This window comes from Candidatus Poriferisodalis sp., from assembly GCF_965204195.1.
Taxonomy (GTDB): Bacteria; Actinomycetota; Acidimicrobiia; order Acidimicrobiales; family Poriferisodalaceae; genus Poriferisodalis.
The window spans coordinates 1800017-1914029 of record NZ_OZ241975.1 but is presented as its reverse complement, the minus strand read 5'-3'; the positions used below and the strand labels follow the sequence as shown (position 1 = coordinate 1914029).

Below are 114013 nucleotides of genomic sequence, written 5' to 3'. Positions count from 1 at the left end.
GGTGTCCGCCATCGATTCGCTCACATCCGTGACCGACGCAGCGAAACGGACGCTGATGATCGTGGCGCGCAAGGATTTGTCGCTGCAGGCACTGCTGCGGGGCGAGGACGACATGTGCGAGCCCTTCGACCGGTGCACCAAGATCTGCGACTACCTGCTGCACCACGCACACGACTGGTACGAAGAGGTCCCCTCGTAACCGCTTCGGCGCTGTCGCTAGGTGGGGTTGATCACGACCCCGGCTTCGCTGACCCGGCCCGACGCGATGTTGCGCTCGAATGCCTCGGCCGCCTCGGGCGTACCGACCGGGTAGAAGCAGCGGTACAGGTGGGTGCCCGCCGCAGGATCGGGCTCGTCGCCGCTGTCGGTGATGCTTGATCGAGCGGGCCTGGGGGTCGGCACCTCGATGAGCGCCGGTTCCTCGGCGAAGCACAGGTCCTGCGCGTACTTGCAGCGGGGAGCGAACTTGCATCCGGGCGGCAGATCGGTCATCTGGGGCGGCTGCCCGCCGATGATCTCCAAGCGCGCATGGCTGTCGTCGGTGACCTTGGGGATCGAGCGGAACAGCGCCTCGGTGTAGGGCATCTTCATGTCCCCGAAGAGCGTCTTGGTGGAGGCACGCTCAACGATGCGGCCCGCGTACATCACGATGATCTCGTCGGTGCGGCCCGCCACGATGCCGAGGTCGTGCGTGATGAGCACGAGGGACATGTTGCGCTCGGATCGCTGGGCCTCGAGCAAGTCCAGGATCTGTGCCTGAACGGTGACGTCCAGCGCCGTGGTGGGCTCGTCCGCGATCAGCAGGCGGGGGCTGCACGCCAGCGCGATGGCGATCACGATGCGCTGGCGCATGCCGCCCGAGAGCTGGTGGGGATACTCGTCGATGCGCCGGTGCGGCTCGGGAATGCCCACCTCCTCGAGCAGGTCGAGCGCCGCGCTGCGTGCGGCACGCGCCGACAGGTCGCGGTGCACCCGCAGACCCTCGCCCACCTGCTTGCCGATCTTCATGACCGGGTTCAGCGAGCCCAGCGGATCCTGGAAAACCATGGCGAGCTGCGGCCCCCACATCTCGAGCAGCTCCCGGCGGCCGAGCGACATCATGTCGATCCCGTCGAAGCTGACGTTGCCGGTCGAGGTCACCCGCGACTTGGGCAGCAGCCGCATGATCGACCTCGACATGACCGACTTGCCCGAGCCGGACTCCCCCACCACACCCAGGCGCGCCCCCCGGTCCAGCGACCACTCGACCCCGTCGACCGCCACCAACGGTCCCGCGGCAGTGTGGAATGTGGTGCGCAGCTCGCTCACGTCGAGCAGCGACGGCTCGCCTGACGGCGAGGTGCCCTGCGCGGCGGTCTCGCTCATGACTCGCCCCGGGCGACCGCCGCCAGATCGACACGCACGGGTGCCTCCTCGCCGAAGAGCGGCGTGTGGCACGCCACGAACCGGCCGGGCGCGATCTCGCGCATCTCGGGCTCCTCGGCAGCGCAGCGCTCGGCCGCGAGCGGGCAGCGTGTGCGGAAACGGCAGCCCGACGGCGGATCCATCGGCGAGGGCAGCTCGCCGCCGATGCGCTCGGTGCCGAGTTCGGCCTCGGGATCGGGATGAGGTATCGCTGCCAGCAGCACTTCGGTATAGGGATGCGCCGGTTGGGAGAACATCGCGTCCGGTTCGCTGACCTCGCAGAGCTTGCCGAGGTACATCACCGCCACCCGGTCGCTCACATTCTTGACCACGGCGAGATCGTGCGCGATGAAGACGAGCGTCAGGCCCATCTGCTTCTTGAGGTCTTCGAGCAGGTTGAGAATCTGCGCCTGCACCGAGACGTCCAGCGAGGAGACGGGCTCGTCGCAGATGATCACCTGCGGCACGCTGACGAGTGCCCGGGCGATCGAGAGCCGCTGCGCCTGGCCGCCCGAGAATTCCCACGGGCGGCGGTCCAAGGCGTCGTCGGGGTTGATGCCGACGTAGTTGAGCACCTCTCGCACCCGTGGCTCGGCCCGCTCGCGCTCGACTTGGCGGTTTGCCCGGTAACGGCGCAGCACCCACCGCAGGAGCAAGGTGTCGACCACGACGGAGGCGACGAGCACGATGAGCTTGGCGCTGTCGTCGAGACCGGCGACGTAGAAGACCTGCAAGACCACCATGGCGCTGAGCGTCGTGGCGACGCCGCTGGCGCCGGCGCGCGCCGGCTGCATGATCGACGCGATCAGCCAGACGACGAGTACTGCGGTCAGCAGGCTCAGCCCGCCCGAGTTGAGCCACTGAGCCCAGCCGCCGAAGCTCGACCAGGTGCGCCAGAGCATGAACGCGCTGGCGCCCGTGGTGACGGCCACGCCCGCGAGCCCGACGGCGCCCGAGACGTCGCCGAACTGGCGCGACATCAAGCCGAAGGGCAGCATCACTGCCAGCAGCACCCACGTCAGGCCCAGCAGCAGGGCGATCGCAGCGGCCAGCAGCAGCACCGCAAGCGTCGGGAAGCCGATGATCGCAGCGGGCACCTGCGTCCACCCCAGCCAGGGCTCCGCAGCGCGCTCCTCGACGGCCTCAGAGAGGATCCACAGCACGAAGGCCACCGAGGCCAGCAGGCCCACGATCCGCAGCGGCGCCGCCCGTCTCAGCAAGTTCTGCAGTATCTCGCCGATGCGGTCCTGCCACATCGCCATGGCGGTGCGCCTCGCCACGTTCTCCAGCGCGATGAACAGCGGCTCGGCGATGATGTCACGCACCCGACGCCGGGGGTTCAGCGACGAGATCGGATCCTGGTAGATCATCTGCAGCCGGGGACGCACCTCGCGCATGGCGTCCTCGTCGAGCTCGGTCAGCTCCCGGCCGGTGAGCTGCACCGAACCCGAGGTGGGCGTCGGCAGCTGCAGGATCGCCCGCCCCGTGGTGCTCTTGCCGCAGCCCGATTCGCCGACCAGCCCGAGGGTCTCGCCCTCGAGCAGATCGAGCGACACGCCCGACACGGCATACACCGTGCGACCGCCGGCTGCGGGGAACTCCATCACCAGGTCGCGTGCGGTCAGCAGGGCGTCCGGGCGCAGGTGGGCGTTGCCGCTGCCGGCCATCAGCGGGCCGCCCTCGTCCGCAGCCGCACAGCCCCGCCCGCACGACACTGCCTCATATGACCGACTCCCGCGGCTCGAAGTACTGCTGGAGCTTGTCGCCCACGAAGTTGAGCGCCAGCACGGTGACGAACATGACGATGGCCGGCATCAGGCTGATGTGGGCAGCCACGTCGAGGTTGGTTCGCCCCTTGTTGATCATGTCGCCCCAGGTGGGCGTGGGCGGGGGCACGCTGAGTCCCAGGAACGCCACCGAGCCCTCCACCACGATCAGTCCGGCCATGATGATGAGGGAGAAGCTGACCAGCGAGGGGGCGACGTTGGGCAGCACCTCGCGGAACAGCACACGGCCGTCACGCGCTCCCAGGGTCTTCGCGGCCAGCACGAAGTCCTGGTTGGCGATCGACAGCGTGGCGGCGCGCACCACCCGGGCGATGGGCGCGATCGACAGCAGCACGAAGGTGAACACCAGGATGAAGATGCGCCGCCTCGCCTCGGAGTCCAAGAACAGCACCAGCGCCAGGAACAGGATCAGCGGGGGGATCACCAGCGAGGCGTTCATCGTGGCCGTGAGCCAGCGGTCGACCCGGCCGCTGTAGTAGCCCGACACCATGCCCAGCAGGCCGCCCATCACGAGCGCCAGCACGGTGCCCACGGTCGAGATCACCAGGCTCACCTGCGCTCCGTAGATGACACGGCTGAACACGTCGCGGCCCACGCCGTCGTTGCCGAACCAGTGCGTCAGGCTGGGCCCCTGCTTGGACGTGCCGGCGAAGGTTTCTGCAGGGTCCTTGATGGGAAGGATGTCGGCGAAGACCGCCGCGAACGCGAGCACAGCCAAGTACGCGACGGCCGCCCAGAAGAAGAACCCCAGCCGCTTAGGCACGGGCGCCCACCTCCCTGCCGCGCAGCCGCGGGTCCAGTGCCAGGTACAGGAAGTCGGACATGGTGAGCACCACGATGTACAGCGTCGAGATCACCAGCACGCCGCCCTGCACAGCGATGAAGTCGCGCTGGGTCACGCCCAGGAAGATGTAGGCGCCCACACCCGGGATGGTGAAGATGAACTCCACGATCAGCGCGCCGCCGATGAGCACGCCCATCGTCAGCCCCACCACGGTCAGCAGCGTGAAGCTCGACGGACGCAGCGCGTGACGCCACAGGATGCGCCGCGTGGGCAGTCCCTTGCTGCGAGCCAGATCGATGAACGGCAGTCGCAGCGTGCCGATCATGTCGGAGCGGAGCAAGCGCATGAACACCGCCGCCTGGCCCATCGCCAGCGACAGCGACGGCAGCAGCATGTGCTTGAAGTGCAGCACGACGTCCTCGCCGAGAGGCACATAGCGCGCTGCCGGCAGCGCCCGGAATCCGATCTCGTTGCCCGCCACGCTGAGCCCGCCGATGGCCAGGAACAGCACGAGCATCACGGCGAGCACGTAGTTGGGCGTGGCCAGGAAGCCCAGCATCGTGTGGTTGATGGACCGGTCGGTCTTGGTGCCCTGCCGGTAGCCGGCCCAGATGCCCAGCGGGATGGCGATGCCCAGGGCGATGACGACCGAGTACGCCATGATCTGCAGCGTCGGCGTCATGGAGCGTGAGATGCCGTCCGCGATGTCCTCGCGCAGCACGATCGAGGTGCCGAGGTCTCCGGTGAGCACGCCGCCCAGCCAGTTGCCGTAGCGGTTGAAGAAGGGCTCGTCGAGGCCGAGTTCGGTGCGGACGATCGCGATCTGGTCGGCGGTAGCGGCGGGTCCCAGGATGTTGATGGCGGGATCGCCGGGCAGGCTGGCCATCAGCGCGAACACCACGAACGACACACCGACCAGCACCGGGACCACGCCCGCGATGCGGCGCAGTGCGTAGCGCCCGTCGGCCACGGCGGCCCCGACGGTGCCGATGAGCACCAGCACGGCGAAGGTCCAGCTGAACGGGGGTCGCCAGAACCACGCCCAAGCGATCGTGGCGACGAGCGCCACGATCACAATGCGCCCAAGCTGGTCGCGAACGGCCTGCATCATTGCGGTCGCTCCCCCCTTCGAGTGCCGTTCCTACACCAACTCATCGCCTCAACCCTGACAATCGCCGTCATCGCACCAGATCTGGGCGACATGATGCGCTCCGGCATTCACCGCGAACGCGCCGACATCGCTGCCCGGGATCGGCAGATCGGTGAGGTTCTGCACCCGCGGGTTGGCGATGACACCCCACAGCGTCCAGTGGGTCCACAGGTTCCAGACGTTGCGCCCGAAGGCCCGGTTCACCTCCTCAGCCGCCTCACGGCGAGCCACGGGATCGGGATTGTGGCGGATGACGTCGTACGCGGCATCGATGGCAGGGTCCCGGAAACGCCCGAGGTTGGAGGCCAGCTCAGGCACAGTCGGGTCGATCGGGAGCGCAGTTGCCGAATTCCACCAGAGCCACTGCTCGATGGGGTCTACCCCGCCGTGGGCGCGCAGCCCCATCATCTCGTACAGCCCGGCCAGCGCCAGGCCGAAGTACTGGCCCTGCTCGATGGGCTGGATCGTTGCCGCGATCTCGTCGCCGAAGGCAGCCCGCCACATCGACACGATGAGCTCGTTCGACTCGACGTTGAACGGGTCGTTGGTGGAGTTGAACCCGAACGTCACCGGGTTCTGTCCGCTGTCGGCCTTGCACTGGGCGAATTCGGCCAGCGCGGCATCGATGTCGTACGTCGGGTAGCCCGAGTCGTCCAGATGGCCCATGCTGCCGGGCGGGAACGGACCGTTGGCCACCCGCACCAAGCCCTGGAACCGTTCGCTGACGAATCGCTCGCTGTCGAATGCGTGCGCCAGTGCCTTACGGCAGCTCAGGTGCACCAGCGGGTTGGCCGCGTTGAGCCCGTGCGGGTCCATTTGGATCGGCTCGTCAAGACCCCGCAGCTCGGCGAGCACCGGGTTCCTCCCTGATGCCACGTTCATGAGGCTGAAGTTGGTTTCGCCGAAGTCGTTGGCTTGCAGCAGCACGAAGTCGCGATCGCCTTCGTACTTGGCGATCTCGTCCGCATTCGAGGTGTGGATGATGTCGAATTGGCCCGCTCTCAGGCCGTTGGAGCGGCCCACGATGTCCACGGCCACCACGAACTCGACCTCGTCGAGGTAGGGCAGGCTCTCGCCGGTGATGCCGTTGGGGCCGCGCCAGTAGTCGGGGTTGCGCTCGGCAATGAAGCTGTTGCCGTTGCCCGGCGTGTACTCCACGAACCTGAACGCCCCCAGCCCCACCGGTGCCGAGGGATCGCCGGTGGCGGTGGCGAGCCCTGCCGTGCGCTCCTCGGCTGTCAGGGGCGAGAACGGCGACGTGTACAGCGGGTTGTTGGGCAGCGTCTCCAGCCATGCCGGGGAGAACATGAAGCCGCAGCCCTGCGCCCTCGACGCGGGACCCGGCCCGGTCGCGAACGGGATGGATGTCTCGTAGTAGACGTACTGGCCCTCGCCCCAGACATCTTTGATGCCCAGGTAGCCGGGTCCGGTCTGCTGGCTGTAGCGGCACAGGTTGATGTTGTAGGCCACTGCCTCGCCGGTCAGCGGCGTGCCGTCATGGAACGTGATGCCGTCGCGGATCCGCAGCGTCCACGTCAGGAAGTCGTCGCTTGGCGTCTCAGACTCCACCAGATACGGCACGATGTCGCCGTTGGCGTCGGTGACGTACATCGATTCCGTGACCGCACGCATGATCATGCGGCAGGAAATCGCGCACAGCGCCGCGTAGGGCGCGAACGGGTTGGCCGTGTCGGCCTCGATGCCGTACACCAGCCGGCCGCCGTGCACCGGGCCGGACGAGACGTCGCGAGTGTCTTCGCCCGCGGCATCTCCGGCCTCGCGTGCCTCGACGACCTCCGCCTGGGACTCCCCCAGCGTGGTCGCGACGTCTTCGGCTGCATCGTCGGCCGCGGCATCGGCTCGGTCGGATGGGGTGCCCGAGCCCCCGCCGCCACCGCCGGCGGAGCAGGCGACGGCAATCAGCGCGAACGCAGTCGCTGCTGCCAGCGAACGCGCTCGCGCCAACTGCCGCCTCCTCTTTCACTCTGGTGGGCGCTCAGCCCTGGCAGTTCCCGTCTGTGCACCAGATCTGCGCCAGGTGGTGCTTGCCCGAGATCACCGGGAAGGTGCCCTCAGCGTTGTCGGGGATCGGCAGGTCGGTGATGTTCTGCACCCGCGGGTTGGCGATGACCCCCCACAGGGTCCAGTAGCTCCACAGGTTCCAGACGTTCTTGCCGAATGCCCGGTTGACGGATTCGGCCGCGGCGCGTCGGGCCTCGGGGTCCGGATTGTGACGGATGACCTGGTAGGCAGCGTCGATCTCGGGATCTTGGAAGCGGCCGAAGTTCAACGCGAGCTCGGGCACGCCGGGGTTGACCGGACTCGCCGTCGCCGAGCTCCACCAATACCACTGCTCGGCCGGATCCACGCCGCCGTGGTTGCGCCAGCCCTGCATCTGGAACACCCCGGCCAGTGCAAGCCCGATGTACTGGCCCTGCTCTATCGGTGCAATCGTCACCGCAAGCTCGTCGCCGAAGGCATCGTCCCACATCGCAGCAATGAGCTCGTTGGACTCCACGTTGAACGCGTCGTTGGTGGTGTTGAACGAGAATGTCACCGGGTTCTGGCCGCTGTCGGCCTTGCACTGCTCGAACTCTGCCTGTGCGGCGTCGACGTCGTAGGTCGGGAAGCCGGTGTCCTCCAGGTAGCCGATGCTGCCTGGCGGGAACGGGCCGTTCGCCACCTGCACCAAGCCCTGGTGCCGCTCGTTGGCGAAGCGCTCGCCGTCGAATGCGTGCGCCAGAGCCTTGCGGCAGCTCAGATGCACCAACGGGTTGGTCGAATTGATGCCCAGCGGGTCCATCTGGATGAGCTGGGACGCATCGGCGGGGTCACCGCCGCGCACGAAGGTGAGCACCGGGTTCACGCCGGACGCGACGTTGACGAGGATGTGGCTGGTCTCGCCGAAGTCGTTGGCCTGCAGCAGCACGAAGTCCTCGTCGCCCTCGTACTTGGCGATCTCATCGGCGTTGGCCGTGTGGATGATGTCGAACTGGCCGGCCTTCAGGCCGTTCGAGCGACCCTGGATGTCCACGGCTACCACGAATTCGATTTCGTCCAGGTACGGCAGGTTCTCGCCCGTGATGCCGTTGGCGCCACGCCAGTAATCGGGGTTGCGCTCGGCGATGAAGCTGTTGCCGTTGCCCGGTGTGTAGCTCACGAACTTGAACGCGCCCAGCCCGACCGGAGCCGAGGGATCGCCGGTGGCGTTCTCGAGGGCCGCCTCGCGCATGGCCTCAGGCAGCGGGGATGCCGGCGAGACATACAGCGGGTTGTTGGGCAGCGTTTCCATCCATGCCGGGCTGAACATCTGGCCGCAGACTTCGGCACGGCCTGCCGGGCCGACGCCGGTCGCCAGAGGCTGGCCGGGACTGGCCGTGACCGTCACCGTCTGGCCTTCGCCGGTCACGCTGTCGATGCCCAAGAACGCCGGGCCGGTGAGCTGGCTGAGGCGACACAAGTTGATGTTGTAGGCCACGGCCTCGCCGGTCAGCGGGGTGCCGTCGTGGAACTTGATGCCGTCGCGGATCGTCACCGTCCAAGTCATGTAGTCGTCGCTGTGCTCCTCCGACTCCACCAGCAGGGGCACGATCTCGCCGTCGGCATCGGTGATGTACAGCGAGTCGGTGATGGCACGGAAGATCATGCGGCAGCTGATCGCGCACGACGTGGCGTAATGGACGAACGGGTTGGCCGAGTCAGCCTCGATGCCGTACACGAGCTTGCCGCCATGGACCGGGCCGGTCTCGGTCTCGCGGACGTCCTCGCCGGTGGCTTCGCCGGCCTCGCGGGCCTCGACCACCTCTTCTTCCTGCTCGGACAGTGTGGTGGAGGGTGCTTCGACGGCAGCCTCGGTGGTGTCCGGCTCCGCCGGCGCTGCGCCGTCGCCGTCTCCGTCTCCGTCATCGGTGCCGCCGCAGGCGACCGCGATCAGGGCGAAGGCGGCGAGCACCACGCCCAGCCGGATGCCGAACGAGCGCCGCGACCCTCGGCGGCGCCTGCTCGTGAGTTGATCGGCATGGCGCCGCGAGTGACCTGTGTGCATCGTGGATGCTCCTCCCCAATGGCGCCACCGCGGCGCTTTGCGCGAAACCTACTAGCCCTGCTGTGGGGCTCTGAACCGGGTCCTGTTCTCGGTTCAGGGCCTCGTTTGGCTCGCGACCGACTCACTCGCTGGGCCGGTACGGTGCGACCGGGCCGGTAGCTCAGTGGTCAGAGCAGGCGACTCATAATCGCCGGGTCGTGGGTTCGATCCCCACCCGGCCCACCCACACCAACGACCGACCGCCCGGTGGGAGACTTCTGCAAAACGGAGTCCGGCGAGGCTGCAGAGTGGAGTGCAGAAATCCTGCAATGACGCCGTTCGCAGAGTCGTACAAGAACTCTCCCGGAATGGTTGGCAGAAATATGCAATAAAGTTACGCAGAGGCCCATATTGCAGCAGACATATATGAAATACTCCATTTCTTCACCGATGTCGGGGTGCAGTGGACGAGTTCTGATAGACAGATCGTATGACCCTTCGACAGCGCCACCCTCGAATCCGCGGCATCTTCGTTGCTCCCGTCACCGTTGTCGTCCTTCTCGTCAGCGTGCTTGCCGTGCCGGGGGGCGCCCAGGCGGCTGATCAGCTCCGGTTCAAGTCCGTCGTCGGCGAGTGGGCCGTCACCTCGGGCGTCGCGGATGACGACATCGGCGTGGTCCGTGCCAGGGGCGTCCCCAAGCCTCGGGTCCGCTATGCCGTCGAGGGTGCCGACGGCTTCTCCATCGGCCGCAGATCGGGCCGGGTGTCCTACGACGGCACGCCGATGTCCGCGACTCAGGTCTCGCTGACGGTGACCGTCAGGGACCGTGACGGTCAGGCGGCGAGCGCCAGCCGAGTGCTCGACATCACTGTGGCTCAGCCCGCGTCCCAGCCCGAGCCCGCGGCCGGCGGTGAGGCTGGATTCATCGGCCAAGGGGCGGTGGACGACATCGCCCCGGCGGTGTCGAGCCTGAAGGTCGTCTCCACGCCCGCGGCCCACGGCGCCTACGCCGCCGGCGAGACGATCACCGTCGAGGTGACATTCAGCGAACCGGTCTTCGTGACCGGCGAGCCGTGCCTGCTCATCAACGTGGGCGCCATCTACCGGGGGAACCTGGACACGGCCGACGAGGACCGTCAGAGGCGGCCCGCGGCGTACGCCTCCGGTTCGGGGACCAGCAAGCTGCGCTTCAGCTACACGGTGGCGACGGGCGACCGCGACCGATACGGAGTCGGCGTGTACAGCTACGGCCGCGAGAACCTGCCGCTGCGGCTGCGGTGCTCGGAGGGCGGCACCGACGGGACCATCCGCGACGGCGCCGACAACGACGCCGACCTGGCTCACCGGTGGCTGTGGCCCGATGCCGAGCACAAGGTCGGCGGCCCCGACGTGTACCCCGACGACCGCACCGGCCCCACGATCACCGCCATGGAGGTGGTGTCGAGCCCCGCGTCCGGCGACGCCTACACCGACCGCGAGACGATTCTCGTCCAGGTGACGTTCAGCGAGCCCGTGGTGGTGGACGGCGCCCCGCGCATGGGCATCTGGATGGGCCGCTACCGCAAGGAGATGACCTACCGCACAGGGTCGGGCACCAACAAGCTCACCCTCGGCTACAGGGTTCAGTCGCGCGACTCCGACGGCGACGGCGTCTCCGCCTACGCAAACATGATCCTCGTCTATGGCGACCTCGTGGTCACCGACAACGCCGACAACAAGGCGAAGGCGGCCCGAGCAGCCTCGTGCACGACCTGCGCGACCACGCTCGAGCATGCGCCCATGGCCACCCAGGCAGGCCACAAGGTGGCGGGCAGTGCAGCCGACACCACCCCGCCGACGGTCGAGGAAGTCGGATTCGGCGCCGCCCAAGCCACGTACGTCGCCGGGGATGAGATCCGCCTGCGGGTCATCCTCAGCGAGGAAGTGCTGCTCGACGGGCCCGCCGGTACCGAGCCCACCATGGAGTTCACCATCGGCGGGAACACGAAGTCCGCCGCCTACGCGCCCTCCAGCCGCACCACCTCGTCGTGGCTGGGCTCGATGACCTTCGTCTACACCGTGCAGGAGGGCGACGAGGGCGCCATCGCCATCGGCGCCAACAGCGTGCATCTCCCAACCGGCGCCGGGGTCCGCGACTCCCACGACAACCGCACCACCAGCCTGGCCCACCCCGCCCCCAGCGACTCCGGCTACCAGGTCACCAGCCCCGCCGACTGAGCCTCGTGCATCCCGAGGCTGCCGATCTGTCAGGAGGCCAGGTCGGAAGGCTCGGCGAGCACTTGGTCACAGCGCCACAGCACCTGCTCGGCGACTTCGGCCATGATCTGGTCGTGACGGTCGGCGTCGGGCGGGGCTTCGGCGTCGTCGAGCGCTGAGAGGCAGATCCTGAGCGCGTTGTCCGGCATGAGCCGACCGCAGAACGTCAGCCACATGTCGCGCGCTGCCCGCACCTCGGTCTTGTAGACGTCGCCCCAGAAATCGTCAGCGAACCCGTCGAGCTCGTGCGTCGGCAGCCCGGCAGACTCGATGCAGACCTGCTCCAGATCCGACAGCGTCGCCCCCCCGGCAGCGCCATGGTCGTGACCGTGATCGTCCACGCCAGTGCCATGGGGGTGGCCGTGGTCGTCCGCGCCGGTGCCATGGTCGTCGTCGCCATCGGGGTGGACGGATGTTGCGGGGGGCGGTACCGATGTCGCTTGCGCGCCCGACGCAGCAGCAGGGTCAGCGGGCCGCGAACCCGTGCAGGCCGCCGCCAGCAGCGTGAGCGCGCAGATCGACACAGCCGCAAGCCCTCTCACCGGAGCGTCAGCAGAACGATCAACGCCACGCCGCACCAGCAGGGACGTTACGCAGCCCGGCATACGACCTCAGGGTGAAATCACACCCGATTTGTAGGAATCGCTGTACAAGCCTGGGCGGGATGCTGCGAATCGATCCGGTGCCACGAGGGGCCGCAGCGACGATGCTCGAGATTCGGCACTGGCGAACGCTGCCGCCGGTGCCAGCCATTCGCGATGCCGCATCACTGCGGCCCGAGCCCATGTGATCCCGGCGGGTCATCGGCCATGGTGTGCTGGGGCGCCCGGCCACCCCGGGTCGGCCGGGCGCCCCAGCAAACCCTGGGGTGTGTCAGCAGCGGTGCTACATGCTGTCGAGCCACGCCTTGCAGCTGGTCGGCTGCGGGTGCCTGTTGCAGCGCTGCTGGTACGCCCAGCGGACCATGTACCTGGCCCGCGCCGTGGTGGCGTATGCGGCGTCGTCCCATGTCGGCGGCTCGCCTGTCGGCCAGCGCATGGCGCTGTCGTTTATCGGGCACAGTTTGCCGTTGGCGTGCTGTTCGGCGTGGGTGGGGTAGTCCTTGGTGCGCTTGGGAATGATGACGTGAGTGTGCTTGTAGTTGAACTTCTTGCCGTCGTGGGGCGTCTCGGCCAGCTGGCGCCTCTGGCCGTCAACGACAAACACGTAGTCCGTCGTGGTGGGGTGTGTGCACAGATGGGTGTGCTTCTTGGCCGGTCCTACTTCTACGTCGGTGATGTCGAGGTTGCGGCAGTGCTCGGGCACGTTCGCTGAGTCGCCCGCGCCGCCGCGGCTGAAGAACGCGACGCACCCGCGGCGCTCGGCCTCGGTGAACGTCTTGGGGTCGCGCGCCACCGGCCGTTCCGAGGTCCCCGTGCTCCCCGGCGTCTGTTGCAGCGAGCCGGCACCGGGGTCGCTGGGCACCTCGGCCGGTTCCGCGCTCGCGGTGACTGCGACGCGCACGATGACCCCCGCACGGGTGACGTTCCAGTTCAGCTTGCGGGCCCGGTAGCTGCCGATGTCCGCGGTGATGCGCAGCCGCACCTTGTCCGCGTCCAGCGTCGTGCCGTCATAGCGCACCGTGGCGGTGTCCTTGTCGCCCACCACCGAGAACGCAGCAGAGCCCTTGATCGCCCACTGGATGTGCTTCTTGTTCACCCCCGCGATGCCGTTCACCGCGAGCGTGCCCACATCGGCCGCCTGCCCCTCCACCACAGACCACCCCGAAGGCGCCTGCGCGAACGACAGCGTCACGTCCTTTCGCTCGCTGCCCGACGCCGACGCCACCGTCGGAGTCAGCAACGCCGCCCCGACCACAACCGCGGCAACCGCAGCCGCCAAGCGCCACCGACGCGAACCCACAACAGACATAATCGATTCCCCTTACCCCCCCCCCCCCCCCCCGCAAATCCGGGAGACAAGAGGGACCTACAGCAAAGTCCTCAGAGACGATAAACCCCCCGACATATGACCAAAGAGTGAAAACACACCCAAATTGTGCGAATAACCACACAGCCCGAGCGGCTCGATCCGGCTGGCATCGGCGAGATCGGCAGCAGCCCGGAGTCCATACGAGGAGCCGGCCGCTCTCGAAAGCTTCGCTGACTGACGAATGCTGAATCAGTGCAGTGTTATTCGCCGATCGACGATATTCTTATGGCACTAGACTTGCTCGCTATATGACGAAGGCTCGTGTCATGGAATCGCCGACCGTCACCACGATCGCAGATGACATCCGCACCCCCGAGCGCCTCTCGCGTGCGTTGCGGGCTGAGCGCCGCAGCCAAGGCCTCACCCAAGCCGAGACGGCCCGCCGTGCCGGCGTCTCGCCTCAATGGCTGTGCGAGTTCGAGACCGGGCGCGCCGCCGGCGGCACCGATCGGGTGATGCGCGTGCTCGACGTGCTGGGCCTCTCGATCGCGCTGCACCCGCGGCCGGTCACCCTGGCCGACCGCGTCCTGCACGACGCCACCCAGATGCCATGAGCGCCCAAGCGAGCGAACCGCTCGCGGTGTTCCTGGCGGGCGTGCTGGCCGGCACGATCAGTCACGACCGCCGCGGCCTGCGCCTCGACTACGACCCCCACTACGCAGCGCGCAGCGACACGGTGCCGCTGTCGCTGTCACTGCCGCTCGGCGACACCCCCCACATCGGCGAGCGCGTGTCAGGCTGGCTCGACGGGCTGCTGCCCGCCAACGAGAACATCCGACGACGCTGGGCCGCCCGCCACGGCGCCCGCTCGCACGGCCCCTTCGACCTGCTCAGCACGCCGGTCGGGCTCGACTGCGCCGGCGCCGTGCAGACCTGCCCCCAGACCGACGACGCCGTGCTGCGCGAACGCAGCGGCGGCGTGGACTGGCTCGCGCCCGACGCGTTCGCAGAGCTCATCGACCAGCTGGTGCGCGACCAGGCCTGGCAGCGGCCAGAAGGCCGCAGCGCCTGGAGCCTCGCAGGCGCCCAGTCCAAGACAACTCTCGTGTCCCGCGGCGACCAATGGGGCGAGCCCTGGGGCGGCACCCCCTCCACCCACATACTCAAGCCCTCCATGCGCGACATGCCCGGTCAGGCACTCAACGAGCACCTGTGCCTCGCTGCCGCCCGCCACTGCGGACTCGCCGCAGCGCGCAGCGACCCGCTGCGCGTCGGGGACCACCTCGTCGTCGCCGTGCGCCGCTACGACCGGGTCACCGGCGCTGACGGCGCCGTGCAGCGCGTCCACCAAGAAGACCTCCACCAAGCCTGCGGCGAACCTGCGGCGAACATCTACCAGATCGACGGCGAAGGCCACTCCGTGAGCCGCCTCGCCCGGCTCATCGCCGACCACTCCGCAGACCCGCGCACAGACCGGCAGCGCTTCTTCGACGCGCTCGCGTTCAACTGGCTCATCTGCAATGTCGACGGCCACACCAAGAACTACAGCCTGCTGCTCGCACCCGGCGGCGCCCGCCTCGCACCTCTGTATGACCTGTGGTCCCGGCGGCCCTACGACCGTGCCTACATCGGCGCCTACACGATGGCCATGTCCGCACTGCCCGACGCCACCATCGGCGCCGCCCACAACCCCGAAGCTTGGCAGGCCACCGCACGCGCCGTCGGGCTCGCCCCCGGCGACGGACCCGAACGCGTCGCCCACCTCGCCGCCCTGCTGCCCGACGCATTCGCCGCCGCAGCCGACCAGCTCCCCGCCCACCTGCGCGCCGAGCCCATCGTGGCCTCCCTCACCGCCGACATGACCGCCCGAGCCGCCGACTGCGCCGACGACCTCGCCCAACCCCGCCCGCCCCGCGCCCGCGAGGCCCCCGGGCTCTGACAGCGCCCACGGCGCCAGCACCGCCGGCTTCACCGCCTTCGACCCTGGAGCCCGGACGCGCTGAGTCCCCCAGCCGATCCGGGGTGGCCGGGAGACTCAGCGGGTGGCTAGAGACGTGTCAGCGGCGGCGCTTCACGAGTTGATCTCGTCCCGCCAAGGCCCGCAAAATGCGGGCGGACCGGCCTTGTTGCACTCGATCTGGTACACCCAGCGCATGATGTACTTGGCCCGCGCGGTGTGGGCGTAATTCTCGTTACGCCACCTGTAACGCGCCGAGTCATTGTCTTTGCCATGGTCGGTCACGTTGCCGGACGGCCCGATCATTTCGTCGCTTTGCAGGCACTCTCCTTCGTATCCCTCAAACGCGGTGTGTCCGTCATCAGTGTGCGCGGGGCTGTCGGCGTTGCGCCGCGGATAGACCACATGGGAGTGCGCGTAGGTGAACTTCTTGCCGTCATAGGGCGTGCTCTTCAGCTCCACGTGCGGACCCTTTATCGTGAAGTACCGGACGAACGTGGTGGTGGGGTGGGTGCACAGGTGTGTGTGCCTCGTCTTGCGCAGTTCGCAGTTCTGGCCGTTCTCGTCGCAGTCCCAGCCCACCTCTACGTCGGTGATGTCGAGGTTGCGGCAGTGCTCGGGCACGTTCGCTGAGTCGCCCGCGCCGCCGCGGCTGAAGAACGCGACGCACCCGCGGCGCTCGGCCTCGGTGAACGTCTTGGGGTCGCGCGCCACCGGCCGTTCCGAGGTCCCCGTGCTCCCCGGCGTCTGTTGCAGCGAGCCGGCACCGGGGTCGCTGGGCACCTCGGCCGGTTCCGCGCTCGCGGTGACTGCGACGCGCACGATGACCCCCGCACGGGTGACGTTCCAGTTCAGCTTGCGGGCCCGGTAGCTGCCGATGTCCGCGGTGATGCGCAGCCGCACCTTGTCCGCGTCCAGCGTCGTGCCGTCATAGCGCACCGTGGCGGTGTCCTTGTCGCCCACCACCGAGAACGCAGCAGAGCCCTTGATCGCCCACTGGATGTGCTTCTTGTTCACCCCCGCGATGCCGTTCACCGCGAGCGTGCCCACATCGGCCGCCTGCCCCTCCACCACAGACCACCCCGAAGGCGCCTGCGCGAACGACAGCGTCACGTCCTTTCGCTCGCTGCCCGACGCCGACGCCACCGTCGGAGTCAGCAACGCCGCCCCGACCACAACCGCGGCAACCGCAGCCGCCAAGCGCCACCGACGCGAACCCACAACAGACATAATCGATTCCCCTTACCCCCCCCCCCCCCCCCCCCCCCCCCCCCGCAAATCCGGGAGACAAGAGGGACCTACAGCAAAGTCCTCAGAGACGATAAACCCCCCGACATATGACCAAAGAGTGAAAACACACCCAAATTGTGCGAATAACCACACAGCCCGAGCGGCTCGTCCTATCTGCCGGTCCCGAGCGCCGCTTCGGCGGAGAAGGGCTCCGCTGCGGGCACCGCCGTTATCTGGTCACCGATCCGGTAGCGCAGATCGCCGGGGTAGATGACGCAGAGCACGTCGAGCGAGAGATCGCGCAGTGCTGCGGTCATGGAGGGCGTGCGGCGGGGGGCGTCGACCCGCTTGATCTCCACGCCGATCCTGCGTCCCTTCGCAAAGAGCAGCAGGTCGAGCTCCGCGCCTGCATGGGTTGCCCAGAAATACGCTTGATCGGGACGCGCCTCGGCGAGCGTCTTCTCGAGGACGAAACCTTCCCAGGACGCGCCGAGACGGGGATCGGTGAGCAGCTCGTCCATCGTGCCCACCCCGATCAGATGGTGGAACAGCCCCGAATCACGGAAGTAGAGCTTGGTCCGCTTGACCTGCCGCTTGCGGAGGTTCTCGTGCCACGGGCGGAGCTGGCGGATGAGGAAGAGGTGCTCCATCAGGTCCAGATAGCGCCGGACGGTGGTCTCGCTGATGCTCAGGGTCGTCGCGAGGGCCCGGAGGTTGACAATCTGGCCGTGGTAGTGCGCCAGCATGAGCATCATGCGATGGATCGTCGGCGCTGCGAGCCCCGCGCCGAACTGCGGCAGATCGCGCTCGACGAATGTCTGCAGGTACGACTTGCGCCAGATCAAGCTGTCGGCGTCGCTGTCGGCGAGCAGCGAGCGGGGAAACCCGCCGCGCTGCCACAGCGTCTCCATGCGCTCGGCGCCCAGCTCGGCCACCTGCAAGCCGCTGAGCTCGGTGTACTCGATGCGACCAGCCAGCGACTCTGCGCTCTGGCGGAGCAATTCGGGGCCAGCGCTGCCGAGCACCAGGAACCTCGCAGGAGTGCCCTCGCGGTCCGCGAGCACGCGCAGCACCCCGAACAGATCCGGCCGGCGCTGCACTTCGTCGATGACGACCAGGCCAGACAGCGGGCCGAGCGCGGTCATGGGCTCATCGAGCCGGGCGAGGCTGAGGGGATCCTCGAGATCGAAGTAGTTCGGCGAGCCGGCCGCGACGAACTGGCGCGCAAGCGTCGTCTTGCCGCACTGCCGGGCCCCGATCAGCGCCGCGACCGGGCTCCGCCCAAGGGCGGCCTCGATGAGCAGCGCAGCAGCGCGAGGAACCAGCTCAGAGCCCATGCCTTGAAATTACACACTCCACTACTGTTTTTTCAATAGTCGAGCACGAACAGACACCAAATTCCGTCGGGCAGGAAGAGAGCTGCCTCAACGCCCACCGCCAGGACTCGCCGACGTCAAGCGCTGAGCCGAGATCCAGCCCCGTGGCGCGCTGAGGCGCCCGGCCGATCCGGGGTGGCCGGGCGCCTCAGCAGACCGCGTTAGCGGCTGTGTGGGGGGCTATTCGATGCAGTCCGTCTCGGTCGGGACGCCTTCGCCAGCGAAGTAGGCCGAACTCAGCCCTTGACCCTCGTAGGTGGCGCCGTAGTTGTAGTTGGACGGGACCGGATCGGGCACGCCGGTGGCGTGCGGCTTTCGAACGATCGGACTGTTCCAGCTGTTAGCCGTGTTCTGCGAATGTTGGTGACACTTCTTGTCTTTGCCGCTAGCAAACCCAGTGAAGGCGTGCTTGTGTCGGATCGAGTTGCCGGAGTGGTCATGGAGATCGTGCCAGTGATAGTTGAGGTGCCCGGCCCGCTGCCAAAAGCCGCTGTTCTCTTTGCGTCGTTCGGCGGCTTTGTCCATCTGGCCTTTCCAGCGGGTGATGTACTTGGCGCGCAGGTTGCCGGGGTTGTCCCCGTTCGCCGCCGCCCAGTCGGCCTCGATGTAGTCGCCGCCGGTCACGAAGCCGGTGGCGTTGTTCGTCGAGTCCTCATGGAACCGGTAGCAGGGCGGCGCGTTGCCGATGTCGTGGTGTGAGCCGTTGAGGCCGCCCGCGTGCTTGATCAGGTAGGTGTGGCCGTCTGAGGGCGTGCTTTTCAACTCGTAGCCCTTGTACTTGATGTAGGTGCCGTGAGGGTTCTGGCAGCGATGCCAGTGCACATATTCTGAGGCGTTCACCCGGCGCACCGGATACAGCCGCGGCTGGCGCGGGTTCAGGTTGTACTGCTTCGCCTGCGTCGTCTGCTTCTGAGTCTGCTGGTCGGGCTCGATCTCGGGCTGTTCGGGGTCGGCTTGGGTGATGGTGGGCTCTGTGTCGGCTGCGGTGACCGCGACGCGCACGATGACCCCCGCACGGGTGACGTTCCAGTTCAGCTTGCGGGCCCGGTAGCTGCCGATGTCCGCGGTGATGCGCAGCCGCACCTTGTCCGCGTCCAGCGTCGTGCCGTCATAGCGCACCGTGGCGGTGTCCTTGTCGCCCACCACCGAGAACGCAGCAGAGCCCTTGATCGCCCACTGGATGTGCTTCTTGTTCACCCCCGCGATGCCGTTCACCGCGAGCGTGCCCACATCGGCCGCCTGCCCCTCCACCACAGACCACCCCGAAGGCGCCTGCGCGAACGACAGCGTCACGTCCTTTCGCTCGCTGCCCGACGCCGACGCCACCGTCGGAGTCAGCAACGCCGCCCCGACCACAACCGCGGCAACCGCAGCCGCCAAGCGCCACCGACGCGAACCCACAACAGACATAATCGATTCCCCTTACCCCCCCCCCCCCCCGCAAATCCGGGAGACAAGAGGGACCTACAGCAAAGTCCTCAGAGACGATAAACCCCCCGACATATGACCAAAGAGTGAAAACATACCCAAATTAGGTGTAGCTTCATACGTTCTGACTGTCAGCACACATCAACGGACGCACCTCACATGAACCGACCCGACAACGGCGACCAGCACGTTGACAACCGGCCACGACTGTCACGGCTCAGCGAAGCCAGCCTGCGCATCAACGAGAGCCTCGACTTCGATGTCGTGCTGCAGCTTGTGGTGGACAGTGCACGGGCACTGACCGATTCCCGCTACGGAGCACTGACCGTCGCCGGCCAGACGGACGAGGTGCCCGAATTCGTCGTGTCGGGCCTGACCCAACAAGAGCACCGAGGGCTGTGGGAACTACCGGAGGGGACGGCGTTCTTCGAGTACCTCAGCGGACTCGACGGGCCGCTGAGAGTCGCCGACGTGGACGGCCACCTGAGATCGCTGGGAATGCCGGAGTTCCTGCCCTCGGTGACAGCGACGGCCCTGTTGGTGGCACCGATCCGCCACGGCGGCGTCGGTGTGGGCACGATCTATCTGGCTCACCAGGAGCAGGGGCGGGAGTTCACCCTCGAGGACGAGAACGTGCTGACCATGTTCGCGTCGCAGGCGGCGCTGGTGATCGCCAACGCACGCCGGTACCGCGACGAGCAACGTGCCCGCAACGACCTCGCAGCCCTGATCGACATCTCGCCGGTGGGCATCGTCACCTTCGACGCCACGACCGCGGCGCCGGTTTCGTTCAACCGCGAGGCCATGCGCATCGTCGACAGCCTGCGCGACCCCGACCAGTCGCCCGAGCAGCTTCTGGACGTGCTGATCTGCCGGCGCGCCGACGGTCGGGAGCTCTCGTTCAAGAAGCCGACCTTGATCGGTCTCCTCCGCACGGGCGAGGCAACCCACGCAGAGGAGATCTGCCTGGAGGTGCCCGACGGCCGCAGCGTCACCGTGTTGGTGAACGCCACGCCGATTCGCTCGGAGGCCGGCGAAGTCGACTCCTTCGTGGTCACTCTGCAGGACATGACGCCGCTGGAGGAGATGGAGCGGATGCGCGCGGAGTTCCTGGGCATTGTGAGCCATGAGCTGCGCGCCCCGCTGGCCACGGTCAAGGGCTCGGTGGCCACGCTGCTGGAGTCGGCGCCCGATCTCGACCTCGCCGAGATGACGCAGTTCTTCCGGGTCATCGGCGACCAATGCGACAACATGCGCGAGCTGATCGGCAGCCTGCTCGACGTGGCTCGCATCGAGACGGGCTCGCTGCTGGTCGTTCCCGAGCCGACCGACCTGTACGTGCTGGTGGACGAGGCGAAGAGCAGGTTTCTGAACGGCAGCGGCCGTGAGGACCTGGCGATGGAGCTCGCCGTGGATCTGCCCCTGGTGATGGCCGACCGGGGACGCATCGTTCAGGTGCTGGTCAACCTGCTCTCCAACGCGGCCAAGCACTCCCCCGTCGGCTCGACGATCCAGGTGTCGGCGGCGCGCGACGACGCTCACGTCGCCGTCTCGGTCGCCGATCAGGGGCGGGGCATCGAGACCGAACTGCTGCCGCACCTGTTCCGCAAGTTCTCGCGGGCCGAAGGCAGCGGCGGCAGCGGCATTGCAGGGTCGGGCCTCGGCCTGGCCATCTGCAAGGGCATCGTGGAAGCCCACGGCGGCCGCATCTGGGCCGACAGCGACGGGCCGGGCACCGGGGCGTGCTTCAGCTTCACGATCCCGACGATCGAGGAGACCGCTGTGCCGCCTGGTCATTCGGCAGCCGTCCGTGATGCACGCGGCCCCGCGCGCAGCGAGGAACGCGTGCTGGCAGTGGACGACGACCCCCAGGCGCTTCGCTACATCCGCGACGCCCTCGTCAAGGCCGGCTACACGCCGATCATGACCGGCAACCCCAAGGACGTGCCGCGCCTGCTGGATGCCGAGAGGCCTCATCTGGTGCTGCTCGACCTAATGCTGCCCGACACCGACGGCATCGAGTTGATGCGTGACATCCAGGCCGAGACCGACGTGCCGGTCATCTTCGTGTCGATGTACGGGCAGGACGAGACGATCGCCCGAGCCTTCGACATGGGAGCTGCCGACTACATGGTCAAGCCGTTCTCGCAGACCGAGCTGGCCGCCAGGATCAGGGCGGCGCTGCGCAGGCGGGCCGGGCCGCCCGACACTGTGGTGCGGGGCGAGCTGAACATCAACCACGCCCAGCGCCAGGTGACCTTGGCCGGCAAGCCGGTGCAGCTCACGCCCACCGAGTACGCGCTGCTGTACGAGCTGGCGGCCGGCGCCGGACGGGTGCTCACCCACAACACGCTGCTGCGGCGAGTCTGGGGGCCTGAGCGCACCGGCGAGCCATGGCTAGTGCGCGAAGTGATCAAGCGGCTCCGCCGCAAGCTCGGCGAGTCCGCCGGTGACCCCGTATACATCCTGACCGAATCCGGCGTGGGCTACCGCATGCCCAACGGCGAACCGGAGGAGGACAGCGCAGACGACGCGCCCGGGCCTGAGCTATAGCCACCGGTACATGTCCCCTTGGCGTGTGCCCAACTGATCACAATTCATGCATTGCATTAGCGTGCCGTGGATGCGTCGCCTCGGTGTGGTCATGCTGGCAGTGCTCGCCGCATTCGTCAGCGTCTCGGTGCTTCCGGCCACCGCAGCGGGTGCGGCCGAGAGCGACGGGTCGGATGTGTCGGTGACGCGCTATGGCGGTGCGGACCGTTATGAGACGTCGCTGCAGGTGGCAGAGGCGGTGGCCGCCGACGCCGACGGCTCGTTGGAGTGGGTGGTGCTGGTGTCGGGCCGCCGCTGGACCGACGCTGTGGTGGCCGCGCCGGTGGCAGGAGCGCTGGGCGCGCCGGTGCTGATGACTCCGCCAGAGGAGCTGCGCGCCGACGCGCTCGCGTTCTTGCAGCGGGTGGGTGTTTCGAAGGCGCTGGTGGTGGGGCCCGACGCGAGCGGCGGCGCGCACGGCCCGGGACGTGGCGTGGGTACCGAGGTGCTCGAAGCGCTCGAAGCGGCCGACATCACGGCGGCGCGCGTCGCCGGCGATGACCTGTACGGCACCGGTGTGGCGGCTGCGGGGCGGGTCACGCCGGGCACGATGGGCAATCTGGGCCGCACGGCGGTGATCGCCAGCGGGGAAGTGTTCGCCGACGCGCTCGTGGCGGGCCCGTTCGCCGCTCGGGGCATCCATCCGATGCTGCTGACGCCGCCCGGCGAATTGCACGCCGATGTGGCCGGCTACTTGGGCGACGCCGGCATATCACATGTGGTGCTGATGGGCGGCACGGCCGCGCTCAGCGACGCCGTCGAGCAGGCCGTCGAGGATCTCGGCATCGACGTGTCTCGGATGGCGGGCAGCACCCGCTACGACACCGCGGTCAAGGCCGCCGAGCTCGCCGAAGACAAATACAGCACCGCGGCCGGGAAGCCCTGTTTCGCGAACGACACGATCGGCGTGGCCCGCGCCCGGGTGCCGTTCGACTCGTTCAGCGCAGCGCCGCTGCTGGGCCGCCTGTGCGCCCCGCTGGTGCTCGCCGACCCCGGCAAGATCCCCGGCGACACCGCTGCCTACCTCGACGCCGCCCGTGGTGAGCACGACGCAGTGGACCTGCGGGTGTTCGGCGGCGACGCAGCCGTGTCCCAAACCGCCATCGACGCCTACCTCACCGGCGAAGAACCAGAAACCGGTGACGACGGCGAGGCCACCGACGAGGCAGACGACGGCGAGGCCACCGCCGCGCCTGGCGTCCTGCCGGCAGGCACCTGCGGAGGCTCCATCGACGACGAGCCGAGCCAGCTCGTGCCCTCGACCAACGCCGAAGACCCTGCATGGTCGCCCGACTGCAGCCGTCTTGTCTATACCGAGGACGGCGCGCTCTGGCTGGTTGACAATGACGGTGCGAATCGGCAGCGGCTCGTGCCCGCGGCCGGCGGTTACCGCCATGCCGCAGTGTGGTCCCCCCTCGGTGATCGGATCGCCTACGTCAGCGGCTTCCACAACGCCGACGATCGTTGGGTCGCGCACATATGGACTGTCAACGTCGACGGCAGCCACAACAACCAGCGCACCGAAGGCGAGGTGATCGACAGCTGGCCCACCTGGTCGCCTGATGGCAAGAGGATCGCTTTCGAGCGCCATACTGGCAGCGATAGCCACATCGTCGTGATGACGTCATTCGGCAACAAGCCGAAGGCGCTCAACACAGGCGGTGCGTGGGAGCGCTCGCCGGCTTGGTCGCCGGACGGCACCTCGCTCGCATACCAGGCCGACGGCTACCTGGTGGTGTCTGACGTCGACGGCGACAATGCACGCCGCGTGCACGCCGCGGTGTATTTCGACGGCGGGCTGTCATGGTCGCCGGACGGCGAGCGCATCGCGTTTGTGCGGGGCGACGGCAATCGGACTGCCATCGTCGTGGCCGATGTCGACGGTCCCGACGAGGAGGTGATCTATGACGAGGGTCTCCGCACTCTCGCGCCTCGCTGGTCGCCCGACGGGCAGCGCATCGCCTTCCACACCATCGACACTGACGGCAAGCACCGGGCTTATGTGACCGGCGCGAGCGGGCAACCGGCGATGCTGGCCGCGGACTGCCGCCCCCGGGGCGTCTCGGGCGTGACGGCGGGTTTCCCGCTGCCCCGCTGGGCTGTATCGGCGACGGGCACCCTCCGGGTCGCTGTGCTGTTCATGGATTTCTCCGACGCCGAGGCCGCCCACACCACAGCCGAAGAGGCCGAACAGGGACTGCCCTACGTGGAGCACTATCTCGAGTCGGTCAGCTACGGCCAGCTCGACGTGGAGCTGGTGCCGCACCACGCTTGGCTCCGCTCCGAGCGTGAGTTCGGCAGCTTCATCCAGACGAACCAGCTGAGCAACCAAGCGGTGACGTCGGCTGCGATCGGTCATGCGATGGAACTGGCCGCGCCGAGCTTCGACTTCGCCGACATCGACACCGTCATGGTGGTGCTGGCGAGCAGTCATTTCGCCGGCGGGGGTTTCGCCCACGCGTCGTTCAGCTCTGCGTCGGGCACGTGGCCGTCGACGCTCATCAACAGCGTGCATCGTGGCGCCGAGGGCGCCCCACAGGAGTGGGGATCGGTCGCCTCGCATGAACTCGTTCACAATCTCGGCTTGGCCGATCTGTACTCCTACGGCCGGGTGTTCGCCGATCGTGAAGCGCCCGACGGGAAATGGTGGATCGCATCGGAGTGGGGCCGCATGAATATGTGGGCGTACTTCTTGGTGGACGAGAACGACCCCCGGCTGGCCCACGATTGGACCTATCCCGACGGTGCTGTCTCCACGGCGTACCGGCACCATCTGCGCATCGAGGAGATGCTGGCGTGGAGCCGCTGGCAGCTCGGCTGGCTCAGCGATGCGCAGGTGAGCTGCCTCAGCGACACCGATCCCGGCGAGACCGTCAGCGTGACACTCGCGCCGGTCGCAGAACCCGACGACGGCATGGTGATGGCGGCGGTGCCGCTCAACGCCCGCGAGATGATCGTGATCGAGAGCCGGCGCAAGCTGGGCTACGACGCCGGCGGCCATTACGAGGCGGCCGACTCGGGTGCCGTCACCACTTTCCCCCGGCTCATCACCGAGGGTGTGCTGGTGTACACGGTTGACAGCCTGCGCAGTTCGGGCCAACTGCCGTTGCGGGTCGCAGGCGACAACGGCGACCTCGAAGTCGACGACTTCCCAGTGCTTGAGCCCGGCGAGTCGGTGACGCTGCGCGGCTACACCATCACGGTCACCGCCGACGACGGCGACACCCACGCGGTGTCGATCACCCGCGACAAATAGGCGCACGCGTTCACGGCCACCTCGCCTCACCACCGGTATCGTTGCTCCGCACGTTCGGGGCGCAGCGCGGCCCGTTCGGTCCGGGGTAGCTCAGTTGGCAGAGCAGCGGACTGTTAATCCGTTTGTCGTGGGTTCGAGCCCCACCCCCGGAGCACTCGGCCGCGGCCGTTGGCAGGCCATCAGTAGCTCATCAACTCGGAGCCGGTTCCGCGGCGAGGATCTCGGACAGACCTATCTCTCCTCGGTCCAATCTCGCAAGGTCTTGTATCGCGCCCACCTGAAGATTGACATCTCTCAGCTCACTCCGACGCCGTACCAGCCGGATCCGCATGGCGCGGTGTATCCGGTAACGCTCATCCTTCGAGATGTCCTCCTCAATGTGGACAAAGGGAATCACGTCACCGTCACTCATCCGGGCTATCTCGCCCTGCACGCGATCCGACCAAGACTTCGCGATCCGGTCGATCGCACCCTCGACCGACAGCTTCTCTCCCTCCGCTGCGATTGATGCCAAGAGCTGGCCGATGTCGTCATCGAACACTTCAGATTCGCCGACAGCGACTGCTGAGTCTGCTGATCGCAGTTCGATGGTCCTGCGCCAGTGCGGGTCGGAGGTAATGCGAGAAAACGCAGCTCTCGCAGTGTCGCTTACAAAGTGCCCCGGCGTTATGAGCGCCGCGGCGTCACCTTGCAGAACTACCGCCGCCTCAAGCAACTCTCGCTCTCGCCGAGCTCGGTTCTGGGCCGCTTGGTTGATCCACACATGTATTCGGCGAGCTAGCGGTGATGCGACAGACTCACCGGTCGGCTCGTGCGTTGGCTCCCACTCAGCCCCGAGCTCCGCCTCGAAGTAGTCGTCACCGGGATCAGGTGGCGGGGGAACTTCATCCGCGTGGGTTTGGGCAGACGTCGGGCGATTGGTCAAACGTTCACGAGCCCTCGTGACGCGTTGCCGTAAGTCATCGACTTCCATTGGGATGCGCTTCGCGATGGGCTCAAAATCCGTGTCCCTCAAGATGTCAGACGGGTACACGGCAAGCACTTCGGCTGCTTCGTCTGCCGCGCGATCGCGGCCTGAAGGACTGTCGAGCTCGGCCCGCTCCAGGATGCGTTCGGCCCGGAAGGCGTGCAGCGGCTGGGCCTCGTCGAGCGCTCTGCGGAGCGCAGGCGGGTTGCTCGCTGCGAGGTCACCCGGATCGGATCCGGGCGGGAGTGCCGCCACGAAGATGTCGAGTCCGAACTCCCGCTCCCACTGGTGCACTCGCTCGGCAGCGGTCTGGCCTGCGGCGTCGGCGTCGAAGGCCAGCACGATGCGCTTGGCGGAACGCGACAGCAGCTCGGCGTGCTGTTTGGTCAGCGCTGTGCCGCAGGTGGCAACTGCCTCGGAGATGCCGGCCAAGTCGCAGCCGATGACGTCGGTATGACCCTCGCAGACGACGATCCGCTCGGTGCTGCGCGCTGTCTGCTTGGCGAGATGTAGCCCGTAGAGCACCTTGCTCTTGTCGTAGACCGCCGTGCCAGCGGTGTTCTTGTACTTCGGGCCCTTCGGCGGCGGCTCATCCGCCCGGGGCAGGACGCGCCCGGCGAAGCTGACCACCCGGCCGCTGGCGTCGCTGATCGGGAACATGACCCGATCCCGAAAAAAGTCGGATGCCTCGCCACGTTGGCTGCCCGTGGACGGCTCGGCCTCATCGGCCTCATCTGCCGAACCGCTGGCGCCACTTCCACGCCGTGAGTCCGCGTAGGCCAGTCCCGCGGCGGCGAGCTGGTCGGGCGGGGCGCTGAGGTGCTGGCACAGCGCATCCCACAGCGGCGGCGCGTAGCCGAGGCGCCACTTCACCACCGTCTCACGGTCGTAGCCCCGCCGTCGCAGGTACGCCCGCGCCTCGCCCGCATCAGGGCTGCTCATCAAGCGCTCGTGGTAGAAGCGAGCGGCGCGCTCCAGCAGGTCCAGAAGCTCTTTGCGGCGCTGGTTGGCGCGCTGCGCGCCGGGCGCGTCGTAGGTGAGCTCGATGTTCGCCGCAGCTGCCAACTGCTCGACTGCCTCGACGAAGTCCAGGTGCTCGGTCTCGCGCAGGAACGTGATGGCATCGCCCGAGGCCCTGCAGCCGAAGCAGTGATAGAAGCCCTCAGCGCCGTTGACGCTGAATGACGGCGTCTTCTCGGTGTGGAAAGGGCACAGCCCCACGTGACGGCTGCCGACACGCTTCAGGCTCACCCGCCTGCCGATGAGCGCGACAAGATCGGTCGCCTCGCGCACACGCTGCACGTCGGAATCCCGAATGCTCATCTGCCGATGACGCTAGTAACTGCCTGCAACACATCGGCTCGTCCTGGCAGCGGCTACTGCGGGACGATGTGAAGCGGTTCTCCGCTGAGAGAGCGCAGTGCGCCGAAGTGCCGACGGTCCAGTGTGAGGATCGTGTCGGACCCATAGCGCGCAGCGAGCACTACCAACGAGGCATCTGTGATGCCGATGCCGAGATCCCGGTACCGCGCGATGAGATCCGAAGCCAGCGCTATGTCAGCGGTGGTCATCGCGGCGAGCTCGTACGCGCCCCCGGCCAGTTCGGCCAGCACAGCCAACTCGGCATCCACGCCTTTGCGGGTGGCGACGAGGTAATCGAGCTCCGCGACAACGTAGGGGGAGACAACGATCGGCTCGTCATGGGCCGCTAGCCATGCGCTCACACCGTCATGTTCGGTTCCCGATTCGCTGTAGAACGCGATCAGGGCGCTGGTGTCAGCGACGACAGTCACTCGCCGAAGCCTGCAAGCAGTTCGTCGGCATCGAGCGCCCATGCGCTGTCGCCGGGAATGATGCCTGACCGGGGGGCGGGCCGCGACACCGCGTCGGCGACGGCTTGGCGGATCACCTCGGCTTCGGAGCACGACCGCAGTCGGGCCTCGCGTTCCACGCCTGCCTTGATCTTCTCGGGAAGGTAGACGGTGGTTTTGTGCATGCCATATATGGTACCAGCACCAGCTAATCACGACTCAGCTCTACGATTGCATGTCCGGCGAGGCACTGGCAGCCGTGTTCATTGGAGGACACCGGTTCTGAACGGCCACTGTCAGTCCATTCAACGCTCCTGGCCCACGATGGGCAGGCTCACGAAGATGGGCTGGGCGCCGATCTCTTCGAACGAGAACTCGCCCGACCCGTACTGCGTGATGCCGACTGAGTAGGCGGATTCCCTGTCTTCGTAGATACCGACTACTGCACCGTCGTGCAACAGGGCGATCTTGCCGAAGTGGTCGGCCTCCATCTGCTCGCGATGGAAACGCTGGTAGGCGTCATGATTCGACCGCGCTTGGGAAGGCATCCGCAACTCCGCGTCGGGCACATGCCGACATCCACACCTTGGCACAGCCGTCCCTCGGACACACGACGATTTCTCGGCTTGCTGGCGCACGATCTCTCGCCGCAGTGCGGCGTGCCGTCCGTGGCTTCGCTGTTGGGTCGCCGGCTAGGCAGTCAACAAGGCTTGGGCGGCGGCTAGGCGGGCTATTGGTACGCGGTAGGGCGAACAGGACACGTAGTTGAGGCCGGCTTGCACTGCGAATTCGATGCTGGCTGGGTCGCCGCCGTGCTCGCCGCAGATGCCCGCGCGCAGCTCCGGATTGGCGGCGCGCCCTCGCGCCATCGCGCTGCTGACAAGCTCGCCGACGCCGGTACGGTCGAGCGAGGCGAACGGATCGGCATCCAGCAGCCCGTCGGCGACATAGGGCGCAATGACCTGTGCCGCCGTGTCGTCGCGGCTGAAGCCGAATGTCATCTGGGTGAGGTCGTTGGTGCCGAAGCTCGCGAATTCTGCACCGGTCGCCAGCTCACCCGCGATGAGACAGGCACGCGGCGTCTCGATCATGGTGCCGATCGGCGGCACCCCGCCGCCATCTGCGTTCTCCCACGTCGAGCGCACCGCACGCACGGCGGCCGTCAGCTCACCGGCCGTGGACACCAGCGGCACCATGATCTCGACGCGGGGGTCGCCAGCTGCGGCACGACGGTCGGCCACGGCAGCTGCGAGTGCCTCGACTTGAGCGGCATAGAGCTCGGGGCGCAACAGGCCGAGCCGCACGCCGCGCACGCCGAGCATCGGGTTGTGCTCGTGCCACTGCGCGGCCTCGTCGGGGACTGCACCGGCAAGGAACTCGTGCATGGGCGCATCGAGCAGCCGGACCGTGACGGGCAGTCCGTCCATTGCCGCCAGCAGCTCCTGAAAATCTGCTTGCTGGGCCGCTGCGAGATCGTGGACGTGCTCGTCGTGCCCGCGCAGCACGACGTGCTGCACGATCTCCAACCGGTCGGGCTCCAAGAACATGTGCTCGGTACGGCACAATCCGATGCCCTGCGCCCCGAGCGCCCGCGCCGTCGCAGCATCAGCCGCGGTGTCCGCATTGGCGAGCACGGCGAACCGGCCGGCAGCGACCTGATCCGCCCACTCGAGCACCTCAGCGATCTCCGTCGGCAGCGCCGAACCGGGCCCTGAGCCGACCTCAGCACCGCCGACAGCCGGCGCGGCAATCTCACGATCCCCCAGCGCCACCTCGCCGGTAGAGCCGTCGATCGAGATCGGCGTGCCGTTGTCAATGCGCCGATCCCCGACCGTGAAGCAATCAGCCTCCACCGTGACGTCGCGAGCATCGCACACGGCCGGAATGCCCCAACCCCGGGCCACCACCGCCGCATGGCTCGCCAGCCCACCCCGGGCGGTCAGGATTCCCGCCGACAGACCCATCGCCGCCACGTCGGCCGGGGTGGTCTCGGTAGCAACCAAGATCACCGTGCTGCCCGCCGACGCCAGGTCCAGCGCCGCCTCCGAACCCACCGCCACCAACCCCGACGCCGCCCCCGGCGACGCCGCCAGACCAGTCGTCAGTACCGCCATCTCGGAAGAGCCAGAGGCGGGCTCGAAGGCGGGATGCAACACCTCCACCAGTTCGTCGATGCCGAGATCGGCGACGGCTTGGCGCTGCCGGTTGTTCAGTTCGGACGGCGCACTCGAATCGCTCATCGCAGGGGAGTTATGTAGATGAGTAACCAAGAGAGGAAAGATGCAGGTCAGCGATAGTTTTCAGGCGTTCGGGTAGTCTTCGGCGTTGATCTCGAAAGCCCGTAGAAGGTTGCCTCTGGTCAGGTCGAAGGCGCGCATCACCAACCTGATCACTGTGGTCGAAAGGTAGACAGCGACGAACACGGATGCTGTGAACAGGGCACGTGTTGCCCAGCACTCGGGTATTACGAGTAGTCCGCCTGAGAGCGCCGCGCCGAACAGACTGACGAACGCAGCGAACGACGCGGAGGCCCCCATGTCGTGGAGCAGCACGATGTAGGCGTCGCGGCCGCTGCTAGGTCGCTGCTCGGCGGTAAGGAGTTCTTGGGAGCGTGCGATCCATTGCACGCTCATCTGGAAGAAGAACGCTGCAGTCACACCGTAGAACACTAAAACGCCTGCCGCGAAGTCTGCGGTCCAACGGGGGTTGAGGAAGAACGCCCCAGTAGAGAACATGGCCGGGAATAAAAATCCGGCGAGCACGGTTTTGGCCGGAACCTTGCCTGGCGTATAGAAGTGCAGATCGTCGGCTGCTCGGTTGAGGCCGTAGAAGTGGTGCTGCGCTATCAGCGCTGCTTCACGCAATTGCTGTGGCGTCATTCGTCCCCCTCTGATAGGTGGATGACGTCACGCAGTTCAGCGGTCAGTTTGTTCGCAGCCACGTCCAGGTCCAAGGTGCCCTCTTGGTCTGCATCGGCTCCGGCTCCTAAGGCTACCGTGTCTTCGTAATCGAGATGCAGATACTGCGATATCGGCGTGCGCCCTTCGTCGTCGCCTATGCGGTACATGCGGGTGCGTTTGTCGGGCAGTTCGATCTCGACGTCGGCGTTGTCGAACGGCAGGTCTTCGAAGACGAGCACACGGCTCAAGTCCTCTTGGTTATTGCCGGTTAGATAGTCCGCGAGATCTCGGATCGGCAGATATTTGCCCACGGGCTTGAAGGTCACTTCTATCTTGCCGAGATTGCCCCCGAATCTGCTGTGGGCGTAGTTGCTGCTGAGCAGCGCGGGGTCGTCTTTGGCTTCGACCGATAGCCGCAAGGCTTTGACGTGCCCTTGTGTGATAGCGGTGGTGTAGGCGTTCAGGTCCACGATAGGGGTGAGCCGGAGTATCAGGCCGTGAGCGTCGAAAGCACCTTGGAGCGCTGGTTCCAACGCAGTTCGGTAGCCCCCGTTGCCAGTCACGTGGAAGGCGGCCCTACCGGCAGTGCTGTGTTTCGGGAAATGGAACAGCACCGCCATGAGGGTGCTGTCGACATGTTCCGGCATTTTGTGGAGCAGGGTTTGGTTTCCGTCGCTGATGGTTGAGCTGAGACCTGAACGCCCCCGGTGCAGAAGCCGTCCGATTTCTTCGGGCTGCAGGTCGGGGAGTTCTGCTGCGGCCCGAAGACTGATTGCACCATTGGGGCTCGCGGTGTCGAGCCCGGCGAGACAATCGCGAGTGATCGACCAGGCGGTCTCACTTCCGTATTTGGGTCGCCATAACGGAACGGGGGTCTCTACGTCCGGCTTTCGGTACACCTCGACTTTGAAGAGGTCTGCCTTGTGCACAGTCGACGTTGTTGACGGCATGCCGCGAACCTAGCCGCCGTGTCTGTCAGAAATAGAAAGTCGCGTTGCCCGTGCAGTTCCCGCGTCAGCCGCTGTGTCCGCATTGGCGAGCACGACGAACCGGCCGGCCGCAACCCGATCCGCCCAATCCAGCACCTCGGCGATCTCCGCCGGCAGCACCGAACCCGGCCCCGGGCCAGCCCCTGCCCCGCCGACAGCCGACTCCGCGATCTCACGGTCCCCCAGCATCACCTCGCCGGTGGACCCGTCGATCGAGATCGGCGTGCCGTTGGCGATGCGCCGGTGGTTGATCACAAAGCAGTCAGCCTCCACCGTGATCTCGCGGGCGTCGCACACGGCCGGAATGCCCCAGCCCCGCGCCACCACCGCCGCATGGCTCGCCAACCCGCCCCGGGCAGTCAGAATCCCCGCCGACAGGCCCATCGCGGCCACATCGGCAGGCGTCGTCTCGGTGGCAACCAGGATCACCGTGCTGCCCGCCGACGCCAGGTCCAGCGCCGCCTCCGAGCCCACCGCCACCAGCCCCGATGCCGCTCCTGGCGACGCCGCCAATCCGGTCGTCAGCACTACACCGCCGTCGCCCGCGAACGTCGGGTGCAGAGCCGCGGTCAGCTCCTCGAAGCTGAGTTCGGCCACGGCCTGCTGCTGGCGAGCGCTCAGTCCGATCTCAGCGTCCGCCATGGCGCTCAGAGATCCAAGCGATCAGCCAGATGTTCGACCAGAGCGCCAATGGGCACACGGTCTTGGGCCATGGTGTCGCGGTCGCGCACGGTGACGCAGCGGTCGTCGATGGAGTCGAAGTCAACGGTGACGCACAGCGGCGTGCCGATCTCGTCCTGGCGGCGGTAGCGGCGCCCGATGGCCTGGGTCTCGTCGTAGTCGCACATCCAGTGCGGCTGGCACAGCCCGAGCACCTCGGTTGCCAGTTCGGGAAGCGGCTCCTTGCGTGACAGCGGCAGCACCGCCACCTTGTACGGCGCCAAGCGCGGGTGCAGGCCCAGCACCGTTCGCACTTCGTCGTTGACGTTCTCGGTGCGGTACGCAGCGAGCAGAAATGCCATGAGCGCCCGCGTCGCCCCCGCAGCGGGCTCGATCACGTGCGGCACGTACCGCTCGCCACTGGCCTGATCGAAGTACTCCAGCTTCTGGCCCGAGTGTTCGGCGTGCTGGCTCAGGTCGTAGTCGCCGCGGTTGGCGATGCCCTCGAGCTCGCCCCAGCCCCACGGGAACAGAAACTCGACGTCGCTGGTGCCGCTGGAGTAGTGGCTGAGCTCATCGGCGTCATGGGCGCGCAGGCGAAGCTGACGGGCGGGGATGCCCAGGTCGGCATACCACTGCATCCGCTCGGCCAGCCAGTACTCGTACCACTGCGGCGCCTCGGCGGGCGGCACGAAGAACTCCAGCTCCATCTGCTCGAACTCGCGGGTGCGGAACACGAAGTTCCCCGGCGTGATCTCGTTGCGGAACGACTTGCCCACCTGGGCGATGCCGAACGGCGGCCGCTTGCGGCTCGTCTCCAGGATGTTCTTGAAGTTCACGAACATGCCCTGGGCGGTCTCGGGCCGCAGGTACACCTCGGCGCCCGCGCCCTCCACCGGCCCGGCCTGCGTGCGGAACATGAGGTTAAACGCCCGCGCCTCGGTGAAGGTGCCGCGCCGGCCGCAGTTGGGGCACACGTCGGGGTCGTCGAGCTGGTCTTGGCGGTGGCGGGTCTTGCAGTAGGTGCAGTCCACCAGCGGGTCGGTGAAGTTCTTGAGGTGCCCCGAGGCTTCCCAGATCTGCGGTGGGCCCAGGATGGATGCGTCGAGGCCCACCACGTCACTGCGCATCTGCACCATCGAGCGCCACCAAGCGTCCTTCACGTTGCGCAGGAGCTGCGCCCCGATCGGCCCGTAGTCGTACGCGCTGCGGAAACCGCCGTAGATCTCGGCCGAGCCGAACACGATGCCGCGGCGCTTGCAGAGATTGACGATCTTGTCGAACAGCGCGGGATCAGGGCCCGGCTGTTCGGATTCGGCGCCGGCGGTGTTCGTCACGGGCGGCAAGGGTACTGAGGGCCTGCAGGGGCGCCGGAGCGAATTTCGGCGGGCGGAGCTTCACCGGCCGCCCGTCGCTCATTAGGATCGGTGCTATGCGGTTGCGCGACACCACCGTGGTCTTCCTGTGTGCATTCCTCGGAATGATGGTGCTGTTCTTGCCGCTCCCGGTCTTAAGCGGCCCGTATGAGGACATTCAGGAAGGTCAGGTCCACTGGACCTGCTCGATGCCGCTGCTGAGCCTGGCCCCGCCCGATGTGGATCTTGACGAGGTTCGCAACGCAGTTGACGACGCTATTGCCGAGATGCGTGCCACCGGGCAGGACTATGTGCCGCCTGAGAGCCAGCATCCGCTGTGCGGCGGATTGGCCCGCACGCAGGTCGTGCTGGCGCTGCTGGCGTTCGCCGGGGCGTTCTGGCGAGGCCGCAGGTGGTGGCGCTCGACCGCCGACATACGAGCGGAGAAGCGCTTCAAGCGGCTCCACGAGAGCGTCGAGAACCCCGACAGCCGCCCCCGCCTCTTCCGCTAGGCCAGCTCAGCCGAGCAGGTCGGCGCTTCGGAGGCGCCGGTCCATGTGGTACTCCCACATACGGGTGACGGCCGCCGCGGCCTCATGCGTGTCGGAGGACAGCTCGATGTCGAGCACGGCATTCACCCGCCCGTCGATGATCGAGCGCAGCATCTTGAGCGCTCCGGCAGACAGGGAGCGGCCTCGGCGATGGGTGGCGCAGGTCACACCGCCGCTGGCGGGGTCGAAGGCCACGATCGGCGCACCGTCGCAGCCGCTGCCCACCACGCACCCGTCGAGCATCGGCGCAGTGCCCTCGTGTGCCAGCAGGCGCAGCAGGAACGCGGGCAGCAGCATCTCGGAGTGGGCCTGGTCGAGGCGGCCCAGCGCTCCGACGAGCATCTGGTACGGCACCGGGTCGTCGCCCCGGTCGTGCACCGACTGGTCCACTGCCTCGGCGAGCGTCATGGCTGTGCCCAGCCGGTCGAGATCCGAGCGCAGCGTCGGCCAGCGGTCGAGCGTCACTGCGCCGGTCACGATGTCGAGCTCGCCGCGTCCCCGGTAGAGCTGCAGATCGACATGCCGCAGCGGCTCGACGTGGCCGGCCAGCTTGCTTCGAGTGCGCCTCGCACCCTTCGCCACCGCGCGCACCTTGCCGTGCCCGGAGGTGATGATCGTGATGATCCGATCGGCCTCGCCGAGCTTGGTAGTGCGCAGCACCACCCCCCGATCCCGGTACTGCATCTGCGGAGGCTTCCCCTTCGCTGTGTCGGGTGGGCGTTGCGGGCGTGCGGCCTCAGCGGTTCAGGCCGCCGAAGCGCCGGTCACGGGCTTGGTAGATGCCGATGGCGTCGAAGAGGTCTCCCCGTCGGAAGTCGGGCCAGAGCGTGTCGGTGAACACCAGCTCGCTGTAGGCCATCTGCCACAGCAGGAAGTTCGACAGCCGGTGCTCGCCAGAGGTCCGGATCATGAGGTCGACCTCGGGCATCTCGGCGTCGTAGAGATGCTTGACAAGCGCTGCCTCGTCGATCTCGTCTGCGGGGACACCCGAGCGCACCAGGCCGGCGGCAGCGTCGACGATCTCGGCCCTGCCGCCGTAATTGAACGCCACCGTGAACGTGAGGCCGGTGTTGGCCGCCGTCAGTTCGACGGCCTCGTCGATGCGGGCGCGGACCCGGCGCGGGATACGGGCATCGGGCCGCCCGACAAAGCGGATCCGCACGTTCTGCTCGTGCAGCTCATGGCTGCGCCGCACCAGCAGCGACTCGTTGAAGCCCATGAGGAAGCGCACCTCGGCAGGCGGGCGACGCCAGTTCTCCGTGCTGAACGCGTACACGGTGAGCCACTGCAGGCCGATCTCGGCCGCGCCCTCGACGGTGTCGATCAGGGCCTCCTCGCCGGCCGCATGACCTTCGGTACGCGGCAGCCCGCGCGCCTGGGCCCAGCGTCCGTTGCCGTCCATCACACAGGCCACGTGAGTCGGCAGGCGCGACACATCGATTCCCGCACCTCGGTTCACACTGCGCAGGGTAGAACCCTCACCGCCGCAGATCGTTGCGCCCGCCGTCCAGAATGGAGCCAGATGTCCGACGAGCCATGGGACCTTGCCCCTGCCACCGGCGCCGACGATGCCGCTGCAGTACTCGGCCAGGTGATCGCAGGGCTTCCCGGCGGCGGCGAGCAGCGAGACGGCCAGGCCGAGATGGCAGCCGCAGTGCATGACGCGATGGCCGGCGGTGGAACGCTGCTGTGCCAGGCAGGCACGGGCGTGGGCAAGTCGCTCGCCTACCTCATACCTGCCGCGCTCGCTGCGGCTGGGGGCAAGCGAGTGGTGATCGCCACCGCGACGTTGGCGCTGCAGGACCAGCTCGTCGGCAAGGACCTGCCGCTGGTGGCCGCCGGGATGGCCGAGCGGCTCGGGCGCCCAGTCCGGTGGGAGGTGCTCAAGGGGCGCAACAACTACCTCTGCCGCCATCGATTCGGCGCGTACGCGCAGCAGCAGTTCGACCTAGGTGACGGCCCGGCCACGCCCACCGAGCTGGCCCGGCGGCAGCAGCTGTCCGAGATCCAGCAGTGGGTGCCCCGAACGCGCACCGGCGACCGTTCGGAGCTGGCGGTGGCGCCCGATGCACGCGTGTGGTCGTCGGTGTCGGTGACCAGCACCGAGTGCATCGGCGCCGAGCGCTGCCCCGAGGGCCACCGCTGCTTCGCCGAGGAAGCCCGGGCCCGTTCCGCGCGGGCCGGAATCGTGGTGACCAACCAGCACCTTTACTGCATCGACCTGTTCGGCGACGGCTACCTGTTCGGGCCGCACGATGCCGTCGTGTTCGACGAGGCCCATCAGCTCGAGCCGGTTGTCACCCAGGTGGCCGGACTGGAGATCACACCGGCGGGATTCACACGTCTGGCCACCGAGGCGCGGGCGGTGGGCGCCGCGGGCACAGCTGCGGATGCCGTCGCTGATGTGTCGAACCGACTGGCCGACGAGCTCGGACCGCTGCGCGATACACGCCTGGGAGCGATCACCGGCGACCTGGCCAGCCTGCTCGAAGTCGCCGACAGCAGGGTCGCCCAACTCGCCTCCGAGCTGCGGTCGGGGGCAGACGGCGACGCAGCCGATCTGGAGCGGCTACGCGTCGGGCGGATCGCAGCGGAATCACTCACTGCGCTGCGCGCCGCGCTGGACCCCCCGCAGGGAACGGTCATCCTGGTGGAAGGCCGAGGCCGGCTGCGCTTGGCGCCGCTCGACGTGGGAGACCTGCTCGCGAGCCGGCTGTGGGGCCGCCACGCGTGCGTGCTCACCAGCGCGACGCTCGGCCCGCACTTCGTCGGCCGGCTCGGCGTGCCCACCGCCGACCACACGTATCTCGCAGTGGACAGCCCATTCGACTACCGAGCGAATGCGCTGCTGTACTGCGCCCGGCACCTGCCCGCCCCCACCAGCGATGCGTACCGGGCAGCAGCCATCGACGAGCTGGCAGAGCTCGTCGTCGCAGTCGGCGGGCGCACGCTCGCGCTGTTCACGAGCTGGCGCGCACTCAATGACACCGCTGATGCGCTCGCTGAACATCTCAACGGCATCCGGGTGTTGCGCCAGGGAGGCGAACTGTCGAATGCCGCTCTGCTCGACGCGCTCGGTGACGATCCCGCCACGGTGGTGTGCGGCACGATGAGCTTCTGGCAGGGCGTGGACGTGGCCGGGCCGGCCCTGTCGCTGTTGGCGATTGACCGTCTCCCGTTCACCCGGCCCAACGAGCCGCTCGCGGCAGCCCGGCGCGAGGCCGCGGGCAGCGATGCCTTCATGACTGTCGACGTGCCGAATGCGGCAGACATGCTGGCCCAGGGAGTGGGCCGGCTGATCCGTACCACGGTCGATCGCGGCGTGGTGGCGGTGCTCGACTCGCGGCTCGCCACTGCCGGCTACCGCTCGCGCCTGCTCGATCCGCTGCCGCCCATGCGCCGCAGCATCGATCAAGTCGAAGCAATCGAGTTCCTCAGCTCGATCCGCAACCAGCACCCCGCCTGAGGCGCGAGCAGACCAGGGCCCTCAGTCGAGAGGCTCGGTGGGGGCCTCGGGTGCGAGCATGCGGGCGACTGCATCGGGGGTGCGCTGCCAGTCCGGCTCCACGCGGACCCGCAGCTCCAGATAGACACCGTCGAGGCCCAGCTCGCGGCGTGCCGCCGTGCCCACCTCTCGCAGCATCCGCCCGCCCTTGCCGATCACGATGCCCTTCTGCGAAGGCCGCTCCACGGCAATGTCGCAGCGGATGCGGTCTGGCTCCCATTCGGTGACACGGACCGCGATGCTGTAAGGAAGTTCGTCACCCAGTCGCGCCAGCAACTGCTCCCGCACCGCCTCGGAGATACGCCACGCATCGGGCAGATCCGTGATGCTCTCGGGAGGAAAGTACGCCGGTCCCTCGCTCAGGCCGGCCGCCAAGTGGTTGATCAAGGCATCAGTGCCCTCGCCGCTCACTCCCGACACGGGGAAGTACGCATCGGCGTCGAACTCCGCGGCGGCGGAAAGCTGGTCGAGCACTTGGACCCTCGACGCCCGGTCGCACTTCGTGACCGCGACCACTGTGGAGATGCCCGGCGGCAGCGACTCCCAGATCAAGCGGTCGCCACGGCCGAGCGGTGCTGTGGCGTCGAGCACCATGCAGATCACGTCCAGCGGATCCAGCTCGGTGACGGCGGTACGGGCAGTCTCGTTGAGCTGCTCCCCCAGCGGCGTGACCGGCTTGGCGATGCCGGGCGTGTCGACGAAGACGATCTGCGCGTCGGGCAGGTGCCGCACGCCCATGACACGCAGCCGAGTGGTCTGGGGCTTGGCGGAAGTGATGCTGATCTTGCTGCCCACCAGGCAGTTCAGCAATGTCGACTTGCCTGCATTCGGGCGCCCCACGAGGGTCACAAAGCCTGAGCGCACCGCCCGCTCCGGGCCTACCCGGAACCCGCCGGATCGGCACCCCGCCGGGCGCCGACGAGGTTGATACGCCGGCCTTCGACCTCGAGTGCAGACAGGCACCAGCCATCGAGTTCCGTGGTCTCGCCCGTCTCTGGCACATGGCCCATGCGGTCGAGCACCAAGCCGCCGACCGTGTCCCAGTCGCCCTCGGGCAGTCGAAGCTCCAGCACCTCGGCCAGCCGCGACGCGGGCAGCCGCCCCGAGAACATGAATGCGCCGTCGTCCGCTTCCTGGACGAGCGCCTCGTCCGCGTCGTACTCGTCGGCGATCTCGCCGACGAGCTCCTCGATGATGTCCTCCAGCGTCACGAGGCCTGCCACGCCGCCGTACTCGTCCACGGCGATCGCCAGGTGCGACTTGGACTCCTGCATCTCGCGCATCAGGTCGCTGACCCGTTTCGTCTCCGGCACGAAGGTGGCCGGCCGCAGCACCTGTGCGCACGTCACCACGCCGTCCGAGCTCGGCCGCTCCGTTGGCGTGCCGTGCAGGTAGGCGGCAACGAGATCCTTTGCCAGCACGATTCCCCGAAGGTCATCAACACTGGCGTCGGTCACCGGCAGACGTGTGAAGCCCGAGGCGATGACTTTCTCCAGCGCATCAGCGACGCTGTCGTCGAGGCTCACGGTGATCATGTCGGGGCGAGGCACCATCACCTCACGCACGATGGTGTCGCCGAGCTCCATGATCTGGCCGATCAACTCGGCCTCGCTGTCCTCGATCAGGCTGGCCTGCGCCGCAGCCGATGCCAGTGCTACCAGCTCGTCTTCGGTGACCTCGCCGCTGTCGCCCTGCGTCGCAGCGGGACCCACGGCTCTCGCGGGGAATGCCAGCAGCCGGGCCACCCAAGCGAGCGGTCCGGTGCGGCTCAGCACCCGAGCAACCGGCGCGAGCACCCGCGCCATACGGTCGTTGGCCTCGACCCCCCAGCGCCGGGGCATCGCCTCGGTCACGCCGAACAGCACGACGGCCGTCACGGCAATGGCGGCCACGATGCCCGCCGCTCCCGTTCGGCTCGCGGCAACCCAGGTGACACCGCCCACCAGCGTCACCTGGGCCAGCACGCGCAGCAGCGAGACCGGACCCAGCACCACCTCGCGGTCCTCCACGAGCTGCTCCAGCGAGGCCTTCGGCGAGGCGCTCGGGTGCCCGTTGTCGCGGTCGCCGTTGTGACGCTCTCCGTTGCCGTTGGACTCGTCGAGGCCCGATGCGCGGGCTCGGCCCAGACGCACGAACGTCGCCTCGACCAGTCGCAGGAACATGGCCGCCGCGAGCAGGATTGCCGCCGCGACAATGCCCAGCACCCAGTTCATGAATGGCTCCACAAGCTGTGCAAGTGCTCAGTCTCGCGGGCGCGCATGGCATCGGCTTCGGCGGGCTCCGCGTGATCCATGCCGAGCAAGTGCAGCACGCCGTGCACCACGAGCAAATCGATTTCCGCGGCGACGGTACCGTCGTGGCCCGGGCGAGACCCCTTGCCTGCCTCCGCGTTCACCGCAGCGATGGCTGGGCACACGACGATGTCGCCGGCCAGCTGAACGCCGGTCTCGTCGGGCGCCTGCGGGCCCAGCACCAGATCCAGCGGGAAGGCGAGCACGTCGGTCGGCCCGGCGTGACCCATGTGAGCTTCATTCAGCTCGGCCATCTCGTCGCGGCCCACGAACGTCACGGCGGTTTCGGTGCCCGGCGGCACACCCTCGGCCTCCAGCACCTGCCGCACCAGCACGCGGTAGCGCCGGGCATCGATCTGCACGTCGTTCTGACGATCAGCGATCAGCACGCCGTCATCGCCGGTGCAGCCACCAGCCACTCGTTCACTCGCTGCCGTTGCGTTTCGCGTCACGCCGGTCATACGCCGCCACGATGTCGCCCACGATGCGATGCCGGGTGATGTCCCGCCTGCCGAGGCGCGCAAACGCAAGCCCGGGAATGCCGTCCAGCGCCTGTTCCACGTCGATCAGCCCGCTCTTGCCGCCGGGCACGTCGATCTGCGTGCGGTCGCCGGTCACCACCACCTTGGAGCCGAAGCCGATGCGGGTCAGGAACATCTTCATCTGCTCGGGTGTGGTGTTCTGCGCCTCGTCGAGGATGATGAAGCTGTCGTTGAGCGTGCGGCCGCGCATGAATGCCAACGGCGCTACGTCGATCGTCTTGCGCTCGAGCAGCTTGGCAGCGGTCTCCACATCGAGCATGTCGTACAGCGAGTCATACAAAGGGGCCAGATACGGGTCGATCTTGGCCATCAGATCCCCTGGCAGGAAGCCCAGCCGTTCGCCCGCTTCCACTGCCGGACGGGTGAGCACGATGCGCCGCACGGCCTTCGACATCAGCGCATCGACGGCAAGCGCCACCGCAAGCCACGTCTTGCCGGTGCCGGCCGGCCCGACAGCAAACGTCACAATGTTGGAGCGGATCATCTCCACGTAGCGCTTCTGGCCGGCGCTCTTGGCCCGCACCACCCTGCCGTTGGGCGCGCGCACGATCGGGGCGGACAGCACGTCGCTCGGGCTCTCGTCGGCCTCGACCATGTCAATGACGCGGTCGAGCATCTCGGGCTCGATGCGCTGGCCGGCCTCGAGCACGTGCACCATCTCCTCGAAGACCTGCCCGACGAGCGCTGCGCTGGGCCCGGCCACGGTGATCTCGTTGCCGCGCACGTGGATGTCGGCATCTGCAAAGTGGTCTGCCACCAACCGCAAGTGCTCGTCGCGCTGTCCCAGCACCCCGACCATGAGGTGATTGCCCGGCACGTGTATCCGGACCTGTGTGTCGGTCACTGGGCTCCGGCGCAGTAAGTCGTCAGCACAGCGCTCATGAGTCGACGGCGCGCAGACGGCAACCAGACTTGCCGACGGTTGGTTCGGTCACGATGGTCGCAAGGCTAGTCGCGTCCCGCGATCTGCCATTGTCCAATTTCTTGCGTCACGAACGCAGGCCGGCGTAGATCTCCTTGCAGGCGGGGCACACCGGGTAGCGCTCGCCGTCTCGCGTCGGCACCCACTTCTTGCCGCACAGCGCCACGACCGCTTCGCCGCTGACGGCCGAGCGGGTCAGCGCCGTCTTGTTCACGTAGTGAGAGAAGCGGTCGTGATCGCCCTCGGTCGTGCGGGTGTCGGGACGCTCGATGACATCGGGACTGCCCGCGGCAGAACCGCTGGCGACTGGACTGCTGCTGGCGCCGTGGCTGAGGGTCTGGGCGGTCATCTCGCTGGTCCCCTCCGAATCTGAATCGGCTCCTGCCGGTGCAACGGTACGGCAGTAGTGTGCCCGTTCGCGCCGCTGGTGAGTCGACAGCGGCGGCGCTGACTGCACAGCACCGGGCGTACGACCTTGAGCACAACCGCCGACGAGGGCGTCACCGCCCGGAGCCTCCAGCTGGACTCGGCTGCGGGATGGGCGGTCGCGCTGTCGGCCTCGCTCGCCACCTTCGCAGTCTTCGGTGTGGCCTACAGCTTCGGAGTCGTCCTCGACTCCATCCGCGACGAGTTCGGCATCGGCACCGGCCTGGCCTCGCTGCTCTTCGCGATCCCGACGTTCCTCTATTTCGTGCTCGGTGTGTTCACCGGTCGCCTCGGCGATCGCTACGGACCCAGACGTGTGCTCTTCGCCGGTGCCGTCGCCCTCGGAGCCGGTCTCTGGGCGACCAGCCTGGCCCAGAGCCTGTGGGTGGCGATGACCTCCTACGTGCTGGGCGTGGGGATCAGCGTGGCGTGCGCGTACGTCCCGATGGTCTCGGTGGTCGGCGGCTGGTTCGAGCGTCACCGCACAGCGGCGCTGGGTGTCGCCGTGGCCGGAATCGGACTGGGTCAGTTCGCCGGCGCCTGGGGGGCCGAACGGCTCATCGACGTCTACGGCTGGCGGGACACCTACCAAGTGCTGGCTGTCGCATCGACGGGATTGCTCATGCTGGCAGCGATCGCCGCCCGGCGGCCGCCTCATGTGGCGCCCCCGAGCGAGATGCCGTCGCTGCTCAGGCTCATGCACAACCGGCGCTACACGCTGCTCTATTTCTCGATGATGCTCCTGAGTGCCAGCCTGTTCGTGCCGATCATCTACATCAAGGACTACCTCGACGACCTCGGCAAGCCGGGCGGTCAGTGGCTGATCAGCATCATCGGCCTCGCATCACTGCTCGGACGGTTGGTGCTGGGAGCACTCGGGACTGTGCTGCCGCTCATGCGGCTGTACCAGCTCGCCTTCACGATCATGGGGCTGAGCTACCTGATCTGGCTCTTTGCCGGCGACAACTACACGGTGCTCGTGATCTACGCGCTGGTGATGGGCTGCAGCTACGGCGGGTTCATCGCACTGTCGCCAGCGGTTGCGGCAGAGCTCTTCGGGCTCGCCGGCCTCGGCGGCGTTTTGGGCGCGCTGTACACCGCTGCAGGCATCGGCGGGCTCGCCGGGCCACCGCTGGCCGGCTTGCTGATCGACGGCGCCGGCTACCGCGTGACCATCGTGGCGGCGATGATCGTTGCGCTCACATCGGTGCCGTTGCTGGTCGCTTCCGGTCGCGCCCGCATTGTTCCCCTCGCCACGGTCGGCGCCAGTGACGCCGCTGGGCTCGGGCAGCGCAGGCCGGTCACCGTGCAGTCGTTCCGGGCAGCGCCGGCGGAAGCCGCCATCGGGTCCTCGTCGGTCGATTCCGTGCTGCTGCTGTCGTTCGGGGGGCCTGAGGGTCCTGACGACGTGATGCCGTTCCTGCAGAACGTCACCCGGGGACGCGACGTGCCCGCCGAGCGACTCGCTCAGGTCTCCCAGCAGTATCTGCGTCATGGCGGCGTGAGCCCGATCAACGAGCAGAACCGCGCGTTGCTGGCGGCTCTGTCGGGCGAGCTGGCTCGCCGCAGCAGGCCATTGGCGTGCTATTGGGGCAATCGCAACTGGCACCCGTACCTGCGTGACACCGTCGGCCAGATGGCCGGCGAAGGCCGCCGCCACGCGGCGGTGATCGTGACCTCCGCATTCAGCTCGTATTCGGGCTGCCGCCAGTACCACGAAGACCTTGCACGAGCTGCCGACGAGCTGCCCGGAGCACCACGCCTGTCGCGGGTGCGCGTCTATGGCAATCACCCCGGATTCGCAGGCGCCATGGCCGAACGCATCCGTGAGGCACTCGACGGCGCTCGCCTGCGCAGCGATGTGCACACCCTGTTCACCGCGCACAGCATTCCGAGCCGGATGGCTGCATCGTGCAACTACGAGGCGCAGCTCCGCGATGCCGCCGAGACAGTCGCCGGCATGGCGGGCCTGACCGGTGACATCGAGGTGGTGTACCAGTCGCGCAGCGGCCCGCCGCACGTCCCGTGGCTGGAACCCGACGTCAGCGACCGTCTCGCCCAGCTCGGTTCGGCAGGCTGCCGTACCGCCCTCGTCGTGCCGCTCGGTTTCGTCTCCGACCACATGGAAGTGCTCGTCGATCTCGACACCACAGCACGCGCCACGGCCGCTCGCGCCGGCATCACCATGGTGCGAGCCCGGTCGGTCGGTACGCATCAGCTGTTCGTGGAGGCACTGGCGGATCTCGTGGAGGAGACGGCAGGCCTGCGCGCCGACCGGCCCGCGGTCGGACATCTCGGGCCACACCCGGACAGCTGCGCTCCGGGGTGCTGCCCGATCGAGCGAGGCGCCTGACGGCCTCGCGGCTCAGCCTCTCAGCCGCAGCCGCTGGTCGCGCCACAGGAGCGGCAGGCAAAGCACGAGCCGGCGCGCACCATCCGGTCGCCGCAGGTCATGCACAGCGGTGCATCGGCATACCAGCGGGCCTCAGTGCGGTGCGACGGCGGGTCGGGCGCCGGTTCGACACCGATCGCGCTCTCGACCGTTGCGCTCTCGAGCCCAGGCAGCGGCGGATCGGTGCGCTCGTCGACGCTGAGCACGCCCAAGTCGGTGCGCTCGTCGAACGACAGGTACTCGAGCGCCAGGCGGCGGAAGATGTAGTCGACGATGCTCGTGGCGATCCGCAGCTCAGGGTCGTCGGTGAGCCCCGCAGGCTCGAACCGCATATTGGTGAAGGCCTCCACGTAGGAACGCAGCGGCACCCCGTACTGCAAGCCGTGGCTGACCGAGATGGCGAATGCATCCATGATCCCGGCCAGCGTGGACCCCTGCTTCGCCACCGTGAGGAAGATCTCGCCGGGCCGGCCGTCGTCGTACTCGCCGACGGTCATGAAGCCGTGGCAGTCGGTGACCCGGAAGGAGAACGTGCGCGACTGGCGGCTGCGCGGCAGCCGGTTGCGCGGCGGCACCACGGCTCCCCCCAGCGCGGCGGCAGCGGATGCAGCAGCCCCCTCGGCCGACACGGCAGTGGCCGGTGCACCAGCCGACGAGGTGGCCGGGCCGACCGACAGGGGCTGGCTCACCTTGCAGTTGTCGCGATAGATCGCCACCGCCTTGAGCCCGAGCCGCCACGACTCGACGATCAGGTCCTCGATGTCGCCGACGGATGCCGATTCGGGCAGGTTGACGGTCTTGGAGATCGCACCCGAGACGAACGGCTGGCAGGCAGCCATCATCGCAACGTGGCCCTGCGGCGAGATGGCATCGGCGCCGATCGAGCAGGCGAACACCGCCCGGTGAGCGCTGGCCAAGTGCGGCGCGCCGGCGATGTGGCCCGTAGCGAGGATGTGCGCCTCGATGTCGGCGATCTCCGAGAGCGAGTAGCCGAGCCGGTTGAGCGCGACGGGCACCGTCGAGTTCACGATGCGCAGATCGCCGCCGCCCACCAGCTTCTTGTGCTTCACTAAGCCCAGATCGGGCTCGATCCCGGTGGTGTCGCAGTCCATCATGAACGAGATCGTCCCGGTGGGAGCGATCACCGTGGCCTGAGAGTTGCGAACGCCATGAGACTCGCAGCCCGAGGTGGCATGGCGCCAGCGAGCGCGCGCCGCGGCACGCAGCTCCTCCGTGAGCGATGCCATGCCTGTGCCGGCGTCCGCCGGGTCGGCACACGGCTCGATGCCGTCCAGCGAGTCGCGGTGGCGGCCCAGCACGCCGCACATCGCCTCCGCGTTGGCGTCGAAGCCGTCGAAGGCTCCCAGCCGCTCAGCCAGGTCGGCCGACGTGGCGTACGCCTCCCCGCACATGAGCGCCGTGAGCGATGCCGCGAGCGCCCTGGCCTGCTGAGAGTCGTAGGGAACGCCCGCTGCCATCAGCAGCGCCCCGAGATTCGTGAAGCCCAGCCCGAGCTGGCGGAAGCTCCGGGAGGTCTCGCCGATCAGTTCCGTCGGGTAGTCGGCGTGGCTTACCAGCACGTCCTGGGCGATGAATGTGATGCGCACCGCCTGACGGAAGCCCTCGATGTCGAACTCGCTGCCGGCGGCGTGGTCCCCGAAGAATGGCAGCAGGTTGACGCTCGCCAGGTTGCAGGCCGAGTTGTCGAGGTGGACGTACTCGCTGCATGGGTTGCTGGCGCTGATCGGGCCGTGGGCGGGCGCCGTGTGCCAGCCGTTGATCGTGGTGGAGAACTGCACGCCAGGGTCGGCGCATTCCCAGGCGGCTTGGGCAATCTGGCCGAGCAGGTCGCGCGCACGCATGACAGCGGTGACCTCGCCGGTCGTGCGGGCCCGCAACTCCCAAGTGCCGTCGGCAGCGACCGCCTCCATGAACTCGTCGGGCAGCCTCACCGAGTTGTTCGCATTCTGATACTGCACCGAGAATGAGTCGGCGCCGTCGACATCCATGTCGAACCCGGCGGTGGCCAGGGCGCGTGCCTTGCGCTCCTCGCGTGCCTTGCACCACACGAAGGCCTCGACATCGGGGTGATCGGCGTCGAGCAGCACCATCTTGGCGGCGCGCCGGGTCTTGCCGCCGCTGCGGATCGTGCCCGCCGACGCGTCGGCTCCGCGCATGAAGCTGACCGGGCCGCTGGCCGTGCCGCCGCCCGACAGCAGCTCGCACGATGCCCGCAGCGCCGACAGGTTCACTCCGGCGCCCGAGCCGCCCTTGAAGATCCGGCCCTCGGTGACGTACCAGTCCAGGATCGATTCCATCTCGTCGTCGACGGCAAGGATGAAGCAGGCCGACGCCTGCTGGGGCACGCCCTTCACGCCGATGTTGAACCAGACCGGGCTGTTGAAGGCCACCCGCTGGTGAACCAGCAGCCACGCCAGTTCTGCCTCGAATGTCGCTTCCTCGTCAGGCGATGCGAAATAGCCGTCGCTGGCCGCCCACCGGGTGATGGTGCCGGCAACGCGGTCGACCACCTGGCGCAGCGACTGCTCCCGCTCCGGCGTGCCGAGTGTGCCCCGGAAGTACTTCTGGGCAACGATGTTGACCGCTGTGGGGCTCCAGTCGGCGGGGAATTCGACATCGGGTTGCGAGAACGCAACTGACCCGTCGACCGCGTTCGTGATGGACGCATCGAAGCGCTCCCACCGCACGGTGTCATAGGGATGGGTGCCGTCAGCGGTGAAATGCCGGCGCAGGCGCAGCGGCGCGCCAGCAGGCCGGCGCCCGGGGCCGTCGCCTCGCACCCGCTGCTCTTCGGTCATCGCCACGTACCGCTGACCTCCTGCACCAGTGTCGCAAACCGAAGTCGACCCGCTGGGACGCGCCTACCGAGCCCTGCGGTCGCGAGCGACAGGCGCACGCTACGACTGCTCACTTGTGGATCGGAAGTGGGCAACGCACAGCCCTTCATGGGGACTTTCCTGTGCATAACTGCCGACTGCTGTGGATAACTTCCCACAACAGCGCCCGCCGAGGGCAACGGGTGGCAGACTCGCCGCGTGCACCGGCTGTACCCGCTGCCGCCCGAGCCCGTCGATGCTCTGCACGCCGCCGGCCCCCAACGCGCACCGCACGCCGACCGTCCCTGGGTGATGCTCAACATGGTCGCGAGCATCGACGGCGCCGCGGCGATCGACGGCCTGTCGGGGGGACTCTCGAGCGAGCCCGACAAGGCGATGTTCGGGGCGCTGCGCGCGCAGGCCGACACGGTCCTTGTGGGTGCGCGCACGGCAAACGCCGAGCGGTACCGCCCGGCGCGGCGATCTGGAGCCCGCATTGCCGTGGTCAGCGGTTCGCTCAGCGTCGACCCAGACTTGCCGCTGTTCAGCCAGCCGCCAGGCCCGCCTACAGCACCGTTGCCGCTGGTGGTGACCACCGTCGACGCGAACAGCGACGCTGCAGAACGGTTGGCAGGTCGCGCGGAACTCGTGCGCACCGGCACCGAGTCGGTGGATCTGCTTGCGTTCTTGAGGCACCTGGGTTCGCTCGGAGCACGCGTCGTGCTCTGCGAGGGAGGGCCGGCGCTCAACGCCAGCCTGCTGGCCGCCGACCTCGTAGACGAGGTGAACTTGACACACGCGCCGCTGGCCGTAGGTACCGACGCTCCACGTATCGCCTCCGCACCTATCGGCGGTTCGCCGGCGCCGGCACCGCGCTCATTCGCGCTGGGGCAGGTGATCGCCCACGACGACGTGCTCTTTGTGCGCTGGGCACGCTCTAGGAACTGACGCTTCGAACAAATGCGCGCTGTTTGGAACATTTGTTGTTAGTGTACTAGCCGGAACGAGAGTTCCTTCCCATCAATGGGATCGCCGGGGCACGCCGGGCAACAGATGCCGGGCACGCCGGGGCCGACCTGAAAGGTTCACTATGCCAACAACCAGCGCCGCAGGTCAGCGGGTCGCACATCTCAATGAGCGTCAGCGCGCCATGCTCGAGTTCATCGACGTGATGCAGCGCGAGCGCGGCTATCCCCCATCCGTGCGCGAGATCGGCGATGAGGTCAATCTCAACTCGCCTGCGACTGTGCACCGCCACCTGCGAACGCTCGAGGCCGATGGATGGATCCGGCGCGACCCGTCGCGGCCCAGAGCGCTCATCATCAACTGCGACTGGCAGACAGGGGTGAAGGGCGAGCGGCGGCCGGCCCGTCACGTGGCGCTCATCGGAGAGGTCGCGGCTGGCACCGACGTGCTCGCTCAGCAAAACGTCGAAGAGCTGCTGCCGCTGCCAGCCGACTTCACCGGCAGCGGTGAACTCTTCATGCTGCGAGTGCGGGGCGACTCGATGATCGATGTCGGCATCTGGGATCGCGACTATGTGGTGGCGCGCCACCAGCCCGAAGCCGAGGCTGGCGACATCGTCGTCGCCGGCATCGATGGCGGAGAAGGCACCGTCAAGCGCTACCGGCGCGAAGGCGACAACGTCGTCCTCGAGCCAGCAAATCAAGATCATCGTCCGATCATCCGCCCGGCCGACGAAGTCACCATCTACGGCAAAGTCGTGACGGTCATCCGGCGGCTGTAGGAGCGGCTGGTGTTCACGGTTCTGACCCAGCCGCCGGACGACCTCGACGACACGTCACGCGTATGGATCCCCGTCCGCTCAGGCACGGTCTTCACCGAGCCAGGCAGCGGCCTGTGCGCAAGCCCCACGGCACCCGTTGGCGACGACTCGCCCCCGGCCTCATTCCTCGGCGTGCTCGATGGCCTCGGCGTCTGGGCTGTCGACATGGATCCCGCCGACGAACCGCCGCTGGACGAGGGCGATCTGGAGCCCGTGCCGCTGCGCAAGCTCTATGGCCGCATTCCCGACGAGCACTGGCAGATCGCCGGCCGCGCCGCACAGATCGTGGAGTTCGAACGAACCCACCGCTATTGCGGGCGCTGTGGAAGCCCCACGACCACCAACGCATCCGATCGCGCAAGAGTCTGCAGCAACTGCGGGCACATGGCTTTTCCGAGGCTCAGCCCTGCCATGATCGTTCTCGTCGAACGCGGTCCCGAGGTGCTGCTCGCATGGGGCCGGCAGTTCCCCGGCCGCTTCTACAGCGCGCTCGCTGGCTTTGTCGAACCCGGTGAGAGCCTCGAGGACGCCGTAGCCCGGGAGGTCTACGAGGAAGTCCAGATCACGGTTGGCGACGTCCGCTATTTCGGAAGCCAACCGTGGCCGTTCCCGCATTCGCTGATGTGCGGCTTTACCTGCGAATGGCAAGCCGGCGAAATCGAGATCGACCCCGAAGAGATCGTCGAAGCCGGTTGGTACACCGCCGACAGCCTGCCCCCGTGCCCGCGCGGCGGGATGTCGATCGCCGGCTGGCTTATCGACGACTGGCTGAGGCGAACCGCAGCCGACTAGTCAGGCGCGGTGCCAGGTGGCACCCGCGGGTCCGTCGGAGACGACGATGCCTGCGGCCGCCAGATCGTCCCGAATGCGGTCGGCGGTGTCGAAGTCGCGAGCTGATCGCGCCGCGGCCCGCTGTGCCAGCAATGCGTCCACCTCGGCGTCGGAGAGCCCGCTGTCGAGGCGGTCTTCGCTTCCGTCATCACCGCAGGTGAGCCCCAGGACGCTGAGCAAGTGCAGCGCCGTGCGAGCCGATCGGGAAGCCTCAGCAGGTGCGGCTCCGTCAAGTGAGGCGTTCGCGCGGCGCACGAGCCGGAAGATCACGTCGAGCGCTGTGGGCGTGGAGAAGTCGTCATCCATGGCCGCCGCGAAGGCCGCCACGGCTTCGACATCCACGTCGGGAACCGAGCCGCCTTCGATGCCAGGCCGCCGCATTGCGGCGTCGATGCCGGCCGACGTGCCTGCGGCGGCGGCCCGGCGAGCGAAGGCATCGAGCCGGCCGACAGCACTGCGGGCGGCTTCAAGCGAGCCGGAACCCATCTCCATCGTCCGCCGGTAGTGGGTCTGCAGCACCAGCAAGCGCACGGCGCGGGCACCAGCAGCGTCGATCGCATCGGCGAGCTGGGTGTAGTTGCCCAGCGACTTGGCCATCTTCTGGCTGCCGACGTTCACCATGGCGCTGTGCACCCAGTAGCGGGCAAACGGTTCGCCCATGGCGGTGACCTGGGCGCACTCGTTCTGGTGATGAGGAAAGACCAGGTCGTCTCCCCCACCGTGGATGTCGAAGCCGGGTCCGAGGGCGCTGAGCGACATCGCCACGCACTCGGTGTGCCAGCCCGGTCTGCCTTCCCCCCACGGCGTCTCCCAGCGCGGCTCCCCCGGCTGCGCAGCCTTCCAGAGCGCGAAGTCCAGCGGTGAACGCTTGTCGGGGTCGACGTCGATGCGCGCTCCAGCATCCGCTTTGAGCTGTTCCAGGGTCCGGCCTGCCAACTCGCCGTATCCGGGGGCAGCGTCGACAGCGAAGTACACGCCCTTGCCCGGCACGTCGTACGCGGCACCGAGCGAGAGCAGCTCAGCGATCACGTCGATCATCTGCGAGATGAAGTGCGTGGCATGGGGCTGCGTGTGGGGCGGCAGCACACCGAGCCGATCCATCTGCTCGTCGTAAGCGGCGGTGAATTCAGCAGCGACATCGGCCTCGGAGCGCTGCTCGCGCAGCGCGCGCTCCACGATCTTGTCGTCGATGTCGGTGACATTCGATGCCATCGTCACCTCATATCCAGACCACTCCAGGTAGCGCCGGATGACGTCGTAGGTCAGCGCTGTGCGGCCGTGGCCGAGGTGCGGCACGTCATAGACCGTCGGTCCGCAGACATACATCGAGATCTCGCCCGGCGTGCGCGGGACGAAGGCGGTCTTGCGCCGTGTCATCGTGTCGAAGATCTGCAAGCTCACTGATGCCGGAGTCCCAATCGGGCTGCAAGGGTACCGATGAGCCGCCAAACGAGCCTGGGGATTTATTGGCCGACGGCGCTGGTCACGCTCCAGACCGCGAAGTTGTGGAACGCGTGCAGTACCAAGCCCGCCCACCAGCCGTACCGCACCCGTGCAATGGTGAACATGAGGCCCAGCCAGATCTGCGGGCCCACCACCAGCGGTGCCACGACAACCGTGGCGACGGTCCAGCTCACGTCGTAGTTGGAGAGGTGCACGACGCCGAAGGCGGCCATCGAGCAATACACCGGCCAGCGCGGGTGAGCCTCCCACCAGCGAGCAACGCTGTCACGCCAGGTCGGAGGCGCTGGCCCGGACTCGCCCCCGGCATCGGGCCGCGCCACTCCCGCGATGAGCGATTGGATCCACAGGGCACCCGACAACAGCACCATGAGGCCGAAGACGGCCGCGACGACGATGACCGGACCGTCGCCGCCTGCAAAGTTCAGCAACCCGAATGCCCCGGCGGCCGCGAGCGCGCCCAGGCGCAGGCGGGCGGCCAGCGGGAGCCGGAACACGAACTCCTCGATCACGGGCGCGATCAGTGTGACAAGCAGGAGTTGCTCGACGAGGGGCCGTTCGAGCAGCTCGGTTTCGAGGGTGTTCACATAGCCGGTTCTGGCCGCGAGCAGCGACACCGCGAGCAACGCGAGCGAGCCGCCGAGGCCAATAACGAACAGCAGGGCGAGGCCCCCGGGCCAGTGCCTCCGATTCGCGGCAGCGCGCCAATCTGGCGACGCGCCGAAGCGCGGGCTGACCGTGCTCCACACGCCCCCTGGCGCGCCGGCGTCAGCGGGCGGCGTCTCCTCGCTGTTCAAACGCCGTCGACCTACTCGTCGTCTTCGTCGTCTTCGTCGAGATCGGCCGGGCGTGCTTCGGGATAGAGATGCTCGAGGCTGCCCGGCTCGACCCTGCTTTGCTCGATGAACGTGTCCACATCGCTCAGCCGCAGCCGGATGACACGTCCGAACCGGTACGCCGGCAGGTCGCCTCGGTCGATGAATCGGTACAGCGTGCGGGTGGTGATGCCCATGCGATCTGCGGCCTTCAGCGTGGACAGCCAGATGATCTCGTCGTACGGAACCTGGGGCGGTTCTTCGTCTCCTGCACCGTTGTCGCCTGATTCGGGCGGCTCATCTGCCATCTCGCACCTCGCAGTCGGTCAGCTGTTGGCGCTGAGGGGGCACGGTCGCTCCCTGACTGATAACGCTAGTGCGCGCATCGACAGCCAACGTGCATTTCGACAACGTTCATTGATATTGCGCACTATACCGACATATCCATTCAGTTTTTTGAGACTATTTAGTAGGTTTTCAATAATTATTTTGTTAGCTGACGCGGACATGCTTAAGTCTTCGGCGTGCCCGCAGATCCGCTGTCGCCAACCGATCATCGGACTCTGCCGCCTGCACCTGCAGCTAACCGCCCGAGCGGTGGTGCCCGATCATCGCTGCGCCCGCGCGTCATCGCGGGCGGGATCTTGTGCGGCGCTGCAGCGCTCGGCCTGTGGTGGGCGTTCGAGCAGTCAGCGGCCGCGCCCGAGACCAGCTACGTGGTCGCACGCACGCGACTCGCTCCGGGCAGGGTGATCGAGCCGGCAGATGTCGCCTGGGTTTCCATCCGCTTGCCGGCCGAGATCGAAGCGACCGTGTTCGGCGAGGGCGATGGCAATGACGTGGTGGGCAGTGTGGTGCTCGAAGCCATTCACGCCGGGGAATTGCTGACCCGGGGCGACATCGGCTCTCGCCGATCAACCACGGGCAGAGACGCGGGTTATGCCGTTGCTGTCGAGCTCGATCGTCCTGGGGCACTCAACGGGCTGATCGCGGCCGGCGAACGAGTCGACGTCGTCGTCACTGATCGCAACCTCGGCGATCGCGCCGGTCTGGACACGCCAGGTCTGGTGGTAGCCGACGCCCTCGTGCTCGACGTCGACGACCTCGCCGGCACAGCGCAGCCGTCGGGCACAGTCACCATCACCCTGCAGGTGCACGACCGCGCCGCCGCCGTCTCGGTTGCCGCAGCCGCCGATGCCGGTGCAATCACACTGATCCGGCCTTGGGGGGCTTCACCGCAGGTGGCGCCATGATCGATCCGGCAACCCTCGCCGAGATCGAGCGGTCGGTGTCGGAGCGCGCCCGTCACAGCGGCCTGGACCCGCGTGCGCCAGGCGCGGATCGGGCAGTCACCGGGCTCGCCCACGAAGAGATCCGTCGCTGGAATCTCGGCTTCAAGAGCGGCGTTCGCAGCCATGTGATCGACGACGCCGATGCCCTTGCCGACCGGGTCGTACGCGACCTGCTCGGTTACGGACCGCTTGAAGCGCCGCTGGCCGATGCCGATGTCTGGGAGATCATGGTCAATGCACCGCATGAGATCTTCGTCAAGCGCCACCACGGTCCGAGCGGTCAGCACGACGAGTCGTTCCACGATGACGAGCACGTCCGGCGCACGCTGACGAGAATCATCGACGACGCGACGGCATCCCACCGCAAGCTGGATCCCAGCGAGGGACTTCAGGACGCGCAGCTCGACAATGGCGCCCGCCTGCACATCGTCCATCCCGACATCGGCCGCGGCGGTCACCTCATCTTCAACATCCGCAAGTTCACCGGGATCGCATTCTCGAGTCTGGGCGACTTGGCGGCCATCGGAACGCTGACCAGTGAGATCGCAGATTTCCTGCGCAGCGCTGTGCGTGCCCGGCTGTCGATCCTGTTCGCAGGCGCACCCGGCAGCGGCAAGACGACGCTGCTGGGATGCTGTGCGGCCGAACTCGACCCGCGCCTGCGGGTGGTGACTGCCGAAGAGGTGTTCGAGCTCGACATCGAGCTGCCCAATGTGGCTGGAATGCAGACCCGGCCGGGCCGGGCCGAGCGAGCTCCTGTCGACCTGAGGCGCCTGGTGACCGGCTTCCTGAGGATGGCGCCAGATGTGGCCATTGTGGGCGAGGTGCGAGACCGCGAGGCGGTTCCCTTGCTGCTGACGCTCTCCAGCGGCGTTACCGGTTATGCGACCATTCACGCGGGATCCGCACGTCAAGCGCTCGTGCGGCTGCGGCTGATGTGCCAGCTCGCTCCTGATGTACGCGAGATGCCCCTCGCGGCAATCACCCAGCTGGTGGCTGAATCGGTTGACATCGTGGTGCATCTGCAACGCGGCCCGGCCGGCGTGGGGGTCACCGAGGTGGTGGCGGTAGAAGAGCCCGGCCACGACGGCACCGTTTCGTTCGAGACGACATCGCTGTATGCGCCAGAGCGCCACGGCCAGCCGCCAGCGAGAACTCCATACGTATCCCGGCGGTTGAGGTCACGACTCACCTCTGCCGCAATGGAGATGCCGTCGTCTAGCCCGACTGGACTGAGCGGTGAAGCCGCGGGCCCAGCGACACGCGAGCACCGGTCCGATGACCAGTCGGGATCCCCGACGTGACCGGACTCGCGTTCATCGCCGCCGGCATGGCGGGCGTGTGGCTGCTTTCGACCCCGGGCAGCGACGCAGCTATCGGGGCCCGATGGTTGCGCGCACCGGTACGCCGGGCGGCAACGGCGGCTCCCCGAGCGCCGGTGTCCTTGCTCCGTTGCGCACTGGCTGGCACTGCCGCGGCAGCCGTGGGGTGGATGGGCGCATGGACGCTCTTCGGCGGTGTCGTCGCGCCCACCCTCGTCGCCGTGTTCGGTGCGGCGACTCCGCCATGCGCGATGGCCAACCGGCGCCGGCGCCGCGCGGCGGACTGCTGGCAGGCGTGGCCGAGTCTGCTCGCGGAGATCCGGGTGCTGGTGACTCACCGGGGTCAGTCGATCCCTGCAGCACTGTTTGCCGCCGGAAGCGACGCTCCCGCCGGGATGCGGCCAGCGTTCTCCGAAGCGGCGCGCACGTGGTCGTTGAGCACCGATTTTGAAGCTTCGCTGCGCGTCCTCAAGACATCGCTCGCCGACCCGACCGCCGACGCCGTCTGCGAGACGCTGCTTGCAGCACACCAGATCGGCGGGGTGCGGATCGATGCCCGCTTGCGTGCGCTGGCCGAGGCAGCCCAAGCCGAGGCTGCCGCTCGCTCCGACGCCCGGGCCAAGCAGGCCGGCGCCCGGTTCGCGCGCAGCTTCGTCGCGTCGGTGCCCGCTTTCATGGCCGCGATCGGCCTGAGCATCGGGCGCGGGCGGCAGGCCTACGAGTCGGGTGACGGCCAGCTGCTCGTGGCGTTCAGTGTGCTCGTGGTCGCCGGATGCTGGCTGTGGGCCAGCCGGATCATGGCGATCCCCGCGCGGAAGCGAGTGTTCGTGCAGTGATCTCTGCAGCCTCGCTCGCCCGGCGCATCGCCTTGCTGGCAAATGCCGACGCCGAGCTTGCTGCGCGGCTGCGCTCAGCTGGCATCTCCCGGTCCCCGTTCAAGTTCCGGGCGCGGCAACTGCGCGGCGCTCTCGCCGGACTCGCCGCATCGGGCGCGGCATTCGGTGCCATCGGCGTCAGGCCGCTGCTCGCGCTGGCCGGGGCGCTCGGGGTCGCCGCAGCTGTCTACGGTGCCTCCGAGCATTTCCTCGGAAGATCCATTGCGTCGCGGCGAGCGCAGATCACCGAAGAGCTGCCGATCATCGCCGAGCAGATCGGCATGCTGCTCGCGAGCGGCATGTCGCTGACGAACGCACTCGATAGCGCGGCGCGACGCGGCGAGGGAATCTGCGCCGAGGGATTGGAACAGGTCGGCTCCCGCGTCGCCGGTGGCACCGCCGTTGAGGTGGCATTGGCCGAGTGGGCCGACGATGCCGGATCGGCAGAGATCCGCAGATTCGTTGGCGTGCTCACGCTGCACGAAGACACGACTGACGTCGCCGCGCTGGTATCTGACGAGGCCCGTTCAGCGCGCATGGAGGCGCACCGGCGCCTCATCGCCCACATCGAGCGTCGAAGCGAGCAGGTCTGGATTCCCGTCACCGTCGCAGCGCTGGTGCCCGGGTGCGTCCTGCTTGCAATCCCGTTCAGCGACGCCCTCAACGGGTACGCGGCGCTGTGAGCCGGCAATGAAAGGACAACCCCATGTACGACAGCCTCATGTACACCGCTCCGATAGCGGCCGCGCTCTGCACGACATGTGCCGCCGCGCTCGCCGCTGTGGGAACCGTCCGGAAGAGAGCGGGACACAACGAGCGAGGCGAGGGGGTGATATCGGCGGCAATCGCTGTGTTGATCATCGCCTCGCTCGGCGCCCTCATGTGGGTCGGTTTCAAGACGCTCTGGGAGAACGCCGAAGAAACGACCAATTCTGAGATCGCGAAGATCGGCAAGTGACCCGTCTGCACGCGGGCTCGCGTCGCGATGACCGCGGCGCCGGCCTGGTTGCCTTGCCATGGTCGGTCTTGGCGTACCTGACTTTTCTCACGCTGGCCGTGCAGGCTGCCGTGTACTTCTACAGCACCTCGGTGCTCACGGCGGTCGGCCACGACGCAACGCGCCGCGCGGCGTTCGGTGGCGGCAGCCCGGCGGCAATCGCCGACGCTGAACGATGGCTGCGCTCGAGCATCGGTCCCGCAGTGGACGTCGAGAAACTCCGCTGGAGCACCACCGGCGAGACCGTCGCGCTGGAGTTGACAGCGAAGCCGCCAACGGTGCTCATCGATGCATCTGCGCTGATCGGCCTGCGAAGTATCGAACGACGGTTCGAGGTGCGGCGAGAGCTCGCTCGCTTCGCCGGTTCGCCATGAGGCACCTCGCCACGAAACGCGCCGGGCATGACGATTCCGGCGTCGTCGGCGCCGAAGTGCTGCCCTTCATCGTGCTCGTGTTCATCGGGGGAACGCTGGTGTTCGCCCAGGCAGCCGCAGTGCTGGACGCCAAGATCGCTGCAGTCGCCGGCGCCCGGGAGGCGGCGCGGACGTTCGTCGAGCATCGTGGTCCCCGCTCCGGCGATACCACCGACGCGGCTGTTGCCGCCGGCATGCGGGCGATGTCGGGCTACCGGTTGAGCGGCGAGGCATCGATCCAGCCGGTCGGCACCGCTCGGCTGCGCCGCTGCGAGCGGGTGACGTTCGAGGGCACGCGGGAGGTCCCCAGCCTGGCGCTGCTCGGCGGCCGATGGTCGCCCGTGACGGTCAGCGCTCGTGCCAGCGAGATCGTCGATCCCTTCCGGCACGGTCTCCGCGGGCAGGCACCCTGTGCGCAGTGAACGGGGCTCGGCGCTGCTGCTGGTGCCTGCCGGCGTGCTGATCGTGGCGCTGCTGGCGAGCGTCGCCGTCGACAGCACGGCTGCCTTTCTGGCCCAGCGCGAGGCACAGGCAGCAGCGTCGTCGCTCGCGAACGACCTCGTCTCGCTTGCCCTCGACGAATCCTCGCTTCGGCATCACGGGTCCTACCGGCTCTCGCCCTCCCGGCTCGGGCGGCTGGAGCCGTGGAGCCAGCGGACGGCGCAGGAGCGGTTGTCGGCGGTGTTCGAGCCCGGATCCATATCGGTGGCAATCAGCGCTGCGGGCCCGGCGGCCGTCCGGGTGTCGGTGAAGGGCTCGGCGCGGCGGGTCATCGGCTTGATCGGGAACGTCAGTGGGCAAGCCAGCCGGCCCGTCGCCGCAGAGGCGATCGGGCACGTTCGATTGTCCGGTTGAGCGCACGCACGCATCCGCTGGCCCGCCATGCGCCATAACGGCAGCGGTGCCACGCTCAGGCAGGGCCCGCTACTGCTGAGAGGCGAAGCCGTGGCCCGAGCGGCCCGTGAGCGACAGCGAACAGGAGCGGGAAGCGACAGGTGCGACAACGAGAGGGTTCACCTATCCGCGCTGTATCTCGGAGGGAAGGCCGAGCCGCACGGCTACCTCATTGGCGAGCAGACGCCCTCGCGCGGTCAGCTTGAGCCGGCCCCCGGCGGCAGGTTCCAGCAAGTGCTCCACGTCGCCAGGCACTGCGTCGGCAGGAACACCGGCCGACGTGCGCAGCGCAAGCTGCAAAGCCTCGACGCGGCGCTCGTCGGGTCCCAGCTCCTCGCTGCCTGCCATGGGGGAGGTGCCGGCCGAGATCGCCGCAATGAACCGCTCGGGCGTGCGGACGCTCCAGAAGCGGAGGCCGTCGCGATGGCTGTGCGCAGCACAGCCGATACCCGCGTAGGAGCCCTGCCGCCAATACAGCAGGTTGTGCCGGCATTGCGCGCCTGGCCGAGCCCAGTTGGAGATCTCGTAGATCTCGTAGCCCGCCCGGGCGAGCAGCTCGTCGGCGAGCAGGTACTTGTCGGCCATCTCGTCTTCGTCTGGATGTCGTGCCGGGTCATCGCCGAGCGGCGTTCCAGGTTCTGGCGTCAGGCCGTACACGCTCAGGTGGTCAGGCTCGAGATCGATCGCCTGGACCAGCGTGCGCTTCCAGTCGGGCAGCGATTCGGCCAGCGAGCCGTAGATCAGGTCCAGGTTGAGCTGTCCGATGCCGGCCTCGCGGACTGCGTCTACCCCCGCAGCCACCATCGGCGGGTCATGGCGACGACCCAGAGCGTCAAGCACATGGGGAACTGCAGACTGCACGCCGAGGCTGATGCGGTTCACGCCGAAGGCCCGGTATGCCTGCATCTGTTCGGGCGTGACCAGGTCCGGGTTGCACTCCACTGTGATCTCAGCGCCCTGTGCCAGGGGCAGCTCCGCCAGCACATCACCGAGCAACGAAGGCTGCACCAAGTTCGGCGTGCCGCCGCCAAAGAACACTGAAGTCACCGGCGGCATGCCGGCCGCCAGCTCCTGGGCCTGCCGGCGGCAGCTCGCCATGTAATCGCCGATGAGGTGACTGCGATCGGTCCAGGTGGCAAACGCGCAGTAATCGCAGCGGTGCGTGCAGAACGGGATATGGCAATAGACGCCGAATGCGGGCGAGGCGCTGCCGTTGTCAATCACAGCCAGTCACAACACCGAATCGGGCGGGTAGCGCTGCGATACCACATGGTCCCGGTCGCCGTTCTGATCGCCGTCAGGCAGCAGCTCGGCGGGCGACACGCGGTAGAGCTCCGCCAAGCGCAGCAGCCGATGCGCGGCCAACCCGCGCTCGCCACGCTCATAGGCCCCCAGCACCGACGTTCGAAATTCGCCGCCGGAGGCCTCCTCGACCTGCGCCAGCGTCATGCGCCGCCGTTTGCGCACCGCCCGCAGCCGCTCCCCCACCAGTGCGTTGAGAGAAGCACTGTCGGCGAGCATCTCAGCCCTTGCTGCGACGCATGCGCCGTTGCCGGGCTTCAGTGCCGCCCCGAGCCTTGGATCGCTCAGCGCGAGCCTCGCCACGTGCATGTTCACGATCGTGCGACTCGGCCGGCGCGGGCCGATCAACAACGATCCCGTCCACCTGTTCGCCACGTTCACTGGCGACGTCTCTCAGCTTGGCCGCCTCGGACTTGGAGAGCTTCTTCGGGATATCCACACGGACCACAACATGCAGGTCACCGCGCCCGCGCCCGTTGGCGCGCGGCACGCCCAGCCCGCCCAAACGGATGGTGTCGTTGGGCTGGGTGCCGGCTTTCACCGCCAGTTCCCGCGGCCCATCCAGCGTCTCGAACGTCACTGTCGCTCCGAGGGCAGCTTGCAGCATCGTCACCGGCAGCTCGGCCACGAGGCTCTCGCCCTGCCGTACGAATACATCCGATTCGGCGACGCGCAGGTGCACGTACAGATCGCCTGCGGGCCCGCCGCGGGGTCCCACCGATCCTCGGCCGCTCAGGCGAAGCGTGGCACCGGAGTCGACGCCGGGCGGCACCCGCACGACGAGCGAGACATGCTCGGCCCGGCGGCCTTCTCCCCGGCAGGATCTGCACGGGTCAATAATCTCCATGCCGGTCCCGCGGCACTGGCCGCACGGCGCAGTGGTGACCATCTGGCCCAGCAGGCTCTGGCGCACCTGGCGAACCTGCCCCGCGCCCCCGCAGACGCTGCACACCGTCGGCGACGTGCCCTCCGCGGCACCCGAACCGCCGCAGTCGTCACACGACACCAGCGTCCGCACGTCGATCGGCCGGTCGACGCCGAAGACGGCCTCGGCAAAATCGAGATCGACCACCGTCTCGTGATCGTCGCCGCGCGGCGGGCCCGACGCTCGGCGGGATCGACCGCCGCCGAAGGGGTTCCCCCCGAAGAACGACTCGAAGATGTCACTGAGATCGAAGTCGAATGCCGGGCCGCCCATCCCACCGCGCAAGCCCTCATGCCCGAAGCGGTCGTAGCGGGCCCGCGCCTCAGGGTCGGAGAGCACGGCATACGCCTCGCTGATCTCCTTGAAGCGGGCCTCGGCCTCGCCGTCGCCCGGGTTCGCATCGGGGTGGTGCTCCCGAGCCTTTTGCCGGTAGGCGCGCTTGAGGTCGCCCTCGCTGACATCGCGGCTCACCTCGAGCAGCTCGTAGTAGTCGGCAGGCATCTGTGGCAGGTCTATTGCGGGACCGATGGCGAGATGCCCACGGGTGCCTGCGCGACGTCGCCGTCGCCGAGGGTATGCGCGACGTCACCGTCGCCGAGCGAGGCCGACAGCCGCCGGCTCACCGTGTGCACCGCCGCCAGCGCCTTCGAATAGTCCATCCGGGTCGGGCCCAGCAGTCCCACGCTGCCGACCGTGCGGCCGTCGACTTCGTAGGGCGCGACCACCACCGAGCAGTCGGCCAGCGGCTTCATTCCCGTCTCGGAACCGATGGCCACGCTGAGGCCGCGGTCGACGAGGCTGCGCAGCAGCGTCACCACCATCAGCTGCTCCTCCAGCACCGACAGAACCGAACGAAGCGAAGACACGGCCTCGAACTGCTCGGTGATCCTGGCTGTGCCGCCCACGTAGAGCTCGCCGGGGTGCGATTGGTCGTCGGCCAGCGCAGCCAGCGCCGCGGCCACCAGCGCATCGGTTGCCGCATCGCCGGTCTCGGGGACGGTCGGCGGCTGCGATCGGGTGCGCCCCACGAGCGCTTCGGCCAGGATCGCTGAGGCGGCCCCGGCTGCGGGCCCTTGTGCCGCGTCGGCCAGTTCCCGGTTGTTGTACACGTCGACGTAAGTGCGCTCCACGACGCCCGACGACATCACCAGCACCACGAGCAGCCGGCCGCCGCCGAGGTCCACCAGCTGGGCCGACCGGATGCTGTCTCGATCGTGCCGGGGGGCGACCACCATCGCCGCATACTCGGTCAGGTCCGACAGCAGCCGGCTGGTGTCGGCGAGCAGCTCCTCGATCTGCCCCTGGGCATGCGCGAAGAACGATCGCACCTGCCGGACTTCCGTGTTGTCCAAAGAGCCCGGTCCGAGGCCGTCCACGAAGTACCGGTAGCCCGCCTCGGTCGGCACCCGACCGGCGCTGGTGTGGGGCTGCATCAAGTAGCCGCCGGCCTCAAGCGCTGCGAGATCATTGCGAACGGTTGCCGGCGACACATCGAGGCGGGTCATCTCGAGCACCGCTGCCGATCCGACCGGCTGCGCGCTCTCGATGAAGTTCTCGACTACCGCCTGCAGCACCGTGGCTCTGCGCTCGTCCATCACTCCTCCGCAGGCCGTACCCGCAATAACCCGATGCTACCGACCCCCTTCAGGCCAGCTTCGGGCGGGCGCGACTACTGGTCGAGGCGCAGAGCGGAAACGAAGGCCTCGTTGGGCACCTCGACACGCCCGATCGCCTTCATCCGCTTCTTCCCCTCTTTCTGGCGCTCCAGCAGCTTGCGCTTGCGGGTGATGTCGCCGCCGTAGCACTTCGACAGCACGTCCTTCCGCTTGGCCTTGACCGTCTCACGGGCGATGATCCGCCCGCCGATGGCGGCTTGGATCGGCACGTCGAAGAGCTGGCGCGGGATGAGCTCGGCCAGCTTCGCCGTGATGGCCTTGCCGTATGGATAGGCGCCGTCACGGTGGCAGATAGCCGAGAACGCATCCACCGGTTCGCTATTGAGCAAGATGTCCACCCGCACCAGGCGCTCGGCGCGGTAGCCCGCGTGGTCGTAGTCGAGGCTGGCGTAACCCTGGGTACGGCTCTTGAGCTGGTCGAAGAAATCGGTCACCACCTCGGCCAGCGGCAGCTCGTAGCGCAGCTCCACGCGTTCGGGCGACAGGTAGTCCATGGAGGTCATCGAGCCCCGGCGCGACTGGCACAAGTCCATGACAGCTCCTGTGTAGGTGCTCGGCGTCAGCACCGACACCGTGAGCATCGGCTCTGAGATCTCGGCGATCTGGCCGGCCGGCGGCAGGTCAGACGGGTTGTCGACCTCGAGTTCCTGGTCGTCGTCGGTACGCACCCGGTAGGCCACCGAGGGCGCGGTCGCGATCAGCGAGAGCCCGAACTCGCGCTCGAGGCGCTCACGGACAATCTCCATGTGCAGCAGGCCGAGGAAGCCGCAGCGGAAGCCGAACCCCAGCGCACCGGAGGTCTCCGGTTCGAACGTCACCGATGCGTCGTTGAGCCTCAGCTTCGCCAGCGCGTCACGCAGGTCGGGGTATTCATCGCCGTCGACGGGGTACAGGCCGCAGAAGACCATCGGCTTCGGGTCGTCGTAGCCGTCCAGCGGTGCTTCCGCCGGCGCTGCCGCCGAGGTCACCGTCTCGCCGGAGCGAGCCTCTGCCACGTCCTTGATGCCTGCGATGAGGTACCCCACCTCGCCGGGGCCCAGCGCGTCGGTCGGTGTCACCGCGGGCAGGCGAAGGCCCACCTCCTCGGACAGGTGCAGGCCGCCGGCGTGCATGAAGCGCAGCCGGTCGCCGGCGCACAGCCGGCCGTTCATGACTCGCACCGAGGAGACGACGCCGCGGTACTGGTCGAAGTGGGAATCGAAGATCAGCGCTTGGAGCGGGGCCTGCGGATCGCCGCCCGGCGGGGGGATCCGCTCGATGATCGCATCGAGCAGCGCTTCTACGCCCTCACCGGTCTTGGCCGAGATGGCCAGCACCTCGCTCGAGTCGATGCCCAGCACACGCTCTATCTCCGATGCGTACAGATCCGGCTCAGCCGCGGGGAGGTCGATCTTGTTGAGCACCGGGACGATGGTGAGATCCGACTCGAGGGCCAGGTAGCAGTTGGCCAGCGTCTGCGCCTCGATGCCCTGCGCTGCATCGACGAGCAGCACTACGCCTTCGCATGCCGCGAGCGACCGACTGACCTCGTAGCCGAAGTCGACATGCCCGGGCGTATCGATGAGATGCAAGGTGTGGCCCCGCCAGCTCACGCGGACGTTCTGGGCCTTGATGGTGATGCCGCGCTCGCGCTCGAGCTCCATCGAATCGAGGTACTGGGCGCGCATCGAGCGCTCCTCCACAGCACCGGTCAACTCCAGGATCCGGTCCGACAGCGTGGACTTCCCGTGGTCGATATGGGCGATGATCGAGAAGTTCCGAATCGATCCGGTTCCGGCGCCGCCGTCGGCAGGGGGCACGTGGGGCATCGCAGGCCGCACGGTACCCTGCGGGGCCGGTTTCGAGACGGAGAGCATGCCTTCGTGGCCAACATCAAGAGCCAGATCAAGCGCAATCGTCAGAACGAGGCGCGACGGGTGCGCAATCGTGCCGTGCGCTCAGAACTGCGGACGCGCGAGAAGGCGGTGATGGCAGCCGCCGAGGCGGGCGAACCCACCGACGAGCTCATCCGTCTGGCTCAGAAGCGGCTCGACAAGGCCGCCGCCAAGGGTGTCATCCACCGGAACGAGGCGGGCCGGCGCAAGTCGCGCCTCATCACTCGCACAGCATCCCGCAACGGGGCGTAGCGCCCCCGTCAGTGGGCGCCGGCGGCGAGGCGCGCGCAAAGGATCTCGGCAACGCAGCGAGCGTCGAGTCCGGACCGTCCGCGCATGTCCATGTCGGCCGCTGCGAGCAACTCGACAGATCGCGCTATGCCCTCACTGCCACGCCGCCGGCATGCATCAAGCGCCTTGCGGGCCGGAAATGTCGAGCCGCGCAGACCCAGCAGCGCTGCAGCTTCTTTCTCGTTCGTGGCATCGGCACCATCGAGGCGGGCCATCCGGGTGATGTGATTGGCCACGGTGGCCGTGACGGCCAGGGGATGCCGTCCCGCGCCCCACATGCGCTGCAGCACCGCGAGGGCCGCACCGACGTTCCCATTGTCGATGGCGTCAGTCAGCTCCCACGGCGGCACATCGCCCTCGGCGCCCAAGTAGGGCTGCACGTCGTCGAAGCTCAACCGTGCCCCGTCGCCGAAAACCGCCGCCAGCGTGTCGAGCACGGCACCGAGGCGGCTGAGCTCGTTGCCGAAGTGATCGCCGACGCTGGCGCGGGCTCGCGCATCAAGCTGGACCGGTGCCTCGGCGAGACGCTCCTCCAGCCAGGTCCGGCGATTGCGCGCCCCGCCTGGCACGTCTGAGGCGACCCGGTGTCCCCCGCTGGCCTCCACGGCCTCGGCCAGCGGGCGCGGCACGCGACCGGAATCCCACTCGAGCACCAGATCGGTGGTGGGGCAGGGATCGTCCAGCCACGCGATCAGTGGGGCAAGATCCGCCGCGCCGAAGCGGCTCAGCCCGCGGGCCACCACCACCCGATGGGTTGCCAGCATCGGCGGCGTCGAAGCCGGGATGACGACATCGGCCAGCACGTACTCGTCGCCCGAGAACTCGTCGAGCACTTCTGCCCGGTCGGCATCGCCGACAAGTTCGGCCACAGCAGCCAGCACCGCTTCGGCCGTGAGGATCTCGTCGGCGCCGCTGATCAGCCGTACGGTGCCTCCGGGCATCAGCGCCGCGGTCCCGGGGCGGCGGCTCGCGCGCAGAGGTCCGAGTTCACGGTGCTTGCCGCCACTCGGCCGACGCTAGTTCTGCTGAGACGTGCAGGCGCTCTGCATCAGGCTCAACCGTGAGCCCTGCCACGACGACGGGCTCAGTCACCACCTCATGCGGCACCCGGCCGCCGAAACCCGCTGGCGCGAGGACCTGCCCGATGTCGTAACGGGCATGCAGGGCACGTACGGCCTCACGGCCCGCGCGGCTCGCCGAGCGCGCCACAAGCACGTCAATGCGATCGATCCCCGCGACGGCGAGCTGGCCGAGGGCACGTGAGGGATCGGGGCGATCCACCACCACGACCACGGGATCAGCGACAGCGGAGCCGGTCGTGGCAAGACCGGCCGGCACAGACTCTGCGTGCTGGACGGCAAGATGCGGCCCCACCGGAGGCGCAGGTCGGTGCGTGCCGGCCGCCGCCCAGACTCCGGCGCCGGCAGCGACGACCGCCAGGCTGCGCAGGGCGCCGGCCAGGTTCCCGAACACGTGCGGCGCCAAAGCGAACAGCCCAGCGCAGCATCCCACCACTGCGGCCGCGGCGGCCAATTCGGCAGCCTCGATCTGCGGCCAGCCCAGGGATGCGCCCCAACGCGCCACCCCCGCGACCCACCCCATCATCAGCTTGGTCGGCAGGTGCAGTACCGATGCGACCGCATCGCCGGCGAGGCCGCCCGTGAGTCCGCCGACGAGGCCCCAAACCATGGCTGGGCCTGCGACGGGTCCCGCCAGGACATTGGCGGGAATGCTCACGAGCGGCAGCGAGCCGAAGACGGCGAGCTGCACCGGCAGCACCCCCGCTTGTGCGCTCAGGGTGGCGGCGAGCGCCAGGCGCAGCCACGCCGGCCCCCACAGCAGGCGAGCAACGCGGCGAGCCCCGATCACGATGGCGGTAGTCGCGGCAACCGACAGCTGGAAGCCGACCGAACGGACAAGCAACGGGTCGACGAGCAGCAGCACGATGACCGCCAGCGCCAGCAGCCTCGTCGCCGATGCCCGCCTGCCGACGGCGTGCGCTCCGACAGCGAGAGTTGCGAGCACGCAGGCACGCAGCACCGAGGGCTCACCCCTGGTCAGCACGGCGAACTGGACGAGCAGGGCTGCCACGGCGACCAGCCGGACCCGCGGTCGAAGCCCGGCAAGCAGCGGGGCGAACAGCAGCAGCACAAATGCCACGTTCGATCCCGACACGGCGAGCAGGTGGGTGAGCGATGTCGCCCTGAAGTCGTGCACGACCTCGGGCAGCTGCCCCCGATCGTCGCCGTACACGAACCCGGCGAGCAGCGCTGCATCCCGCGGCGACAGCGATCCGCCCGACGCTTCCACGAGCCCGCGCAGCGAGTTTGCTATGCGGAACGGCGCGCTGCCGCTGTCGAGACGGTGCGCTGTGCGGATCTGGGCAGTCCCTGCGAGATGCCGGGGCCACAGGAAGGGACGGTCGGCAGGCTCGGCGGGTTCTGCGCTCACGCTCAGGAGCCAGCGCTCCCCCATCGCCGCGTCTTCCAGCCGCCATGCAGCCGGGCCCCGTACCCAGCCCTCCCACCGGTGCTGGGCACCGTCGATCGTCGCGCTGAACGGCACGACCAGGGCACCAGAGCGCCATCGGGGATCGCCGACTAGGTGCACCTCGCCGTCGAACTCGCCTCCCGTCACGGCGCTCAACTGGGCGACCTGCGCTCCCATGGCAACCGCCGCGAGCACCAGCAGGCCGGCCGGGATGAGCACCCGCGCGCGGGTCGCAACGCCCAACGCACCGAGTCCGATGCCCAGTGCGGCGCCCCACCACCACGACCCCCTCCACAGCGATACCGGCGGCGCCCACAGCGCGCCGGCCGCGGTGGCGATGGCGCCTGCCACCAGCCACCGGTCGGCAACGGCGCTGAGACCTCCGAACTGGCGCGGTGCCGCCCGCGGCGGGCTCTGCCGGTCCGGCAAAGCAGGCACGGTCGGCGGGTGCCGCGGCAGCTCAGACGGTCGCATGGGGTCGTAGCTGGGACAGCTTGGAGGGTCCGATCCCGGGCACCTGCTCGAGAGCATCCAGCGTCGCGAACGGCCCGTGCTCGGCCCTGTAGGCGATGATCGCCGCCGCCAGCGACGGGCCGATGCCCGGCAGCTCGTCGAGCTGCGATGCCGTGGCGGTGTTGACGTCGATCGGTCCGGCGAGATCTGAACCCGGCCCCTCGCCAGCAGGCTGCTCACCCTCCACCGGCACGTAGATCTGCTGCCCGTCGCTCAGCCGTTCTGCCAAGTTGACCGCTGCGTCATCTGCGTCGGCTCCGAGCCCGCCGGCTATGTCGACCAGGTCGCCCACCCGCGACCCGGCAGGGATGTCGTAGAGCCCTGGTCGCCGCACCGCACCGGCAAGGTGCACCTTCAGCAGCGACGGCTGCGTCGTCGCTACAGGAAGCGGTGCTTCGTCCGCAGCAAGCGGCAGCTCGATGGGCTCGGGCGAGCCATGCCGGACCCCGGCCAGAAAGCCCACTGCAACCACCGCGCCGACGGCGCCGAACAACACCAGCACGGGCACGACACCGATCCGCCGTGCGAAACCGGCTGTCTCCGTCGCTACGGAACGCCAGTCGGTGGAGCGCCCGTGTGCTGAGGGCCCTGCGCCCGGCGCCCGCATGCATGCGACCCTAGTGATGCTGTGCGATGACCTTTGGTGGAATTTTCACTGCTTTCAGTCTCAGCATGGCGATCGCCGCGAGGATCAGGCAGGCCACCGCCCAGCCGCCGAACAGCCAACGCGGCCCGAACTGGCCGTACAGCGGCGGGCCGCCGAATGCGGCGCCAGCCGCGACGAGCAGGCCGACAGCTTCCAGTACCCCGGTCCCCATCGCCGCCTGCTCGGCACCCGTGGCCTCGAGCACGAGCACCTGGGCACCCATCACGCCATAGGACTCGGTGACCGCTTCGGCGATGCCCACGGCGATGAAGCTCGCCAATCCCCCGATCCAGCCATACAGCAACACTGCCGGGACGAAGAGCAGCAGTGCGGGGACACCGACGCGACCTCCGCCGAGGCGTTCAGCCAGGGCGCCGGTGTACGGCGGCAACGCCATCAGCGGGATGCCGATGATGAGCAGCCCGACAGCCAGCTCGCCCGACGACAATCCCACATCGGTGAGGTAACGGTCGACGGTCGCGTCGAAGATGCCGATGAGCCCCCAGATGCCGACGTGTACGCAGATGGCCGCCTGCACCCGAGGGCGGCGGAGCAGGTTGCCGAGGTCCGAGTAGTCCACCGCAGCCGCAGCGATCGGCGACTTCGAGATCAGCACAGCTGCGACCGGTCCGAGCAACAGCATCAACGTGCCGGTGAGCAGAAATGGGGCCTCGAACGAGACACCGCTGAGCGCCGCCCCGATCGCTGGACCGCTGATGAACCCGGCCACTGCGCACGACAGCAGGCCGCCCACCTTGGCGCCGCTGCCGCTGATGTCGCGGCCAATCAGCGCCTTGCGAGCCACTAGGCCGAACAGTCCGAAGGACAGGCCGGCCAAGGCCCGGCTCGTCACGAGCGACCATGTTTCCTCCGCGAACACGAAGCCGAAAGCGCCGAACACCGCTGCCGTCACCGAGATCCATGCCACGAGACGGTGATGGCCCCGGTCGACCAGCGGCGAGAGCAGCAACTGCGCCAACAAGCCGGCGACGAAGCCGGCGGCGGCCACCATGCCCAGCTCCAGGTGGGAGAGACCGTATCGATCTTGCAGATCCGCCAGGTAGGCGAAGATGACGCCCATCGAGGCCGTGACGAGGAACTGCGTGGTGTAGATCGTCACGAACAGCACCGGCGAAGCGTATTGGCGCCGGCGGTGGGCACCGCTGCATCGCCGCGGCCATGATGGAGCGCTGTGGGGTCGACGAGAGGGGGGAACGACGGTGTCTGATGCAGTCTCCGATGCCAGCAGTCCGGTCGCCGGCATCGAGCCCGAGCCGGTCACGGCGTGGATGGCCGAACGGGTCGAGCTCAGCCCGCCGCTGCAGTTCGAGATCATCGCCGGCGGGCACTCGAACCTCACCTACCGAGTCAGCGACGCTGCAGGGGGCCGGTGGGTGCTGCGCCGCCCGCCCCTGGCGCACCTGCTGGCCGGGGCGCACGACATGGTGCGCGAGCACCGCCTGCTGTCATCGCTGGAGCCCACCGTGGTGCCCACGCCCCCGGTGGTGGGCCTGTGCACCGACGACGAAGTGAACGGCGCCGACTTCTACGTGACCGAGTTCGTGGACGGCACGGTGCTGCGCTCGCTCGACGATGCCGAGACGCTGACGCCCGAGGCCCGCGGGGAGCTGAGCCGGCGGATGGTGGAGGTGCTCGCCGCCATCCACAGCACCGACTTGGAGGCGACCGGGCTCGCCACCCTCGGCCGGCCGGAGGACTATGTCGCTCGGCAGCTCCATGTCTGGCGGCGCCAGTTCAACGCCATGACGTCGCGGGATCTGCCGATCATCGAGCGCGTCCACGACGTGCTGGTGGCCTCGATCCCGCCGCAGACCGAAGCCACCCTGGTGCACGGCGACTACCGCCTCGACAACTGCCTCTCCACCACCGGCGGAGACCTAGCGGCCGTGCTGGATTGGGAGATCTCCACGCTGGGCGACCCGGTCGCCGAGCTGGGATTCCTGCTCGGCTACTGGGTCGAGCCCGACGACGGCTTCAACCCGCTCGGGCACGACGCCACCACGGCCGAAGGCTTCTGGACCCGCGACCAGCTCGTTCACGCCTATGCGGAGCTGACCGGGCGCGACATCAGCAACATCGAATGGCACTTCGCCTTTGCGAGCTGGCGCCTGGCGTGCATCCTCGAAGGCGTCCATGCGCGCTACGTGGGCGGCGCGATCCCCGAGATTCCCCCAGAAGTCCACGAATTCCCGCAGAACATCGTGTCGCTGGCCGAGCGAGCCGAGTCGGTGCTGGCAAACCTCTAGCTACTACTCTCCCCGCCATGAAGGTAGACGGCGGCCTCGGAGTCACAAGCGGATTCGACGACCTGATGGAGTCGAGTCGAGAACAAGAAGCGTTGGGTTACGACGGCTTGTGGGTGCCGGAGACCAGCCACGATCCGTTCACCATGCTCCCGCTCATCGCGCACGCGACCGAGTCGGTGGAGCTGGGCACGAGCATCGTGGTGGGCTTTGCCCGCAACCCGATGTCGCTGGCCTACAGCGCCAACGACATCCAGACGCTGTCGGAAGGGCGGTTCATCCTCGGCCTGGGCAGCCAGATCCGTCCGCACATCACCCGGCGTTTCTCAATGGAGTGGTCCAAGCCGGCGGCTCGCATGCGCGAGATGATCATGGCGATCAAGGCCATCTGGGACTGCTGGAACAACGGCGAGAAGCTGAACTTCCGCGGCGACTTCTACGAGCACACGCTGATGACGCCGTTCTTCGATCCGGGGCCGAATCCCTACGGCGCGCCACGGATGGCACTGGCGGGCGTGGGCCCCCTGATGACCGAGGTAGCCGGCGAGACCTGCGACATCTTCCTCTGCCACGGCTTCACCACCGAGAAGTACCTGCGTGAAGAGACGATTCCTGCAATCGAGCGGGGTGCCGCCCGGGCCGGACGTGACCCCAGCGAGATCACCATCTCGGGACCGTCGTTCATCGTCACCGGCAACACCGAAGAGGACATGGAGAAGGCGCGCCAGGCCACCAAGCAGCAGGTGGCCTTCTACGGCTCCACGCCGGCGTACCGGCCCGTGCTCGACTGCCATGGCTGGGGCGACATGCAGACCGAGCTGAACGCCATGTCCAAGGAGGGCCGCTGGGTCGAGATGGCCAACCTGGTCGACGACGACATCCTCGATGCATTCGCTGTCGTGGCCGAACCCGAGCAGGTGGCCACCGAGCTGAAGCGCCGCTTCGACGACGTGGTGGACCGGGTCAGCTTCTACGCCCCCTACAAGGGCGACCGCTCCCGCTGGCAGACCATCTTCGACGACCTGAAGAGCTAGCGACCGCTAGCTCCTTGCGCCGACTCCTCGTCATCCGCATCGGGGAACATCGGGAGTTCACGCTCGCTCATTTCGAGCATCTCGGCGAATGTGAACTTCTCGAACGGGTTCGGCCCGTTCGGATCCCCAACGCTCAAGTCAGGCAGCTTGTAGCCGGTCGAAGCCGGTATCTCAGGCACGAGGTGTCAACGTATCAGTCGTCACTTGCAGCGAGCGGGGCGCAGTCTGAGCTGCAGTTGGGATTGGTCGCCGGGATTGCCGGCGTTGCAGGCCGGTGCAGGACACCATTGGTCGGCCGCAGTTCCAGTTCGAGCCCGTCAGCCCCGTCGGCCGTGCGGGCCACGGCATCCACGATCATCGAGTAGCCGCCCGGCTCGTAGGGCGGCCACAGCACCGAGATCGTCGGCCGCTGCGCCACATTGGCCGCCGCCGAACGGCTGGCGCCGCACCGCAGCACGTCACCGTCGAGCCGCATCGCCAAGTGGGCGATGTGCGGCGTGGCGTCGTCGCGCACCGTCAGCACGTATGCAGCGTTGCCGAACTGCTCCATCTGCTTGCCGATGTCGCCGGGCTCCACGGGGATGCTCATGTGCCCGACGATATGCCCGCCACGCACCGCTCGCGCGCCGGATTGTCGATGTGGCTCCCCCTCGATTCAGAGCAGCGCGCTGGTATCGTCGTGAGGCCTCGGGGCTATAGCTCAGTTGGTAGAGCGCTTCCATGGCATGGAAGAGGTCAGGGGTTCAATTCCCCTTAGCTCCACCCGAGACCCCATCGCCGCCCTTGCTCCGATGGGACCACGATGCGGAATACTGCGAGGCACGTGTGATGATCCTCGACCGGCGACAACGCTGACACGCGCACGGGCCGCGAAGACGACCATCAGCCGAATAAGGGAGAAGAAGCCGTCTCGTCGGACGCGCCCGATCGGGCGAGAGCTCGGCTGCGAAAGCCAGGACAGCCCCGGTCGGCCGATGTCTGCATAGTGAATCGATTCATAGCCACATAGCTATCTTCTGGCTATGATTTCATACATATCCCCAACAACCATTCCGATCGCGTTTACGCACGCCCAGGCCCGTGACCTCGGGATCTCGAACCGCGACCTCGCGAAGCTGACCGCACAGGGCGACCTGGAACGCATTGCGCGCGGTATCTACGCCCGCGCCGGACACGGTGTCGACCCAGACCTTCTCGAGCTAGCTCTGCGCAGCCCTCACACGACCCTCTGCCTCACGACCGCCCTCGCTCACCACGACCTCACCGACGAGATCCCCCACACAATCGACGCCGCCTTGCCCCGTCACCACTGGCAGCCGAAGACACGGGCTCCCGTGACCTGGCATCGGTTCGACCGCGACACCTTCCACATCGGACGCGACGATCTTCACCTCGCCGACACGATCACCATTGCCATCTACAGTCCGGCGCGCTCGATCATCGACGCCTACCGCCTCCGTCATCGACTCGGCATCGACCTCGCACACACAGCCCTGCGCCGCTGGCTCAACCAACGCGGCAACCATCCCTCCGAGCTCCTCGAACTTGCCAGATCGTTCCCGCACGCCATGCCAGCACTTCGCGCCGCAATCGAAACCCTTCAATGAGCCCCCAGCCGAGCCGAGACACAACCGCGGGCGCCGCCTATCTCGACCTCCAGGCCGCCGCCCGTGCCACAGGTCGACCAGTCGACGAACTCTTCCAGCTCTACGCGCTGGAAGGCTTCCTCCGCCGCCTCGTCGAAACCGACCACGCCGCAACGTTCGTCCTCAAAGGCGGTGTCCTGCTCGCCGCCTATTCCGAAAGACGACCAACCCGCGACATCGACCTAGCCGGAACCGACATCGATGGCGACCTCACCGCCATCGAAAGCATCGTCGCCGACATCGTGACCGTGAATCTCGATGACGGCCTCGACCGGCTGGCCATCGCCAAGGTGGACGAGATCCGCGACGACGCGTCCTATCCAGGAATCCGCGCAACGGTCACCGGACAGCTGGACCGAGCGAGGCTCCGCTTCCACGTCGACATCAGCATCGGTGACCCGCTCTGGCCCGAACCAGACCTCGTCGAGCTCCCCCAACTCCTCGACGCCGAGCCAATCCCTGTCCGCGCCTACTCCGCCGAGCTGATCCTGGCCGAGAAGATCATCACCGCAATCCAGCGCGGGACAGCATCAACGCGCTGGCGCGACTTCGTCGACATCGCAGCGCTCGCCAAGGCCCAGCTCGACCTGACCCACCTCAGCGCATCACTACAGATGGTCGCGGACCATCGACAAGTGAGCATCCGCCCGTTGGCCGACGTCCTCGACGGCTACGCCGACCTGGCCCAAAGCAGATGGTCGGCCTGGCGCAATCGCCAAGCCCTCCACACCACACCAGAGCAATTCGCAGACCTCCTCAACCAGGTCATCACCTTCGCCGATCCACTCCTGCAGCCCCTCACCGACTGACGGTCTCCGGGATAGGGCGACACCGCCATCAGCAACCGACGCCAGCCGCCAGCCGCCAGCTGAATTCGTCAGCGGCAATGAGTCAACAGCCGCTAGCAAGTCTGTTAGCAAACGGCCCTCCGCACCTCGCTAAGTGACCGGCGACCTGCGGAAACGCAGCCCCCACAGCGTGACGGTGGTGCGTGTCGCACTCCCCCATCGGACAACGTCACCTAGCGCGATTGCGGTCAACTGCAGCTAGTGGACCCGGACACCGTAGAGCGGCACCAGCTCCGGCGATCTCACTCTGTCTGTGGTGTCAGGGGGAGACTGTCTTTCCGCAGGTCAGAGGCAGGGTTGAGTCTCCGGTTCCCCCCAGTTCCCCCCGTTCAAGTCCTCGCTAGTCGCCGGGCCTCGCCGGGGGTTGACATCTCGGATCGCGATTTGTCGCTCCGAATTGCGCCGCAGAATGGCCATCGGTGTCAGACCGAGACCTGGGACTCGAACGTCTAGGGCCGAGAGGTCGTTTTCGCTGTCCATGTCCAGATCGGATCGTCGAATTTGGGCGTCCTGACGGTCGCCCCGTTGAGCTTCTCGTAGCGCTCTCTGAGGCAGCGGCTGGTATCCAGCACGGTGATGCTTTGCGGCGCGTTCGTCTTGAGCATGTGTACGACCGCCGTGTCGGACGGCGGCAGGGAGTACCCCATCACGATCAGCTCTTTGGCCCGTTCGAGTCCTTGACGTGCGATGAGCCAGTTCTGGCGGATGATCTCGTGGTCGAACAGCGGCATCGTGGTGAAACAGGGCGGGATCACATAGGGCACCATCTGCGCCAGTCCCTGCCGGGACCGGTCGTCGCCATCGGTGTCGATCGCGTAGATGGGCAGTCCACGGCCGCTGCCGCCGGGGTACTGCCAGTCGATCGAGCCGTGGAGCTTCGAGAGGCGAAACCCCTCAGGTCGTGTGCGCCGTCCGGCCCGGGCGACTCCCATGTACGCCGTCGTCGGAGACAGTGGCACGGCGCGAATGTTGTTGGCGGCGAGCGGGCCTCCCTCGACTCCGATCGCGTCACTGTGCTTCTCCACGCAGCGCTCGATGATGGTGTCGTAGTTGAGCGTGATGACCGTGCTGCGATTCGCCTGCCAATGGGTAAGCAAGTCCACGAGCAGATCGGGGAAGCCGGTCTGGAAGGCCTGCGCTTCGGTTGAAGCGAGATGCTGGGCGAGCCACTTGGCGACACGCTGGAAGAGCGCGGTGGCCTCCGCGTTCTCCACCTCGCTGCGGTACGGCATCGGGGCAGCGAGGGAATCCAGCCAAGCCTCCACGTCGCTGGCGCCGTCCAGCCCGAACTTGTCGACAAGAGCCCAACGCTGCTGAGACGCGATGCGCTTGAGCGTCTCCAGCACCGCCGGCATCGTCGGCATCGCCTCGCTGCAAGCGCGCGAGAAGCCCGCGCCGAGGAGATACACCTGCCCGCTCCTGCTGCGAGTCGGCGACGGGCGATACGAGTCCTCGAACGCCTCGAGCAGCAACGTGGCAGCGTCGCCTGCGTTGCGCCGCTGGCTGTTCCACCAGTCCCAGCCATCGCCCGACCAGTCGCCGGATGCGCGATGGGCCATGAGCTCGCCGAGCTTGCGCTCTGCTTCGGCCCCGAGCGGCAGATCCCGTTCAGGCCCGGCGTTGCCCGCAGCGTCATAGTGAGGAGCTGCCTGCTGATGCATGACCTGGATTGCAGCGTGGATCGACCCCAGCAGCGTGTAGCCGTCGACCTCGTTGCCGCGCGCTCCTGGCAAGTCATGGAGACCGGTGCGCATGTCGTATGCCAGCGCGAACACATGGGAAAGGAATCGGCCCGGATCGCCCCTGCACTCGGGGCACTGCGACGGCTCGACGCGGTCCCACACATGAAGCAGCGCATTGCTCATCGCTGCGCGAACCTCGCCGAAGGAGTCGTGTCTGGCTTCGTGCTCCGCCAGCAGCTCGTCGGGCTCTTCGTATGCCGGATCGTCGGGATCGATGAGGCTCATTCGCATTTTCTATCGCTGGCCACGCCTCGGATCGACCGAGACGCGGCGGGGAATCCCGACGGCTCGCCTTCCCGGCAGCCTGCGGGACCGACATCCGCTCGCCCCGACGCCGGACTGCTGCCCAATCGCCTGCACCGACTCCGGGATGCCAGCAGCAATGCGCTTGGCGTGTGCAACCACCACCCACGCCAAAGGTGCCTGATCACCGACACCGAGTTTGAGAAACTGCGCACGCGGGTCCGCGACTGGTTCAATCGTCTTCCGAGTCGACGGCCGGCGAATCGCAGCGAACGCGGCTGAGCATCGGAGGATTAGGCAATGGCGAAAGAGTGTCCAGCCTGCGAATTCGACGCGGACGTTGACTGGCTCGGCGACACCGAACTCACGCTGACCGAGTTGCTCGACGAGATACCAGAGTCCTTAGACCTTGATATGCGTGGCAGCACTGTTTGGCTTGGGCGATGCACCGATGAGCGCTGTCTGTCACTCTCCTACTGGCTGCGATATCCCTCCGATAGATCGGCATTGGTGAGGCTCCATCGCGAAGTCAGGCAGCCGCCCGCATCGGGCCTCGCAGACGAGGAAAAGCGGCTCTACCGCGAAGCGGCCGCCGTCGCCTCCGCCTCACCCAGGGCTGCGTGTGCGTTGCTTCGTCTGCTGATGGAGTCCTACCTGAAGCGACACTTGGCCGATGTCGGCCGCTCGACCAGCCCACAGAAGCTGTACAAGCTGATCGAACTGGCCGAATCAGAACTTGGTCTCTCGACAACGCTCCAGCGTGGGCTCAGCGCAATCCGAGTTCAGGGCAACGAAGCCGCTCACGACATCTATGGCATCAGCGATGACACCAGCGACGAGACCGTGAATTGGCTGTTTGCCGCGATCGACCAGCTGGTCGACGAAGTCCATGTCAAGCCCCAGATTTGGGATCAACTCCGGCAGCGTCGTGCGCCAGATCGTGCGCCAGATGAGGAACCGTTCTAACGGTCCGACCCCAGCTTCGAGACGTCATCAGATATCTCAAACCGAATCTGCCTCGTCGAAACGGTTCCCGAATATGCGTCAGGTCAATGTGGCAGGCGCACTCTGCGACGCCGACGGCAACAACCTTGCCACCACCGCCGCCTCCTCGGACGAAGCTGTCGCCACCGTTGCCGTGGCCGCCGACCAGTCCGCACTGACGGTGGCCGGAGTGGCTGGGGGAACGGCGACGATCACCGTGACCGCCGAGGACCCCGAGGGCAACTAGGTCAGCGATGCCTTCGAGGTGTCGGTGGTCGAGGCCCCTGAGCCGGACCCGTCAGAGAAGCGCCCGGCTCTTATCGCAAGGATGAGTCCGTGGCGCTCTTCAAGCGAGTTGGCGTGTCGCGGGCGACGATGGTCACCGCCGCCGCGTGAGCGGGTGCCGTTCGACTCATTCAGCGCCGTGCCGTCGCGGCTGCGGCAGTGTCTGTGGCCATCGGCGAGCGCGTCCCGACCGTAGTCGCCGCGCACGGCAAGTCACGCTGCAGTGCCGACGATGCCCGACGCCCGCGGGCGTCCCTCGATCCAGGCGCCGATCTCGTCGGCACGCCACCGCACGGCCCGTCGGCTGATGCGCAGCGGCTCGGGAAAGTCGCCCTCGCGCATCGCCCGGTACAGCGAGCTCGTCGACATGCCCGTCAGCCGCTCCACCTCCGGACGCGAAAGCAGCATCGGCCGCTCAGGCGAAGCCATCGGGCCTTGGGGGGCATCGGACTGCGGGTCGATGGGTCTCATGGGCGACACCGTCGCGCCGGCAGCGCTACACCAGACGACCCCGCACGACTTGTCGCCGCGACACCGCCATGTAGCGGACCTGTAGCGGCGTCGCGAGCATGCCGCAACACCCTGTCGCGAGCGTCGCGGCAGGCTGTCGCGACAGGAACACACGCTTGCATTCAAATGCCGATGGACATGTCGCGTACATGCCACTGCACGCTCGGCCTATGTCGTGTGGATATGCCGAGTTACGTGCGACCTGTGAACGGTTTCGCTATAAGCGTGTATGTGTTTGCGGGTTTCTGACTAGTGTCTGGGGGCATGAGTTCTCACCCGTCTTCTGACCCCCCCCCCCCCGGGACTTAGTACCGCAGGGCGTCGGCCGCGAGGGCCCGGCGTGAGGAGGGCCCCGGTTCGGCGCCGCGGCAGGCGATCGCTTGCTGCGGCGTTCGTCGCGTTGGTGCTCGGCGCGGTGCTGGCGGCCGTGCCGCCGCCGGCGTCTGCCCACTGGGAGGCACCATACGACCACCAGCATTTCGGTGTGATGTCCACTGCTGTGCTGGGCTATGAGGGCACCACCGTCCAAGTGAAGCTCCGCAAGAGCATCAACTACGGCGGGGCGTTGACGTTGAACATCGGCTACTCCAATGCGTCCGCGGGCTTCTCCAAGACTGCGGACTTGACCTCGGCGCCGAGCTCCGTCACGATCCCGTCGAGCCAGCACGAGGCCACGCTGTCGATTCAGATCGCTGCTGACAGCTTGCAGGAAGCCGATGAGAGCGTCGTGCTGACCTTCACCACCAGCAATACCCGCTACAGCCCGGTGCCTCAGAACAGCGATCCCAATGCACGCGCTACGAACAAGGTCCTGCTGACGATCCCGGCGAACAAGTACTTCCGGGTGGGCAATGCTGCTGTGTACGAGGGTCAGCGCGCCGTGGTGGATGTCTGGCTGACTGCCAATGCGCCCACGGGCGGTCTGGCGTTCAGCGTTGCCAACAACCTGGGCACCACCGGCGCGGCGACGGCAGATGACCTGGACGCGATACTGCCCACGTCGGTGACGGTGCCCGCGGGCCAGCGCAGGGTGAGCCTGTCGATCCCGATCAAGCAGGACGCGGGCAACAGCGAGGCGTTCGAGTCGTTCACCCTCACGTTCAGCACCACGGTGGCCGGCTGGGCGCCGTTCAACAACAACGACTCGATAGGCGACTACAACACCGCGACGGTGTCGATCTGGAGCGATGAGATTGAGTGCCTCGAATTTCCCTCGAACAGTGGCTGCGGAGACGGCAGCGGCGCTACCGAAGGCGCCATAGAGATCGTGCGGCGTCCCACCGGCGAGAACGCGGACCTGATCTGGCAGATCTACGACTGGCGCGACGACCTGTGCTGCGTGCACATCAAGGCCCACACCGACCGCTGGAACCGTGCGCTGCTGGGGCTGGGCCAGGCGGTGTCGGACTCCACGCTCACGCCCATGACCGCAGCCGAGGCCCAGGCGTTCGCGGATCGCGGCTGGACGCGCTGGACTGCGGTGGCTGCTGCGCTGGAGAAGCTGGAGTCCGCCAACTCTCATGCGGCGCTGATCGCCCAGATCCACGGCTGGCGCGACGACCCGCGTTGGAGCTGGCAGGCGGCCCATGTGGCCCGCTGGGACCGCGCCCTGCTCGCGCTCGGCGAGACCGTGTCCGACACCACCCTGACACCGATGACCGCCGCAGAGGCCCAAGCCTTCGTCGACAACGGCTGGACCCGCTGGACCGACGTCGCCGCCGCTCTCAAGGCCATCGAGGCCGGCTAAACCTGCGCGCACGCCGCCACATTCGAACTCCGAGACGGGCACTGCCGACGGGCAACGCGCCCTGCGCCGCTGCGCGGAACGCGAAGCCGCAATGCGACGAGCCGGGACGACGACTCCGGCGCGGCGATCGACCTGCAGCACAGAGTCACAGCCCGCTGGGCCGTGGCGGCACAGGGATGACGGCTTGACGTCGCTCGGCGGCGAGGGCTTCTTGCAGGGGCGCGAGGGCGTGGGCGGAGGGGCTGGGGGTGTACCGTCTGGTGCTGCATGTGCAGGCAGTGGTATCTGTGTTGACAGTGCGTGTATTCGGGAATTACTGTGTGCGTCTGTGTGTCGGACGCATTCGAGGACATGTCGAGCTGACAGGAGAGGCACAGTGATGCAGACGCAGCTTCGGACCCCCCCCCCCCCGCAGTTCTGAGCCGCAGCGGCTGCGCGCTGGCCGTCGTCGTGGGCGGTGGCGCGCTGGGCTGATTGTCGGGGTGCTGGCGGCGGCGGTGTGTGTGCCGCTGGCGGCGCCCGCGCAGGCCCAGCAGGCCACCTCGGCGCTGAGCTGGGTGGGTCACACCGAGCTGACCAGCGAGAGCATCAACCTCGGTTCCCACAGTACGACTGATCCTGACCCCGGGTACGAAACGCTGTACATCAACGTGTCGCCGCCGCTGGCGCAGCGCTCCTCTGTGATGGTCGAGTTCGTCGCCAACCAGGCGACGCTGGACGATGTCTTGTGGCCCTCCTCGGGGGTGAACAGCGTGGCGATTCCCGCGGGGCAGTCGCACGTGTCGCTGCAGGTCCACGGGACCGACGACGGCAAGACCGAGGGCATCGAGTACGCATATTTCCGGCTGGTCAAGGTGCCCGGCGAGCCCTACACGGTCCCCTCGGGGAACAACGCCCGCATAGATGTCGGCATCATCGACACGTCGATCGCGATCCCGGCCAGTGCCGATGCGCGGCGCGGTGTGGTGTTCGGCGGTGCCGTGTCGGGGGCGCGGCAGGTGCGCCGCCTGACGGTGACACCGGGGTCGTCGGCGGACTACACGGTGCGGCTGGCCAGCGCGCCCAGCGACACGGTGAGCATCCTGGCCTACCAGCGCACCGAGCGCCCCACCGACATCTCGTTCTCGCCGGCCAAGCTGACGTTCACCACCTCGAACTGGGCCATCCCCCAGACCGTCACCGTGAGCGCTCCGTCGGCTGCGGACGGCCTGCGCTACATCGTCCAGCACGTCGCCCACAGCACCGACGACGACTACGAAAGCGCCGCCTATTTCCGGGGTTTGGGTGTGGATTCGCGCTCGCATCTGCGGGTCGAGGTGACCTCGTCGACCCAGCCCGCCAACAGCGTCCCCGAGTTTGGGGGTGTGTCGGTCCCCGATCAGAACGCTCCGCCTGTGGGCGGGCAGGATCCGTCCGAGCCCGACGACCCGCCCGGTGAGGGGCCCGGGCAGGGCCCGGGCGAGTCCGGCGGTGCGACGGAGAGCGCCACCGAGAGCGTGACCCGTCCCGCCGGTCAGCACGCGGCGTTGGTGGCACAGGTGCGCGGGTGGCGTGACGATCCGTGCTGCGCGCACAGCACGGCCCATACCGACCGGTGGGACCGCGTGCTGGTCACGCTCGGCCAGACCGTCGCCGACGGCACGCTGACCGCCATGACCGCCGCGGAAGCGCAGACCTTCGCCGACCGCGGCTGGACCCGCTGGACCGGCGTGGCCGAAACCCTGCGCCAGATCGAGGCCCGCGTGGCGTTGGTGGCGCAGGTGCGCGGGTGGCGTGACGATCCGTGCTGCGCGCACAGCACGGCCCATACCGACCGGTGGGACCGCGTGCTGGTCACGCTCGGCGAGACCGTCGCGGACAGCACGCTGACCGCGATGGGCGCCGCAGAAGCGCAGACCTTCGCCGATCGCGGCTGGACCCGCTGGACCGCAGTAGCCGAAGCCCTGCGCCAACTCGAAGCCGGCTAAGCCTGCACGCACGCCGGCGCACCGGCCGCGCTGCGACATTCGAAGTCCAGGACGGACCCGGCGACGGGCACCGCGCCCCGTGCCGTTGCGCGGAACGCGAAGCCGCAACGTGACGAGCCGGGACGCCGCCCGACGCCCTGCCTACTCCGCTGGAGCGGGGCGCGGCAGGCCGCGGTCCCCAGGCCGGCCAGCCGATCTGTGTCGTGGCCTGGCAGTCGAGTCATGGCATGGCGAGGCAGGCAAAGCCTGGCTTGGGATGGCGAGCCAGGGCCGGCGCGGCAAACAGTTCCCCCAGATCATCGAGACTCGATGTGCAACGAGGCGCGGCCGATTCAGCGGCGGCAACTCGCTTTCCATCTCCCAGGCCCAAATCGCCACCTACGCCATCCAGCTCGCCGCCAACGGTGGTGTCGACGAGGCCGTCGACTGGGGCGAGCCGATCGGCCGCCCCGACGAGGATGCCCGACGCGTCGACCCCGCCGGCGTCGGCGCGGCCGCGGCCGCCGCGCACGCCGTGCTCGGTTGGGTGCTCGATCAGCTCGACCTCGATGCCGAAGTGCTCGACGGGCATCGACGGTGGATCGCGAGCCGCCAAAGACGTTTCGATCGGGCGGCGGCCGCACCGTCCGCCCAGCAGCGGCCCGCAGGCGCATCGCTAGAGTGCGCCGAGTCGTGTCGGATCGGGATGTCGTGGTCGGGGTGCACTGGCCGAATGAGCAGTTCGGCCCCAGCGGCAGTTGGGCGTTCGACCCCGACCGGGTCTACCGCCAGGGGTACCGCCGCCCGCTGATGCCGTGGGGACTGTGGACCTCGCCAAAGACCAGCCCGAACGGCTGGGGCCGCTGCCGGGCCGCCGCCGAACTCGACAGCATCGACACCCACCACTGGGAGATCACCCTCGACGTCAGCGACATGCTGACCCTGAGCTGCTCCGCCGACGTCCCCGCCGAGTTCCGCTGGGAACTCGCCGAACTCGGCTTCGAGCTCAAGGGCTGGGACGTCAACTGGCGCGCCATCCAAGACGCCGGCCACAGCGGCGTCCACATCCCCCATTGGCAGCCAGAGGACGACCCGCACTTCGGCGGGCAGTGGTGGTCCAGGTTCGACTGCTCCAGCACCGTCACCTGGGACCTCGCTGCAGTGATGGACGTCGACGGGCCGTTCGGCTGACGCCTGCGACGAGCTGTGCCGGGACCGTGGGGGCCTCTCAGGGCCCGTCCGGCCCCTGCGACGCATCCAGCGCGGTCGTGTCGACGGCTGTGAGCTCGGGATCGTGGTCGAACAGCTCGGCTGCTATCGCGGGATACTCGACCGCGAACGCGGCCCACGCTTCTCTGATGGCGGGATCGAAGCCGGGCGGGGCCCTGTCAACCCACTCGACCTCGTCAACGTCGATGACGTTCACAGATGCCGCGGCGCTGTCACCTGCGGCGCCCTGCAGGAACGGCGGATTCATGCCGAGCACCGGGTCGTCGTCGAACAGCTCCGCGCAGATGTCGTCGTAGCGGTCGCCGAAGCGGGCGAACGCTTCTGCGACCTTCGCTGGGTAGCCGTCGGGCAGCCAACGGTACGACTCGGCAGGCAGATCGGCGGCACCGTCGGCACCCGACACGTCAGCGCGGCCGGCTCGGCGAGGGGTCGAGGATGTCTCGGGTTCCATCGGGCGGGCGGCTCCGGTGTCGGCCGACGCGGCCACGATACTTCCGGTCGCCGGCCTGTCGGCATGATCGCGGCGATCAGGCGCTTAGGGTGCCTGGATGGCCAAGAACCGTCCGCGGACGCCAGCCACACGAGTACAGGTCGAGTTGGCCAGATCGCATCCGCAGGCGCCGCGCCGTCCTGCGGACCGGCCCGCCGCACCGGCGGCGCCCGGTCAGCCGAACCAGGACGGCCCCCAGGGCCGCCTGTGGGCCGACAACTCACCCGAGCCGCGCGCCGCTGCTGCTGGCGCGGCACCGGCCGCCGCGAGCGACGCCGCGACCCCGCCGCCGAGCGCAGACGCCGGCCAGCCACCGCGAGCCGCCGACGGGGCGGACGACCGGCGTCCCCGGTCGCGCTACGCATACATGGTCACCGAGCTCGAGCACGTCGTACAGCTGCGACGGCGCTACGACGACCTCGCCGAGCAGAAGAAGCAGGCCCACGACGACTGGCTCGCAGCAGTCCACAACGCCGCCTCCAACGGCGTGAAGCTCCAGGACATCGCCGCCGAGTCCGGCGTCACCCGATCAGGCCTGTACCAGACGCTGTCGGTGTGGCGCCGCCGGCACGGCCGATAGCCCCCGCGCCCCCGTTCTGTCTGTCCGATGCCCCATTCGCGCACATCTGACTGTGCGTGACAGGGACATCAGCATTTCGATGCAAGCGTGTGTCCCGAAACCTGCTCGCTCTTGGCTCAGCGCGCGGCAGCCCGCGGCACCCGCCGCGTCGATTCCCTGGGCGCCCCGGCAGCGAGCCGCGCAGCAGGCTCAGCTCTATGCGCCCACATCGGCCGAGCGGTTATGCCACGCGCCGGCCGGGTCATCTCTCCAGCTTGGACAGTCCGGGGTTTCTCCGAGGTCGATTGCGTCTTTGAGCATGTCGCTGTGACGTTCGGTGAGAGCGCCGCGGGAGATCACGTCGACTTTGGTGCCCAGCAGTTCCTCGAGGCCGATCTGGAGATGGGCCACGTCCAGAAGGGTCGTGCCTGCGGCGAAGTTCACCAGGAAGTCGAAGTCGCTGCGTTCGGTGTCCTCGCTGCGGGCCATCGATCCGACCAGGGCGACCGCGGTCGCGTTAGACGCGGCCGCTATGCGCAGGATCTCTTCGCGGTGCTCGACCAGGGCCGCGTCGCGGCGGCTGGCGCCGCCGGCGGGCGCGACGGCATCTCGGCGGCCCTCGTCTGGGTCAGGCTCTGCGGACATGCGCCCAGCATGAACCACGCAAGCGGTGGACGCGAAGGGGTTTTTCGCCCTCGAACGCCTGCGCCGACGCGACGCCCCGAACGGCGGTGCGTGGCGGCCGTCGCGGGGTCATCTGGGGCTGCCGCGGCGGGCCGTGTCGGTTCGTGCCCGGCCAGGTCGGGCTGTGTCGGTTGCGCGATGGGACGATTCGGGTCATGAACGACAACGCACTCCCTCCGGTTGCCCAGCTGCTGAGCCGAGTCCAAGTGGAGCGGCTGACCGGGCTGTCGACCAGATCGCTGTACCGGGCGATGCGCCGCGGCGCGTTCCCCGAGCCCTTGCGGGTCAGCACGCGCAGCGTGCGCTGGCGCAACGACGAGATACAGGCATGGATCGAGGAGCGCCCGCGGTCCTCGGGCATCGTGGGCGCCGCGGCATGAGCGCCCAGCAGGCCGACTGGATTGCACCGTCGTGCCTCAGCCACATTCCGAGCGCACCCAAGTGTGCGCGAGCGGCGTCGGTAGCGTCGCGGTCGAGGATCCGTCATGGCAGCCAGCGCCGAACCCCCCAACCAGCTCGCCCACTACGTTCCCGCGCTAAGGCAGAGCGATGAGATATTCCGGTTGCGGCTGCTGCTGCACGGCTTCGGCCTGGTCTGGCAGCACTCCACCAACAGCGAGCGAACGGCGCTGGTCGCAGCCGAGCCCGACCCGATCGACGCCCGCTGGGACGCATTCGCCGCCGCGCTCGCCGAGCACCTCTGCATCGAGGCCGCACTCGAACCGCCCCGGTGGACCGCCAACCCCAGCCGACACCTCGACAGAGCGTGGTTCGCGGGCGGCTGTTTCGAGTTCGACCGTGCCCGCGTGATCGCGACCACACCGCCCGCTTTCCGCCGGCACGGCGTGTGGCTGCCTCGCAGCGAGCTCGCCGTCGTGTAGCGATGCGCCCCTTCGACGCCGACGAGCTGCACGCCGCGCTCGGCACGCTCGCCGATCGGCTGCAGCAGCGCCGCGCCAATGCCCGTCTGTATGTCGTGGGGGGCGCGGCGATGATCCTCGCTCACGGCGCCACCCATTCAACGCTCGATGTCGACGCCGCCATCGAAGGCGACTACCAGACAGTCATCGACGCCGTGCGCGGCATCGCCCGCGAGCGCAACTGGCCCACGACATGGCTCAACGAGCAAGCCACCCCCTACATGCCCCCGCCACACCGACGCGACGGCATCACCGTGCTCGACCACCCCCACCTCAGAGTCGACGCCGCCAGCGCAGCCCAGATGCTCGCCATGAAGGCCCGCGCTGCGCGGCGTGCCGACACCGGCGACGTGCGCCGGCTCGCCCGGCTCACCGGAGCCGGCTCCGTCGAGCAAGTCGAGCGCCTCGTCGCGGACGCGTTCGGCTCCAGCACCCTCGACGACCGGCAGCGCCAATGGCTCAACGCCGTCCTCGCCGCAAGAGGCTGACACGGCACGCGCGTCGACCCGGCAGACGTGGCGTTCCAGCGTCAGGTCATGTGGCTGGCGGTGAGCGTGGGCTGGGTGCTGAGATACGCGGTGCTGTTGTTCATGCCGTCGGCGCTGAGGCCGAGCACGTCGGTGGTGTTGTTGATGCGTTCGCGGTTGGTGCGGTGCCAGTGACCGTGCAGCACCAGCGCGGGCTCGGTGGCCTCCACGGCGCGGCTGAGCAGGCCCCGTCCTGCGTCGGCTGCTTGGCGGAGGTCCCACGGCACTCCGCTCATGCCCGGCCCGAGGTTGCGGACCTGAGCGGGGGCATCGTGGGTGAACAGCACGTCGAGCCCGTCGCCGAACTCCGCGTCGACGTTGGCGATGAGCCGTGCGAGGTCTTCTTCGGTGGTGGCTTCTTCTTCCCAGCGCAGTCCGTGCACTGCTGAGCCTCGCCGGTCAGGCGACACAGCGCCGCCCAGCGCGCCGAACGCCCGGCCGCCCCAGGTCCACACGCTGCCGCGCCATACCCACCAGATCGACCCTCCCAGGTGCAGCGGTCGCCGCGACGCGATCGCTGCGGCGGCTTGGGGGGTGGCGGCGTAGCGGCCCAGCGCCGGCCACACCTCGTGGTTGCCGTCGATCACCACGATCGGCAGCGGCGAGTCGTGCGCTGTCCACATGAACTCCGACTCGAGCGGGCTCAACCGCGTCCAGTGCGCGTCGGCGAGCCAGAAATCCCCGACCTGCACAATCGCGCCGACGCCCAGGTCGACTGCGAGGTCCACCGCCGCCGTGAGGTTCGGTGTGTTGCCGTGGACATCGCCCACCGCCAGCACGTCAGCAACCGCGTCGGGCCCGAGCTCGGCCGCGTCGCACCACGACCGATCGGTCGTGAACTCATAGGGCTCCCAGCGGGGCATCTCAGCCCTCCCCCGCCGCGGACGCCGCTTGTGCGCGGGCGACGCGGGCGACGGCGATGGTGGTGTTGTCGATCAGGCCGGCGAACTGGGCGGTGTCCATCAGCGTGTCGGCCACGGCGTCGGCGGAACCCCGCTGGTCGGGCGGCAATGCGAAGCCGAGGCTGAGGTCGTCGGGATCGTCGCCGAACCAGCCCCTGTCGTGAGCCATCAGGACCGGATCGAACAACCCATCGCTCGCCAGCACCACCAACAGCCCCTGATCGCCGATCCAACTCTCGACACGCTCAGTGGGCACGTCGTCGCTGAGGCATTCGAGATGGCCCAGCGGCAGCTCGTAACTGTCGCCGCGGCTGGCGCGGAACATGCCGATGCCACGGCTCACGAACCCCATCGGGCCGCCGTGCGGGGTGCTGTGCCAGCCCGGTCCGCCAGCGATGGGCACCAGAAATGCCATCGAATCGCCCACCCACGACACCAACAAGCCGCCCTGGGGAGTCCGCGCAGCGACCACCAGCGTCGTCAGCGCGATCACCGACGACACGCCCTCACTAGGGCTTCTCATCTCCGGGTGCAGCGCCCACGCGGCCGCGTTCGCCGCGTCGAACGCCGACGCCATCTCAGCGGGACTGGCGATCCGTTCAGGCAGCGCGTCCACCGCGGCCTGCGCCGCTTCGTCGCCGAACGGATGGCCGCCCAGCCCGTCGGCCACTGCCATCACCCACGACCCGTCGCCGTTCACGACCGTGCGGACGCGATCCTCCTGCCGATCCCGAGGACCGGCTTCACACCGAGTCGCGACATCAGTAGCCAAGGTCACCGCTGGTTGCTCCGTCTCGACGCTGGTGCTGCGGGCTGCACCACCGAATCGAAGGTACCGCCAAGGCACGAACCCGGCGAAGCGATTTTGTGCCGCGACAGACCGTCCCAGGATCCTCTGCGACTGTCCGCTCGCCATTCACGTCTATCGACAGTGGGCCGCTGCAGGAATGCGATACGCAGCCGTCCGTCGATCCTCCCTAGGCTGAGGCCGTTGTCCCCACGACAGCGAAGGAGCACAGCGATGAACTTCACAGCACGCATCGAACATCTCGCTTCTCGCGTCTCGGCAGTGGCCGACATGGTCGACGAGCGTTGACTACGACAACGCGCCGCTGAGCTGACCACCGAGGCAAGCCAGCCCGACCTGTGGGACCGACCCGACACAGCAGCCACGACGCTCACTGAGCTGTCACGCACCAGCACGCTGCTGAAACGCATCCAGACGGCCCGCAGCGAGATCGCCGCACTGGCCGACCTCGCCGGCGACGCCCCCGCAGACTGCGCGGACCTCGCATCGCTGCTCGCAGGCATCGAGCAGCGATGCAGCCAGCTCGAAACGCACTGCCTCGGCACTGACGACCACGACGAGTGTGATGCCTTGCTGCGGATCACCGCTGGAGCCGGCGGAACCGAAGCACAAGCCTGGGCACGCATGCTCACCGATATGTACGCCAAGTGGTGCCGACGAAACGGCTACGACGCCGAACTGATTGCCATGTCCCCCCAGCACGCCAGCGACCGCTGCACAGCCGCCGAGCTCAAGGTCAGCGGAGCGGGCGCGTACGGGCAGATGCGGGCCGAGCACGGCGTGCAGCGGTTGTCGCGCATGTCGCCCTACGGCAACGCCGATAAACGGCAGACCTCGTTCGCCCACGTCGAGGTCGTGCCGCTGCTGCAGGCTGATGATGCGGACATCGAGCTGGACGAAGCCGACCTGCGCATCGACACCTTCCGATCCTCAGGGCCCGGCGGCCAGCACCGCAACAAGGCCGACACGGCGGTGCGCATCGTGCACGAACCGACAGGCCTGCGAGCCTCCTGCGACGCCACCCGCAGCCAAGCCCGCAACAAAGCGATGGCCAAAGAAGCACTCCGCAGCCGCCTCGCACACCGACAGCGCCAACAACGAACCACCGAGATCGCCGACCTCGTAGGCCAACGAGCCGCTGCCGAGTTCGGATCCCAGATACGCAGCTACGTGCTGTTCCCACATCAGCTCGTCGTCGACCACCGAACCGGGTACAAGACCCCCAACGCCCAAGCCGTGCTCGACGGCGACCTGACCGAACTGCACCAGGCGTGGCGGACATGGAGCCGAGGACGTCAAGCCCAATCAGGCTCAGCTGCCGACGATCCACCCAGCCATCCAGGGCTGTGACCGGCGGCCAAGGCAGGCGCAGCCGCAATCGACCAGCTCGCTGCATCAGCTTTCGAGCCGACGATTACGCCGGGCCCCGTCAGGCCGTTTCGGCCCTCGGGCAGGACTGCGGCAACGCACCACTTCTGGACGTACCGTTGCCGGCACACGAGCGGATCCCGCTGGAGCGTCACCGATGCCGAAGACCTACACACTGCCCTACGCGCTCAAAGAACCCTCCGCGGAGACTGATTACATGTACCTAGCCGAAGTGCCTGTGTTGCCGGGGTGCCGCGCGTGGGGCGCGACCGCCGAAACAGCGCTGCACAACCTCGAAGGGGTCGCGGAGGATTTCATCGCGTCGTACGAGCAGCACGGCGACGAACCCCCGCCGCCCATCGCCGCTGCCGATTCGCTCGTCATCGCAATGTGACCCATCGAGCCTGACCGAGTGCGCCGTTTGACGGTATGAGCGATATGCGCGATCGTCGGAGTGGTCTGGCGGTGGCGAGTTCTCGCGTAGGGGTGTCGAGATGTGGGCGACGACGCTTGGTTCCGCGGCTTCAGGGCTGGTGGCAGCGCTCGTTCTGCATTTCATTTATCGGCTCATTCAGTCCAATTGGCCGACGAGCTACTACGCACTGAGTGACTACTGGTCGTACGTCAAGGCACTCCTGCCGAGCCGCTACCTGCTGTTCCGCTTCGGGCCGGTCGTTCTGATCAGCCTCTTTGGCGTACACCAAATGAGGACGGCCGGCTGGCCAGTGTGGCCATTCGTCGCGACCACGGCGGCGATTCACGCAGGCACGACGTCGCTGCAGGGAGCCTGGCGTGTGGTGCGGTATCGACAAGATGGCGACCGAGACGCCCCGCTCGTCATGCTGCATCTCGTCTCAGCGGCTGCGATAGCCGTGACCTGCATCGCCGCTGCGCTGCTCACGGCAACTGACCTAGCTGCACTGGTTCCCGATTACGACAGCATCAAGAACGAACTCTGGGCTGCAGCACTTGCGTCGGTGCTCACGTTCGCGTTCTTCCGCGCGATCCAAGCCCCTCAGCGCACCCTCGCGGAACTCATCAAATCGCAGCGGCAGCGCATCAGCCCCCAACTGTTCGAATATGCGCGAGCCATGGCCGACCATTGGGGACTCGATTACCACGCCATCGAAACAGTGATCCTCACCGAGTCAATCCAGCGCCCTAAGTGGTATCGACTAGGGGAGCGCATCAAGGGGCTGGTATTCCGCAAAGGCACATACGGGATCATGCAAGTCCAATCCCCGCGCCCCCTCAACGACCGTCAGTCAATCGACCTGGCACTGCGGGAGCATCGCGACGCGTTCATGTACCCGGAGGCCTATGCAGCGAAGGTCGGGCAGCCCGAATCATGGGCGCGGGAGCGATTGAGCAACTTCAACTCTTCACCGCAGTTCTTGGACCTCGCCACGGACATCTACTACGAAATTGGTTGACACGCAGTCACACGGCGAAGCGGCGTAGGCAGTGTCCCTGACGGCCACGTCGCCTGCGAGGGGCCGGAGGTATTCGACTAGTTGGCACGCGTCTGCAGCAGCCGGACGATCCAGAACGGCGTTCCTAGGAGCCCATCTACAAGGATGACTAGAAACGTCAACAGGAACATGGCCGGAAACGCCCGAACGTTCTCGGAGAGATCGCCGAACGCGGCGAAGAACCACTGAGCCGCGAACTCAGCCGTCGCAGAAAACGTCGTGACCGCTAGGCAGATCGCTGCGGCCCTCAGCCCAGGGTCCGATGTCTCACCGTCTGCGGAGCGCTCGATAGTGGCGGGGGCGATCAATGTGAGCCCTACTAGGCCTGCGGCGAGCGCGGCACCGCTGAAGGCGATCGATACATCGCTCGCGTGCTCCAGGGCCCGGACGATCTCGTGCACGATGTCCACGCCGATCGCCTGCTTGACGCCCAACGTGACGAACGCGAACACCGGTGCGAAGACAGCCGCCGCTATCGGGAAGCCGCGATTCCACCACCAACTGTCGTCCTCCGAGCCGCGCACCATGCGATGCACAACAAACACACTGCACCAGCCTTCTGTAGCCGAGTCGGCGTGTATCACCGACTGTGGGATCACCGTATGCGCTGGCCACTCAGGGCGAGTGCCGTGCGCCGACGCTGCCGGTCCGTGCTCACTAGTTGTCCCTAGCCTGACGGGGCCTTGACCTAGGAGCGTCTCGTATGTCCGACAGTCAGCCTCGTCCGACTGATCTTCGTCCTCCCGAGTTTGTGGTCACAAAGGATGATCCGTTCGGCAGCGATCAGCTGCATCGCGAGGAGTCGGTCAAGTCGTTGTGCCAAGTCATCGAGAACGCCGCTGGGCCGCTGGTGGTGTCTGTCGAGGGCGCGTACGGGACTGGCAAGTCGTCGTTTCTGCAAATGTGCGCAGCCCACCTTGAGGGGCCTGCGGCGCGCACGGTCGAATTCAATGCGTGGCAGCAAGGTCACACCGGGCGCCCGCTGATCGACTTGGTTGCCGCGCTGACGGCGGAATTGGATGAGGAGGGTTCTTGGGATTCGGTGAAGGAAACTGCCAAACAGATCGGTTGGCGGGCCGCCGCAATTCTCAGCAAGGGTCTCATTGCACGCAACGAATCCGCTGACGCCTCGGTCTTCGATGACTGGCTTGACATCGAATCCAACGTGTCCAAATTCAGAACATCGCTTCGGGCCCAGGTAGACGCACTCAAGGGCAATCTCGTGGTCTTCGTGGACGAGCTTGACCGATGCGAGCCGACCTACGCGCTCGACTTGCTCAACAAGGCTCGGCACCTCTTCGACGTGCCCGGGGTCGTGATCGTGTTCGGCGTGAATCGCGCCGAACTTGGGCACGCCGTAGAGACGCTGTACGGGGTCGAATGCGACGTAGACGGCTACCTGCGCCGATTCGTAGACCTCTCGATGCAGCTGCGGCAACCGACCGACGAGGAGTGGGCCTCCTACGTATCCAATACCTGCCTATCGCTCGCCGAGCACAGCAGCAGCGAGTTGCAGCAAGCCAGTCACATCATTCGTGACCTGCTGATTCTCGTGGCCAACAACTGCGGCGGGCGCCTGCGCGACGTGGAACAGGTTGTCCGTCATGCGAATCTCGCATTGCCCTCACGGCGGTACGAGCGAATCTGGCCAATTTGGGTGGTCTGCTTGCTGGCACTGAGGTATGTCGACCGCGACTCCTACCAACGATTTGCCAAGGGCCTCGTTGACGTTTGGGAGATACTCCTGACGATGCGAAGACACCTCCCGCTCGGCGGCGAGGGGCGACTGATGAGGCTGGATGCCATCGTGCTCCTCCTGCCCGTCGAAGCCAATGTTCCATACGACCAAGATGAATTCGTGGCGCAGTACACCGCCGTGCGGCCGGGCCAAGACGACGAAGCCCGCTCCGCACACGAGTTGTACCTGAGACTCAGTCCGATGGCCGATTTCAGTGGGCCGCGAACGCTGCCAGCCCTGTACGAAACGATCGAGATCGCCACACAGAACTAGGTGGCGTGTACCTGGCGGTTGTTGGCAGGTGGACCCCCAGAGCCTCTACAGGACACGGGGTGATTCGTCGTCTCGGTGTGCTCTCGTGCGTGGCCACGTCGCCAGGAAGCCGATCAGTCTGAGCGGTCGTGGGTCTGGCTTCGGATGCGTTCAGGCTCCTGCGCTGGACAAGAATTGCCGCACTACCGCGACTGCTTCGTTGCGCAAGCGCGCCTTGTGCTCTTGATCATCTCGGTCGGCCATGAAATTCGCATAAGCAGCCGGGCCGTCGTGGTCCGGCGATTCGAACCGCTCCCGCAAGACTCCAAGCGCCTCCGCGACCGATGTCTCGGAGCGCACAGGGCTCTGGGCTGCGACCTCGCCTGCTGCTTTCGGCCCGTTCTCGTAGTTGTTCAACGTGTAGACGAGGTCGTAGGAGTCCTTGCTGTGATGGCGATCCTGAAATGCCAGCACTTTGAGCGCGGTGAACGTCAGCACGCCGGCGACGCGAAGGGTCACGGTCGACAATCCGCCTGCGTCGAGGCGTTCAGCGGTCACCGGCACTTCGACGTTGTCCTGTGAGGTGAGACCGGCACAACGTGCGTTGAATGCAGCGAAGCCCGAACCGGTTCCTTGCTTTAGGCGGTGGATGCGACCCGGAGGTACTTGATCGGTTTCGCAGATGAACTCGACGTCAACTCTGGTGCCGTCGACGCTGTGGTGCTCTGGTGCCATCAGAATCCGATCACTTCGCGCCGCAGGTGGGCTGCCTGCTCTTGTCCTCGCTGAGGATCCCGGCTCGCGTCGAAATACAGACGACACACATTGGCGAACCAGACGCCGTCTCTTCGCGTCCGGAATGCCAAGGGAACGTCGTCGCGTTCCTGCCGAAAGACGACGTTAGGCCCCGACGTGACTTCGTCTGCTCCTATTTCTGCGCACACAGCGCGCGGATCGGCGCTCCCCGCGAGCCACACCTCGACGACTGGAACGTTGGTGAGGATGGGAGCGATGTGCGCGATCGCTGCGGCGGCCGTCAACGCGTAGCTCACGCCGATCAACTCGAGACTGTGACACACCGTCGCCGCCAAGTCCTCAGAGCCGGACGCCAACATGAAGGCGAGGTGCCGCCGGCTGCGATCACGGTGTTCCTCCACCCAGAGGTCCAACAGGGCCGAAGGCTCGACAAGGCGTCGCTGCTTGGACGGTCCTGCGCCCTGGGATGCGACGATCTCCAGGTCGACGAGTCGCTGCAGTACGCGATGTGCGAGTGCCGGGGAGACGCCAGCGTGCTCGGCCAGTTCGTTGACGTGCCACGTCCTGCCGGTGTCGAGGAGCATCGCCTGCGCTACAAGACTGGTCTTGCCCAACAGGGTCGTACGAGACTTGGGGCGCGGTCGCCGCGCTGCGCTTTCGATTCGCACGAGCAGCCCCGGCAGCTCCAAACGGATATTGCCGAGACCGTCGATCGCCCCGATGCCCTCCGCAGCAAGCGCCGCGCGTGCGCCTCCGGTCATGTCTCGCGCGATGACGACCATCGGCATCGACATGCCTCGCGCCTGGTAGATGATCTGATGAACGTTGGCGGCGTTGACGCGGGTCTTGACCTCGATCGCAATAGGAGTCGGTGTTCCCGCACCCCGTATGACAGCATCGGCACCGTCAGCGGGAGCATGGCCCGTCTGTACATCGAGTCCTGGAATGTCGCGCAGAATCTGAAGAACTTCGGCTTCAAGCTCCAATCCTATATTTATGCTTACAGGGTTATTTACAGACACCATAAATAAGATACCAAATGTAAATAACAAACCACAAAGGGATACTGCCCAAACAAGCTCAAAGGAAACACCGGCAGCTGTGTCGACGAACATCACGGCTCTCGCTGCGGTTCACACGCGCCGCGAGAAAGGCCGCGTTCCCCCCTTAGGCACCGATGGCCGCGCGCCGAAGCCGGAGAGATGCACTGGCGTCGCTATTCGGTCCGCGAAGCAGGCGTGCGCCGCTGTGCGGGCCGGTCTACGCGTTGACTTGCGGGCCAGTCCTGGTCAGGCCTCGTCGTCCAGCAGGTCGTCGAACACGCTCCGATCAGACGATGCTGCCGCGTCGTTCGCGGCTGGCGCTCGGACGTCCTCGGTCGAGTTGGCGTATGCGGCGTCCCATAGTCCTTCGTGCACGTAGTCAGCTCTTAGCCGCCTCAAGGCTGACGAGAACTCTGATGCTTCTGCGTCGTTGGGGAAATGCGCGTCGATGGCCTCCGCGAATTCCTCGATCGGGGCGCTCCAGTATTCGCGGTCCTCCTCAATCGAGCCGATGCCGACGTGCCACTCAAAGACCTGCCGTGGCCGAGGAAAGGCGCTCGCGCGTAGCCGCGACCTCAGCGTCGCCATTTCGTCGTCGGTGAGCATCGAGCGGAATTCGTCGTCTGTCAGCACGCCGAAGTCGTCACCGTCTACGCAGAAGTCGATGAGGCGCGAAGCGAATCGGGCTCTGACCGGCTCGGGGAGCAGGTCGTGCTCGTGCAATGTAAGGGTGAGGTGGTTGCTCGCGCATGCGTCGAGCATCAGCTTGGGCGTGCCTAGGCGTTCGAGTTCGTTGGGGCGTTGTTCGAAGTACTCGGCAAGGAACTGCGCCGAGCAGTTGTGGGCGAGATAGTTGTCTCGGCGATCCTCAGCACCACTTCGGTCGGGTCCTTCGGGCGGGTCCGACAGGCGTTGTGCCACCGTTGGCCACAGCGGTCTCGGGATCATCAGCGATCCGGTGATGGGTACGTCGCCGCAAACTGTGCGCCGCAGCAGCGCCCGAGGCGACATCTTGTCCAGGACCAAGTGCAACAGCTCGGGCCGGCGCGCGTAGTCGGAGAACGCGTCCGACATCGTTGGATGGGCGAACGTCCAGCCGGCCTCGCCGTCGCGTCGCACCATTGCCACTAGCGATCCGTCGAGGCTCTCGAGTGAGCGAATCACTCCCGGGAGAGTGCCGCCGAGTCGCTCGACGAGCTCCGCGCTCGTGTCGCTGAGCCTTACCGGTGAGGCGAGCCAGTTTCCCTCGGCAAATATCAGCCCGATCGCCGCGATGCTGTCAGGGTCGAGTCCCCTAAAGACGTCCAGCAACAGCTCGCGCGGCTCCGCGAGGAAGCGGTCGAGCGCCTCGCGCGACACCGGGTGGATTTGCTTGGTGAATTGCGGCTCCGACAGGCGTCTCGCGAGCTCAGGCGTGAATCCGGGGTGTTCAGCGAAACCGTCGAGGAACGGCAGCAGTTGCGAAATGAAGCGGCGGTCCTGGTTGCCGTGCTCAAGGTGGTTGTAGAGGACCTGCCGTCGCTCTTGCATCGAGAGATTGCTGACGTCGACCACCACCTCGCCATCGGCTAGCAGCGACAGCGAGTCACTCTTGAGCATCGGCTCCGCTGCCCGGAACACGTAGTCGCGGCACGTGAGCACGAACCTGCAGTCGCGCGCGATGGCAGCGCGCACTGTCGGCATAGCGGATTTCCACGCGTGAACGAGTTCGCTGCGGATCTGAGTGTCGCCGAATGCGTCGTCGAGCCAGAACAGCTGGCGCTCGCCGGGGTTCCATCGGTTCTCCAGCGTGGCCGCGTCGGTGAGTTTCACAACCTCGGTGTCGTAGACGTCAGCGCTGGAGATCGCCAAGTGAGCCGCGATGGTGGTCTTGCCTGTCATCGGAGCACCCATGAGTAGGACCAGCCCATGCTTCCTGAGTGCTTGGGCTGAGCGCTCGTAGGTTGAAGTCCGAACAAGCTTGGCGAGATCGGTCGCCATACTCTCCAAGATGGCGCTGGCCTGCTCATAGGCACGGCTGTCGAGAATCTGGGTGAGATCACCGAGCCCATACAGGCGAGGCACGAGCATTCGCAGTCGCTTGTTCTCGGCAATGGTCTCGTCGAACCACGCCGCGCCCAGACAGTGGACCTCGGCGGCGCCGGCCTTTCGGAACCTTGCGACAATCTGCTTCTCGTTGTCCTCAGTCAGCTTGGCGTTGGTCATCAGCACATAGACGTCGCATAGGCCGCGCTGAGCGAGCTTTTCCGCCTTCTCGAACTCGTCGGTGAGCATCGATGGGATCAGCGTCTTGTCCCGGATGCGGGTGTGCTTGGCCTGCAAGACGAAGCTACGGCTCGCTGCGTTGCCGCCTTCCTTCTTCCAATTGCCGTAGAACGCCCCGTCCCGGCCAGCATCGCGGCCGTCGGCAAACGCTATGAGCGTCTGCCCCAGCACCTCTCGTGCGACCGTGCGGCACAGCGACTGAAAATCATGCCAGCCAAGCTGGTGCAGATCGAAGCTCGTAATCACAACTGCCAGCCCTCAACTTGTTGGCAGGCCAGCGGCCGCACCGAGCCGCACGTCGTCCCAACGGCAGTTCGCTCCCGCCACCACACCCGTGCAGGCATCAACGCACCCTATTGCCAACACCGCATGGCGCACCCGGCCGCACCCGTCCACCGAGGGACTGGACGCACCGCCACAGCGCTGCGCAACGTTGCGGCCAGACACCACACCTCGAGGTCCTGTCCCGAGTGGTCTAGGGAACTTCTAGGGAACCAGAGTCAGAAATCGCCTCTGACCAGTGTCTATGCGTTCCCCTTAGCTCCACCCGAAACCGCATCGGCGTCCCCTCTCCGATGGCGAGCAGCTGTTCTCCAAAGAACCTGGTTCGATCCGTCGCACTGCGTTCCACCAGGACGCGCCGTACTTTCACCTGACCGGCGACCAGGCCTGCACGGTGTGGATGCCGCTCGACCGAGTCGATGCGTCCAACGGGATGATGGGCTACGTGCGGGCCTCCCACAAGTGGGACATCTACGCAGCCAACGCGTTCGTGACCCAGGATCCGATCCTCGGGTCGACCCTCGAACCACTGCCCGATATCGAAGGCAACGAGGCCGAATTCGACATCGTCTGGTGCCCGGCAGAACCCGGCGACGCGATCGTCCACCACGTCCGCACGGTCCACGGCGCCACGGGCAACACCAGCGACCGGCACCGCCGCGCTCTCGCCCTCCGGTTCCTCGGCGACGACGTGCGCTACCTCGAACGCACCGGCACGCCGGGCGACTCACAGCTGGCCCCCACCCTCACCGACGGCGACCTCATGGACAGTCCGGAGTTCCCGCTCATCTGGACCCGTTCCGACGGCGTAGTCCCAGCCAGCGGGTAAACAGCTCGGCGGTGGCCACGCCGTTGCTCATGGGCACGTCTGCAAGCCGAGTTCGTCGAGGTCGTTGTCGGCGACGTCGAGCAACGCTGCCGGTATGCAGCCGGTGAACTGGTTGCTGGAGAGGTACAGCACTGCCAGGTCGGGCAGATCGTTCAGGTAGGTGGGGATCGAGCCGCTGAGCTGGTTGTTGTCGAGGTGGAGCTGCTCCAGCTTGATCAGCTTGTCCAACGATGGGGGGATCGAGCCGCTGAACTGGTTGTTGTCCAGCCGCAGTTGTTCAAGGTCGGTCAGGTTGCCCAGTTCGGGCGGGATCGGGCCGCTCAGCTGGTTGCGGTTCACGCTCAGGTAGGTCAGCTCGGCCAGGTTGCCGAATTCTGTCGGGATGGTGCCGGTCAGCATGTTCTGATCGAGGATCAGCCGTTCGAGGCTGGCGAGGTTGCCCAGACTCGTCGGGATCTCCCCGGTCAGACGGTTCCTGTCGAGATACAGGCGCTCCAGACTGGTCAGGTTGCCCAGCTCTGCGGGAATTGCTCCCGTCAGCCGGTTGCCATAGAGGTACAGCCGTTCGAGATCGGACAGGTTGCCGAGCTCCGCCGGTATCTCGCCGGTGAGATCGTTGTCGTAGAGGTACAAGGACTCCAGCCGGGCGAAGCTGCCGAACGCCGCGGGTATCTCGCCGGTGAGGCGGTTGCCGTCCAGCCCCAGCACAACCAGATTGGACAGGTTGTTCAGCTCCCGCGGTATCCCGCCGGTGAACTGGTTCTGGCGGAGCCACAAGTACCTCAGACCCGTGAGGTTGCCGAGCTCGGCGGGGATGGTCCCGGTCAGCTCGTTCTCGTCGACGTCGAGGGTTCTGAGGTTGACAAGGTTGCCCAGCTCGACGGGGACGGTCCCGGTCAGCTCGTTCTGCCACAGCTCCAGATTGGTGAGATTGGTCATGGCGCCGAACTCGGGGGGTATCGGGCCGCTGAGCATGTTGCGGTTCAGCGACACCACACGCAGTTCAGCGGATCCGGTCAGCTCGATCGGTATCGGCCCGGTCAGATCGTTGCCGTCGAGATCGAGAACGCTGAGCCTGGCCATGCCGCCCAGCTCGCCGGGGATCTCCCCGCTGAGGTCGTTGTTCACCAACGCCAGCACCCGCAGATCGCCCAGCCCGGCCAGTTCCGGCGGTATCGGGCCGGTCAGGTCGTTGTTCCCCAGGTGCAGCGAGCGCAACCTCGACAGCCGGGCCAGTTCCGGCGGTATCGACCCGCTCAGGTCGTTGCTGTCGAGGTACAGGACGAGCACGCAGCCGTCGCTGTCGGTGGACACGCCGAACCACTCATCGATGGGAGCGGTATCGCTGAGCCAGTTGACGCTGTTCCGCCAGTCGGGCCCGCCGGCAGCATCGTAGAGAGCTGCCAGCGCCTCACGGTCGCCGGCACAGGCAGCCGGTCCGCCGGGCAGCCGCACCAAATCGGACCAAGGCGACCACTGCGGCTCGCCATAACGATGATCGCTGGCGCCGACGATGAACCAGTACGACGCACCAGGAATCAAGTGCGCAACGACATGCGACGCCTGACCGCTGTTGGCCACGCTCACCGAGCTGAACGCAGCCATCCATTCCCTGCCGGCTGCCACAGCGGCGTCATAGTCGGCCTTGGAGATCCAGCCGATCCGGAAGTAGTTCCCGTCCTCGACGGAATCCCACTGGACGACAACTTCACCGACCTGCGACCCCACGACCGCTTGCGGCTTGGGCTGCGCGGTCGGGGCCGGCTGAGCCGCAGCGGTCGAAGCGCCGGCAGCGACGACGGCAAACAAGACGGCCGCTGCCAGCGCCAACAGCGGCCTCGGCATCAGAACCGACTTTCGCCGTGCGCCAGGGTTGGCTCGTCTGAGATGCACAGTCATGATGCTCCTCCTCATGGACCCGCCGATGCTAGGGCGAGGGCGAATTGCGGCGAGCCGTGCTGCTGCCGCGGCGAAGACAATCGAAATATATTGGAATACTGTGATGATTGCTGTCTACCGTGCAGTGCTGTTGCTCTCAGCTAGTGGCAGGAGACGCCATGTCGGAACAAGATCGAGCCCGGCTCTACGCTTGGCTGCGTGAGCACGCTGGCGAATCTGAGGCGGAATACCTGATGTCGTGCCTCGCCCCAGCGCCGCTGTCAGACCTGGTCACCAAGGACTACCTCGACGCCACGCTCGACGCCAAACTCGACGCCAAGCTGTCCAACTACGTCACCAAGGACTACCTCGACGCCACGCTCGACGCCAAACTCGACGCCAAGCTGTCCAACTACGTCACCAAGGACTACCTCGACGCCGCACTGTCCAAGTACGTCACCAAGGACTACTTCGACGCCCAGCGCAACGCCGACCGCGAGGAGGCGGCGCAGCGTCACAAGGTGCTCATCGGGGCGATCATTGCCATGGGCGCGGCGCTGATCGCTGCCATGTTCGGCGTCGCCGCTATCGCCTGAGCCACCACAACGCCCTAGGCGCTCGCTCCGCGGCCGCTCACGACCGCGCCGCCTGAAACCTGCGGGGACAGCCGAGCGTCGGGCAAACTTGGCTCATGTCCGACCATGTCCGGCTCGAGATAGACGGCGCCGTCGCCGTGGTCACGATGGCCAAGCCGCCGCACAACCTGCTCAACGGCGCCTTCATCGACCAGCTGATCGGGGCCTTCGAGAGCGCAGCAGACGCCGGTGGCCGCGCGATCCTGCTCCGCAGCGAGATGAAGCACTTCTCGGCCGGCGCCGACGTCGACGGGTTCGGATCGGAGGATGGCCGCGCCCAGGACGCGGCCGCCGTCCTCGAACGACTCGAGGGCGTGCCGCTTCCCACCATCGCCGCCGTCGGGGGCCTCGCGCTCGGCGGCGGATTCGAGATCGCCTTGGCCTGCGATTTCATCATCTGCGGGGCCTCGGCCCGGCTCGGACTCGTGGAAGCCACCCTGGGCCTGATGCCGTTGCTCGGCGGAGTGCAACGCGTCGTGGATCGAGCCGGCGCGAGCCGCGGCAAAGAGATCGCAATGTTCGCTCGCCGCCACGATCCTGTGCTGCTCGAGAAGTGGGGCATCGTGAACGTCGTGGTGGAAGACGACGAACTGGAGAATGCGTCACTGTCGTGGGCCCGCCAGTTGGCGACGGGCCCGAACGTCTCCTACGCCGCCATCAAACGCCTGGCTGCTATCACCACCAGCGAGGGTGTGCGAGCCGCTGATGTGGTCCAGGACGAGGCCGCGAAGCCCGTGTGGGCCTCAGAAGACCTCCAGACCGGTATGACCGCCTTCGCCGAGACCGGTCCCGGCACCGCGATCTTCCAGGGCCGATGACCGCCCCGCTGGACGGCGTCAAGATCGTCGACTTCACCCGGGTGCTCGCCGGCCCCCATTGCACCAAGCAACTGCGCGACCTGGGCGCATCGGTGGTCAAGATCGAGCCCCCCGCACCGGACACGGGCCGAAGCGGCCAGCCCCACGTCGGACCGATGTCGCTCTACTTCGCCCAGCAGAACAGCGGCAAGCGCGCCATCAGCCTCGACCTCAACTTCGTCGAAGCCCAGGACATCGTGCGCCAGCTGGTGGCCGAGGCCGACATCGTGGTGGAGAACTTCCGGCCCGGCACACTCGACGGCTTCGGCCTCGGATACCAGGATCTTCTCGCCGTCAACCCGACGCTGATCATGGTGTCGATCAGCGGATACGGCCAGACCGGTCCGTGGCGCAACCGGCCGGCGTTCGCCCCGACGGTGCAGGCCGAGTCGGGGTTCACAGAGATCATCTCGCGCCACTATGGCGACACGCTGACCTCAGTCGAGAACGACGCGTACAACCACGCCGACGTCTACACCGGCCTCCAGGGCGTGATCGCCACGCTGGCCGCGCTGGCGCACCGCGACCGCACCGGCGAAGGGCAACACGTCGACGTGGCCATGGTGCACTCGATGCTCGCTGTCAACGACCGCGTGAGCTACGAGTTGTCGGGCATCGACGTCGAAGGCGAACCGTTGGCCCTCAGCGCGCCTGAATCGCCGGTGTTCGAGCTCCCCGACGGCCAGCTCATCACGATTGCGGCCAGCCCCGTGGCCACGTTCGTGTTCCAGCGCTATTGCGCCATGATGCGCCGTAACGACTTGCTGCTCGACATCCGGTTCATCACCCCCGAATTCCGGCGCGAGAACTGGGCCGAGCTGCATGCCGAGATCCGCGATTGGGTGCTGACGTTCCGCACCATCGAAGAGCTCGAGGCCCAGGTCAGTGAGGCTGGGCTAGCGGTGGGCACCATCCGCACGGTGTCGGAGATCGCCGAGTCCGAGTGGGCCACCGAACGTGGAGCCATCCGCGAGGTGGACGACCGTGCCGGGGGCACCGCTCGCGTCCCATCGCCGCCCTGGAAGTTCAGCGCGGGCGAGCTTCCCCCCGCAGGCCTGGCGCCGTTCCAGGGCGAGCACAACCGCGAGGTCCTGGCGGAGCTGGGGCTGTCCGACGAACAGATCGACAAGTTGCACGACACTGGCGTGATGATCGACGGCGTGCCGTCGGGCGTCGGCTGACCGGCGCGGCGGCGGCCAGGAGCGGCGTAGCGAACCTCAGCGACGAGGCGGCAACACGTGGCGCGCCATGTAGTCGACCTCGCGGGGCCACGCTTCCTGGCCCATCGTGAGCACCTGGCGCTTGCAGATCCTCCAGCCCGCGTCGGTGCGCACGAACGAGTCGACGTAGCGGCCGAAGATCCACGCGTTGTCGATGTCCTCGTGGAACTCGTGCCACGCGTCGAGATAGGTCACCGTCTCGGCCGAGTCCTCGCCGTTGAAGCTGACCTCGATGTTGCTCACGTAGTGCGCAGACCGCTTGTAGATCTTGTCGGTCCCCGCCCGGAAGAACTTGTACGCATACGCCTTGTCGTTGAACGTCCCGAGTTCGCCGCCGTAGTCGTACTCGCAGTCATCGGTGAACAGCTCGACCACGTCGTCGGGACGGTTGTCATCGATGGCGCGGCAGTACGAGTGCAGCACGTCGCGGATGTCCTGGAGGTCCGACAGCTGTTGTGCGGTGTAGGGCATTGGCTTCTCCTACTGATCGGGGAGTTCGCTGAACGCCAGACCCCGAGTTGGATCAGGCTCTTTGGGAAGACCGAGCTCTCGCTCACCGATGAGGTTGCGCTGGATCTCGTCGGTACCGCCGGCGATGGCCATGCCCTGGGCGAACAGTGCCGTCTTCAGGAAGTGGCCGCCGTCGGGCTGATCGTCGCGGCCGAGCTGTGCGGGCATGCCCTTGCCGGAGAAGCCCAGATCACGCAGGGTGCGGCACAACAGCGAGTTGGCAAGCTTGCCGAGCGACGGATTCACCTGTCTGGCGCCGTTCCAGTCCAGGACGGCTCGTTCGATGTGTGCGTTGGCCAACGCCTGTCGCAGCAGCGGATCGGTTCGGTCTTCGTCATCGAGCAGCGATCGGACGACCCGGTCTTTCATGGCGCCTGTGGTGTAGCTGAAACCCGAGATGCCGGTGCTGGTGGCCTGCTCATGCTGGACCACTCCGACAGGCGCCGAGAGGTCGACGTTGTTGACGACGTCGCCGCCACCGTCGTGGCCCACGGCATCGAGCTCGCGCTCGACGGCCAGCATCGTCATGGCCGCCCGCCAGCCGTTGTTCAGCCCGCCGATCGCATCGTCGTGACGCACACGGGCGTTGTCCATGAAGACCTCGTTGAACTCGCAGTCACCGGTCATGTCCCGCAAGGGGCGAACCTCGACGCCGGGCTGGCCCATGTCGATGCAGAAGAACGAGATGCCCTGGTGCTTGGTCACGTCGGGGTCGGTGCGCGCCATCACGACGGCCCGATCGGCCGTGTGAGCGGCAGTGGTCCAGACCTTCTGGCCGTTGATGATCCACTCGTCGCCATCTCGCTCGGCGGTGGTCCGCAGCCCTGCCAGGTCCGATCCGGCGCCGGGCTCGGAGAAGAGCTGACACCAGAGCTCTTCACCTGTGGCGATCTTTCCCAGGTAGCGATCGAGGAGCAGGTCGGGACCGTGTTCAAACAGTGTGGGCGCCACAAGCGTCACCGACACCCCGTTCGGAGGCCCGAACGCCCCGACGTCATCTCGGGCGCGATCGGCTTCGGTGGCTTCGACGTGGCTGAGGCCGCGACCGAACCGATCGGCCGGCCAGAACGGATAGCCCCATCCCGACTCGGAGATGAGCCGCCACCAGTCCCCCACGGGCATCTCGGCATCCCAGTGAGCCGAGTACCACTCGTGCGCTTCGTCGTAGACCGTCATGTTCGAGCCTGCCCGTCCCCGCGGCCTCCGCTGAGACACTAGTGCCGTGGCGTTAGTCGGGATCTTGGGCGCGGGCCTCAGCGGCGTGGTGATGGGCATCCAGCTCAAGCGTCTGGGCATCGACGACTTCGTCGTCTATGAGAAGCAGTCCGATGTCGGCGGGACGTGGCTGCGCAACACCTACCCCGGCCTGCACTGCGACCTCCCGTCGCACATCTACTGCTACAGCTTCGAGCCCAACCCGGACTTCTCGATGGTGTTCTCCGGCCAGCCCGAGATTCAGGCCTACATCAGGTCGTGCGCCGAGAAGTACGGCATCGCCGACCACATCCGGCTCAACACCACCGTCGACCGGGCATCGTGGCAGCCCGAGAACACTTGCTGGGAACTCGAGTTGGCAGAGGGTGAACGACTCCGCCACCGCTTCGTCGTCTCAGCCACTGGCGGCCTCACCGAACCCCACTACCCCACCCTCGACGGCTTCGACTCCTTCGAAGGCCTGGTGTGGCACGCCGGGTCGTGGCGCCACGACGTCGAACTCACCGGGCGTCGGGTCGCGGTGGTGGGCAGCGCAGCGGCCGCTGTTCAGGTCGTTCCCGAGGTGGCCAAGGACGCGGCCGAGGTCTTCGTGTACTCGCGCACGCCCAACTGGGTTCGCCCTCGCCGCAACCGCTTCTACACCGATGAGGAGAAGGCGGAGCTGGCCACCGACGAAGGTTGGCACCGTGCTCGGCGCCAGCAGTACCGCGACACCATGCTGTGGCAACGGGCGTTCGAGAAGAAGGCCGACGCTATCGAGGAGCTGCGCGCCGAGGTCATGGGCCAGATGCGCGCTGCGATCTCCGATCCGGACATGATCGCCGCGCTTACACCCTCGTTCGACCCGGGATGCAAACGCATCCTGGTCTCCGACGACTACTACCCCGCCCTGGCGCTGGATCACGTGACGCTCGTTCCACACGGCGTCACCGCGCTGACCCCGAGCGGCGTGGTCAGCGCCGACGGCACCGAGGTCGATGTCGACGTCGTCATCTTCTGCACCGGGTACAAGCTGGGTGGTCGGGCCGATGGCGGGCCTGCGCTGGAGATCTACGGGCGCGACGGCCTCGACCTGCGGGAAGCCTTCGCTCGGGCGCCCGAGGCATTCCGGGGCATCGCCATCCCGGGCTTCCCGAATTGGTTCACCGTCGCCGGTGTCAACGGATCCCCAGGCCATGCTCCGGTGTTCATGACGGCCGAGGTCGCCACCAACTACATCGGCCGCTGGATCCAACACCTGCTCGCCCGCGGCGCCAGCGCCATCGAGGCTCGCCGAGACGCCACCCACGAATGGGCCGAAGCCACCCAGGCGGAGCTGCAGGAGATGAGCTGGGCGGGCGACTGCCCCGGCTGGTACCGCGACCGCAACGGTCGCATCCTGCCGTTCTTCCCCGGCAGCTGGACCCGCTTCCGTCGCGAGATGCGCGACCTTCACCTCGATGCGTTCGAGGTGCGCTGACGCCGAACCGCTAGCAAGACACGGAACCCGAGCCAGAAGTCAACTCTGGCCAGCGGCACTGGTTTTGGGCCATAGGTAAACGTGCCTATTGGTTCTGACGTTCCTGACGTAGATATACTTTCGTCACGACCGTCAGGAAAAGGCTATGGCAGCTGAGCGATTGAACGATGAGGCGTACCGCCAGCTCGTCGACCTGCTGGCGCTCGGGCTGACTGAAGCGGATGATTCCCTCTGGCTCGACATTGCTGCTCAGATTGCCGCCCGGCATTCCGAGCTCGAGCACGAAGAACGCCGGGTGCGGTCATTGCTGACGCTGCTGGCATCCGGACGCGAACTCACCGGGCAGATCGGCGGCAGTCCGCGGGAGGTGTTCGATGCCGCTGCATACCGGGAGCTCATCCAGGCACGGCTGCGAGGCGAGGCGATGGAAGTCATCTGGCAGGTGCCGATGCTCGAGCCCAATGGCGCCGCAGTCGCGTTGGGGGCGAAGCCAGCCAATCGCGAGATAGTCCGCCAGCGGCGCATGCGCTCCTGGCTGTTGGGCCTGCCAAGAGGCCGCGGCTACTTGTACCCGGTCTTTCAGTTCGATCACCTGCGCGAGGACATCTTCCCCGAGGTCCGCGCCGTGAACGAACTGCTCGGCGCCTCTGACGATCCCTGGGGTGTCGCATCGTGGTGGGTCTCGACCAACGCCCGTGTCGCTGCCGTCCCGATGGAACTCGTCGGTACTGACAGAGCAGATGACTTGCCGGTACTCGCACGAGCGGTCGCAGAGCCGGTCGGCTAACAGCACTTGCCTCCCCGCCAACAGCCGCCGCCGAACTACACGGGCGCTCCTCGCCGCCACGTCGTGCGACAGGGAGGGCAGCTCGTACGTATCCACCGCACGCGTTTCGAGGCCACGGCGTTCAATCCGACCGTGGCGGCTCACTCACTCGAAGGCGGCCGCTTCGACTCGACACCAAGCGATCCCTACGCGTACCTGTATGCCGGCGACGACGCCGAGACAGCGATCAGCGAGAAGCTGCTGCGCGACCTGCCGGCGGTCAGTCACGGCGCCCGCATCCTCCCCGAAGCGGCGATCAAGGATCTGAGAATCGCAGAGATCGAGGTGACCCGTGACCTAGAACTCGTGACGCTCCGGTCTGGCACAGACCTGGGAGCCATCGGTCAAGACACCTGGCTGACCTCGACACCCGCCTCGGAGTATTCGTTGACTCGGCACTGGGCCTCCGCCATCCGAGACTGGGCGCCCTGGGCATGCGGATTGACCTGGCAGTCGCACCGAGAACCCGCCGAGTTCTCATACGTCTTCTTCGACGACCGCTGTGGTCCGGACTGCTTCGCCGAGGTCGTCGGCGATTTGCCGCTCCCACCCCATGATCGAGTCCTCGACTCCGGCAGCGCACGGCTCTACCTCGAGATGATCCTGACGTCGTACAACGTCGTGCTCACCCACCGGTAGGACCGCCGCATCGCCCGGTCTTGTCGCCGATTTCCGCCAGGAACACGATGCCGAACGCGACGCCGCCGTCAATCACTGGGCCAACGTACTTGTGCCCCGGTTCGCTCGATGCAGACCTGCAGGTCCCGTGAGGCGTCCGCACCAATAGTCTCGGACCCAAGTGCTGTTGGCTGCGTCGGCACCGCCGTTGTTCACCGAGCTGGCGATCCTGCTGGTTGCGGGGACGCTGATCGCCTTCGTGTCGACGCGTCTGGGTGTGGTGCCGATTGTCGGCTTCCTCGCAGCCGGCACGATCATCGGGCCCAGCGGCACCGGCCTCATCAGCGACATCGATCTGGTCAACCAATCGGCCGATATCGGTGTGATGCTGCTGCTGTTCACCCTCGGCATCGAGTTCAGCCTCGAACGTGTGCGGCGGCTGGCATCGCTGTTCCTGGTGGGCGGGGCGGTGCAGGTGGGCCTGACCACCGGCATCGTTGCCGGGGTCGTGGCCGCCTTCGGCGTGGACTGGCGAACGGCAGTGTTCACCGGATTGCTCGTGTCGCTCAGCAGCACGGCCATCGTGCTGAAGGTGCTCGCTGAGCGGCGAGCCACCACGTCGCCGGTGGGCAACGTGTCGGTGGCATTGCTCATCTTCCAGGACTTGGCGATTGTGGCCATGGTGCTGGCGGTGCCGTTGCTCGGCGGCGAGATCACCGGCCCGTCCGACGTGCTGATCGCCTTCGCCAAAGCCGCCGGCATCGTGGTGGCGGTGATCGTGGTGGCACGCACGCTGGTGCCCGCCGTGCTGAAGTACGTCTCGCGGATCCAGTCGGCCGAGGTCTTCCTGCTGACCGTGCTGGCCATCTGCTTCGGCACGGCGTACGCCACCAGCTTGCTGGATGTCTCGATCTCGCTGGGAGCGTTCCTCGCGGGCCTGATGGTCAGCGAGAGCCGGGTGGCAGCGCGGGCACTCGGCGAAGTGATGCCGCTGCAGATCCTGTTCTCGGCGACCTTCTTCGTGTCGATCGGCATGCTGCTCGACGTCGGCTACCTAGTGCGCAATCTGCCGCTCGTGATCGGCCTGGCCGCAGCCGTGGTCGTGGTGAAGATGCTCGCGACCACCACGGCGGCGCTGCTGGTGCGCCAGCGGCGTGCGGTGGCGATCTCGGGGGCGATCGTGCTGGCACAGATCGGCGAGTTCTCCTTCGTGCTGGAGCGAGCTGGCCAAGACGTCGGGCTCGTTCCGGCGGGACTGGCCGACGGCACCGACGCATTCATCGCCGTCACCGTGCTGCTGATGGCATTCAGCCCCTTCGGTGCCCGCTGGGGCCAGTCGCTCGCAGCACGATCCGACGCCGACCTCAGCGGCGGCCGGCGCGGTCGGCCGCACGACAGCGACGCCGTCAGGCCGTCCGATCAGCGAGATCCCGGCGACTATGAACCCCTGCAGGACCATGCCGTCGTCAACGGCTTCGGCCCCCGGGCACAGCGCATCGTCTCCGCGCTCGAACTGGCGCACATCCCGTACACCATCGTGTCGCTCGACCCCGAGGCGCAGCGATGGGCCGCATCCACCGGACGGAGGGTGCTCGTCGGCGATGTGTCGCGTCACGTGATCGCCGAACGCGCGGGCCTGCGTGACGCCCGCATCGCGCTGGCGGTCGACAGCCCGCCCTCAGCGGTCGAGCAGTTCGCCCGCATCGCCCGCGAGCACAACCCCGATATCGCCGTGCTCGCTTGGGCCGCCGATCCCGCCGATGCAGCCGACCTCGAACGCGACGGCCTCGTCGATCACGTGGTCGCGGAGCGCCAAGCCGCCCACGACGCGCTCATCGCCCATGCGCTCGGGCACTTCGAGCTGCCCGAGCCCGACACCGAAGCAGTCACCCACGCAGTGCTCCACACCGAACTCGGCCCCGACGCAGCAAGCAACGACGACGTATGACGCTGCTGTCGCCGTACCGGGTGCTCGACCTGACGGATGATCGCGGGCATCTCGCCGGGTTCATCCTGGCGAGGCTCGGCGCCGAGGTGATCACAGTCGAGCCGCCGGGCGGCTCCCCTGTTCGGCGGCTGGGGCCGTTCGATGGGAACGGCGCCTCGCTCACCCACGCCTCCTACGCACGCGGCAAGAAATCCGTCGAGCTCGACATCGCGACCCCGGGCGGTGCCGCTGCGCTGCGGCAGCTCGCTGCCGGTGCGGACGTACTCATCGAATCTGCCCCGCCGGGCCACATGGCCTCGCTCGGTCTCGGGCCCGAAGCACTCGCCGAGATCAACCCCGCACTCGTCGTCGCTTCGATCTCGCCGTTCGGCCAGACCGGTCCCAAGGCTGGTTGGGCGGCAACCGATCTGACCGTGTGGGCATCAGGCGGCCCCATGCACATGTGCGGCGACGAGGACCGGGCGCCGCTGGGCGTCGGCGTGCCGCAGGCATTCCTGCACGCAGCGGGCCAAGCCGCCACAGCGACTGTGCTCGCGCTCATCGAGCGAAGCCGGTCCGGGCTCGGCCAGCACATCGACGTATCGGCCCAGGCCGTGGCGATGAACTCGACGATGTCGTCGGTGCTGTGCTCGCTGGTCAATGCCCCGCTGACGCTGCGGGGCGGCGGCGGCATCCGCAGCGGACCCATCCGGCTGCGGGTCGTGTACCCGGCCAAGGACGGGTACGTCTCGTTCACGCACGTCTTCGGCGCGGCGATCGGGCCGGCAACCGGCCGGATGATGGCGCTGGTGCATGAAGCGGGCTTCTGCGACGAGGCCACAGCCAACAAAGACTGGGTGCAGTACGGGATGGCGCTCGGCGACGGCAGCGAGACGCTCGACGACTTCGAGCGGGTCAAGGACTGCGTTGCTGCGTTCACGGCCTCGCGCACCAAGGACGAGCTGTTCGCCCTCGCCCTCGAGCGTCGCCTGCTGCTCGCACCGGTCGCGACCACGGCCGACCTTGTCGCCTCCGAGCAGCTCGCTTCACGTGACTACTGGGACGTCGTCGACGGCGAGCGCTTCCCGGGGCACTGGATGAAGCCCGAGCCCAGCGACGGCTCGGCCCACCGGGTGCCGGCCGCGGGCGAGCACACCGCCGAAGTCCTGGCCAGCTCGCGCCAGCCTGCAGTGTCCGCGCCGCCAGCACCGTCGGCGCCCGAGCGCCCGCTCGAAGGGCTCAAGGTGCTCGACTTCATGTGGGCAGTGGCCGGACCCACCGTGTCTCGCCTGCTGGCCGACGCAGGCGCGACGGTGATCCGGGTGGAGTCGTCGGTCAAGCTCGACGCCGTCCGCACATTCCTTCCCTTCATCGACAACGACCCCGGTCCCGAGAACGGCGCCACGTTCAACAACATGAACGCCGGCAAGCTCGGCATCACGCTGAATCCGGCCACCGAGGCGGGCCGCGAGGTCGCGCACGACCTCGTGCGGTGGGCCGACGTGGTGTGCGAGTCGTACACGCCGCGCATCATGCGCTCCTGGGGCCTCGACTACGACAGCGTCCGCGAGATCAATCCCTCGGTGGTGATGCTGTCGAGCTGCCTCTACGGGCAGTCGGGCCCGCTCGCCAACTTCGGCGGGTACGGCAACCTGTCGGGCGCCATGGTCGGCTTCTACAACATCACCGGCTGGCCCGACCGTGCCCCGGTCGGCCCCTACGGCGCCATCACCGACTACACCTCACCCCATCCGGCCACAGCCAGCCTGCTCGCCGCCATCGACCGCCGGCGGCGCACTGGCGAGGGCCGCTACCTCGACTTCTCCCAGGCAGAGGCGTCGGTGCACTTCATCGCCCCAGCAGTGCTGGAGTACCTGCGTAACGGCAACGTCGTGAGCGGGCGGGGCAACCAGAGCGAGCACCACTGCCCCCACGGCGTATTCCCGGCCGTAGGCGACGACCGCTGGGTGGCCGTCGTGGCCCAGGACGACAGCGCATGGGCTGCGCTGGCGGGCCTGATCGGGCGCACCGACCTCGCAACGCTGCCACTCGCCGACCGTCTCGCCCGCCGGGAAGAACTCGAAACGGCAGTGTCAACGTGGACCAGCCAGCTTGAGGAGGCCGACGTCGAAGAGCAGTGCCAAGCAGCAGGCATCGCCGCGCACCGGGTGCAGAACAGCCCTGAGCTGGCGGTCGACCCGCAGCTAGCGCACAGGGGCCACTGGGTCGAAGTCCCCCACTCCACCCACGGCACCACGATCATCGAAGCACCCCGGTTCACGATGTCACGCAGCCGTGTGTGGCCCGAACGCGCTGCACCCGCACTCGGCGAACACCTCTACGACGTGCTCACCGAGCACTTGGGCTACGACGCCGACAAGGTCGCCGAACTGGCCGCAGCAGAAGCCTTCGACTAGCACGCCGGGCGCTGACGGGCCTGCCGCCCGTGGCTAACGTGCCCGCATGGCAGCTATCGACCACATCGTGTACGCAGCGCCCAATCTTGCGGCCGGGACCGCAGCCGTCGAGGCGCTGGTCGGCATGTCGGCCGCGCCGGGCGGGCCGCATCCGGGCATGGGCACTCGCAACACGCTCATGTCGCTCGGCGACGACGTCTATCTGGAAATCATCGCTCCCGACCCCGAACAGCCCGATCCGCCGAACGGTCGCCCGTTCGACATCGACGCCATGAGCGAGGGCCGGCTGATCACGTTTGCCATACACGCATCCGAAGGCGAGACCATCGAGGACGTGACCGCCGCCATGGCCGCCTGCGGCGAGGATCCCGGCCCGATCTCGGCGATGAGCCGGGTGAAGCCCGACGGCGAGGAAATCCACTGGTCGCTCACCATGTCAGCCGGACCGGGATTGGTCCCGTTTGTCATCGAATGGGGGAACACCACCCATCCAGCCACGGTCACCCCGACTGGCTGCACGCTCGTCTCGCTCAGCGGCACGCATCCCGACCCCGACCACATCAGGGCGCTCCACAGCGCTATCGGCATCGAAGTGGACGTGGCGGCAGGCGACACGGTCACCTTCGAGGCAACGCTCGACACCCCCAACGGCCGCGTCACGCTCCGCTGAGGACCAAGAGGCGGTACCGCCGACAGGCTCGCCGCGCCGGACGCTTGTTGCGCACCTGCGTGTCGCCCGCCCGCTAGCGGGACCGGTCGACTTCGACGGTCACGATGTCGATCCCGCTGTACTTGCGGTGCCGCACCGTGGATGCGAAGTGCCGCAGCAGGTGCAGCGAGATCGTCCGCTCCTCAGGCACCTCGGCCCGCTCGCTGAGACAGGCAAGCTGCTCTTCGAGATTCTGCTCCTCCAGCGCCGCCAGGAACTGCAGTTCGATCGAATTGGGGGCAGACCGGGCGATCACGACGAGCCGGGCCTGTGACCCGTCGCTGCGATCCTCAAGCAGGCTCGCCAGGGCTTCCTCGCCGACCAGGCGCAGGCGATTGCGCGACGCCTCGCTCCACCCGGCCCCAGCGGCGAGCGAGTCCAGGAACTCACTGATCGGCCCCAGCGAGTCGATGTGCAGCTCGACCTCGAGCCGCTGGCGACGCCGGCCGCTCACCTCCACGAAGGCCGTGAGAGCGATGGCTGCGATGGTGCCCGCCACCATGCCGTTGCCGAGCAGCGCACCCCACGCTCCACCGATCAGATCGGCCACCACGCTGCTGCCCTGCAGCCCGAAGCCGATCCCCAGCGAGATGCCCACGATCAGGGCCCTGTGGCGCGCCAGGCCTTCCCTGGCCACCGCCCGCATCCCCTCCACGAAGACCATGCCCATGATGACCAGCAAGTATCCGGCCGTGACTGCATCGGGAATCGAGGCCAGCACGGCTGTGGCTTTCGGCGCGAATGCGACAGCCACCAGCATGGCGCCGACGCTGTAGCCCACCCGGCGCGATGCGACGCCGGTGAGCGTCGTCATGGTCGCCGACGTCGGGCCGTAGACCACAGTGGGCAGCGCACCGAAGAAGCCTCCGATCAGGCTCGCCGCACCGTTGGTGTTCATGGCGCCTTGAACCAACCGGAAATCGGTCACCGGCGGGTTCCGCCACGAGACCTGCTGAATGATGACTCCGCTGCTCATCGCGAGCAGCCCCGCAGCCATCGACACCACCACGAACATCGGCAGCAGCGACCAGAACTCTGCGCTGGCGGTCAGTCCAACGCCGGGCAGCTGCGGTTCGGGCAGCGCAATCCACCGAGCGGCCGACACCCTCGTCGAGTCGAACAAGCCGAACAGCGCCGCCACGACACACGCCACTGCGATGCCGATGAGCGGCGACCACAGACGTACCCGGCCTTTCGCTCGCAAGCCCAGCATCGCAGCGACGGCGACGGTGAGCGCAGCCACCGCCGGGCCTGCGCTCGACGCCGTGCCGCCGGGCGGTCCGGCCAGCCTGCCGACCGCCACGCCGGCGACGGTGACCGCTATCAGCATCAGCACGATGCCGCCAACCGACGGTGTGATGATCTGCCGGGCTCGTGGCAGCCATCTCGCCAGAATGAACTGGACGCACGACGACACAACGATGAGCGTGGCCAACGTGCGTGCGTCGGACCGCTCAGCGGCGAGCAGCGTGACAGCGAGGTACGACGGTGCTGTGCCGACCATCAGAACGTGCCCGCAGCCGATCGGCCCGCCGCGCGTCGCCTGCGCCGCAGTGGCGACGCCGTTGACGGCAAGCGCGGCGAAGATCATCCACGACCGGTCGTCATCGTCGAGCCCGGCAGCGTTGGCAAACAGCGAGATCGTCAGTGCGGTGGTCGTGACCGACAGCAGGAGGCCCTGCAGCCCCATGCCCAGCGTCAGGCCGGCAGGCAACCGATCATTCGGCTCGTAGAGGACGGAGGCGTCGTCTGTTGTCACTGAGTTGTGGAGCCAGCGCGAGGCCTGTCGGCGGGTGCCGCGTCGCCTAGAGGCCCTCCACCATGAATGCCACCGACTCGACTGATGCGCGGCGTTCCAATCGGAGCTTGATCACATCGTCCTGCCCGAATGCCGCCTTGAGGTCCTCCAAGGTCTCGAACTCCGAGACGGTGATGCTCGCCGGGGGCGCACCGGGCCCCAGAGACAGGGTCGGAGTGCCGCGGATCAGGTACTTGCCGCCGCGGGCTTCGATGAGCTCGGCGATGCGCAGCGAGAGACTGTCTGCCTGTTCGCGATCATGCACCTCGCTGTCCACCACGATCATGTAGGCAGCCATTCGATGCACCCCCGTTGCTGCGACCCCTGAGATCTCACCCGATCTGCTTCCGGCTCGCTCAGCGAAACCGACCGGGCTCGGACGGTGCTCCGAAACTAACAGAGCGCTGCATGACTGAAGGCTGACGCCGCCTCAGTCGGGCAGGCTCCAGTCGATTGGCTGGCGGCCGGCGGCAGCGAGGGCGGTGTTGGCCCGGCTGAACGGCTTGCTGCCGAAGAATCCGTTATGCGCGCTGAGCGGCGACGGATGGGCCGACTCGATGACCACATGGCGGGTCAGGTCGACGAACGATTTCTTGCGTCGAGCGAACGCGCCCCACAAAATGAACACCACGCGCTCGGGCTTGGCGCTGACCGCCCGGATCACCTCGTCGGTGAACGTCTCCCAGCCGGCCGAACGGTGCGAGGCAGCTTGACGGGCACGCACGGTCAGGAACGCGTTCAGCAGCAGCACGCCCTGGCGCGCCCACCCCTCAAGGTTCCCGTGCGACGGCGGCTCGACGCCGAGGTCGTCGCGCAGCTCGGCGAAGATGTTCTGCAGCGACGGCGGCTGCTGGATGCCATGC

Annotated in this window: 106 protein-coding genes, 3 tRNA genes and 2 pseudogenes (2 of these 111 cut by a window edge); 51 read left to right on the top strand and 60 right to left on the bottom strand. The window is 67.4% G+C overall.

Annotated elements, in window-relative coordinates; all coding sequences use genetic code 11:
* Positions 1-199: the 3' end of a hypothetical protein gene (locus tag ACOGI8_RS08470; RefSeq protein WP_419853366.1), read on the top strand. Its footprint begins 371 nt before the window's first position; only the last 199 of its 570 coding nucleotides appear in the window; the start codon falls outside the window, past its left edge; the stop codon is at positions 197-199.
* A 17-nt stretch (positions 200-216) separates the two neighbouring features.
* On the opposite strand, the gene ACOGI8_RS08465 is transcribed toward ACOGI8_RS08470, so the two are convergent.
* The 7 genes and pseudogenes from ACOGI8_RS08465 to ACOGI8_RS08435 form a co-directional block, all read right to left on the bottom strand.
* On the bottom strand, positions 217-1365 hold the full coding sequence (locus tag ACOGI8_RS08465) for an ABC transporter ATP-binding protein (protein ID WP_419853365.1): 1149 nt from the start codon (positions 1363-1365) through the stop codon (positions 217-219).
* A pseudogene (locus tag ACOGI8_RS08460) lies at positions 1362-2006 on the bottom strand (oligopeptide/dipeptide ABC transporter ATP-binding protein); the annotation flags it as partial. The gene ACOGI8_RS08465 and the pseudogene ACOGI8_RS08460, both read right to left, overlap by 4 nt.
* Before the next feature lie 672 nt (positions 2007-2678).
* A pseudogene (locus ACOGI8_RS08455) lies at positions 2679-3008 on the bottom strand (ATP-binding cassette domain-containing protein); the annotation flags it as partial.
* Positions 3009-3123: 115 nt separating this feature from the next.
* A complete protein-coding gene (locus tag ACOGI8_RS08450; protein ID WP_419853364.1) occupies positions 3124-3954 on the bottom strand; it encodes an ABC transporter permease in 831 nt (276 codons plus the stop codon).
* Positions 3947-5086: an ABC transporter permease gene (locus tag ACOGI8_RS08445; RefSeq protein ID WP_419853363.1), complete on the bottom strand. Its 1140-nt coding sequence runs from the start codon at positions 5084-5086 to the stop codon at positions 3947-3949. Before ACOGI8_RS08445 ends, ACOGI8_RS08450 begins: the two co-directional genes overlap by 8 nt.
* A gap of 48 nt (positions 5087-5134) precedes the next feature.
* Complete coding sequence (locus ACOGI8_RS08440; RefSeq protein ID WP_419853362.1) at positions 5135-7090, bottom strand: ABC transporter substrate-binding protein; 1956 nt, start codon at positions 7088-7090, stop codon at positions 5135-5137.
* 31 nt (positions 7091-7121) lie between these two features.
* Positions 7122-9170: an ABC transporter substrate-binding protein gene (locus ACOGI8_RS08435; RefSeq protein ID WP_419853361.1), complete on the bottom strand. Its 2049-nt coding sequence runs from the start codon at positions 9168-9170 to the stop codon at positions 7122-7124.
* A 149-nt stretch (positions 9171-9319) separates the two neighbouring features.
* On the opposite strand from ACOGI8_RS08435, the gene ACOGI8_RS08430 reads away from it, so the two are divergent.
* Positions 9320-9392: transfer RNA gene (locus tag ACOGI8_RS08430), tRNA-Ile, on the top strand.
* A gap of 247 nt (positions 9393-9639) precedes the next feature.
* Complete coding sequence (locus ACOGI8_RS08425; RefSeq protein ID WP_419853360.1) at positions 9640-11367, top strand: hypothetical protein; 1728 nt, start codon at positions 9640-9642, stop codon at positions 11365-11367.
* A 29-nt stretch (positions 11368-11396) separates the two neighbouring features.
* On the opposite strand, the gene ACOGI8_RS08420 is transcribed toward ACOGI8_RS08425, so the two are convergent.
* Positions 11397-11948 carry a hypothetical protein gene (locus ACOGI8_RS08420; protein ID WP_419853359.1) on the bottom strand — a complete coding sequence of 184 codons (552 nt, stop codon included), beginning with the start codon at positions 11946-11948 and terminating at the stop codon, positions 11397-11399.
* Positions 11949-12291: 343 nt separating this feature from the next.
* Positions 12292-13317, bottom strand: a complete 1026-nt coding sequence (locus tag ACOGI8_RS08415) for a hypothetical protein (protein WP_419853358.1) — start codon at positions 13315-13317, stop codon at positions 12292-12294.
* A gap of 308 nt (positions 13318-13625) precedes the next feature.
* Between ACOGI8_RS08415 and ACOGI8_RS08410 the strand changes: the two genes are divergently transcribed.
* Complete coding sequence (locus tag ACOGI8_RS08410; RefSeq protein ID WP_419853357.1) at positions 13626-13931, top strand: helix-turn-helix domain-containing protein; 306 nt, start codon at positions 13626-13628, stop codon at positions 13929-13931.
* Complete coding sequence (locus ACOGI8_RS08405; protein WP_419853356.1) at positions 13928-15256, top strand: HipA domain-containing protein; 1329 nt, start codon at positions 13928-13930, stop codon at positions 15254-15256. The genes ACOGI8_RS08410 and ACOGI8_RS08405 overlap by 4 nt, the downstream gene beginning before the upstream one ends.
* A gap of 132 nt (positions 15257-15388) precedes the next feature.
* On the opposite strand, the gene ACOGI8_RS08400 is transcribed toward ACOGI8_RS08405, so the two are convergent.
* The 3 genes from ACOGI8_RS08400 to ACOGI8_RS08390 form a co-directional block, all read right to left on the bottom strand.
* The gene (locus ACOGI8_RS08400) at positions 15389-16504 is read right to left on the bottom strand and encodes a hypothetical protein (protein WP_419853355.1); all 1116 of its coding nucleotides are present in this window, start codon (positions 16502-16504) and stop codon (positions 15389-15391) included.
* Positions 16505-16674: 170 nt separating this feature from the next.
* On the bottom strand, positions 16675-17841 hold the full coding sequence (locus ACOGI8_RS08395) for an ATP-binding protein (RefSeq protein ID WP_419853354.1): 1167 nt from the start codon (positions 17839-17841) through the stop codon (positions 16675-16677).
* Between the two features lie 219 nt (positions 17842-18060).
* Positions 18061-19290 (bottom strand): hypothetical protein, encoded by a 1230-nt coding sequence (locus ACOGI8_RS08390; protein ID WP_419853353.1) that lies wholly within the window; start codon positions 19288-19290, stop codon positions 18061-18063.
* A 177-nt stretch (positions 19291-19467) separates the two neighbouring features.
* On the opposite strand from ACOGI8_RS08390, the gene ACOGI8_RS08385 reads away from it, so the two are divergent.
* The 3 genes from ACOGI8_RS08385 (at position 19468) to ACOGI8_RS08375 (ending at position 25308) form a co-directional block, all read left to right on the top strand.
* Complete coding sequence (locus ACOGI8_RS08385; RefSeq protein WP_419853352.1) at positions 19468-21861, top strand: ATP-binding protein; 2394 nt, start codon at positions 19468-19470, stop codon at positions 21859-21861.
* A gap of 70 nt (positions 21862-21931) precedes the next feature.
* A complete protein-coding gene (locus tag ACOGI8_RS08380; RefSeq protein ID WP_419853351.1) occupies positions 21932-25156 on the top strand; it encodes a cell wall-binding repeat-containing protein in 3225 nt (1074 codons plus the stop codon).
* Between the two features lie 79 nt (positions 25157-25235).
* Positions 25236-25308: transfer RNA gene (locus ACOGI8_RS08375), tRNA-Asn, on the top strand.
* Positions 25309-25346: 38 nt separating this feature from the next.
* On the opposite strand, the gene dnaG is transcribed toward ACOGI8_RS08375, so the two are convergent.
* The 9 genes from dnaG to ACOGI8_RS08330 form a co-directional block, all read right to left on the bottom strand.
* Complete coding sequence (gene dnaG / locus ACOGI8_RS08370; protein ID WP_419853350.1) at positions 25347-27446, bottom strand: DNA primase; 2100 nt, start codon at positions 27444-27446, stop codon at positions 25347-25349.
* A 53-nt stretch (positions 27447-27499) separates the two neighbouring features.
* Entirely contained in the window at positions 27500-27916 is a 417-nt protein-coding gene (locus tag ACOGI8_RS08365; protein ID WP_419853349.1) for a PIN domain-containing protein, read from the bottom strand.
* A complete protein-coding gene (locus tag ACOGI8_RS08360; RefSeq protein WP_419853348.1) occupies positions 27913-28119 on the bottom strand; it encodes a CopG family transcriptional regulator in 207 nt (68 codons plus the stop codon). The genes ACOGI8_RS08365 and ACOGI8_RS08360 overlap by 4 nt, the downstream gene beginning before the upstream one ends.
* A gap of 120 nt (positions 28120-28239) precedes the next feature.
* Positions 28240-28482: a hypothetical protein gene (locus ACOGI8_RS08355; RefSeq protein WP_419853347.1), complete on the bottom strand. Its 243-nt coding sequence runs from the start codon at positions 28480-28482 to the stop codon at positions 28240-28242.
* Between the two features lie 144 nt (positions 28483-28626).
* Complete coding sequence (locus tag ACOGI8_RS08350; RefSeq protein WP_419853346.1) at positions 28627-30174, bottom strand: putative PEP-binding protein; 1548 nt, start codon at positions 30172-30174, stop codon at positions 28627-28629.
* 60 nt (positions 30175-30234) lie between these two features.
* Positions 30235-30813, bottom strand: a complete 579-nt coding sequence (locus tag ACOGI8_RS08345) for a hypothetical protein (protein ID WP_419853345.1) — start codon at positions 30811-30813, stop codon at positions 30235-30237.
* On the bottom strand, positions 30810-31784 hold the full coding sequence (locus ACOGI8_RS08340) for a hypothetical protein (RefSeq protein ID WP_419853344.1): 975 nt from the start codon (positions 31782-31784) through the stop codon (positions 30810-30812). Before ACOGI8_RS08340 ends, ACOGI8_RS08345 begins: the two co-directional genes overlap by 4 nt.
* A gap of 9 nt (positions 31785-31793) precedes the next feature.
* Positions 31794-32465, bottom strand: a complete 672-nt coding sequence (locus ACOGI8_RS08335; protein WP_419853343.1) for a PEP-utilizing enzyme — start codon at positions 32463-32465, stop codon at positions 31794-31796.
* 5 nt (positions 32466-32470) lie between these two features.
* On the bottom strand, positions 32471-33820 hold the full coding sequence (locus tag ACOGI8_RS08330; RefSeq protein ID WP_419853342.1) for a glycine--tRNA ligase: 1350 nt from the start codon (positions 33818-33820) through the stop codon (positions 32471-32473).
* A 95-nt stretch (positions 33821-33915) separates the two neighbouring features.
* Between ACOGI8_RS08330 and ACOGI8_RS08325 the strand changes: the two genes are divergently transcribed.
* Positions 33916-34350, top strand: coding sequence for a hypothetical protein (locus ACOGI8_RS08325; RefSeq protein WP_419853341.1), 435 nt, complete (start codon positions 33916-33918; stop codon positions 34348-34350).
* A gap of 6 nt (positions 34351-34356) precedes the next feature.
* Here the strand turns inward: ACOGI8_RS08325 and recO are convergent, their stop codons facing one another.
* Both recO and uppS read right to left on the bottom strand, forming a co-directional pair.
* Positions 34357-35073 (bottom strand): DNA repair protein RecO, encoded by a 717-nt coding sequence (gene recO, locus ACOGI8_RS08320; RefSeq protein ID WP_419853340.1) that lies wholly within the window; start codon positions 35071-35073, stop codon positions 34357-34359.
* Positions 35074-35125: 52 nt separating this feature from the next.
* A complete protein-coding gene (gene uppS / locus ACOGI8_RS08315) occupies positions 35126-35848 on the bottom strand; it encodes a polyprenyl diphosphate synthase (protein WP_419853339.1) in 723 nt (240 codons plus the stop codon).
* A 63-nt stretch (positions 35849-35911) separates the two neighbouring features.
* Here uppS and ACOGI8_RS08310 point away from each other — a divergent pair, with 63 nt between their 5' ends.
* A complete protein-coding gene (locus ACOGI8_RS08310; RefSeq protein ID WP_419853338.1) occupies positions 35912-37855 on the top strand; it encodes an ATP-dependent DNA helicase in 1944 nt (647 codons plus the stop codon).
* Positions 37856-37876: 21 nt separating this feature from the next.
* Here the strand turns inward: ACOGI8_RS08310 and era are convergent, their stop codons facing one another.
* From era to ACOGI8_RS08285, 5 genes are all read right to left on the bottom strand, one after another.
* Positions 37877-38743 carry a GTPase Era gene (gene era / locus ACOGI8_RS08305; RefSeq protein ID WP_419853337.1) on the bottom strand — a complete coding sequence of 289 codons (867 nt, stop codon included), beginning with the start codon at positions 38741-38743 and terminating at the stop codon, positions 37877-37879.
* Between the two features lie 29 nt (positions 38744-38772).
* Entirely contained in the window at positions 38773-40107 is a 1335-nt protein-coding gene (locus ACOGI8_RS08300) for a hemolysin family protein (RefSeq protein WP_419853336.1), read from the bottom strand.
* Positions 40104-40604 (bottom strand): rRNA maturation RNase YbeY, encoded by a 501-nt coding sequence (gene ybeY / locus ACOGI8_RS08295; RefSeq protein WP_419853335.1) that lies wholly within the window; start codon positions 40602-40604, stop codon positions 40104-40106. Before ybeY ends, ACOGI8_RS08300 begins: the two co-directional genes overlap by 4 nt.
* Before the next feature lie 4 nt (positions 40605-40608).
* Positions 40609-41571, bottom strand: a complete 963-nt coding sequence (locus ACOGI8_RS08290; protein ID WP_419853334.1) for a PhoH family protein — start codon at positions 41569-41571, stop codon at positions 40609-40611.
* A 145-nt stretch (positions 41572-41716) separates the two neighbouring features.
* Complete coding sequence (locus ACOGI8_RS08285) at positions 41717-41998, bottom strand: DUF3039 domain-containing protein (protein WP_419853333.1); 282 nt, start codon at positions 41996-41998, stop codon at positions 41717-41719.
* A gap of 126 nt (positions 41999-42124) precedes the next feature.
* Here ACOGI8_RS08285 and hemH point away from each other — a divergent pair, with 126 nt between their 5' ends.
* Positions 42125-44428: a ferrochelatase gene (gene hemH, locus ACOGI8_RS08280; protein ID WP_419853332.1), complete on the top strand. Its 2304-nt coding sequence runs from the start codon at positions 42125-42127 to the stop codon at positions 44426-44428.
* Positions 44429-44448: 20 nt separating this feature from the next.
* Here the strand turns inward: hemH and ACOGI8_RS08275 are convergent, their stop codons facing one another.
* The gene (locus ACOGI8_RS08275) at positions 44449-47286 is read right to left on the bottom strand and encodes a vitamin B12-dependent ribonucleotide reductase (RefSeq protein WP_419856384.1); all 2838 of its coding nucleotides are present in this window, start codon (positions 47284-47286) and stop codon (positions 44449-44451) included.
* A gap of 237 nt (positions 47287-47523) precedes the next feature.
* Between ACOGI8_RS08275 and ACOGI8_RS08270 the strand changes: the two genes are divergently transcribed.
* The 3 genes from ACOGI8_RS08270 (at position 47524) to nudC (ending at position 49882) form a co-directional block, all read left to right on the top strand.
* Positions 47524-48252, top strand: a complete 729-nt coding sequence (locus tag ACOGI8_RS08270; RefSeq protein ID WP_419853331.1) for a dihydrofolate reductase family protein — start codon at positions 47524-47526, stop codon at positions 48250-48252.
* Between the two features lie 142 nt (positions 48253-48394).
* Entirely contained in the window at positions 48395-49051 is a 657-nt protein-coding gene (gene lexA, locus ACOGI8_RS08265) for a transcriptional repressor LexA (protein WP_419853330.1), read from the top strand.
* A gap of 9 nt (positions 49052-49060) precedes the next feature.
* Positions 49061-49882: an NAD(+) diphosphatase gene (gene nudC / locus ACOGI8_RS08260; RefSeq protein ID WP_419853329.1), complete on the top strand. Its 822-nt coding sequence runs from the start codon at positions 49061-49063 to the stop codon at positions 49880-49882.
* On the opposite strand, the gene cysS is transcribed toward nudC, so the two are convergent.
* The 3 genes from cysS to ACOGI8_RS08245 form a co-directional block, all read right to left on the bottom strand.
* Positions 49883-51322, bottom strand: coding sequence for a cysteine--tRNA ligase (gene cysS, locus ACOGI8_RS08255; RefSeq protein ID WP_419853328.1), 1440 nt, complete (start codon positions 51320-51322; stop codon positions 49883-49885).
* A 62-nt stretch (positions 51323-51384) separates the two neighbouring features.
* Positions 51385-52179, bottom strand: a complete 795-nt coding sequence (locus tag ACOGI8_RS08250; protein ID WP_419853327.1) for a hypothetical protein — start codon at positions 52177-52179, stop codon at positions 51385-51387.
* Between the two features lie 11 nt (positions 52180-52190).
* Complete coding sequence (locus tag ACOGI8_RS08245) at positions 52191-52505, bottom strand: helix-turn-helix domain-containing protein (protein WP_419853326.1); 315 nt, start codon at positions 52503-52505, stop codon at positions 52191-52193.
* 216 nt (positions 52506-52721) lie between these two features.
* Between ACOGI8_RS08245 and ACOGI8_RS08240 the strand changes: the two genes are divergently transcribed.
* The 8 genes from ACOGI8_RS08240 to ACOGI8_RS08205 are packed head-to-tail and all read left to right on the top strand — an operon-like array spanning position 52722 to position 57951.
* Complete coding sequence (locus ACOGI8_RS08240; RefSeq protein ID WP_419853325.1) at positions 52722-53450, top strand: RcpC/CpaB family pilus assembly protein; 729 nt, start codon at positions 52722-52724, stop codon at positions 53448-53450.
* Complete coding sequence (locus ACOGI8_RS08235; protein WP_419853324.1) at positions 53447-54793, top strand: CpaF family protein; 1347 nt, start codon at positions 53447-53449, stop codon at positions 54791-54793. The genes ACOGI8_RS08240 and ACOGI8_RS08235 overlap by 4 nt, the downstream gene beginning before the upstream one ends.
* On the top strand, positions 54790-55647 hold the full coding sequence (locus ACOGI8_RS08230) for a type II secretion system F family protein (protein ID WP_419853323.1): 858 nt from the start codon (positions 54790-54792) through the stop codon (positions 55645-55647). Before ACOGI8_RS08235 ends, ACOGI8_RS08230 begins: the two co-directional genes overlap by 4 nt.
* Positions 55644-56369 carry a type II secretion system F family protein gene (locus tag ACOGI8_RS08225; protein WP_419853322.1) on the top strand — a complete coding sequence of 242 codons (726 nt, stop codon included), beginning with the start codon at positions 55644-55646 and terminating at the stop codon, positions 56367-56369. Before ACOGI8_RS08230 ends, ACOGI8_RS08225 begins: the two co-directional genes overlap by 4 nt.
* 23 nt (positions 56370-56392) lie before the next feature.
* Positions 56393-56644 carry a hypothetical protein gene (locus tag ACOGI8_RS08220; RefSeq protein ID WP_419853321.1) on the top strand — a complete coding sequence of 84 codons (252 nt, stop codon included), beginning with the start codon at positions 56393-56395 and terminating at the stop codon, positions 56642-56644.
* On the top strand, positions 56641-57057 hold the full coding sequence (locus ACOGI8_RS08215) for a hypothetical protein (protein ID WP_419853320.1): 417 nt from the start codon (positions 56641-56643) through the stop codon (positions 57055-57057). The genes ACOGI8_RS08220 and ACOGI8_RS08215 overlap by 4 nt, the downstream gene beginning before the upstream one ends.
* Positions 57054-57518, top strand: coding sequence for a hypothetical protein (locus ACOGI8_RS08210; RefSeq protein ID WP_419853319.1), 465 nt, complete (start codon positions 57054-57056; stop codon positions 57516-57518). The genes ACOGI8_RS08215 and ACOGI8_RS08210 overlap by 4 nt, the downstream gene beginning before the upstream one ends.
* A 34-nt stretch (positions 57519-57552) precedes the next feature.
* A complete protein-coding gene (locus tag ACOGI8_RS08205) occupies positions 57553-57951 on the top strand; it encodes a hypothetical protein (RefSeq protein WP_419853318.1) in 399 nt (132 codons plus the stop codon).
* Positions 57952-58113: 162 nt separating this feature from the next.
* Here ACOGI8_RS08205 and hemW read toward each other — a convergent pair whose 3' ends face one another.
* The 5 genes from hemW to lepA form a co-directional block, all read right to left on the bottom strand.
* On the bottom strand, positions 58114-59214 hold the full coding sequence (gene hemW / locus ACOGI8_RS08200; RefSeq protein WP_419853317.1) for a radical SAM family heme chaperone HemW: 1101 nt from the start codon (positions 59212-59214) through the stop codon (positions 58114-58116).
* A gap of 6 nt (positions 59215-59220) precedes the next feature.
* On the bottom strand, positions 59221-59511 hold the full coding sequence (locus ACOGI8_RS08195) for a helix-turn-helix domain-containing protein (protein WP_419853316.1): 291 nt from the start codon (positions 59509-59511) through the stop codon (positions 59221-59223).
* Position 59512: 1 nt separating this feature from the next.
* The gene (dnaJ, locus tag ACOGI8_RS08190) at positions 59513-60718 is read right to left on the bottom strand and encodes a molecular chaperone DnaJ (protein ID WP_419853315.1); all 1206 of its coding nucleotides are present in this window, start codon (positions 60716-60718) and stop codon (positions 59513-59515) included.
* 11 nt (positions 60719-60729) lie between these two features.
* Complete coding sequence (hrcA, locus tag ACOGI8_RS08185; RefSeq protein WP_419853314.1) at positions 60730-61812, bottom strand: heat-inducible transcriptional repressor HrcA; 1083 nt, start codon at positions 61810-61812, stop codon at positions 60730-60732.
* Between the two features lie 74 nt (positions 61813-61886).
* Entirely contained in the window at positions 61887-63701 is a 1815-nt protein-coding gene (gene lepA, locus ACOGI8_RS08180) for a translation elongation factor 4 (RefSeq protein WP_419853313.1), read from the bottom strand.
* A 54-nt stretch (positions 63702-63755) separates the two neighbouring features.
* Between lepA and rpsT the strand changes: the two genes are divergently transcribed.
* Entirely contained in the window at positions 63756-64019 is a 264-nt protein-coding gene (gene rpsT / locus ACOGI8_RS08175; RefSeq protein ID WP_419853312.1) for a 30S ribosomal protein S20, read from the top strand.
* Between the two features lie 8 nt (positions 64020-64027).
* On the opposite strand, the gene holA is transcribed toward rpsT, so the two are convergent.
* The 4 genes from holA to ACOGI8_RS08155 are packed head-to-tail and all read right to left on the bottom strand — an operon-like array spanning position 64028 to position 68836.
* Entirely contained in the window at positions 64028-64999 is a 972-nt protein-coding gene (gene holA / locus ACOGI8_RS08170; RefSeq protein ID WP_419853311.1) for a DNA polymerase III subunit delta, read from the bottom strand.
* A gap of 46 nt (positions 65000-65045) precedes the next feature.
* The gene (locus tag ACOGI8_RS08165) at positions 65046-66986 is read right to left on the bottom strand and encodes a ComEC/Rec2 family competence protein (RefSeq protein WP_419853310.1); all 1941 of its coding nucleotides are present in this window, start codon (positions 66984-66986) and stop codon (positions 65046-65048) included.
* 22 nt (positions 66987-67008) lie between these two features.
* Complete coding sequence (locus ACOGI8_RS08160; RefSeq protein WP_419853309.1) at positions 67009-67668, bottom strand: helix-hairpin-helix domain-containing protein; 660 nt, start codon at positions 67666-67668, stop codon at positions 67009-67011.
* 10 nt (positions 67669-67678) lie between these two features.
* On the bottom strand, positions 67679-68836 hold the full coding sequence (locus ACOGI8_RS08155) for an MFS transporter (protein ID WP_419853308.1): 1158 nt from the start codon (positions 68834-68836) through the stop codon (positions 67679-67681).
* 91 nt (positions 68837-68927) lie between these two features.
* On the opposite strand from ACOGI8_RS08155, the gene ACOGI8_RS08150 reads away from it, so the two are divergent.
* The gene (locus ACOGI8_RS08150) at positions 68928-69974 is read left to right on the top strand and encodes a phosphotransferase family protein (protein WP_419853307.1); all 1047 of its coding nucleotides are present in this window, start codon (positions 68928-68930) and stop codon (positions 69972-69974) included.
* A gap of 17 nt (positions 69975-69991) precedes the next feature.
* Complete coding sequence (locus ACOGI8_RS08145) at positions 69992-71005, top strand: LLM class F420-dependent oxidoreductase (RefSeq protein ID WP_419853306.1); 1014 nt, start codon at positions 69992-69994, stop codon at positions 71003-71005.
* On the opposite strand, the gene ACOGI8_RS08140 is transcribed toward ACOGI8_RS08145, so the two are convergent.
* Complete coding sequence (locus tag ACOGI8_RS08140; protein ID WP_419853305.1) at positions 71002-71184, bottom strand: hypothetical protein; 183 nt, start codon at positions 71182-71184, stop codon at positions 71002-71004. The two genes, ACOGI8_RS08145 and ACOGI8_RS08140, sit on opposite strands and share 4 nt — an antisense overlap.
* 14 nt (positions 71185-71198) lie before the next feature.
* Positions 71199-71594 (bottom strand): pyridoxamine 5'-phosphate oxidase family protein, encoded by a 396-nt coding sequence (locus ACOGI8_RS08135; protein ID WP_419853304.1) that lies wholly within the window; start codon positions 71592-71594, stop codon positions 71199-71201.
* 100 nt (positions 71595-71694) lie between these two features.
* Here ACOGI8_RS08135 and ACOGI8_RS08130 point away from each other — a divergent pair.
* The 3 genes from ACOGI8_RS08130 to ACOGI8_RS08120 all read left to right on the top strand — a co-directional run bounded on the left by ACOGI8_RS08130 (position 71695) and on the right by ACOGI8_RS08120 (position 73460).
* A tRNA-Ala gene (locus ACOGI8_RS08130) sits at positions 71695-71767 on the top strand.
* A gap of 260 nt (positions 71768-72027) precedes the next feature.
* The gene (locus tag ACOGI8_RS08125) at positions 72028-72612 is read left to right on the top strand and encodes a type IV toxin-antitoxin system AbiEi family antitoxin domain-containing protein (RefSeq protein ID WP_419853303.1); all 585 of its coding nucleotides are present in this window, start codon (positions 72028-72030) and stop codon (positions 72610-72612) included.
* A complete protein-coding gene (locus tag ACOGI8_RS08120; RefSeq protein ID WP_419853302.1) occupies positions 72609-73460 on the top strand; it encodes a nucleotidyl transferase AbiEii/AbiGii toxin family protein in 852 nt (283 codons plus the stop codon). Before ACOGI8_RS08125 ends, ACOGI8_RS08120 begins: the two co-directional genes overlap by 4 nt.
* Before the next feature lie 488 nt (positions 73461-73948).
* On the opposite strand, the gene ACOGI8_RS08115 is transcribed toward ACOGI8_RS08120, so the two are convergent.
* Positions 73949-75466 (bottom strand): hypothetical protein, encoded by a 1518-nt coding sequence (locus ACOGI8_RS08115; protein WP_419853301.1) that lies wholly within the window; start codon positions 75464-75466, stop codon positions 73949-73951.
* A 396-nt stretch (positions 75467-75862) separates the two neighbouring features.
* On the opposite strand from ACOGI8_RS08115, the gene ACOGI8_RS08110 reads away from it, so the two are divergent.
* The gene (locus tag ACOGI8_RS08110) at positions 75863-76450 is read left to right on the top strand and encodes a DUF4145 domain-containing protein (protein ID WP_419853300.1); all 588 of its coding nucleotides are present in this window, start codon (positions 75863-75865) and stop codon (positions 76448-76450) included.
* Positions 76451-76523: 73 nt separating this feature from the next.
* Positions 76524-76715, top strand: a complete 192-nt coding sequence (locus ACOGI8_RS08105; RefSeq protein ID WP_419853299.1) for an Ig-like domain-containing protein — start codon at positions 76524-76526, stop codon at positions 76713-76715.
* Positions 76716-76966: 251 nt separating this feature from the next.
* Here the strand turns inward: ACOGI8_RS08105 and ACOGI8_RS08100 are convergent, their stop codons facing one another.
* A complete protein-coding gene (locus ACOGI8_RS08100; protein WP_419853298.1) occupies positions 76967-77224 on the bottom strand; it encodes a helix-turn-helix transcriptional regulator in 258 nt (85 codons plus the stop codon).
* Positions 77225-77603: 379 nt separating this feature from the next.
* Here ACOGI8_RS08100 and ACOGI8_RS08095 point away from each other — a divergent pair, with 379 nt between their 5' ends.
* Positions 77604-79010 carry a hypothetical protein gene (locus ACOGI8_RS08095; protein WP_419853297.1) on the top strand — a complete coding sequence of 469 codons (1407 nt, stop codon included), beginning with the start codon at positions 77604-77606 and terminating at the stop codon, positions 79008-79010.
* 482 nt (positions 79011-79492) lie between these two features.
* Positions 79493-80977: a hypothetical protein gene (locus ACOGI8_RS08090; RefSeq protein WP_419853296.1), complete on the top strand. Its 1485-nt coding sequence runs from the start codon at positions 79493-79495 to the stop codon at positions 80975-80977.
* 220 nt (positions 80978-81197) lie between these two features.
* Here ACOGI8_RS08090 and ACOGI8_RS08085 read toward each other — a convergent pair whose 3' ends face one another.
* Positions 81198-81548, bottom strand: a complete 351-nt coding sequence (locus ACOGI8_RS08085; RefSeq protein ID WP_419853295.1) for a hypothetical protein — start codon at positions 81546-81548, stop codon at positions 81198-81200.
* A gap of 101 nt (positions 81549-81649) precedes the next feature.
* Here ACOGI8_RS08085 and ACOGI8_RS08080 point away from each other — a divergent pair, with 101 nt between their 5' ends.
* Positions 81650-82147, top strand: coding sequence for a hypothetical protein (locus ACOGI8_RS08080; protein ID WP_419853294.1), 498 nt, complete (start codon positions 81650-81652; stop codon positions 82145-82147).
* Between the two features lie 37 nt (positions 82148-82184).
* On the opposite strand, the gene ACOGI8_RS08075 is transcribed toward ACOGI8_RS08080, so the two are convergent.
* On the bottom strand, positions 82185-82637 hold the full coding sequence (locus ACOGI8_RS08075; RefSeq protein WP_419853293.1) for a hypothetical protein: 453 nt from the start codon (positions 82635-82637) through the stop codon (positions 82185-82187).
* A gap of 97 nt (positions 82638-82734) precedes the next feature.
* Between ACOGI8_RS08075 and ACOGI8_RS08070 the strand changes: the two genes are divergently transcribed.
* Positions 82735-83256 (top strand): hypothetical protein, encoded by a 522-nt coding sequence (locus ACOGI8_RS08070; RefSeq protein ID WP_419853292.1) that lies wholly within the window; start codon positions 82735-82737, stop codon positions 83254-83256.
* Between the two features lie 195 nt (positions 83257-83451).
* Here ACOGI8_RS08070 and ACOGI8_RS08065 read toward each other — a convergent pair whose 3' ends face one another.
* On the bottom strand, positions 83452-83880 hold the full coding sequence (locus ACOGI8_RS08065) for a nucleotidyltransferase family protein (RefSeq protein WP_419853291.1): 429 nt from the start codon (positions 83878-83880) through the stop codon (positions 83452-83454).
* A 194-nt stretch (positions 83881-84074) separates the two neighbouring features.
* On the opposite strand from ACOGI8_RS08065, the gene ACOGI8_RS08060 reads away from it, so the two are divergent.
* From ACOGI8_RS08060 to ACOGI8_RS08050, 3 genes are all read left to right on the top strand, one after another.
* Positions 84075-84299, top strand: coding sequence for a helix-turn-helix transcriptional regulator (locus tag ACOGI8_RS08060; RefSeq protein WP_419853290.1), 225 nt, complete (start codon positions 84075-84077; stop codon positions 84297-84299).
* Positions 84300-84404: 105 nt separating this feature from the next.
* Positions 84405-84800, top strand: coding sequence for a hypothetical protein (locus ACOGI8_RS08055; protein WP_419853289.1), 396 nt, complete (start codon positions 84405-84407; stop codon positions 84798-84800).
* A gap of 2 nt (positions 84801-84802) precedes the next feature.
* A complete protein-coding gene (locus ACOGI8_RS08050) occupies positions 84803-85327 on the top strand; it encodes a DUF6036 family nucleotidyltransferase (RefSeq protein ID WP_419853288.1) in 525 nt (174 codons plus the stop codon).
* 41 nt (positions 85328-85368) lie between these two features.
* On the opposite strand, the gene ACOGI8_RS08045 is transcribed toward ACOGI8_RS08050, so the two are convergent.
* Complete coding sequence (locus ACOGI8_RS08045) at positions 85369-86229, bottom strand: metallophosphoesterase family protein (protein ID WP_419853287.1); 861 nt, start codon at positions 86227-86229, stop codon at positions 85369-85371.
* A gap of 1 nt (position 86230) precedes the next feature.
* Complete coding sequence (locus ACOGI8_RS08040) at positions 86231-87184, bottom strand: protein phosphatase 2C domain-containing protein (RefSeq protein WP_419853286.1); 954 nt, start codon at positions 87182-87184, stop codon at positions 86231-86233.
* Between the two features lie 201 nt (positions 87185-87385).
* On the opposite strand from ACOGI8_RS08040, the gene ACOGI8_RS08035 reads away from it, so the two are divergent.
* The 3 genes from ACOGI8_RS08035 (at position 87386) to ACOGI8_RS08025 (ending at position 89877) form a co-directional block, all read left to right on the top strand.
* Complete coding sequence (locus ACOGI8_RS08035; RefSeq protein WP_419856383.1) at positions 87386-88426, top strand: PCRF domain-containing protein; 1041 nt, start codon at positions 87386-87388, stop codon at positions 88424-88426.
* A 175-nt stretch (positions 88427-88601) separates the two neighbouring features.
* Positions 88602-88838, top strand: a complete 237-nt coding sequence (locus tag ACOGI8_RS08030; RefSeq protein WP_419856346.1) for a type II toxin-antitoxin system HicB family antitoxin — start codon at positions 88602-88604, stop codon at positions 88836-88838.
* 100 nt (positions 88839-88938) lie between these two features.
* Positions 88939-89877: a hypothetical protein gene (locus ACOGI8_RS08025; RefSeq protein WP_419856345.1), complete on the top strand. Its 939-nt coding sequence runs from the start codon at positions 88939-88941 to the stop codon at positions 89875-89877.
* A 77-nt stretch (positions 89878-89954) separates the two neighbouring features.
* Here the strand turns inward: ACOGI8_RS08025 and ACOGI8_RS08020 are convergent, their stop codons facing one another.
* Positions 89955-90461: a hypothetical protein gene (locus tag ACOGI8_RS08020; RefSeq protein ID WP_419856344.1), complete on the bottom strand. Its 507-nt coding sequence runs from the start codon at positions 90459-90461 to the stop codon at positions 89955-89957.
* Between the two features lie 158 nt (positions 90462-90619).
* Between ACOGI8_RS08020 and ACOGI8_RS08015 the strand changes: the two genes are divergently transcribed.
* Positions 90620-91927 (top strand): KAP family P-loop NTPase fold protein, encoded by a 1308-nt coding sequence (locus tag ACOGI8_RS08015; RefSeq protein WP_419856343.1) that lies wholly within the window; start codon positions 90620-90622, stop codon positions 91925-91927.
* 150 nt (positions 91928-92077) lie between these two features.
* Here the strand turns inward: ACOGI8_RS08015 and ACOGI8_RS08010 are convergent, their stop codons facing one another.
* From ACOGI8_RS08010 to ACOGI8_RS08000, 3 genes are all read right to left on the bottom strand, one after another.
* Complete coding sequence (locus ACOGI8_RS08010; RefSeq protein WP_419856342.1) at positions 92078-92641, bottom strand: nucleotidyl transferase AbiEii/AbiGii toxin family protein; 564 nt, start codon at positions 92639-92641, stop codon at positions 92078-92080.
* Complete coding sequence (locus ACOGI8_RS08005; RefSeq protein WP_419856341.1) at positions 92641-93777, bottom strand: helix-turn-helix domain-containing protein; 1137 nt, start codon at positions 93775-93777, stop codon at positions 92641-92643. Before ACOGI8_RS08005 ends, ACOGI8_RS08010 begins: the two co-directional genes overlap by 1 nt.
* Before the next feature lie 174 nt (positions 93778-93951).
* Positions 93952-96216 carry a hypothetical protein gene (locus ACOGI8_RS08000; RefSeq protein WP_419856340.1) on the bottom strand — a complete coding sequence of 755 codons (2265 nt, stop codon included), beginning with the start codon at positions 96214-96216 and terminating at the stop codon, positions 93952-93954.
* Positions 96217-96556: 340 nt separating this feature from the next.
* On the opposite strand from ACOGI8_RS08000, the gene ACOGI8_RS07995 reads away from it, so the two are divergent.
* Entirely contained in the window at positions 96557-97081 is a 525-nt protein-coding gene (locus tag ACOGI8_RS07995; protein ID WP_419856382.1) for a phytanoyl-CoA dioxygenase family protein, read from the top strand.
* Between the two features lie 27 nt (positions 97082-97108).
* Here ACOGI8_RS07995 and ACOGI8_RS07990 read toward each other — a convergent pair whose 3' ends face one another.
* Positions 97109-98926, bottom strand: a complete 1818-nt coding sequence (locus ACOGI8_RS07990; protein ID WP_419853779.1) for a leucine-rich repeat domain-containing protein — start codon at positions 98924-98926, stop codon at positions 97109-97111.
* Between the two features lie 212 nt (positions 98927-99138).
* On the opposite strand from ACOGI8_RS07990, the gene ACOGI8_RS07985 reads away from it, so the two are divergent.
* The 3 genes from ACOGI8_RS07985 to ACOGI8_RS07975 all read left to right on the top strand — a co-directional run bounded on the left by ACOGI8_RS07985 (position 99139) and on the right by ACOGI8_RS07975 (position 101632).
* Positions 99139-99555: a hypothetical protein gene (locus ACOGI8_RS07985; protein WP_419856339.1), complete on the top strand. Its 417-nt coding sequence runs from the start codon at positions 99139-99141 to the stop codon at positions 99553-99555.
* A 95-nt stretch (positions 99556-99650) separates the two neighbouring features.
* Positions 99651-100412, top strand: a complete 762-nt coding sequence (locus ACOGI8_RS07980) for an enoyl-CoA hydratase/isomerase family protein (RefSeq protein ID WP_419856338.1) — start codon at positions 99651-99653, stop codon at positions 100410-100412.
* Positions 100409-101632, top strand: a complete 1224-nt coding sequence (locus ACOGI8_RS07975; RefSeq protein ID WP_419856337.1) for a CaiB/BaiF CoA transferase family protein — start codon at positions 100409-100411, stop codon at positions 101630-101632. The genes ACOGI8_RS07980 and ACOGI8_RS07975 overlap by 4 nt, the downstream gene beginning before the upstream one ends.
* Positions 101633-101668: 36 nt before the next feature.
* Here ACOGI8_RS07975 and ACOGI8_RS07970 read toward each other — a convergent pair whose 3' ends face one another.
* Entirely contained in the window at positions 101669-102142 is a 474-nt protein-coding gene (locus tag ACOGI8_RS07970) for a nuclear transport factor 2 family protein (protein WP_419856336.1), read from the bottom strand.
* Positions 102143-102151: 9 nt separating this feature from the next.
* Positions 102152-103357, bottom strand: a complete 1206-nt coding sequence (locus ACOGI8_RS07965) for an acyl-CoA dehydrogenase family protein (protein WP_419856335.1) — start codon at positions 103355-103357, stop codon at positions 102152-102154.
* Positions 103358-103403: 46 nt separating this feature from the next.
* Between ACOGI8_RS07965 and ACOGI8_RS07960 the strand changes: the two genes are divergently transcribed.
* From ACOGI8_RS07960 to ACOGI8_RS07935, 6 genes are all read left to right on the top strand, one after another.
* Positions 103404-104855, top strand: coding sequence for a flavin-containing monooxygenase (locus ACOGI8_RS07960; protein ID WP_419856334.1), 1452 nt, complete (start codon positions 103404-103406; stop codon positions 104853-104855).
* 145 nt (positions 104856-105000) lie between these two features.
* Entirely contained in the window at positions 105001-105642 is a 642-nt protein-coding gene (locus tag ACOGI8_RS07955) for a hypothetical protein (RefSeq protein ID WP_419856333.1), read from the top strand.
* 63 nt (positions 105643-105705) lie between these two features.
* Positions 105706-106320, top strand: coding sequence for an RES family NAD+ phosphorylase (locus tag ACOGI8_RS07950; protein ID WP_419856332.1), 615 nt, complete (start codon positions 105706-105708; stop codon positions 106318-106320).
* 160 nt (positions 106321-106480) lie between these two features.
* Complete coding sequence (locus ACOGI8_RS07945; RefSeq protein ID WP_419856331.1) at positions 106481-108247, top strand: cation:proton antiporter; 1767 nt, start codon at positions 106481-106483, stop codon at positions 108245-108247.
* Complete coding sequence (locus tag ACOGI8_RS07940; protein ID WP_419856330.1) at positions 108244-110643, top strand: CaiB/BaiF CoA transferase family protein; 2400 nt, start codon at positions 108244-108246, stop codon at positions 110641-110643. The genes ACOGI8_RS07945 and ACOGI8_RS07940 overlap by 4 nt, the downstream gene beginning before the upstream one ends.
* A 46-nt stretch (positions 110644-110689) precedes the next feature.
* Positions 110690-111313 carry a VOC family protein gene (locus tag ACOGI8_RS07935; RefSeq protein WP_419856329.1) on the top strand — a complete coding sequence of 208 codons (624 nt, stop codon included), beginning with the start codon at positions 110690-110692 and terminating at the stop codon, positions 111311-111313.
* 73 nt (positions 111314-111386) lie between these two features.
* On the opposite strand, the gene ACOGI8_RS07930 is transcribed toward ACOGI8_RS07935, so the two are convergent.
* From ACOGI8_RS07930 to ung, 3 genes are all read right to left on the bottom strand, one after another.
* Positions 111387-113111, bottom strand: coding sequence for a uracil-xanthine permease family protein (locus tag ACOGI8_RS07930; protein WP_419856328.1), 1725 nt, complete (start codon positions 113109-113111; stop codon positions 111387-111389).
* Positions 113112-113157: 46 nt separating this feature from the next.
* A complete protein-coding gene (locus ACOGI8_RS07925; protein ID WP_419856327.1) occupies positions 113158-113448 on the bottom strand; it encodes a DUF1330 domain-containing protein in 291 nt (96 codons plus the stop codon).
* Between the two features lie 132 nt (positions 113449-113580).
* Positions 113581-114013, bottom strand: partial view of a uracil-DNA glycosylase gene (gene ung / locus ACOGI8_RS07920; RefSeq protein ID WP_419856326.1) — the 3' portion only. It continues 233 nt past the right edge of the window; only the last 433 of its 666 coding nucleotides appear in the window; its start codon lies off the right edge, out of view — the gene reads right to left on this strand; it ends in the stop codon at positions 113581-113583.

Excerpts from the sequence above, each read along its gene's own strand:
- lepA (WP_419853313.1), bottom strand. The coding sequence starts at position 63,701 with ATGCCCCACGTGCCCCCTGCCGACGGCGGCGCCGGAACCGGATCGATT.
- ACOGI8_RS08345 (WP_419853345.1), bottom strand. The coding sequence starts at position 30,813 with ATGACGCCACAGCAATTGCGTGAAGCAGCGCTGATAGCGCAGCACCAC.
- ACOGI8_RS08275 (WP_419856384.1), bottom strand. The coding sequence starts at position 47,286 with ATGACCGAAGAGCAGCGGGTGCGAGGCGACGGCCCCGGGCGCCGGCCT.
- dnaG (WP_419853350.1), bottom strand. The coding sequence starts at position 27,446 with ATGAGCATTCGGGATTCCGACGTGCAGCGTGTGCGCGAGGCGACCGAT.
- recO (WP_419853340.1), bottom strand. The coding sequence starts at position 35,073 with ATGCAGTACCGGGATCGGGGGGTGGTGCTGCGCACTACCAAGCTCGGC.
- ACOGI8_RS08355 (WP_419853347.1), bottom strand. The coding sequence starts at position 28,482 with ATGCCTTCCCAAGCGCGGTCGAATCATGACGCCTACCAGCGTTTCCAT.
- ACOGI8_RS07965 (WP_419856335.1), bottom strand. The coding sequence starts at position 103,357 with ATGACGGTCTACGACGAAGCGCACGAGTGGTACTCGGCTCACTGGGAT.
- lexA (WP_419853330.1), top strand. The coding sequence starts at position 48,395 with ATGCCAACAACCAGCGCCGCAGGTCAGCGGGTCGCACATCTCAATGAG.
- ACOGI8_RS07925 (WP_419856327.1), bottom strand. The coding sequence starts at position 113,448 with ATGGCTGCCTACATGATCGTGGTGGACAGCGAGGTGCATGATCGCGAA.
- ACOGI8_RS08210 (WP_419853319.1), top strand. The coding sequence starts at position 57,054 with ATGAGGCACCTCGCCACGAAACGCGCCGGGCATGACGATTCCGGCGTC.
- ACOGI8_RS07955 (WP_419856333.1), top strand. The coding sequence starts at position 105,001 with ATGGCAGCTGAGCGATTGAACGATGAGGCGTACCGCCAGCTCGTCGAC.
- ACOGI8_RS08285 (WP_419853333.1), bottom strand. The coding sequence starts at position 41,998 with ATGACCGCCCAGACCCTCAGCCACGGCGCCAGCAGCAGTCCAGTCGCC.
- ACOGI8_RS08405 (WP_419853356.1), top strand. The coding sequence starts at position 13,928 with ATGAGCGCCCAAGCGAGCGAACCGCTCGCGGTGTTCCTGGCGGGCGTG.
- ACOGI8_RS08065 (WP_419853291.1), bottom strand. The coding sequence starts at position 83,880 with ATGTCCGCAGAGCCTGACCCAGACGAGGGCCGCCGAGATGCCGTCGCG.
- ACOGI8_RS08395 (WP_419853354.1), bottom strand. The coding sequence starts at position 17,841 with ATGGGCTCTGAGCTGGTTCCTCGCGCTGCTGCGCTGCTCATCGAGGCC.
- ACOGI8_RS08085 (WP_419853295.1), bottom strand. The coding sequence starts at position 81,548 with ATGCCCGTCGAGCACTTCGGCATCGAGGTCGAGCTGATCGAGCACCCA.
- ACOGI8_RS08340 (WP_419853344.1), bottom strand. The coding sequence starts at position 31,784 with ATGCCGTCAACAACGTCGACTGTGCACAAGGCAGACCTCTTCAAAGTC.
- ACOGI8_RS08005 (WP_419856341.1), bottom strand. The coding sequence starts at position 93,777 with ATGTTCGTCGACACAGCTGCCGGTGTTTCCTTTGAGCTTGTTTGGGCA.
- ACOGI8_RS08125 (WP_419853303.1), top strand. The coding sequence starts at position 72,028 with ATGATTTCATACATATCCCCAACAACCATTCCGATCGCGTTTACGCAC.
- ACOGI8_RS08040 (WP_419853286.1), bottom strand. The coding sequence starts at position 87,184 with ATGGCGAGCGGACAGTCGCAGAGGATCCTGGGACGGTCTGTCGCGGCA.
- ACOGI8_RS08380 (WP_419853351.1), top strand. The coding sequence starts at position 21,932 with ATGCGTCGCCTCGGTGTGGTCATGCTGGCAGTGCTCGCCGCATTCGTC.
- ACOGI8_RS08025 (WP_419856345.1), top strand. The coding sequence starts at position 88,939 with ATGTGGGCGACGACGCTTGGTTCCGCGGCTTCAGGGCTGGTGGCAGCG.
- dnaJ (WP_419853315.1), bottom strand. The coding sequence starts at position 60,718 with ATGCCTGCCGACTACTACGAGCTGCTCGAGGTGAGCCGCGATGTCAGC.
- ACOGI8_RS08390 (WP_419853353.1), bottom strand. The coding sequence starts at position 19,290 with ATGTCTGTTGTGGGTTCGCGTCGGTGGCGCTTGGCGGCTGCGGTTGCC.
- ACOGI8_RS08445 (WP_419853363.1), bottom strand. The coding sequence starts at position 5,086 with ATGATGCAGGCCGTTCGCGACCAGCTTGGGCGCATTGTGATCGTGGCG.
- ACOGI8_RS07935 (WP_419856329.1), top strand. The coding sequence starts at position 110,690 with ATGGCAGCTATCGACCACATCGTGTACGCAGCGCCCAATCTTGCGGCC.
- ACOGI8_RS08115 (WP_419853301.1), bottom strand. The coding sequence starts at position 75,466 with ATGAGCCTCATCGATCCCGACGATCCGGCATACGAAGAGCCCGACGAG.
- ACOGI8_RS08425 (WP_419853360.1), top strand. The coding sequence starts at position 9,640 with ATGACCCTTCGACAGCGCCACCCTCGAATCCGCGGCATCTTCGTTGCT.
- ACOGI8_RS08105 (WP_419853299.1), top strand. The coding sequence starts at position 76,524 with ATGCGTCAGGTCAATGTGGCAGGCGCACTCTGCGACGCCGACGGCAAC.
- ACOGI8_RS07970 (WP_419856336.1), bottom strand. The coding sequence starts at position 102,142 with ATGCCCTACACCGCACAACAGCTGTCGGACCTCCAGGACATCCGCGAC.
- ACOGI8_RS08335 (WP_419853343.1), bottom strand. The coding sequence starts at position 32,465 with ATGGCGGACGCTGAGATCGGACTGAGCGCTCGCCAGCAGCAGGCCGTG.
- ACOGI8_RS08075 (WP_419853293.1), bottom strand. The coding sequence starts at position 82,637 with ATGGAACCCGAGACATCCTCGACCCCTCGCCGAGCCGGCCGCGCTGAC.
- ACOGI8_RS08030 (WP_419856346.1), top strand. The coding sequence starts at position 88,602 with ATGCCGAAGACCTACACACTGCCCTACGCGCTCAAAGAACCCTCCGCG.
- ACOGI8_RS08120 (WP_419853302.1), top strand. The coding sequence starts at position 72,609 with ATGAGCCCCCAGCCGAGCCGAGACACAACCGCGGGCGCCGCCTATCTC.
- hrcA (WP_419853314.1), bottom strand. The coding sequence starts at position 61,812 with ATGGACGAGCGCAGAGCCACGGTGCTGCAGGCGGTAGTCGAGAACTTC.
- ACOGI8_RS08100 (WP_419853298.1), bottom strand. The coding sequence starts at position 77,224 with ATGAGACCCATCGACCCGCAGTCCGATGCCCCCCAAGGCCCGATGGCT.
- ACOGI8_RS08385 (WP_419853352.1), top strand. The coding sequence starts at position 19,468 with ATGAACCGACCCGACAACGGCGACCAGCACGTTGACAACCGGCCACGA.
- ACOGI8_RS08235 (WP_419853324.1), top strand. The coding sequence starts at position 53,447 with ATGATCGATCCGGCAACCCTCGCCGAGATCGAGCGGTCGGTGTCGGAG.
- ACOGI8_RS08300 (WP_419853336.1), bottom strand. The coding sequence starts at position 40,107 with ATGAACTGGGTGCTGGGCATTGTCGCGGCGGCAATCCTGCTCGCGGCG.
- ACOGI8_RS08050 (WP_419853288.1), top strand. The coding sequence starts at position 84,803 with ATGCGCCCCTTCGACGCCGACGAGCTGCACGCCGCGCTCGGCACGCTC.
- ACOGI8_RS08310 (WP_419853338.1), top strand. The coding sequence starts at position 35,912 with ATGTCCGACGAGCCATGGGACCTTGCCCCTGCCACCGGCGCCGACGAT.
- ACOGI8_RS08410 (WP_419853357.1), top strand. The coding sequence starts at position 13,626 with ATGACGAAGGCTCGTGTCATGGAATCGCCGACCGTCACCACGATCGCA.
- ACOGI8_RS07985 (WP_419856339.1), top strand. The coding sequence starts at position 99,139 with ATGTCGGAACAAGATCGAGCCCGGCTCTACGCTTGGCTGCGTGAGCAC.
- ACOGI8_RS08015 (WP_419856343.1), top strand. The coding sequence starts at position 90,620 with ATGTCCGACAGTCAGCCTCGTCCGACTGATCTTCGTCCTCCCGAGTTT.
- ACOGI8_RS08160 (WP_419853309.1), bottom strand. The coding sequence starts at position 67,668 with ATGCGGGCGCCGGGCGCAGGGCCCTCAGCACACGGGCGCTCCACCGAC.
- ACOGI8_RS08060 (WP_419853290.1), top strand. The coding sequence starts at position 84,075 with ATGAACGACAACGCACTCCCTCCGGTTGCCCAGCTGCTGAGCCGAGTC.
- ACOGI8_RS07990 (WP_419853779.1), bottom strand. The coding sequence starts at position 98,926 with ATGCCGAGGCCGCTGTTGGCGCTGGCAGCGGCCGTCTTGTTTGCCGTC.
- ACOGI8_RS08195 (WP_419853316.1), bottom strand. The coding sequence starts at position 59,511 with ATGCTCGCCGACAGTGCTTCTCTCAACGCACTGGTGGGGGAGCGGCTG.
- ACOGI8_RS08325 (WP_419853341.1), top strand. The coding sequence starts at position 33,916 with ATGCGGTTGCGCGACACCACCGTGGTCTTCCTGTGTGCATTCCTCGGA.
- ACOGI8_RS07975 (WP_419856337.1), top strand. The coding sequence starts at position 100,409 with ATGACCGCCCCGCTGGACGGCGTCAAGATCGTCGACTTCACCCGGGTG.
- ACOGI8_RS07940 (WP_419856330.1), top strand. The coding sequence starts at position 108,244 with ATGACGCTGCTGTCGCCGTACCGGGTGCTCGACCTGACGGATGATCGC.
- ACOGI8_RS08415 (WP_419853358.1), bottom strand. The coding sequence starts at position 13,317 with ATGTCTGTTGTGGGTTCGCGTCGGTGGCGCTTGGCGGCTGCGGTTGCC.
- ACOGI8_RS08400 (WP_419853355.1), bottom strand. The coding sequence starts at position 16,504 with ATGTCTGTTGTGGGTTCGCGTCGGTGGCGCTTGGCGGCTGCGGTTGCC.
- ACOGI8_RS08055 (WP_419853289.1), top strand. The coding sequence starts at position 84,405 with ATGGCAGCCAGCGCCGAACCCCCCAACCAGCTCGCCCACTACGTTCCC.
- ACOGI8_RS08360 (WP_419853348.1), bottom strand. The coding sequence starts at position 28,119 with ATGCACAAAACCACCGTCTACCTTCCCGAGAAGATCAAGGCAGGCGTG.
- ACOGI8_RS08245 (WP_419853326.1), bottom strand. The coding sequence starts at position 52,505 with ATGGCAGATGAGCCGCCCGAATCAGGCGACAACGGTGCAGGAGACGAA.
- ACOGI8_RS08045 (WP_419853287.1), bottom strand. The coding sequence starts at position 86,229 with ATGCCCCGCTGGGAGCCCTATGAGTTCACGACCGATCGGTCGTGGTGC.
- ACOGI8_RS08465 (WP_419853365.1), bottom strand. The coding sequence starts at position 1,365 with ATGAGCGAGACCGCCGCGCAGGGCACCTCGCCGTCAGGCGAGCCGTCG.
- ACOGI8_RS08135 (WP_419853304.1), bottom strand. The coding sequence starts at position 71,594 with ATGAGCATCCCCGTGGAGCCCGGCGACATCGGCAAGCAGATGGAGCAG.
- ACOGI8_RS07980 (WP_419856338.1), top strand. The coding sequence starts at position 99,651 with ATGTCCGACCATGTCCGGCTCGAGATAGACGGCGCCGTCGCCGTGGTC.
- ACOGI8_RS08010 (WP_419856342.1), bottom strand. The coding sequence starts at position 92,641 with ATGGCACCAGAGCACCACAGCGTCGACGGCACCAGAGTTGACGTCGAG.
- ACOGI8_RS08145 (WP_419853306.1), top strand. The coding sequence starts at position 69,992 with ATGAAGGTAGACGGCGGCCTCGGAGTCACAAGCGGATTCGACGACCTG.
- ACOGI8_RS08435 (WP_419853361.1), bottom strand. The coding sequence starts at position 9,170 with ATGCACACAGGTCACTCGCGGCGCCATGCCGATCAACTCACGAGCAGG.
- ACOGI8_RS08350 (WP_419853346.1), bottom strand. The coding sequence starts at position 30,174 with ATGAGCGATTCGAGTGCGCCGTCCGAACTGAACAACCGGCAGCGCCAA.
- holA (WP_419853311.1), bottom strand. The coding sequence starts at position 64,999 with ATGCCCGGAGGCACCGTACGGCTGATCAGCGGCGCCGACGAGATCCTC.
- ACOGI8_RS08070 (WP_419853292.1), top strand. The coding sequence starts at position 82,735 with ATGGCCAAGAACCGTCCGCGGACGCCAGCCACACGAGTACAGGTCGAG.
- ACOGI8_RS08220 (WP_419853321.1), top strand. The coding sequence starts at position 56,393 with ATGTACGACAGCCTCATGTACACCGCTCCGATAGCGGCCGCGCTCTGC.